The following is a 91,407-nucleotide window of genomic DNA, read 5'->3' as shown; positions in this document are numbered from 1 at the left end:
GGGCGGCTTCGTAGAAGCCGCCCCGAAAACTTATATTTATTACTAATTAAGCTTTATCTTCTTCCATCAATTCCTTCGTCTGGTATTCCTGTACCAGTTCGATAGCATTGGAAATTACATCGCTTAAAGCTGTAATGAAAGTCCCTTCTTCGGCCATTCCCATCGCATGCTTCAGGGCATCGATTTCTTTAGGAATAGTTTCATAGCTGACGTTTCTTCCTGAAGACTGCATCCCTTCAATAATCAGTCCGTTGATTTCGTCTTCCGTTCTTCCGCGAAGGTGCTTCTCATTTCTGATGATGATATGGTCAAACATTCTCCCGGCAATTTTCCCGCATTCTTTGATATCACCGTCACGACGGTCTCCAACTCCGGAAATAATCCCTATTTTCTTGGTGGACTCAACATTTTTAAGATAATCTTCAATGGCTTTGTAACCTGATGGGTTATGGGCAAAATCAATCAGGACTTTAAAATTCTTGAATTTAAAAACATTCAGTCTTCCCGGGGTCAGCTGTGCACTTGGAATAAATGTACGCAGGGAATTTGAAATATCTTCGATCCCGAAGCCGTACAGATAACATGATAAACTAGCAGCCAGTACATTTTCTATCATAAACTTGGCCTTCCCTTCCATCGTGATCGGGAAATCTTTGGCTTTTCCGATTCTGATCTTCCAGTCGCCTTTTTTAATCGTTACAAAACCTTCCTCATATACACAGGTAATCTTCCCTTCTTTTGCAAACTTCTGGATGTAAGGGTTATTTTCATTCATACTGAAAATAGCCACCTGGCTGTCCAGGTCATTTACAATTTTCATTGAATATTCGTTGTCTGCATTCAGGATGCTCCATCCGTTTTTCTTAACACTGTCAAGAACTACTCTTTTTACCTTTGTCAGGTCTTTCAGGTTATGGATGTCATTCAGGCCGAGGTGGTCTTCTTCAATGTTTGTCAGAACACCGATATCGCATTGCGAAAAACCAAGCCCGGAACGCAAAATTCCTCCTCTGGCTGTTTCCAGAACGGCAAATTCTACCGTAGGATCTTTCAGGATAAATTCAGCAGACATCGGGCCTGTGGTGTCACCTCTCGTCAGCATGGTATTCTGGATATAAATTCCGTCTGAAGTGGTAAAGCCCACCCGGTAACCATTGCTTTTAACGATATGTGAAATCAATCTTGTGGTGGTTGTTTTTCCATTGGTACCCGTTACTGCGATAATGGGGATGGTAAAAGGTTTCCCCTGCGGATATAGCATATCTACTACCGGTGCGGCTACGTTTCTCGGCAATCCTTCACTCGGTGCAAGATGCATTCTGAATCCTGGTGCTGCATTAACTTCAATAATGGCTCCCCCGCTTTCTTTTAAAGGCTGCGTAAGGTTCTGGGCCATAATATCGATTCCGCAGACATCAAGGCCGATAATTTTTGAAATCCTTTCCGCCATGGTAATATTCTCAGGGTGCACCATATCCGTTACGTCAATGGAAGTTCCGCCTGTAGAAAGATTGGCTGTGGATTTCAGGTAAACCACTTCCCCTTTATGCGGGATGGTCTCTAAGGTGTAATGAAGCTTTTCAAGCAGCTCCGTTGTATCTTTATCGATCTGAATCTCGGTTAAAACATTTTCATGTCCGTAACCTCTTCGGGTGTCTTTATTTTCTTTTTCAATCAGCTGCTGAATGTTCAGTTCGCCGTCTCCTACTACATGGGCAGGCACCCTTCTCGCTGCAGCCACCATTTTGTTATTGATAACCAGGATCCGGAAATCATAGCCTGTAATGTATTTTTCAACAATTACTTTTTTGGAAAACTGCTGGGCATGCTCAAGGCCGAGTTTTGCAGATTCCCAGTCATTGACATTGATGGAAGAACCTTTTCCGTGGTTCCCGTCCAACGGCTTTATCACTACCGGATAGCCTATCGCGCGTACGACGCTGTCCAGGCCTTCTTCGTCCATAATCAGGTCACCTGTAGGTACCGGGATGGCAGCATCGTGGAGCATTCTTTTGGTTAATTCTTTATTGCATGCAATGTCTACGGCAATTGAGCTTGTTTTCCCGGTAATGGTAGCCTGGAATCGCTGCTGGTTTACACCGTATCCCAGCTGAACCAGAGAATTTTTACCTAAGCGGATCCATGGGATTTTACGGGAAACCGCTTCCTGGACGATACTTCCTGTAGAAGGACCCAGACGGACTTTTTCGCGGATTTCCTTTAAGGTCTGGATACAGGCATTTAAATCATATTCTTCACCGTTAATTAATGCTTCAGCAATTTTTACGGCTTCTTCTGCGGCATAGATTCCTGCATTTTCTTCAATATAATTAAATACGACATTGTATACCCCCGGCGTCCTGGTTTCGCGTGTTCTTCCGAAACCTACTTCCATACCGGCCAGCGTCTGCATTTCCAGTGCAATATGCTCAATCACATGTCCCATCCAGGTGCCTGTTTCCACGCGGTGAAAAAAACCGCCTTCGCAACCTTCGGAACATCGGTGACTGTATAATGACGGCATCAGTTTTTCGATCCTCTCCCTGAAACCATCGATCTTATTGGTGGGGAAATTTTCCATCTCTTCAAGATCCAGCCTCATCTGTATCAGCTTTTTTCTTCTGATACTCCATATATTAGGGCCGCGCAATGCCTGTATTTTCTCAATTTTCATAGTCTGTTTGCATTTTTAATAGTTAACGATAAGTCCATCAGAAATCAAAGATAATGCAAAACCCTAAATGAAACTATACCACGGTTAAACATTTATAAAAAATAAATTAAAAATTTAAGCAATTCTAAAATCCTAAAAACCAAATTAAACCTGCTGTGGATTTTTTCACCTCTTAATTATTTTCTAACTTTGCAATCTATGATGAAACCTGTAGGAAAATTAATTGTTATCGGTGGCGCTGTCAACAAAGGCAGTTTTGCTGAAACCGATTTTGATCAGAATATAGAAAAAAACCTGAATTTCTTTGAAAGAGGCATACTCCGTAAGATCATTAACGAATCTAAGCTTAAGGAAAATTCTGTTATTGAGATTATTACAACGGCCTCGCAAATCCCTCAGATTGTAGGTTCGGAATATAAGAAAGCATTTGAATTTTTAGGTGCCAAGAATGTTAATGTCCTTGATATACATAACCGTGAAGAAGCCAATTCTGACGCTATTGTGGCCAGAGCTAATGCTGCAGATGTGGTGATGTTCACCGGAGGCGACCAGCTGAGGCTGACGTCTATCTTAGGCGGGACCAGATTTCACGATACGATTTTATTAAAATACCAGGAACAGGATTTTATCTATTCCGGGACTTCTGCGGGTGCCGCAGCGGCTTCTGAAAATATGATTTATCAGGGAAGCAGCTCGGAATCTCTTTTAAAAGGAGAAATCAAAACTACGCAGGGTCTGGGACTGATCGACAATGTTATAATAGACACCCACTTTGTGCAGCGGGGAAGAATCGGGAGGCTTTTTCAGGCGGTGGTAAACAACCCGAGGACACTGGGGATTGGCCTGGGAGAAGATACGGGACTTTTTATCCATAATGATGTGATGACGGCAGTCGGGTCCGGACTGGTAATCCTGGTAGACGGACGTTTCATTAAAGATACCAATCTTACGAATATCAATTTGGGGGAACCTATTTCCATTGATAACCTGACGGTTCATGTGATGTCTATGAATGACCATTATGACTTAACCACGAAGGCGTTAACAATTGAAAATTCCCAGTATAACCCGATCCCGCAGGATATTTAACTGAAATTACGGCATTAAGTCAGACATGATTTTAAAAGTCATTCTTAATTGTAAATCATCTGAACTAATCTCAATTATTATCAATCACCAATCTATTATATACGTATGAAAATAATTATCCACGGCGGATTTTTCTCAGAAAGTGACCAAAGCAACGAAGTGAAAACTGCCAAACAAAATTCTTTGAAAGAGATAGCCAGAAGTGCATTTGAATACCTGCAAAGCAATTCTGCACTGGATACAGCTGCTTATGCCGTTTCATTACTGGAAAACAATGAACTGTATAATGCGGGCACAGGTTCCCAGATCCAGGGTGACGGCATTATCCGGATGAGTGCCGCGGTAATGAACGGTGAGACCCAGAAGATGAGCGGTGTCATTAATATCCAGGATGTAAAAAACCCGGTTTTTGTAGCCCGCGAACTGATGAAGGAAGATGACCGGATCCTGGGAGGCAGCGGAGCAAAAAAATATGCTACGGAGCACGGCTTTGAAAATTTTTCCACTGAAATCCCTAAAAGACGGGAAGAATATGAAGAAAAACTGAAAAACGGAGGCAAAGGAACCGTGGGCTGTGTAGCCATTGACAAGGATGGTAAACTAGCGGCTGCTACTTCTACCGGCGGAAAAGGGTTTGAGCTTCCGGGAAGGATTTCAGATTCTGCCACGGTGGCGGGGAACTATGCCAATTCAGTCTGTGCGGTAAGCTGTACCGGAGTCGGGGAAGACATTGTAAGCAATGCAACGGCTGCAAAAATTGTAACACGGGTAACTGACGGACAGTCTCTGGAAGATGCATTTGCAAAAACTTTTGATGAATTAAAAGAAATTGACGGTTTTGCAGGAGCGATTGCTATTGACAGCAAGGGAAATATTTATCATCAGGATTCCCATCCTACCATGGTTTTTGCAAGTTTTGACGGAGAAAATTTTGAAATCTTCAACTAACTTTAACATTATTTTATAAGTCGTTTCTTTTTTTTGGCACACATTTTACATGATTGATCATAACAAATTTAATATTAACATTTAAAAGATAGAAATCATGGGAAATAAGACAAAAGGTTTATTAGCATTAGTGGGTATCGGTGCATTGGCATACTGGAAATACAAAAATTCTTCTGACGAAGATAAGCAGATGGTAAAAGACAAAATCAATACCGCTAAAGACAATCTTAACAAATGGAGCAGCGATTTAAAAGATAAAGCTAATAACGTAGCTTCTCAGGTTCAGGACAAAGCAAACAGTGTAGCTTCACAGGCTCAGGATAAAGCTGATGATGTGGCAAACAAAGCACAGGAAGCCGTTAGCTAATTAAAATACTAGTTTATTTTAACATTCATATATAAGGGAATCCATCACAATAAAATATTGTGATGGATTTTTTTTCTGAGCCGATGGAATAATTCTTTAACAAAACAGAAATCAGATTTCAGGCGGGTATCTGCCTTGGCGTTCCAGGAATTTTTATTAATGTCTAAATAATTTCCCATGATTTTATTTATATAACTACAGGAACTGATCTCTACCAGCCCTGGATGACGTACTATCTGGTAACTAATTTTCTTTCAGGCTAATTAAGATCATCCGGCTGAAACCACACTTTCTTCTTGCTCCCATAATAATTGCCCCACTCTCCTTCTTCAACGGTAAATTCCCGGCTTAATCCGAATTCTTTCAATTCGTCCGTTGCATAGAAAACTTCCATTTGGGATTTTTTCCTGATTTCTTTTTCAAAGAGGATCCTATTCGTTTTAAGGTCGAAAAGCTTTAAATAAACTTTTCCTTTCTCAATCTTATTCAGAAATACCTGATATTTATATTGTCCAGGCAGATCATAATCATATGTTTACTTTTTATTAATTTGTTTACCGGAGATCTTGTCTTCTTTTGTAAATATTTATAACCTGTCCAGCAGTTTCTTTTTCTGTTCCTGAAATTCAGAATCGGTCAGAATTCCTTTTTCTCTGAGACTGCCTAAATTTTCCAATACTTTATAAATTGTATCTGCATCCTGCTTATGGCTTTGCTGAAGAGGTAAAGAAGATTTACGGGAAAGATAATCATTCAGTATATTACAGAAGCTTAAGGCGTTCTTATTATTATTGACGTTTTTTATGAGTATGGTTTTCCCTGTAATAATTGTAATATCCCCGTAAAGTATTCCCTGTTTAACGGTTAAGGATTCAATTTCCTCATACCTGACGGTTTCCTGAAATGAGCCGAAAAAAGTATAGGACAAAAATAAAAGCCGCCTGTCTGTGGCTGTTAAAAGGCCATGCTTACGGCCATCCCAATTCCCGGTTACCGCATGTATGATTTTTTCATCCCGTTCAAGAAAATTGGGTAACTATTCAATTTCTTTCTGCATCATGATTGCAGCAATAGGCATGGCAATATTTCCCAGTTCTGTCTTAATCTCCAAAAGCCGTTGGTGATATACTTCTTTTTCTGTCATATCTGTTTAAAATATTCAGCATTTATAGCTTCTCTAAAAGCTTTTTCTTCTGCAGGGCAAATTCTTCATCCGTCAGGATCCCATTTTCTCTGAGGCGGGCCAGTTTTTCAAGCTGTTCAAAAACAGTCTCTGTAGAAGCAGCTTTTACAGAATCCTGCTGTTTCTGAAGCTTTTCTCTATTGTAGATTTTCTCAATGAAACGGTAGAAGATCTCAGCATCCTGCTTGTCATAAAAACATTCAAATTCAACTGTTTTTTCATACGTATGAAGTTTGATTACCGGAGACATAAAATGATTTACAAAACTTACTTCACGGATTGTTTCATTGGGAAATTCATGTACTTTTGCCAGCCTGAACATGGCTTTTGATAAAGAAACCATTCTTTTAGGCGTTACCAGTAAAACTCCTGCATCCACTGTTTTTAAAAACTGGGCATCTGTAATGGCTAAAACAGGTTCGTCAGCAGCAAGAATATTCGGCAGTTCTTTAATTTCTCCGCGGGTAAACATAGAAAGGTTGGCGTTTACCTGCTTCAGCTGGTGTTCTATTTCTTTTAATCTCCTTTTATAAAAACCCTTATCACTGGACATCAGATCTGATGGTACGTGAGAAGCAACAGGTATGTTTTCAGCCGGAATAAGTCCGTTTGACTGGGATATAGCATCTGTTGTTGTTTTACCATTTTGTATCATATTTTTAATATCATCCATACTGAAACGGTGAAGGTTATACAGCAGCTCCTGATTGAACGCACTGGCTTTCTCAAGGCATGTGTTGCAAAGAACATTTCCGTCCGAAAGCTTATTTTCACCCAGCATACGGTCTATCGACGTCAGTGTATTTCCGCACAATCCACAATGATCATTCATAATTTTGATATTTAATGTAAAATATGATTTTGAATTCGATTTTTAAAGCCTTTCCAGTAATTTCTTTTTCTGTTCTGCAAATTCCGCTTCTGTTAAAACACCTGCTTCCCGTAATTTACCTAGCTTTTCCAGCTGTTCAAAAATAACTTCGGCAGATCCTTTTCTGACATCTGATGAACTTTGCTGAACAGGTTTCGCTGTGCTCTGCGGGAATACAGATTCTGAGGCAGGCAGGTTATAGAGATTGAAAGATGAAGCCTGGATCTGTTGTTGTTGTTGTTGTTGTTGAGGCGGCTGTTTCCCTGAGAATGATCCGTTGATGTAAGCATTTACGGCATTACAGAAATTTCTTGCATCACTTTTATTATGAAGTTTAAATTCTGCAACAGACCCACCTTTGGTTAATATTTTAAGCGTTGAATACAGGAGGCTTTCCAGGTGATCCACGGAAGATATATGCTGATAAAGATATTCGTCCTTCTGCACATTGCCGAAGAATTTTTTATCAATAAAAACAACTCTTTTATGGGTAGAAAAAATAAGGCCTTCCACTTTGTCAGGCATGGTAAGCCCTTCAGCAATGGCCGTTAATTTCTCATCTCCATCGAGGATATTTACCAGTTCTTTTACCTCTGCATTGGCAAAAATACTGAGCCTTGCATTGAGTGCTACAATCTGGTCCTGAATGCTGTCCAACCTCGTTATTGCTCCTCCGAACCCGAAACTCTGGGTCGTGTTATTCTGGAAATCAGGAACCTGTGAAGCGATTGGCTTTTCAAACTCCCCTATTTTGCCCTGAAGAATAATTCCCCTGATCTCGGGAAGAAACAGCTGGCTAAGATTACCGGCAACGTCTTTATTGATGTCGGTAGCCTGGTTCAGGCATTTATTACATAAAACATGCCCGTCCGCCAGTTTATTTCCACCCAAAAGCGAGTCCATAGAAGTTAAAGGGGTTCCGCACAATCCGCAAATATTGTTCATCCGGTTTTATATTATTAGTTTAAGTATACTTTATTCGTTAGTTACTGCATAAACCAAATTACGGTTTTTTATATAACTTTCAGCCGTATCATGCAGAAAATGATCTGGGCTACGACGTTAAATGATCATCGCAGTATCATTTTCTTTATTTTCCTAACCTGGGATAACTATCGAACTGTACCTGCTGTATAATTTCCAGCCTAATGATTCATATAAAAGTTTCCCCTGTTCGGTAGCCACCAAAAAATTATTGAAAATTCCTTTTGATACCGCAATTTCTTCAAGCCTGGCCATCACTATACGCGCAAGTCCTTTTCTCCTGTGCTTTTCTTCTGTCACTATCCTGTCATATATTGCTACATCATTAACGATAAGGAGTCTTCCTACAGCTGCCCACTCCGTTTTATTACAGAGAATTTTTACTGTAAAATATTCCGGAGTCATACATTGGATTTCTGCCGAATAATGATCAGGCAATGCAGTATCCGGGATACTCATGGGAGATGAGCAATACATCATGTATCCTTCCGGCTTAAAGATCCAGCGTTCAGGAACAAGGCTTTTCAGTTCTTCGTGGGAAGTACAGACTTTTAAATAAACCCAGGGCTCAGTAACAGTCTCTGCAAGCTGAATAAAATCATCATTCAGTTCAGGAAACACATACCGGGTTTTCTGCTTTTCTTCCCCAACGTCTACTCTGAATCCTGATTTATACCGATCCGGCAACGGCAAATCCCTTGATAACGACCAGCCTTTGAGCCATTTCCCTACAAGCTCTTCAGAAACCTTATTGCTCATCAGATTTATCCTAAAAACTCTTCCAGGGAAACGGTTTTCTGTTCTCCGGCTTCAAGGTTTTTATAAGTTACGTTTCCGTTTTTAATTTCTTCTTCGCCTAAAAATACGAGATTTTTAATGCCTTTCTTTTCTGCATAGATGAACTGTTTTCCAATTTTTGCATTCTCAGGATACAGCTCTGCAGAAATTCCTTTTTCCCTTAGCTGCCTGATTAATTTTAAGGCTTCCAGAGATTCATCACCTCCGAAATTTGCGAATAGGTATTCTACATTGGAAGCCGCTTCTTCAGGGAATAGCCCCAATTCTTCCATTACCAGGTAAGTCCTGTCCAATCCGAAAGAAATACCGATTCCCGGAATATTTTTTACGCCGAAAACTTCCGTAAGGTTATCATACCTTCCGCCACCGCCGATGGATCCCATCTGGACAGTATTGGCTTTTACCTCAAAAATAGCTCCGGTATAATAGTCCAGCCCTCTGGCCAGTGTAATATCAAAAACCAACTGCTGAATATCTACGCCAAGCTGTAAAGATTGTGTAATTACCGTTTCTAATTCTTCTACTCCTTTTGAGCCTGTTTCATTTCCAGTAAATTTTTCTTTCAGCTGTTGAAGGTTTTCCAGCGCATTATCAGACTGTGTGAACAGGAAATCAAGCTTATCAATAGATTCCTGGGTAATTTCCCTTTCCAGTAATTCTTTTACAACACCTTCTTTCCCTATTTTGTCAAGCTTATCCAGGGCCACTGTGAAATCAATTAATTTATCCGTGATTCCTGCATATTCTGCCAGTCCGGAAAGAATTTTCCGGTTATTGATATGAATGGTAACCGGTACTTTTAAATCTGAAAACGATTTTAAATACAGCTGAACAAGATCTACTTCCTGTAAAAGGCTTTCGCTCCCTACTACATCTGCATCACACTGGTAAAACTCTCTGAATCTTCCTTTCTGCGGTCGGTCAGCTCTCCAGACCGGCTGGATCTGGTAGCGCTTGAAAGGGAATGTCAACTGGTTATGATTCATGGCCACGAATCTTGCAAAAGGTACGGTAAGATCGTAACGGAGGGCTTTATCTGAAATCTGCGACGTAAGCTTCTGATGGCTTTTATTTTCCCAGTCTTCCGGATTTACCTTTGCTGTATAATCTCCTGAATTTAAAATTTTAAAGATCAGACGGTCTCCTTCTTCTCCGTATTTTCCGGTTAAGGTAGAAAGATTTTCAAAGCTTGGCGTTTCCAGAGGCTGAAATCCGAACAGTTCAAAATTTTTCTGTAATGTATTGATGATAAACCTCCTTCTTGAAACTTCCAATGCGGTGAAATCTCTTGTCCCTTTTGCTAAACCTGGTTTCATTGTATAATTGATAAATGATGATTAGTATTCATAAACAGTGCAAAAATAAGGAATTGAAAAGACTTTTACTATAGATATAAAACATTAGAAAGCTGAAAGAAATTATCTTCCAGCTTTCATCACCCTCATCACATCCTCTCGCATCACTTGTGTTTCTACCTTCAGATACTTTCTAATATTTCCAGGATCTCTTCACCGTAATTTTCTATTTTATGTTTTCCGAAACCTTTGATGTCAAGCAGTTCTTCTTTTTTAGCGGGTTTATATTTGGCAACCGAAGTCAGTTCTTTATTCGTAGCAATGAAATAAGTCGGCAGATTATGTTCCTTTGCTTTTTCAGACCGCCACAGCTTCAGGGCATCCAGAATCTTTTCTTCGTCATCATTCAGTTCCTCATTGTCTGCGGAATATTTAATGCTTTTTGCATCTTTCACCACATCCTGCGTGGCTTTCAGCTCTTCAAAATACAGGACAACAGACCAATAACTTTCATCGTTCACAAAAGCAGTTTCTACTTTTATGATTTCTTTCGATACCAGAAAAGCATCCAGGGCTTTCTGATCTTTATGAAGGAATTCTTCGGGTAATCTAATTTTAAATATTTTCACTTTCATGATTTTAGTATTTTACGTTATTTACCTCCCAAAAGCAGGATTTCATCTACTTTTATCTCTGTGATATACCTTTTTATACCGTCTTTATCATCATAAGACCTGTAGCTAAGCTTACCTTCCACCGCAATTTCCTTCCCTTTGGTAACATATTTCTGAAAGATCTCTGCGGCCTTCCCGAAAGCAACGAGACTGTGCCATTGGGTTTCTTCCACCTTATCACCTTTTGCATTGGTGTAATAATCGCTTGTAGCCAGAGACACGGCTGCTTTTACATTTCCATTTTCAAAGCTGATCATTTCAACTTCTTTTCCTGTGTAACCTACTAATGTTACTTTGTTTCTTAGTGACATAACTTTAATTTTTAATGTTAATATTCAGATGAGAGACGTTCACTGTTTTCTCAAATCTCTGGGACAAAGGTTGGGGAAAACACAGGGCTGAGTCGGTAGAAAATTATTTAAATCCGTTTGTAGTCGTTTGAAAACGAATAATTCTTCACTAATGAAAACTCATCCGTTTGTAAACGGATAATTATGTATCTTTGATGGTATGAGGAAGACGATAAAAAGAACATTCAGGGTTTCAAAATATGTGATTTACCGGGAAACGCTGGTAGATTATAAAGAACATTTCTGGTCCTTTCTGGGAGCGTTCTTCGGAATCGGGATCATTGCTTTTATTCAGTCCCATACGTTGTCTGCAACGGAAAATATTTTCCTGATCGGTTCTTTCGGAGCATCCAGTGTATTGATTTACGGAGCCATCCAGAGCCCGCTGGCACAGCCCAGAAACTTAGTGGGCGGACATGTAATTTCTGCACTGGTTGGTGTAACGGTTTATAAGTTCATTCCGGACATCATCTGGCTTTCTGCACCGCTGGCCGTTGCTTTTTCCATTGTCCTCATGCAGTACACCAAAACACTGCATCCGCCAGGCGGTGCAACGGCTTTAATTGCAGTAAGCTCTACAGGCAAAATTCCTGAACTGGGATATTGGTATGTGCTGTCCCCTGTGCTTACAGGCTGTATCATTCTTTTAATTGTTGCGCTGTTTTTCAATAATATTACATCCAACAGAAGATATCCTGTCCATTCCGTATTCAGGAAATCACTTAAAATAAAACACGCACATACACACAAAATGAAAAAATAAAAAGATGAACTGTCTCGAATGCGGCGAAAAAATTATCGGAAGGTCAGACAAAAAATTCTGCAACGATGCCTGCCGGAATGCCTACAACAATAAGCAGAATAAAGACTCCAGCAACCTGATGCGGAATGTCAATAACAAGCTGCGCAGGAATTACAGGATCCTTACCGAAGTGAATACTGACGGGAAAACGAAGGTGACGAAAGCAAAGCTTGATGGCTTGGGTTTTGATTTTGAGTACTTCACTAATCTTAAGGTTTATAAAAACGGCTCTGAATATAAATTTATCTATGACTACGGCTATAAACTTCTGGATGAAGATTTTATACTGATTGTAAAAAAACAGTCATAAAAACCTATCTTAAACCAACTGATTTAATTTATATGAAGGAAATTGTCCTGATTACCGGAGCCGGCGGGCTGATTGCACGCGAACTTTCTAAGCAGATTGAAAACAAGTATACCGTACGGTTCCTGACCCGGAAAAAGAAGCATGACCATGAGTTTGAATGGGATCTGACCAAAGGAACCATTGATGAAAAAGCTCTGGAAGGGGTTTCGCATGTTATTCATCTGGCAGGAGCCAATATTTCTGAAAAAAGATGGACTGATGAACGAAAAAAAGAACTGATCTCCAGCCGTATCGATTCTGCCGGCCTGATCCTGCAGTCTTTGAAACAAAAAAACATTAAGCTTAAATCATTTATTTCAGCATCCGGAATTAACTATTACGGAACAGAAACAACAGAGAAAATATTTACGGAAGAAGACGGTCCGGGAAATGATTTTTTAAGCGAAGTTGTGGTGCAGTGGGAGAAAGCAGCTGATCAATTTAAAGAACAGCAGCTTGCAGAACGGGTGGTTAAATTAAGAACTGCTGTTGTTCTGTCTGAAAAAGACGGGGCTTTAAAGAAAATGCTTCCGACGATTAAAATGGGAATCGGCTCACCGTTGGGAAACGGAAAACAGTACATGCCGTGGATCCATATTAAAGATATCTGCGCCATGTATGAATTTGCCTTAAAGAATCCCGAAATGAACGGGGCCTTTAATGCCGTAGAACCCGAACACGCTACCAATAAAGACCTTACGGAAAAAATTGCACAGGTACTGAAAAAACCTTTATTCATGCCGAATGTTCCGACCTTTGTGTTAAGACTGGTATTCGGTGAACTGTCTGATGCAGTGCTGAAAGGTTCCAGAGCATCTTCCGGAAAAATCCTGAAAGCAGGTTTCCAATTTGAATTTCCTGATTTAAAAAGGGCTCTGGAAGATTTATTAAAAAACAATTAAACATCAATTAACCCAACACAGATTGTAAATCTATGCAAGATACCAACGTACATATTGAAAAAACCGAGATCTTATCAGACAACTGGTACACGCTGAAAAAAGTAACCTTTAATATCCGGAAAAAAGACGGAACGGAAGAACAGCAAAGCCGTGAAGCCTATGACCGTGGAAACGGAGCGGTTATTTTATTATACAGCAAGGCTGCCGGCACAGTAATCTTAACACGCCAGTTCAGATTACCGACCTATATCAATGGAAATCCGACCGGAATGATGATTGAAGCCTGCGCAGGATTATTGGATAACGACAACCCCGAAGACTGCATCAGAAGGGAAACGGAAGAAGAAACAGGATATAAGATTTCACACATTGAAAAAATATTCGAAGCCTATATGTCGCCGGGTTCCGTAACGGAAATCCTCCATTTTTTTATTGCGGAATATTCAACGGAAATGAAAATTACAGACGGCGGCGGGCTTGATGATGAAGGGGAAAATATTGAAGTGCTGGAACTTCTGTTTGAGGAAACCCTGAAAATGATTGATTCCGGGGAAATAAAAGATGCAAAAACGATTATGCTGCTGCAATATCTGAGGCTTAAAAACGTTTTGTAAAATCAGGAATAAATAAATTTGAATCGAAAACTATGAAATTTTTATATACTATAAGCCTTTCACTGCTCCTGTCAATTCCTGTTTTTGCACAGAAAACGGAAAAAGCAGGGCCGAAAGACAAAGCTGTTACCGAACATTTTAAAAATGATTATAAAAAGAAAAATTATAAAAAATTTGCAGGAAAGATCACGGCTAGCAACAGCCAGGTTCTTTTCGACAACAAAATTATTTTTTATAACGGATCAGACAAAATCATCAAATTACTGTTGCAGGAGGGATTGGTTTATCCTCAGCTGCTGACCGATTACCAGATTGATAAATTTGAAAATGAAGACAGCGACCGGACACAGAAAAGGTTCGCCAAACTGCAGAAAAACTGGAAAGATGCTTTTGAAGTGAACAATATCAGATTAAGCAATGCTTCTGAACTGGTATTTTTAAGCTCCGACCCTTCGGTGAAGCGATTCAAAGTGCTATGTAACGACCCGAAATTTCCGAATATGATGGCCTATTATTTTGAACTCACTTCTAAAAACAGCAATAAAAATACGTCTGTTGAAGATTTTATTAAAAATTCCAAGCTTACCCATATTTACCAAAGGTCTGAATAAAGTAAGCTTATCAAAGTTTTGTTTTTGGGAAAACAGATAATAAAAACTCTTATTAAAATCAATCATGGCTATGATTGCCCTGATTCTGTATTCATTAGTAAGCTTAATATTCAATTTTAAGCTAAATAATTTCTTATTGAGTAGAACGTACATTTGCAAACTATAAAATGAAAAATATCTATATCGGTCTGATGTTAATTTCGTTATTTTCCTGTAACCGCAAAGAAAGTAATAAAATAGTTAATCTTGGCTCAAATCCTAATCAAATACAGCTTAATAGAGCTGTTCATGACACTTTAAGAAATGCCCACCCAAATAAAATTTTCAAAAATAAAATGACTGATCAAGAACTTATTGAAAATATAAAATTGGCCATAAATCCTAAATTTAAAGATTGGGTGCTTTTTAGAAACGGTACCTATATCATTTTTGATGACATTACGAAAGTAAAAAATATTGAAGATGAAGCAATTGCTATGATGAAAGAATTTGGACCAGTCTTCGCGGGTGGCCCTGCAGGAGATTTTAACACCATTCATTTAACAAAGACTGAAGGTTGGATTGTTGCAGGTCATGGATATGGAATGTACACATATGTTTCACCTTCCGAAATGCAAAATACATCAGCTAATGATCTTGAAGTTGGCTTATTTGGCAGATCAAAAAGAGATCTCGACGGTAAAAATCCTGAAATTATTTATATTAACAAGAGTAAATAGTTTTATAATATTTCAACTCCTATTTCATTTTTATCACTACTTTTCCTTTAGCCCTGCCGCTTTCAACATAAGTCAATGCATCATTGGTTTGATTGAAAGAGAAAACTCTATCGATAACCGGTTTTATTTTTCCGGCTTCAATCAGTCCGGTGATTTCTGTGAGTTGTGCTCCGTTAGCTTTCATAAACAGAAAAGAATAACTGATATTTTGTTTTTTAGCAATTCTTCTGATTTTACTGCTTAAAAAGATGGTCGCCAGTTTTACATACCAGGGTAATTTTTGCTCTTCCGCGAATGTAGGTGTGGGCGGACCGGAAATTGAAATAACTTTTCCTCCGGGCTTTACCACATCAAAAGATTTTTCGAGTGTTTTATTGTCCTGGCTGTTTAGCACTACATCATAATCAATTAAAACATCTTCGAAATCCTGTTTTTTATAATCGATCAAAATATCTGCACCGAGGCTTTTTAAAAAATCAAAACTTTTTTCACTGGCTGTAGTTGCCACGGTTGCTCCCAAATGTTTCGCCAGCTGAATGGCAAAGGTCCCTACCCCGCCGGATCCTGCCTGAATAAATACTTTCTGCCCTTTCTGTACCTTTGATTTCTCAACCAATACCTGCCATGCCGTTAAGCCGACCAACGGAATTGAAGCCGCTTCTTCCATCGAAAGGTTTTTAGGTTTCAAAGCAACATCTTTTTCATGTATCGCAATAAACTCGGCAAAAGTACCGATCTGAAAATCTGCCGGCCTTGAATAAATTTCATCACCCACTTTAAAGTTTTTCACCTTCGCTCCGGCTTTTACAACAATACCGGCAACATCGTGGCCTAAGACCAGCGGCAGTTTGTACGGTACAATCAGTTTAAATTCACCGCTCTTTATTTTTGAATCCAAAAGATTGACGCTTGCGGCATGAATTTCAATTAAAACGTCATGGTCTTTTATAACCGGTTCGGGAAGGTTTGCCTGTTCGAGCGGACTGTCTTTTTTGTAACGGCTGATGCTGAATGCTTTCATATTCTGGTTTTATATTAAAAATTGATCTGCCTTTTTCGGGTTTATAATCTTAAAGGCAAGTTTTGGGAAAAATCTTCGGATTGGATCAAATATTTTTGCGTCTCCCACACGGATGGTATACTTATCTTTCTGTAATCCGCGGATAAGACCTTTTGCCATCTCTTCGGAAGTTATTTTCTTATCATTCCGTTCTGTCGTCATTTCTGTAGCGACCAATGGCGGGATTAATTCGAATATTTTTAAACTGCTTCCTATAATCCTTAAATGTTCACGGAGTGATATAGTATAAAAGGCAAGTGCAACTTTTGAAGATGAATAAGTCGCTTCAATCAAAGAAGGAACCATACTTAAGATGGATGTTGTATTGATTATGGCGGCTTCCTTTTTTGATTTCAGCATATCCATAAAAATATTGTTAATTCTTATAACACCGAGATAATTAACGTCCATTTCGTAGGCTGCACCTTCCTCATGCTTGTTGTCTGCCATACCTAAATTGGACGGCGGAACCAATACGCCCGCGTTGTTGTAGAGAATATCTATCCCTCCCAACTCTTTTATTATGTCGTAAAGAATGTCAGCATCGCCAGGACTGGCTAAATCACTTTTTATTGCTGTTAATTCAGGATACAGCTTTTTCGCTTTATCCAGCTTATCCTGATTCCGCCCTGTTATAATAACTTTGGCTCCGATTTCCAGAAACTGTTTTGCGGCTTCGAGACCGATACCGGAAGCTCCGCCGGTGATGAGAATTGTTTTCCCTTTTAATTCCATGATTGATTAATTAAGTGTAGAAACACTTCATCAGAAAGATAATATAAATAAACAGCTTCTGACAAAGAATGATATTAAATGCCAGGTTAGGCCGGTTCTTTTGTAAAAAACTGTTTTGAATCCCCTACCGGAACATCAAACTGATTTTTCTCTAATGCAATTAACAGTTCGTCGGCAACTTCAGAAGGCGGGATTCCGTTGGCACCACCAATTTCTGCAGAAAATTCTGTATTTACCAATGGCGGATATACTTCGTAAACCTGTACATTTTCCTGTTCCTCATATGTCTGCCTCAAAGCAACCGTGTAACTGTGCAGGGCGGCTTTAGTGGCTCCGTAGGTCGGCAACATTTTATGGCTTCCGAAAACGGATATGGAAGAAATATTAATTACGGCGGCTTCTGCTTTTTGCAGCAGGTACGGCAGTAAAAGCTCTGTAAAATGAATGATGCTGAAGTAATTGGTATTCATTTCAACAGCGGCTTTTTCATGGGCATTCTGCGTTTCGTTTAACAGATAGGCGAATGCTGCTCCTGCATTATTGATGATTATATTCAGTTCGGGATGGTTGATTTTCAGTTCTTCTGCAATCCGGAACCGGTCTGCTTCTACGGAAAGATCGCCCTGAATCCCTACGGCGCCGTCAAGTTCTTTTAAAGCATGGTGAAGGCGTTCTTCGTTTCTTCCGTTGATAATGATGTTATTGCCTGCTGCATGAAGCTTCTTTGCGATGGCTAAGCCAATTCCCGCACTTCCGCCGCTGATGAATACTGTATTTCCTGTTGTTTTCATTTTTTTTTGTTTAAATGTTAAATGTTGATATAATTGTGGTCTTGCGACAGGGATTGCAGCGGCATCCTTTTGTGAAACAAAAGATACAGCGGAAAGCCCGGCCGTTCGCCCAAATAATTTTAATTGTTCAGCGCCGGATAATCGGTATATCCTTTTTCACCCGGGGTATAAAATGTTGCCTCATCCGGCTGGTTAAGCGGTGCGTCTGTTCTGAAACGTTCTACGAGATCCGGATTGGCGATGAACGGAACTCCGAAAGAAACCAGATCGGCATCGCCGTCCTGCAACACTTTCGCAGCTGTTTCTTTGGTGAAACCCCGATTAATGATTATGGTTCCTTTATAAATTTTACGGAAATGTTTTGCCACCTCCTGTACGGCATGAGCGTTGTCTGAAACATCGGTAAAAGGCTCAATCAGGTGAATGTATGCCAAATCATAATCGTTGAGGCGGCTGACGATATAATTATACAGTTCAATGGTTTCATCATCCACCAGGATTCCCATGATGCCGTTGAGTGAAGGGTTAAAACGGATCCCAACTTTTCTGATGTCGGCCACTTCTTTTATCGCATCCAGAATTTCGAAAAGAATTCTCGCCCTGTTTTCTACGGAACCGCCGTATTCATCGGTTCGCAGATTGCTGTTTTTACTGAAAAACTGCTGCAGCAGATATCCGTTGGCACCGTGAAGCTCTACCCCGTCAAAACCGGCTTCAAAAGCATTGAGTGCAGCCTGTTTGAAATCGTTTACCGTTCTTTTGATATCTTCCGCAGTCATCGGCTGAGGTTCCTGTGATGGCTGAAATCCTTTTGCCGTAAAAACCTGCTGTTGAGGATTGACATCAGACGGAGCCAACGGTTTTTTTCCGTCGTGTAAATCCGGATGCGAATAGGCTCCTGTGTGCCAAAGCTGTACGAATATTTTCCCGCCCTCTTTGTGAACAGCTTCTGTGGTCAGTTTCCAGCCATCAATCTGTGCCGGGGAATAGATTCCGGGAACATTGACAACACCTACTGCTTCCGGGCTGATGACCGTGCCTTCTGTGATCATCAATCCTGCTGTTGCTCTCTGCTGATAATATCTGGCCGTGATTTCGGTGGCTTTATGCTCGGGATTGTCTGAACGGCTTCGGGTAAGCGGCGCCATGACGATACGGTTATTGAGATCCAGGTTATTGTTTTTGTAATGATCAAAAAGTAAGTTTTCCATTGTACTTAACATTTAATTGATTAAATTTGCTTGCGTTTTGCAAGTACAAATCTATACAATTACTTTCAAAATGCAAGTATTTATTTTTAATTATTTAAATTTATTTTTATGTCAACTTCAAAAAAGAGATCAGACTGCCCGATCAGCAGTTCACTAGACGTATGGGGAGACAAATGGTCTCTGCTGATTGTAAGAGACCTGATGTTTTCTAAACAGTGTACCTACGGGGATTTCCTGAAATCCGACGAAAAAATAGCGACCAATATCCTGGCATCCCGCCTTCTGATGCTGGAACAGAACGGCATCATCACCAAACAGGAGCATCCCGAAAGCAAAGTTAAAGTCCTGTACAAACTCACCGAAAAAGGGATAGACCTGATGCCTCTGCTGATTGAAATTAATCTCTGGGCAGAAAAATATTCGGTTATTCCTGAAAGCCAGTCGATGATTTTGGAGGAGGTGAAGAAGGATAAGGAAGGGTTTATTGGAAAGCAGATTGAGGTGTTGAAGAGGGAGGTTTTGTAGTTGTTATATTAATTATATACTTTCCTGAAGCATTCAAACAAATTAATAATCAAAAACTTACACTTTTCCAATTTAAAAGCTTAATTTTGCACCCCGAAATAAGGATTATATAGTATGAAAAGAATTGGCGAACACCGAAAACTTCTGGGCGTAGATAATACCGCTACCCTGAAAGATTTGAAAACCATCTACAGAAATGCGATGAAAGATACGCATCCTGATAAATTTGTGAATGACGAAGCCGGACAGCTGGAAGCGGAAGAGAAAAGCAAATCGATCATCGAAGCCTATCATTTTCTGGTAAGCATCAACCCGGAAACACAGGAAAAATATAAGGAAGAATATACGGAAACGATTACCACATCCATCATTACCGATTTCTATCTGGAGAAACAGATTCTGAAAGTTCATCATCTGAACGGAAAGATGTTTGAATACATCGGGGTTCCAAGGAATGTGTACATCAAAATGGTAAACTCCGATTCGGCGAGCCGTTTTGCAAGAAGGCATATTTACGGAAAGTTCATCTACAGGAAATCCGGTGAGGTAATGGCAGATTAATTTCTTTTCTATATCATAAATAACAAGGCTTTCGGTTGGTTCCGGAAGTCTTTTTTATTTTACGGTATAAATAGTCCTCAGTATTGATTTCATTTTTTCTTAATATGCCTATCTTCGTATTCATTCAAATCTCATGATCCATTATTTCAATTCCATCTGCGAATTCAGGCAGGTCAATCCGGCCATCAAAGGGCATTCGCTGAGGGTTTCTGATCCGGCTTTAGGAAATATCCGCGATACCCTTTTAGATTTTAAAACCGAGCTTGAAAACCGGTATCCGACTTTCAGAGAGGTTGAGCTTTCCGTAAAAATATCCAAAGGCTTCAGCAATTTCCCCAATGTAATTTATGCCTGTATTTTACCGCCCAGACAGGCTATTCCCAACGGAATTTATACCGCAATATGCTTTGACATTCTGGGAAGAGGTGCATTGGTAGGATGTGTAGAATCTAAAATTACTTCCAAAGGTTTGCCCACTGTCAACAGAGCAAAACCCTTACATATTGACGTAGACGGAGCCAGCGAGCGAACGAAATACAATAATGTTTTCGTGAACCCGAAAGAGTTCTATTATCCTCTGGAAAATGACCTGGAACTGGACCGGCATATCACAGCGTCTTTAAACCTGTGTTTTGATTACCTGAAGTTATCCTGATAGGCTTCCGTCGGTTCGAGTGTTTTTCGTAGTGAAACGTAGAAAAATGTATCGAGAACCGATAAACTTTAAACCTGTATTTAACAACTTCTCGATACGCTTTTTTCAAAAGCTACTCGAAGTGACGCTGCACTTAAATTAATCTTAAACTGATTCAATATTAAAGAAAAAATCCAGATAAAAAAAGAAGCGCATCATTGCTGATACGCTTCTTCCGGTTAATTAAGGTTGGTATATTAATCTATGTGTTTCGGGGTGTAACCGTCTTCACTTAATTCTTTATGTTCATAGTCTGCTTTCATTTCAGCTTCATAATCAACTGTTTCATGTTTACCCATTCTTCTCAACATTGAATCGAATAGTGAATAAACCGTAGGCACAATAATTAAGGTAAGGAATAATGATGAGGTCAGACCACCGATGATTACCCAAGCCAATCCGTTGTTCATCTCCGCTCCTGCTCCTTTTGCAATCGCAATAGGAATCATACCGAAGATCATCGCAATCGTTGTCATCAAGATCGGACGGAGACGTGCATGGTTAGCCTGAATCAAAGCGTCATGCGTACTTGCGCCAGCTGCTTTTCTCATGTTGGCAAAATCGACAATCATAATCGCATTTTTCGCTACCAAACCGATCAACATGATCATCCCCAGCATTGTAAAGATATTAATCGTATTTCCCGTAATGGCAAGAATCACCATAACTCCGATCAATGCCAAAGGAATTGAGAACAATACCACAAACGGATACACAAACGAATCATAAAGCGAAACCATCACCAGATAAACCAGTACAATAGCCGCCAGTAAAGCGATTCCTAAAGTACCCATACCTTCTGTCTGGTTCTCCATATCTCCACTCCAGAGGTAATTTACTCCGGCTGGTTTTGTTTTTTCATTGGTCATAAACTGGTCTGCCCATTCGTTGGCAACATCAGCCATTGCACGGCCTACCACTTTAGATTTCACTTTTACGGAAGCTGTTTTATCTCTACGCTCCAGCAAACTTGGTCCTGATCCCATTTTCACATCAGCAAACTGACTCAATCTGATTTGCTCGCCTGACGGATTGGTAAACATTAAGTTTCTTACGTCATCAATCGACTGTCTGTTGGCATCTCCAAAACGGATGTTGATATCATATTCGTATTCTCCGGCTCTGAATTTTCCGTCTGTGTTTCCTGAGAATGCAGTCTGCATTGTCTGACCGACACTTGAAAGATTTAAACCTAAAGAAGACATCTTATCTCTGTCGATATTCACCTGCACTTCAGGATTTCCTGAGTCGGAAGATAATTCTGCATCTACAGCTCCCGGAACTTTTTTAAGCAAAGCCAGAATTCTGTTGGCTTCTTTGTTTGCCGTTGCGTTATCAGGAGCGGTAACTACCATTTCGATTGGTGCAGCATCTGCTCCCATCAACCCGATTGGTGCTGTTTTAAACTCAACTCCGGTGAATTTTTCTTCTAAAGCTCTCTTGATCTTCGCAGATTTAATATCTGTACTTTCGTTACGTTCAGATTTATCAACTAAAATTACCTGAATTTCTGATTGGTATAAGGTTGCCTGCGCGCCACCAAAACCTGATGACTGCTGACCAACTGTAGTAATCATATCGACTACATCTTTATCATTTCTCAGATATTTTTCAACCTGCAAAGTCAATTGGTTTGTTTTTTCAACGGAAGCATCTTTAGGTAATTCCATCTGAACAAGGAACTGACCTCTGTCCATTTTCGGGAAGAATTCTCCACCGATAAATCCGCCACCCATTAATCCCATTGTCACAACAATAAGAAGTACAAATGTAAGAACAACAGTCATTACTCTTCTTAAACCGGTTTTTAAAACCCATTCCAGAATTCCTGTAATCCAGTGCGTGAATTTATCCAATTGTTTTTCAAACCAAAGGATGAATTTCTCGAAAGGATTTTTACCTGTCAAATGAACCAACTTTCCAAATCTTGAAGACAACCATGGAATGATGGTAAATGATGCCAGTAATGAGAACAGTGTTGCAATAACTACCGTGACACAGAACTGCGCTAAGATGTCTGAAACCAAACCTGAACTCATCGCAATCGGTAAGAATACCACCACGATTACCATTGTAATCGCTGTTACGGTAAATCCAATTTCTGAAGCTCCATCGTAGGCTGCACGGATTCTGCTTTTCCCCATTTCCATGTGACGGTAAACGTTCTCCAATACTACAATCGCGTCATCCACAAGAATACCTACAACCAGTGAAAGTCCCAATAAACTCATTAAGTTTAAAGTATATCCCATCAAATACATTCCAATAACCGTTGCAATCAACGATACCGGAATGGAAACCATTACGATAAATGCGTTTCTGATGTTGTGAAGGAACAATAACATTACAACGGCCACCAAAATAATCGCCAGGAATAAATCGAAGATTACGTGATCTGCCGCTTCAAGCGTAAAGTCTGTATTGTCATCTACAATCGCAACTTTTAATCCCTGAACTGTATAATTGGTCTGAACCTGCTCAATCGTCTTCTTTACTGCTTCAGAAACTGATACGGCATTGGCATCAGACTGTTTTTTTACCTGAAGTAAAATGGTAGGATTTTGGTTAAATCTCGCCACTTTTTCAATATCTTTCTGGGTATCGAAAACGGTTGCAATATCAGATAAACGAACCTGAGCTCCATTTTTGTTTGATACTACAAGACTGTTCATCTCGGCAATATCTCTGTATTTCCCGGAAAGTCTGATGGTAGATCTTGAAGTTCTCGTCTTTAAAGCTCCTGTCGGGAAATCTAAGTTAGAAGAAAGAATTGCCTGCTGTACATCTGATATGGCAACGCCATAACCCTGCATTTTCTTTTCATCTAAATTTACCTGAATTTCTCTCTCCTGTCCACCCACAAGGTCAACCTGAGCAACACCGTTTACACGGGAGAAAACCGGTTCCACTTTTTTATCCAGAAGATCGTAAAGTTCTTTGCTGTTCAGTTTATCACTTGAAATACTCAAAGTCATGATCGGGAGATCATCCAGTGAGAACTTCTGTAATGATGGCGGATCTGCATCTTCCGGAAGATCTGCCAGAATAGCATTTACCTTTCTCTGTGCATCATTCAAAGCGTAGTTTACATCGGCACCGGTGTTCAGCTGAACCATGATTACTGATAAACTCTCGTATGAAGAAGATTCTACTTTTTTTACGTTTTCCAAAGAACCAACGGCGTCTTCAATCTTTCGCGTCACCGAAGTTTCAACCTCTGCAGGTGAAGCTCCCGGATAAACAGTAGAAATCGTTACCATATTGGTTTCAAATTTCGGAATCAACTCGTACCCCATCATGGAGTAACTTAACAAACCTCCCAACGTCAGAATCGTAAATAATACGATAACGAGGGACGGTCTTTTAATGGATATTTCTGCTAACTTCATCTTCTGATTACTTTACGATATTGATTTTTGAACCGTTATCAAGGTTGATCTGTCCGCTGGTAATCACCTGCTCGCCACCGTTAAGTCCGCTGATGATCTGTACTTTGTCACCATATACTTTTCCGGTTTTTACGGTAATCATTTTAGCAGTTCCGTTCTGAACGATAAAAATCTGTCCTGAGCTTACACCATTTGCAAAAGCTTCTGCAGGAACCGTCAGCATATTCTGAGTTTCAGCACCGTTGTTTGTTTTAAATAAAGCTGTTGCGTACATCCCTGCTTTCAGGTTTCCTCTGTTCTGAACCTCAATTTCTACAGGGAAATTTAAAGAAGCATCACTTTTTGGAGCGATGAATGTAATTCTTCCGCTGAAAGATTCTTCAGGCAAAACATTCACATTAATCGGAACTTCCTGGCCTAACTGAATTCTTCCGATCTGGCTTTCGTCAACCAAAACCGAAAGTTTTAAGCTGTTGATATTTACAATTTCAAATAAAGCCGTTCCCGGAGCGACAACCATTCCCGGTTCCACCATTTTTTTGTTAACGGTACCGCTGATCCCTGCACGGATGCTGGCATCATTTACCCTTACACCCTGAGCTCTTAATGCGGCCTGGGCATTTTTCAGCTGTAATCTTGAATTGTCAACCTGCTGTTTGGTAACACCGCCGGTTTTAAATGCATTCTCATAACGCTGGTTATCTGCAATGGCATTCTGCAAATTGTTCTGGGCCTGGGTAACATCCACTTCAATCGCATCTCTTTTAATGGTAGCCAGCACCTGTCCTGCTCCTACCCTAGAACCTTCTTTTACCAGAACGCTTACGATACGCCCTGAAATTTCAGCAGACTGCTGCATTTCCTGCTTTGGAATAAAAGTTCCGTTTGCAGAATAATCGGTATCAATATTTTCTCTTGAAACGGTTATCACGTTAACATTGATTTTGTCAACCTGCTTGGCCACTTCTCTTACTTCTGTCTCCTGTTTTTTCTTATTATCAGCAATTTTATAGGCTGCCAGACCGATAAGTACAGCCGCTACGATGATATATATTAAAGTTTTTTTCATAACTGTTACGGGTTTTGTAGTGTGTTTAATTCTCCTTTTGCTTTGATTAATTTGATTTCCGCCTGTTTGTAATCCAACAATGCATTGGCATAATTCTGTTTAGCCTGCGTGAGTGCATTTTCAGCATCCAGCACTTCGGTAAGCGTTGCCAGGCCATACTGGTAGTTGGACTGTGTATTTTGCTGAACCCTTTCGGCCAGGCCTACGTTGCCTTTCATGCTTTCGATATTGATGAGTGTATTCTCAATATTGGTCACGGCATTTTTATAATCCAGGCTTAAGCTCAACTGGGTATTCTCGATATCAAGATCAAGATCCTGGATATCAATTTCCGCCTGATTGATTTTTGCCTTTGTAGAACCTCCGGTAAAAATCGGGATGTTGACATTCAGTCCGATAGCAGAATAATCACTCCACAATACGCCGTTGTTGATGCCGTTGGTCAGCGGGAATCTTCTTCCCTGTCCGCCCCAGCCGTAATTGGCTACCAAACCGACTGTCGGGTAAAGGTAGGCTTCTGTTGCTTTTTTATTGTATACCAGAAGCTCCCTGTTTTTCTGTAACACCTTCACTTCCGTACGGTTATCAAGGTTTACGGTAGATGCTGCCAGCTCAGGCCTTGGTTCGATTGATTTTTCTTCAAGCTCAATATCGGTACTGATCGGAACACCCATATAAAACTTCAGAGCATTTTTTGAAAGCTCCACAGAATTAACCAGCGTCTGTCTGTTGGAACCGATATTCGTCAGCTGAACATTTGTTCTGTCTAAGTCGATGGATTTTGCCAGTCCGTTATCCACAAGGCTTTTGATCACATTTCTTACCCGTTCCGTATTGGAGTAGCTTGCTTCCACCGTTTTCAGGTTTTCTTCCTGCACAAATACCTGGTAATAAGCGGTGGCTACGTTTTCGATGATCTGCTCATTCGTTAACTGGGCATTCAAAACGTAAAATTCTCTGGTAGATTTTGCCGCTTTAAGCCCTGTGAATACCCTCTGGTCAAAAATCGCCTGCTGAACCTGTACAGATGCAGTTGAGCTCCATGGCTGTCCCAGCTGGGCCCTGATCCTTTCTCCCCCGAATTCAAGCAAAGATTCCTGAATCACCGGATTATAGGTTAAGCCTGCCGTGGCACTGATCTGTGGTAAAGCGCCGGCCCGCGCTTCATCAATTTTATATTCGGCTTTTTTGATCTGTAAAGCAGCTTTTTTGGCTTCTGCTTTGTTTTGTAGTGCCTGTTTGATGGCTTCCTGTAAAGAAACCTGCTGTTGTGCAGACACCGATGAAAAACCGAAAATCATAAATGCAGCAGCTATCCCAATTTTTAGCTTATCTGCAGTTATACGTTTTCTTTTCATAATTTTAACTTCGTTTATTTTTTAAATGCAATTATTTACTTCTTCAATGCTTTCTAAATGACGGATCACTTTTTAAAATACTTTAACAATTTTTATTTTTTAAATAACATGTTGAGAATGATCTCTTTCCGTTCTGAAATAATCTTGTCGAACTCTTGATCTGTAATCATCAGGTTTTCTAAAAACAGCGGCCGGACAGCACTTGGAAATACCAGAAGTGAAATCATGTTCAGCAGAAACTGAACCGGTGCCATTTTCTCAATATTTCCGAGTTCCATTTCCTTTTCGATATCTTTATAAAGCTTCTTCAGCTCATCTTCTTCTACATCTCTTTTATGGCAGCTTCCTTTATTGATCTGTGAAACGATATAGGTTTCCAGATAAGGATATTTAAGGCTTGTTGATAAGCTTCCTTCAATAAATTCGGCTATTTTAGCTTTGAAAGGAAGATCGGAAGTCATAATAATCTCGGATTTTTCTTTTTCCACCCTATGGGCTTCATCAAAAATGATCTGTATTAAGTTATCCCTTGATCTGAAATAATAGTTAATCAGTGTTCTGTTTACGCCGGCTTCATCTGCAATCTCCTGTGTTGTGGCGTTAAATTTCCCTTTCACAAAGAATAAATTCTTTGCGGTTTCCTTTATCAGTTCTTGTGTCTGGTCCTTTTTTTCTTGTTTTGACATTTTTGTTAAACAATTTTGTGCAAATATAAATCAATCAATTGTTTTGACAAAATTGTTAAACAAAATAATTAAACAAAATTGTATGAGATGTATCAGTTTTTAGAATTTACGCCTGAGATTAACGGTTCTTAATCTGTAATAGACAGGGCATTTTTATATATTTGCCGAAAATTAATAACCGATGCAAAAAATCTTGCTTCTTTTTACAGTGTTCTGCTGTACTTTCATATTAGGCCAAACCTTTTCTTGGGTAAAACAATTCAAAAGCTATACAGATTATGAAGATGCAATCTCTGAGATGGAAAAAGATGATAATGGAAATATTTATCTTTTAGGGAAAACACTTGGCTTTAGTGGAATTGATGTAGATCCCGGTCCGGCAACGAACTTATTGATACCAACAAATTATTATTCTTCAGGAACTTACGGAACAACATTTATTATCAAAGTCGATCCTAACGGAAATTTTCTATGGAGCTATAAGATCAGTAATATGCATGCAGATTATGAATATGATCTTAAGGTAAAAAATGGTAAAGTTTATGCACTTACCGGGAAAGCAGTTCAGCAGGGAAATTATATAAATCAGTATGCCACACTTACGATCCTAGACAGCAATGGAAATCTGGTTAATGAAACACAATTAACAGATTCGACACCTAATTCTCTTGATGTTGATAATTCCGGAAATATATATGTGAGTACTTTTACATTCTCTGATCTTATCTTTTCACAACCTATTAATTCTGTATTTAATAATGCCAATAACACGGCGTCATCGTATATTATAAAATTTAATTCATCTCTACAAGTTCAATGGCTTAAAAAAATCATCAATGGGATTGAAAACAAATTGGTATTGAATTCCGACAATGATGTTTATTTTGCGATGAATACCACCTATGGCTCTTCAAAATATACTTTACAGAGATATAATTCAAACGGAATCCTTCTATGGGATGGTATTCAGGAAGATCAGCGCTTTTCAGATATTGTCATTGATAAAAATGATAAATTAATTGTCTCCGGCGAATGGATGGCGCAATTTTTACCGATTGATGTAGATCCGTCATCCAACCAATATTTATTACCATCAAACACATATGTAAGTCTGTATTTATTATGGTTTGATAAAAACAACACTTTACTGGATGTTAAAAAATATCTAAATAACGGACAACACTTCCCTTTGTATATTGATGGCTTAAGCTGTGATGATAATAATGATCTGCATGTTAATGGATATTTCAGTAAGACTTTTGATGCTAACCCTGATCTGGGAGTCAACAGTATTATTTTTGGCAGCGGTTATACTGAAGGCTGCTCCATTGTATTCAATCCTAACAGAGAATACAAAAACTCGTTCAGAATAGGCTCAACAAACCCTTATAAACCTAATTCAGGGGCACGCATTTTACAAACAGTAAAGTTTAATAACAGTTATTATTATATAGGAACATTTTTCTGGCATTGTGATTTTGACCCATCACCGAATGAATACTTTTTAAATACTGTTAATCAGAATCAACTTAATATGGATGGTTATTTATTACGACTTGAAAGATGTAACTTACCATCGAACTCAAGTATAAACATTTGTTTGGGATCGGCAATTCAATTAAATGCTTCTGGGGGAACAACCTATAGCTGGACTGGTCCAAACGGATTTAATTCTACTCAACAAAATCCTGTTATTCCCAATTCATCAACAGCAAACTCAGGAATTTATACCTGTCAGGTTTCAGGGACAACAAATGGTTGTGACGGAAGTTTTTCTGTACAGGTAATTGTAGGGGATATTATTCCACCAATTCCAAATGCAGCAATTCTTCCCAACATTACAGGTGATTGCCATACAACCGTTTCTGTTATTCCGACAGCAACGGATAATTGCGCCGGGGTAATTACAGCCACAACTACAGATCCGCTTTCCTATTCTCTTCCGGGAACGTATGTTATCCATTGGACTTATAATGACGGAAACGGCAATATTTCATCACAAAACCAAAATGTGATTGTTACATCACCTGCCCTGCCAACTACGACAAATACGCAGCAAACGTTCTGTAAAACCAATAATCCGAAGATCTCGGACATCCAGATTACCGGGCAGAACATCAAATGGTATAATGCAGCAGGAACACTTTTAGCTCCATCTACTCCATTGGTAAACGGGCAGACTTATTATGCTTCCCAGACGGTTACCGGTTGTGAAAGCAGTACAATATCTATTCAGGTTACGGTAAACGAAACACCGAAGCCGACAGGAAACACAGCTCAGGATTTCTGTGCTTCCGCAAATCCGACTATAGCCAATCTGGCCGTTACAGGAACTGCTTTAAAATTCTATGATGCAGCAGGAAACCTCCTGCCGTTAACCACTCCGCTGATCTACGGCGCCACTTATTTTGTTACCCAGACCCTGAATTCATGTGAATCTGAGCAGCTTGCTGTTTCCGTGACCCTTTCCACGAACAATGTTCCGGCTGATGATTATTCTGAAATCATTTGCAACAGTACAACAGGAGCATCAATGACGGTTAACCTGACTTCTTATCAGGATGATATTATTGTCAATCCCGGTATTTATACATTTGCCTATACGGATGATGCAGGAAATGCCATTGCGAATCCTTCCGGTTACAGCTTAAGCATCGGAACCACCATCATCCACGTGAAAGTTTCCACACAGGACGGATGTTTTAAAGTGATAAGGCTAAACTTAACCCTGAACCCTAAACCGAAGGTGAACCTTCCTGAAAAAGTTGATTTCTGTAACGGTAAAAGTGTCACCCTGGATGCCGGGAACGGATATTCATCCTATCTGTGGAGTACAGGCGAAACTACGCAATCTGTCACCATTTCTGCACCGGGAAATTATTCGGTGACGGTAACCAACAGTTTCGGCTGTCAGAATACGGGCTCTGTCCAGGTAAGCTATACCGCTTTGCCGGAAATTACGGCTGTTAATATCAGCAACAGTACAGCAACGGTTATTCTTTCCGCGGCAGGAAGTTTTGAATATTCTTTAGACAATTTCTCCTGGCAGGATTCAAATGTATTCATGAATTTACCTATAGGAGAATATATTGTGTATGTAAGAACCAAAGGCGGATGTATCATCGGCCAGAAACGTTTTTCGATCTTCAGTATTCCGAATGCTTTTACCCCGAACGGCGACGGCTATAACGACCACTGGAAAATTGCCGGACTTGAAAATTATCCGGGAACCGAAGTGAATGTCTACGACAGAAAAGGACTTCCGGTGTTTAAGGAAACAACAACCAAAAAGCCGATGTCATGGGACGGAAAATTAAACGGAACACCGGTTCCGACAGGCAATTACTGGTATACGATTAAAGTATCAGACGGAAGGCTGTACACCGGCTGGCTGCTGATTAAGAACAGAGAATAATCAGGATAACAAACAAAACGGGCAGAATTTTCTGCCCGTTTTTATTTTTATCTATTTTGTTATAATAACTTAATCTTATCTTCTGAAAGATCAATTACCTTATCTTTATAAAGTCCGCCGATTGCTTTCTTAAAGTTCTTCTTGCTCATCTGAAGCTCATCTTTGATCTCTTCGGGCGTTGATTTATCTGAAAGGTAAAGCAAACCGTAGTTTTCCTCCAACTTCGTCAGGATTTTCTGTTTGAATTCATCGATATTTTCAAAACCTTCAGGCTGTAAGGAAACATCTATTTTCCCGTCTTCACGGATGGCTTTGATATAGCCTGTTTCTTCGGATAAAGGGTATAGTTTTTTAAACACATCAGAAGTATAAATCAATCCGATGTATTTTTTATTGATCACTACGTTCCAGCCCAGTTCGCTTTCGTTCATCAGAAGCAGGTCCACTTTATCACCCTTTGCGAAAGGCAGATCCTCGTACTGCGGGTTTCTTTTGAATTTCGTAGTTCCGGTAATCAGTTCGAGTTCATCATCAATATAGAGGTAGACCAGATATCTTTTTCCTTCAATGATTTTTGTTTTCTGCTGCTTGTAAGGGATAAATAAATCTTTAATAATTCCCCAATCCATAAACGCTCCGCTCGGAAGGCTCTGCACACAGCTCATTACGGCAAATTCCCCTACTTCTGCCAGAGGAATTTCTGTAGTGGCTTTTAATTTACTGTCATCCTGATACACAAAAACTTCAATTTCATCATCAATTTCCTTGTCGTCCTGCGTGAAAATTTTAGGCAGAAAAGCCTTTTCGCCCGATTCATCGGCCAAAATCCATCCTGAACTGTTTTTTTCTGAAATTTTTAAAGTCTGTGTCTTTCCTATTTGCATTGAATGATAAATTAGCTGACAAAGGTACGGAAATTGGAAATTTCAACCTATTTATATCGTCTTAAATCTTCTTCAAGTATTTTTGCCTCATACAGGTAATTGGTTTCAGGGTCCTGTTCAGCAGGAACTTTAAGCTTTTTCACAAGCTTGCCACGGATATAGTAATATCGCGCTTCCGATACCTTTTGAGGTTTCTTCATAGATCCGTTTTCATCCAGGGTCCTGTACTTTTTTGAGTAAACAAAAATCAGTTCTCCTTTTTCTGAGAGGAAATATTGTGTTACGATATTCCATGCCGACAGGCCAACGAAATGCTCCATTTTCCTGAGCTGCCCGCTGCTGTAAAACCCTTTCAGCTCAATGCCGTTATCAGTAGTTTTTCCCTGATCCATAAAATAGGAATTCGGAACGGTTTTAACTGTATAATTTTTAATCTGACTGATCTCTGACACCGCTTTTGTAATGGGTTTTATATCCTGGCCCAAAACAAAACCGGAATATAAAATGAGTAAAAGGAACAACTTGCTTTTCATAGAAAAATTTTAACTGAATATAATGGAAAAAAAAGACAAAAGCTTCTGATAATTTTATAAAACCAGTCGGTAAGGCACGGAAATACAGTACCAACTTATAATTTAGAAATAAAATCCATCAACTCTCTTTTACTGCTTTCAAAATCAAATGCATCATAAACGAGGAAATATTTTTGCTTGTCCGGACATTTAGCATACATCGATTTTGCCAGTGAAAGCCTGTTTTTATCAAAACTCATCTCCTTCACCAGAATACTGATCTGCTGAGCAATAAACATTGTTGTCTGCATCTGCTGTCTGATCATAGAAAATCTGCTGTCATCAAATTTTGCATTTTTTCTGAGCATATCGAGAAACTCGCTGAAAGAACTGCTGTCCATTACGTTTGCATTATTTCCTGAATTATTCCAACTGCCTCCCTGGCTTCCATAAGGATTATTCCAGACATCATTCCAGCTGCTGAAACCATAAGACTGATTCTGAACAGGATATGAATCCAACAGATAAAGACCTTTATCTGTAAAAAAATCAAGAACCAGCCTGCTGTTGTTCCGGACATTTAAAGTAGTTCTGTACAATAGATAGCCGCTTTCGTAAACAGAAACGGGAATTCTTCCCGCCGGCAAGTCAAAAAACCGGAATTTCCCGGAATTGTTTAAGATCAACTGATCTCCTATTTCCACACTGAAAAATCCCTGCTCGGGAATTCTGAGAAAAACCTCAGAATAGCCATACTCCTGATTCCATTGGTATTGTGGATTTTTTATTCTGAAACCGCTGTTACCCTGATGCCTTAAACCTGAATTATTATTGTCTTTTGTATCTGACCTTTTCTTGTTTAGTGATCCGATTTCAGCTTTAGAAGCTTCATTTTTCAGAAATTCACCCGCTTTCCCTGCTTCCTGAGCAAATGAATCTGTCACAAAGAGAAGCAATACGCTTATAAAGATACTTTTCATAATTTTTTATTTGTAGCTCATATTTTCATATAAAAAGAGAGGCTAATGCCTCTCTAATTTACAATTATTTTTAAAAGATTAAATTTTAATCAGATAAATATTACATATGAATCGGTCTCTTAGCCGTAGCATCCAATGCGGCTTCTTTAATCGCTTCCGCATAGGTCGGGTGTGCATGTGAGCTTCTTGCGATGTCTTCTGCACTGGCACGGAATTCCATAGCAATAACGCCTTCTGCGATAAGATCCGCTGCTCTGGCTCCTATAATGTGCATTCCCAGTATCTCATCCGTTTTTTCATCGGCAATAATTTTTACCAGGCCGTCAACATCCCCGCTCGCACGGCTTCTTCCCAATGCTCTCATCGGGAAAGACCCTACTTTGTAGGCTGCGCCTTCTTCTTTCAGCTGCTCTTCGGTTTTGCCTACGCCCGCAACTTCAGGCCATGTGTAAACAACGCCCGGAATTAAATTATAATTGATGTGAGGTTTTTGTCCGGCTAATGTTTCAGCCACAAAAACACCCTCTTCTTCTGCTTTGTGTGCCAGCATGGCTCCTTTGATCACGTCTCCGATTGCATAAATATTGGAAACATTGGTCTGCAGATGGTCGTTTATTTTCACGCGGCCTCTTTCGTCAAGCTCAACACCTGCTTTTTCAAGACCAAGCCCGTCTGTGAAAGGTCTTCTTCCTACAGAAACCAGACAGTAATCCCCTTCAACGGTTACTTCTTCTCCTTTCTTGTCTTTGGCTGTGATTTTTACGGTATCGCCATTTCTTTCAACAGCAGAAACAGCGGTAGAAAGCATGAATTTCATTCCCTGCTTTTTAAGGACTTTCGTAAGTTCCTTGCTCAGTGCACCGTCCATTCCCGGGATAATCTTATCCATAAACTCAACAACCGTTACCTGGGCACCCAGTCTCAGGTAAACAGAACCTAATTCAAGACCGATAACCCCACCTCCGATCACTACTAAATGCTTAGGAATTTCCTTAAGGTTCAAAGCTTCGGTAGAAGTAATCACCCTTTCTTTGTCTAATGTAATGAAAGGTAAAGAAGTCGGTTTGGAACCGGTAGCGATAATGGTATATTTAGACTCGATGGTTTCTGTAGAACCGTCGTTTTTCGTTACTTTGATCTGAGTGGCAGATTCGAAGCTTCCCACGCCTTCAAAAACAGTGATTTTGTTTTTGTTCATCAGGTAGCTGATTCCGTCTGTATTTTGTTTGATGACTTCATTTTTACGCTCGATCATTCTTGCAATATCAGCCTGAGGCTCATTGATAATAATCCCGTGACCTGCAAAATTATGCTTGGCATTTTCAAAATGCTCAGAGCTGTCCAACAGTGCTTTAGACGGAATACATCCTACATTAAGGCAGGTTCCGCCCAGGGTTGGATATTTTTCAATAATTGCTGTTGTGAAACCTAACTGTGCGGCACGGATTGCAGCAACATAACCACCAGGACCGGAACCGATTACGGTAACATCGAATTGACTCATGTTATTTTTATGAATTTGTTATTATTAACTTTCTTAATGCTTACAAATTTACTGATTAATTACCAAGTGCCCAACTGAGATTTGTCAAATTTTCTTAAACACTGCTATACATCAGGGATCTTAAATCCGGATTAATGCAAAATTGTTCTGACAAATATGTTCACTGCATCCTGCAAAATTATAAATCTACATTCATTTTACCCTGCCCGAATGTGCCCGTGCTTTCAAAATAAGAACCTCCATATACGTACCACTCCAGACTTTCGAGAAATTCAACAGCATTTTCAGGGGTGATGTGCGGACGGTCTTTTTTGGAAACGATCCCTTTGTACCATCTTCCCGATTTGGGAAAGCTTTCAAATTCTACAAAATAGCGGATCCATATTCTCTGGCAGAGTTTGCACTGCTGAATGGATACTTCTGCATCTCTTCCGTTGGTAGGGTCTATGCCTAATTCAGAGCTTCTGTATTCGGTATAATTTGAGTCAGGTTTTTCACAGGCGCATCCTATTTTCGGGATTTTCATTTGATACTTTTAAAAGGTAAAATTAGTAAAAAGCAATGAATAAAGTTTCAAGATTAAATATAGCGGTCATTTTATGCTTTTCAACCTTATGTAGATCTTAAGATTAAAAAAAATCATTACCAATGTCATAAATAACGAAGGAAGAATCTGGCTGTACGGTTTATAATCCGGCATAAGTGTTCCTATAAATGCTGAAAAAAGAGCTCCCATCGCACTTATCATCTTACTTGAATGTTCATAACGCCACAAATTACCATACCGTGACGCCGAAATACAGTACCGGAAAATATCATAAGCGATAACCATTAACAGATATCCGACTCCTGAAAAAATGACTACGGGATTCCAGTAAAAACCGATAGCCTCAAGATAATATATAAAAATGATTGCTATTATCAGCGCTGCCAGCATTGCCGCGAGATCTTTTAAATAAAAACGATTGGTTTTTTCCTTTAAGATCCTGAAACCCGAATAGGTATTATAGCCTGCCAGAACAGTAATGAGTAAAAGAAAGAGGTTTCTTTTAAATACAATGACGCCAAACGCTCCCGTGGTGACAACAATTACCATACAGAGTATGAAAAGATATCCGAGTTTCCGATGCAAGGGCGTTCCTTTTGTTTTGAATAAGATTAAAAATCCCACTGCAAGTGCTGTGCTTCCGGTGATAACATGAACAGTAATGTTCGTTAAATGAAGAGGTGTATCCATACTTTTTGATGGCAAAAATCCGTTGAAATCCTCTTTGAATCGTCCTAAGTTACCGGTTAGGACCCTTTGCGGCAGATCCGGACTTCTTAAATGCAGACGGAGTCATCCCGGTTTCCTCTTTAAAGATCTTATTGAATGTTGATTTGGAGTTAAAACCGGATTCAAAAGCTATTCCCAAAATAGAGTATTTATCAAATTCGGAATTTTTGAGTTTTCTCTTTACTTCTTCCACCCGGTAGGCATTGATCAATCTGTAGAAATTGGTATTAAGATCCTGATTGATTACTTCAGAAAGACGATGGGTAGAAATATTTACCAAAAGAGATAATTTCTGCAGGCTGAGCTCTTCATCCAGATAAGGGCGCTCAGTTTCCATAAACATCAGTAATTTCTGAGAAATTTCAGCTGACCGGTTCTTATCCCGTAAATCTGTTTTTACATTTTCTTTATCTGCAGCGGATTCATCCATAACCACCTGCTGATTAAAAATAAGGTTTTGCCTAAGGCTGAAAAATATAATACACCATACGTACACACTCTGGATAACAGCAACGATCTTAAAGATTTTATCCAGAGGAACTGTATTTAACCTCGAACCCAAAGCGATAATTAAAGAAACGATTATAAAAAGGGTAATTAAAGAAATCAGTATATATTTCAGCCAGTTAAGGCTGATTTTTTCCAGTGCGGAATAATATTCGGGAAGTTTGTTCTGATATTTTTTCAGCGCCAAAAAACACAGAACAATGTAAACTACCGGAACAGCGGCCATGGGAACAGTCAGAAGATCCAGCATTCCCCGTGACTGTCCATTCGTAAAATAAGGGATGCTGTCCTTAAATTCTATCTTTTCACAAAAGGCAGAAAATATTATAAGACCTGAACTGTAAAGAATGAAGACAAGCGAGTGTTTTATAAAATAAGTGAGCCGGAACTTTATATTAAAGGTCAGGGAAATAACATAAAGATAAAGCATCCCCATACTGAGAACCGGAAGAGCAAAACCGAAAGGCTGAAGTCTTTCAGGAAGCAGAGACGGGAACAGGTAGCAGGTTAAATTAGCGGCAGCCAACCACAGCCAGACCATAAGATAGCGGTCAGATGAAAGATTTTTCTTTTTAGAGAACAGCAGTGCACTGCAAAAAAATGCGGCAACAATCCCTGAAAAAGAAATACTTTCTATGATCATAATCTGATGAATGCTGTTAAATAATGACTTGATATTTCGTGAAGTTCAATCTGATCGGTAACTACAGCATCTGAATATGTTTTTTGAGTATTTATTCCGCTTTAATTGATCGAACCCATTCACCTTATTTATTTCATCAGATCCAGTAAAACCTTTTCATATTCATTCAAAATGATATTTTTTGAAAATCTCGACTGTATGGAATTTCTTATGGAGTCTCTTTCATAGCTCTGATGAAGGACCTCGATGATTTTCTGTGCAAAACCTTCGTGGTTTTCAATATCGGCAATTTCTCCGTTGATTCCGTCCTGAATGATTTCGTTAATTCCTCCGGGACAGTTATTGGCCAGGGAATAGGTTCCGCAGGCTCCGGCTTCCAGCAGGACATTCGGGAAGCCCTCATATCTCGAAGACAAGATAAACAGATCGGCATGTTTCAGAAACTGATACGGGTTTTCCTGTTTTCCGTGGAAAATAACCTGGTCGAGTCCCAGAAAATCTTTCATCTGGTGCAGCATCTCCCGGTCTTTTCCATCGCCCAGAATATGCAGCAGGATATTTTCATTTTTAAGCCTTGAAAATACCTTCAGCAGATTATCAAAACCTTTTCTGGCAGACAGGTTTCCGATGGCTACAATATTTTTGTAATTATGCCTGAAACTTTCCGGTCTTACGGAAGTTTTAAGTTTAGCATCAATAAAATCAAAATCAACAGGATTATTAATCTTGACAATCTTATGCTTTTTGATGTTGAAATGTGTGATCAGATCCTTTTTCATATCATCACTCTGGGCGATGATTCTCTGGTAGTTATTGTAAAAATTATAGAAAAATTTTATTTCTTTCCGGGTTACGTGTTCACTAACCACATTGGTTTCCCGGGCAATAAATTTCGTTTTTGGAAAAATCTTAATAAATAAAGACAGATAGGCATTTACTTCGCCAAAACCAGAGAATACGATATCCGGTTTTCTGCGGTAAATTTCCCGTAAAATAGGTTTTAAGGAATGCCTGATTCTTTCTGTTTTCACATCAATAATCTCAACATCCTCTTTCAGCAGGCTGAGATAGCCTCCCTGCTTGCGGAGAAGCAGGATTTTAGGTTCAAACCGGTCCCGCGAAAGATGGTTGGCAATGGTGGTAACAATTCTTTCCGCGCCTCCGGTTTCCAGATCCGGCAGAATAAATATAACAGAAATCTTTTTCATCAGTGTAAAATTAGTAAAAAGTTTTATTCTCAGATTAACAATAAATTTTATCGCCGAAAAAAAATTACTTTAATCCTGTTAATTGCAGATACTCATGTGTTTTTATGAAAAAACAATATATAAAGAAAAAGAAACTCTTCTAAGAAGAATTCCTTTTATTTAGAATTTATACTAATTTTTAATTGGCGACATCACTGATGAACTTTATTCTCAGCATCCTCACCTCTTCATCAGAGAGTTCATCCCCGAATTCATCCAGTAACACCTTCATGCTGTCGCTTTCAGATTCATTCATGAATTCCATGAAGCCGTCTACAATATCTTCGTCAAAGTTATCTTCAATATAATAATCAATATTAAGCTTGGTCCCCTGATAAACAATACGCTCCATTTCTTTCAGCAGTTCATCCATTGAAAGGTTTTTGGCTCTTGCGATATCTTCAAGATCAATTTTTTTGTCTGTACTCTGGATGATAAAAACCTTATGGCTGGATTTATTGGCTACCTGTTTCATCACCATATCCTGGGTACGCTCAATGGCATTGTCTTCTACATATTTACTGATGAAATCTGCGAATTCCTTACCGTATTTTTTGGCTTTCCCTTCCCCGACTCCGTAAATTTTAGCAATTTCTTCTACCGTAATCGGGTACTGGACCGTCATATCCTCAAGGCTCGGGTCCATAAACACCGTATAAGGCGGGATGCCATACTTTTTGGCAACTTTTTTTCGCAGTTCTTTTAATAAAGTAAAGAGGTTCTGGTCTAATCCGCCTCCGGACTGCATCTGGATCTGGTCGCTCTCCGCTTTGCTCTGGGTAAGGTCGAATTCCCGGTCTTCGGCAATTAAAAATGAAGGCTTCAGTTCTCCGTTCAGAACCTGTCTCCCTTTTTCAGTGATCTTCAACACCCCATAGGTCTCAATATCTTTCAGTAAAAAGCTCTGAACTGTAGCCTGTCTTAAAACCGTTTTCCAGTGGTTATCTTTTTCCTCTTTCCCGAAACCGAAATAAGAAGTCTGCTCAAGCTTATAAGACTTCGTCACCGCATTTTCTTTTCCTGTAACCACGGAAATCAGGTCTTTGGACTTGAATTTTTCCCCGGTATCACGGATCAGCTGCAGTACTTTTATGAGATCTTTGGTTGCATCCTTAAGTTTCGGCGGGTTGGTAGAATTATCGCACATATTGGCACCGTCTCCGTTCACCGGATCAAAATTTTCCCCGAAATAACAAAGGATATACTGCCTCCTGCTCATGGAAGTTTCGGCGTAGCCTACCACTTCGTTCAGCAGCTGCAACCCGATTTCACGTTCTGAAACCGGCTTCTGGGCAAGGAATTTCTCTAATTTTTCAATATCTTTAGGATCATAGAATGCCAGACAGTGGCCTTCCCCTCCGTCACGGCCTGCACGTCCGGTTTCCTGATAATAGCTTTCAAGGGATTTCGGAAAATCATAATGGATCACAAAACGTACATCGGGTTTATCGATTCCCATCCCGAATGCAATTGTGGCCACAATGATATCCACTTCCTCCATCAGGAACTTGTCCTGGTTTGCAACCCTGATCTTCTGATCGAGGCCTGCGTGATAAGGCAGCGCATTCACGCCATTCACCTGTAAAAGCTGGGCAAACTCCTCCACTTTTCTCCGGCTCAGGCAGTAAACGATTCCTGATTTTCCTTTATTCTGATTGATGAATTTAACGATTGCGCGGTCTACATTTACCTTCGGCTGTACCTCGTAGTAAAGATTGGGCCTGTTGAAGCTTTCTTTAAATACCAGTGCATTCGTCATGCCCAGTGTTTTCTGGATATCATCCTGAACTTTAGGCGTTGCGGTAGCCGTTAATGCGATAACCGGCACATCTGCAATTTTATCGATAATTGATTTAAGGTTCCTGTATTCCGGCCTGAAATCATGTCCCCATTCTGAAATACAGTGGGCTTCATCAATGGCAACGAAAGAAATTGTTACATCTTTTAAAAATTCCAGGTAATCTTCCTTGATCAGGGATTCGGGTGCTACATACAGAAGTTTTGTCCTCCCGCTTTTTATATCGTCGAATACCTGTTTGGTCTGTGTTTTGTTTAATGATGAATTTAAAACATGGGCCACACCGTCATCAGATGAAAGTCCGTTTACGGCATCCACCTGGTTCTTCATTAATGCGATCAAAGGCGAAACTACAATTGCCGTACCTTCTGAAATAAGAGCCGGAAGCTGATAGCATAAGGATTTTCCGCCTCCTGTGGGCATCAGTACAAATATATCCTTACCTTCCAAAAGGTCCTGGATAATCTGCTCCTGCTGGCCCTTGAAAGTAGAAAACCCGAAATATTTCTTCAATTCGCCTGATAAATTGGCTTTTTTTGCGCTCATCTAATTTTCTATTGCTAAATTTGCATCTATCCCAAAGTTATACATTTTTTGCTTAACACAAAAGCAAACAAAGGGATTAAAAATAAAATTTATATTCAGAACTCTTGTAAAATTACACTATTTTCTAAGCGTTTCTACAGATCTATCAAAAAGTAAAATGGAGAGAGCCAACATCATTTCAATTGCGAAAACAACCCTGGAAATTGAAATTTCTGAACTTGAAAAACTGAAAAGCAGACTTGACGACCAATTTGCAGAAGCCGTAGAGATCATACATGCTGCAAAAGGCAAGTTGATTGTAGTAGGCATCGGGAAGTCTGCCCATGTGGGAAATAAAATCGTCGCCACGCTGAATTCCACCGGCACCCCTTCGCAGTTTCTTCACGCTTCGGAAGCCATCCACGGAGACCTGGGCGTCATCCAGAAGCAGGATGTTGTGTTATGCATTTCCAATTCAGGAAACTCCCCGGAAATTGTCAATCTCGTATCGTATCTGAAAGAATATTCTTCCGCTCTGATTGCAATGACGGGAAACAGGAACAGCAAGCTCGCGGAATTTTCAGACGTTGTCCTGGATACGCATGTTGATATGGAAGCCTGCCCGAACAAGCTCGCTCCTACCAGTTCGACCACCCTTCAGATGGCTCTGGGGGATGCCCTTGCGGTTTCTTTAATGGAAATGAATGATTTTAAAGCCAATGATTTTGCCAGGTTCCATCCCGGAGGCAGTTTAGGTAAAAATTTAATTTCAAAAGTGGATGATTTCCTGTCTTCGCAAAAACCTCAGGTAACGGAACACGCTACCGTAAAGGATGTTATTATTTCGATCAGCGCATCCAGGCATGGAATCACCGTGGTGACTGATGAAGACCGGATTATCGGTGTGATTACCGACGGCGATTTAAGGAGAATGCTGATGAAAGGCGATGATATTTCAAAAGTGATGGCCAAAGATATTATGTCTGCCCATCCGAAGACCATTGAAAGAAATGCTTTGGCAAAAGAAGCTATGAAAATTTTAAAAGACAATAATATCGGGCAGCTTATCGTAACGGAAAACGGAAAATATTTCGGGATTATTGACCTCCATAAACTGTTGGATGAGGGAATCAACTAAAAATTGTTATGTATTTTTTATTCGTTCTCGCAGGTCTTTCAATATATTTATTAAGATGCTATATCAATAATCAGCCAGACACTCATCATATCACGATAAAGAGAAATAAAAAACAAAATGCAAATCATTTTTCTGATGAAACTTTTGATGAAAATTCCACTGAATATTTTAATATCTTAATAAAAGTCTTAATTCTAAGCACTTATAATTCTGAAAAATTTAACAGCGTTACATCTGAAGATTTTCCATTCAGAAGATTGGAAGAAGATATAGGATTTGTCTTTACAGAAGATGTCTTTAAAAGTATGCTGAGAAATGATCTGATCAAAGAAACGGAATTACCAAAACTTTTAGCGTTCAAAGAAGCAACTTTAAAAATCAGTGAGGATGAATGGTTTTTAGAAAAAGTTGATCCTGATTCTGATAAACGCTGGATAAAAATAAATGAAGTTGCCGATGAATTATTAACTGAAATGAATATTGATACAAAAAATTATAATTTTGAATCCGGGAATTCCGAGTGATTTAATTAAATCGAACACTTTATCGGTAAAACTTTAAACTGTAAAACGTCCTGCTTTACTAAAACTTTTTTCATACATTTGAATCCGTAAAAATATTATTCTGTGAGTGATGTTAAAGACATGTCCTTCTTTGGGCACATTGGTGAATTAAGAGGTCATCTCATCCGTTCGATTATTGCAATTATCGTTGCCGCTTTTATTATCGGCTATAATATCAACTGGATTATGGATCATGTGTTTTTTGGTCCTACCAGAAATGATTTCCTGACTTTTGAAATGGTGAATCATTTTTCCAGAATGGTCCTGGGTGAAGAAAGTATCCGCCTTCCCAAAGATTTCCCCGTGCGTGCGAGCAAGCTTTATCAGCAGTTCAATGTGATGATGGCTGTTTCCATCTTCGGAGGAATTGTGGTGGCATTCCCGTACATTATCTGGGAACTATGGAGGTTCATCAGCCCCGCCCTGCACCCAAAAGAAAGGAAAAACTCTATTTTTATCATCAATTCCGTTTGGATCCTGTTCATGATGGGCGTTTTATGCGGCTATTATTTAATCCTTCCTTTCGCCGTTAATTTCGGGGTAATCTTTAAAATCTCGGATATTATTATCCCGCTTTATGATTTAAGCGATTATACGACGTTGTTTTTACAGGTGGTATTGGGAATGGGTGTTATTTTCCTTTTTCCGGTGCTTATCTATTTCCTGACGACCATCGGCATCCTGACACCGATGTTTATGAGGACTTACCGCCGGCATGCCATTGTCCTGATCATGGTAGTAGCTGCTATTATCACCCCTGCGGATGTTCTGAGTATGCTGATGGCTGCATTGCCGCTTCTTTTACTGTATGAATTCAGCATCCTGATGTGTTCATATACCTACAAGAAAGTTCAGAAGGCAGCCGGAATTTTACCGGTTAAAAAATAAAATACTTAAACTTTTAAAATATATTCCCGCAGATTGATTCTGCGGGATTTTTGCTGATTGTTATCTGATCAGTATTTAAAAATTTACCGGCCACGGCTTAAAAAGTAACATCCTGTCTGAAATTTACTTAAAACTTATACCCTTCTCAGGTAAACAGGAATTTCAGTATCATAATCAATCTGGATATGTAATTTTAACCTGTAACAAAACGCTGTATTTCCCGTCTTATCAGAATAGATTTTTGATGTTAAATTATTTTGACATCGAATAATTCTTTATTTTAGTAATTAATTTAATTCAGATGAAAAAACTTTCATATACGCTCTTATTTGCTTCGGCATTGGTTTTCGGTCAAACCTATGAAAGAGACACTTATACGGTTCTGGATACCTTGAAAGGTTCCGATACCAAATTCCGTAATTTCTGGGATGTGAAGAAATATGACCTGTCCGTAGAGCCGGATTTTGCACAGAAAAGCATTAAAGGAAACAATATGATCAGTTTTGAGATTATTAAAGATGTAGTGAACCCTACCTTCCAGATTGACCTGCAGCAGCCGATGAAAGCGGATAAGGTGGAAGCCGGTTTTCCGGTAGCGGATTACAGGCAGGACGGCGATTTTATCTGGATCAAAAGTAATAAGACCTTTAAAAAAGGAGAAAAATATACGATTGATATTACCTATTCCGGAAACCCGGTGATTGCTAAAAGAGCCCCGTGGGACGGCGGCTGGGTATTCACAAAGGATGAAAAAGGAAACCCGTGGATGAGTGTGGCGGATGAAGGGATCGGCGCATCAATATGGCTGCCGTTAAAAGACATCTGGAGCGATGAGCCGGACAATGGAGTGATCATGAAGATCATTACGCCAAAGGATCTGGTAGGTATAGGAAACGGAAGGCTGACCGACAAAAAAACCAACGGTGACAAAACCACTTACACCTGGGAAGTCAAAAACCCGATCAATCCCTACTCCATTATCCCGAATATCGGGAAATACGTGAATTTTAAAGATACCTTTAACGGGGAAAAAGGAAAGCTTGCCCTTGATTACTGGGTAATGGATTATAACCTGGATAAAGCAAAAAAGCAGTTCCAGCAGGTAAAACCGATGCTTTCCGCATTTGAATACTGGTTCGGCCCCTATCCTTTTTATGAAGATTCCTACAAACTGGTAGAGTCACCATACTTAGGCATGGAGCACCAGAGCAGTGTGGCTTACGGAAACGGGTACCAGAACGGATATCTGGGAAGGGATCTTTCAGACACGGGTGTCGGGCTCAGCTGGGATTTTATTATTATTCATGAAAGCGGCCACGAATGGTTTGCCAATAACATCACGGCAAAGGACCAGGCGGATATGTGGATCCATGAAAGTTTTACCAATTATTCTGAGGTGCTGTTTACCGAGCGGTATATGGATAAAAAGTCGGCGGAACTGTATGCTATGGGAATCAGGAAGATCATTGCCAATGACGTTCCGATTATAGGAAAATATGGGGTAAGGAATGAAGGCAGCAGAGATATGTACCCGAAAGGCGCAAGCATGCTTCACACAATCCGCCAGGTCATCAATAACGATGAGAAATTCAGGCAGATTTTAAGAGGTCTCAACAAAGATTTTTACCACCAGACGGTTACCACACAACAGGTTGAGGACTATATTTCCAGAAAAGCAGGCATTGATTTTTCGGGAGTGTTCAACCAGTACCTGAGGACTACGAAAGTTCCGGTTTTAGAATATTCGCAGAAAGGGGAAGAACTGAAGTTCCGCTATACCGAGATCGTTAAAGGACTGAAGCTCCCTGTAAGAATCGATGGTGAGCAGACCATTAATCCGACAGAAGAATGGCAGACCGTAAAGCTGAAAAAAGGGTCTCCGATAATATTCAACCAAAATTATTATATCAATTATAAAAAAGTACAATAACAGAATAAGGTAAGATGGCAGATGCTGTTTTACCTTTAATTTTCAATCATGACGGAGCCGTCGGTTTTAAGAAAAATTTAGCACCGCCTGCTGTAACAAAATGCTCCGGAACGCAACTAACTACTGTATAAATTAAACCCAATGAAAAAAACAGCCCTCAGTTTAGGCTTTTTAACTGCTTTTCTGGCAAATGCCCAGTCGATTAAAACCACCATTGACCTGGTGAACGTAAAAAACGACCAGGTTGCCGTTACCATGAACTTCCCCAAAATGAAATCAGGGGATGTGAAATTCCATTTTCCGAAAACCGTTCCGGGAACTTATTCCGTGGATGATTACGGAAGATTTGTGGAAGGCATTAAGTTTTTCGACAATAAAGGAAAAGAACTCGCCTTCACCAAGGTAGGTGACAATACATATTCTCTTAAAAATGCCCAGAATTTAACCAAGGTTACGTATCTGGTGAATGACAGTTTTGATGATGAAGTGGATGCCTCAAAACATAAAGCGGTATTTTCACCGTCAGGAACGGATATTGAAACAGGGAAAGTATATCTGGTTAATACCCACGGTTTTGTAGGATATATTGATAATATGCAGGATGTACCTTATCAATTGGTCATCCAGAAACCTGCGGATTTTTACGGGACGACGGCTCTGGTTGATCAGGACAGGTCTGAATCTACCGATACGTTCACCCTGGCCAATTATGCCAAGCTTACCGACTCGCCGCTGATGTATACGAAACCGGATTACATCACCTTCAATGCCGGCGGAATGGATCTGGTATTGGGTGTTTATTCCCCATCCGGGAAATATAAGGCTGCTGATTTTAAAGACAATCTTGAAAAAATGGTTATGGCTCAGAAAAAATTCCTGGGTGATATGAATACCAATAAGAAATATGCGATTATGCTGTATCTGGCAGGAACCGAAGGACCTCAGATCAAAGGTTTCGGCGCGTTGGAGCACCATGAATCTACGAGTGTTGTCCTGCCTGAGATGATGCCGAAGGAAGCCATCGACAAAACGCTGACGGATGTGGTTTCCCACGAGTTCTTCCATACGGTAAACCCTCTGAAAACCCATTCTGAAGAGATTCACTATTTTGATTATGCAGACCCGAAAATGTCCCAGCACCTCTGGATGTATGAAGGCGGAACAGAATATTTTGCCAATCTTTTCCAGATCCAGGAAGGGCTGATTACGAAAAACGAGTTTCTGCAGAGGATCAATGAGAAAATCACCAATTCCAAGAATTACAACGATACCATGCCTTTTACGGTAATGAGCAAAAATATTCTTAAGGATGAATATAAAGACCAGTACAGAAACGTTTATGAAAAAGGAACGCTGCTGGCGATGTGCCTTGATATCGAATTGAGAAAACTGTCTAACGGTGAAATGGGCTACCGTGATATGATCCGGAAACTGTCCCAGAGATTCGGGGAAAACAAACCGTTCAAAGATGATAAGCTGATTGATGAGCTGGTAGCGGTTACCGGTTATCCGCAGGTAAAAGATTTCTATAATAAATACATTGCGGGAGAACAGCCGACTCCTTACGCGCAATACCTGAATATGGTAGGCGTAGAGATGAAAAAACAGGAAACGCCGCCTTTGTTCTGGTTTATTAAAGATCCGAACCAGACCGGTTATAACGATAAAAACAACACGTTTATATTTGATGAGAGCTCTGCATTGTCGCCGTTCTCAAAAAGTATCGGATTTAAAATTACCGACGAAATTGTTGCACTGGACGGAAAAACCATTAATGTCCAGAACATCCAAGACTTTATTAATTATTCCAAAACAATTAAGGAAGGCCAGAACGTAACGGTAACCGTATTAAGAAAAAACGGTGAAAAATCTGATAAAATAGAACTTAAAGGAAAAGCCATTCTGGATAAAATGACCATAGAAACGCTTAATTATAAAGCGAATCCTACTGCTGCGGAACAGAAACTGCAGGACCAGTGGCTGACGGGGAAAAAGTAATCCTTATTCAACATGCTAACAGCAATATATATATAGCGGAGAATCTTTCTCCGCTTTTTTATTTTGAAAATCGTCTGAACTTTTATTGAACTGCAGATTGAAGATCCGGCCTGATCAAGTAAAACAATCATTTAAACTTTAAGCTTTTTTGATTGTAATTCTAAAGGTGGTGCCCTTCCCTACTTCGGTCTGTGCAATTTTAATATCGCCGTTATGGTATTCTTTAATTACCCTTTTGGCCAGCGACAAGCCCAGTCCCCAGCCGCGTTTTTTAGTGGAATATCCAGGCTTGAAGGCATTTCCTGCCTGCTGCTTTGTCATTCCGCTTCCGTTGTCCTGCACTTCAATGATGATGTGTTTGTTCCGTTCGGTCACCGTCATGGAAATTGACCCTACCCCTTTCATGGCATCAACGGCATTTTTAACCAGGTTTTCAATTACCCAGCTGATCAGAATCTTATTATGGGGAACCGAAATATTGTAACTGGGAAGATGCAGCCCGAAGTTGATCTTTCTTGAAATCCTTGTTTTCAGATAATCATAGTTTTCCTGGATGGTTGCATTAAAATCCCGGTCGTTAAGCTCAGGCACAGAACCGATCTTGGAAAATCGCTCGGAAATCGTCCTTAGCCGTTCAATATCTTTTTCAATCTCATGGACGCCTTCGGAATCCGGAGTATCGAGCTTCATAATTTCCATCCAGCCGATCATGGATGACAGCGGGGTCCCGATCTGGTGTGCTGTTTCTTTGGCGAGCCCGGCCCAGAGGTAGCCTTCATCGGTCTTTTTAATCGTCCTCAGAAACCAGAATGAAAACAGGAAATAACACAGAATAAAAAATCCCAGAATATAGGGCGAGTAGCGTAAATTATTTAATAACGGTGAATTGTCATAATAAACAAACTGGTTGTTTTTATTGGGGAACTTAAGCTCTATCGGAGGATAGGTCTTTGCCATTTTTTTAGCAAACGCTACAATTTCCGAAGGGCTGTTTTCTATTTCCTGGGGAATATTCTTATGTTCGATGATCTGGTTATCCTTGTCCAGAATGATTACCGGAATGGTGGTATTCGAGCTGTAGATCTGAAGAATCAGGCCCTGGACTTCAAGGTTCGGGGTGGTGGCTTCCTGCTGGAATTTCACCGCGCTTACCAATATATCCACCCTTTTGATTTCCTCTTTACGAAGGAAATTAATCAGAACGGTTGAAGCAATAACCACCGTTAAAACCACAATGGTCATCAGCACGAAAATAATCCAGTTATTAAGCCTTGACAGTATTGATTTCCTCAAAACAATTTATTTTAAAACATTCAGGATTTTCTGGAGTTCCGTACTCCCGCTTCCCTGGTAATTGTTAATAATGACTGAAAACACATATTTTTTTCCGTCTTTTGAGGTATGGTAGCCTGCAAAAGATTTGGTATCCCTCATGGTTCCGCTTTTCATTTTAAGCCCGTTGTCCTGGGTCGGGAATCCTTCGTAATATGCATCAAACCACGGTTGCTTTTTAGCATATAATAAAGCCTGTACTTCCGCTTTTGCCGAAACGTAGTTCTGTGGCGACAGGCCGCTTCCGTCTGCAAAATTGATCATATTCGGGTTAATTCCTTTTGATTTCCAGAATTCTTTCAGAAAAGCAACGCCGCTTTTAAAGCCGGGATCTCCTTTTTTCTCTTTTCCCAATGTTTTGATTAAAGTTTCGCCGTACATATTGATGCTTTTCCTTAAAAACCAATAGACGATCTTATCCATCGTAGGCGATTCATATGTAAGAATGGTATTGCTTTTTGGAAATTCCATCGGTGTCTTCCCTTCAATTTCCAGCCGGGAACTGGTAATTACCTTTCCTGAAAGTGCGATTCCGGATTCCCTCAGCCATTGCTGAACTTCGACGCCCAGCTGTAAAGGCGGATCCGGCGTGGCGCCTGAAACCGTAACTGTTTTTGACGGTACAGTACCGTTTATCAATGCCACATCAGAATGCGGTGCTGTAAAAATCAGGCTCTGGTCTGAGCTGCCGGCCACTTTAAGGTCATTCAGCCACTTTACCCCTTCCAATGGATAGGAGAAGCTTTTAAATTCCGTTCCGTTGATGTTGATATCAAACTGGTTCTCGCGCCAGTTGACGCCCCACACACCGGCTCCGTAATAATTTCCCAAATCGTCCCACGGCCAGCCTCCGGGAATAGTCTGGTGGTCAAAATAAGAATCATCAATTACCAGGTCTCCCGATATTTTGGTGATCCCGGATTTCTTAAGGGCAGCGGTTAATTTCTGTTTAAAGTTTTCAGGTTTGTAGCCGTCATACCGCCAGCTTCCCAGGGTAGGATCTCCAGTGGAAGCAATGAACAGGTTACCGTTCAGGGTTCCTCCTGAAACCGTCCCGGAATAACCGGAAGTGGTTTTATAGGTGTAATTTTTACCTAAAACTTCCAGAGCGGCCGCTGCTGTAAAAATCTTTTGGGTAGAAGCCGTAGACAGTCCTTTATTTCCCTGATATTCATACACGGAATTTCCGTTCTCATCAGAAACATACAATGACAGACTGGATGAAACGGCCGCAGAAGATTCCATAAGGCTCTTCGTGGCGGCATCCAGTTTCTGTGCTGTAGTCTGGGCAAAAACAATTTGGGTTGATATAATAAGAACGGTAAATGTTTTTCTCATTGCAGATTTATTTTCTAAATACAGGTGTTTTGGCAGGTCAACGTAGTCTCCTGACCATGCCAGGTATTACATTCTGGATTCAAATATAATTAAAGTAAATTTATAAGGCTGAGCCTGCTTCTATTTCATAAGGCTCTTTTCCTTTTTCAAAAATGCGGGTCAGTTCGCTTCCTTCCACTGTAATTGTATTGCCGGTTCTCCTGATCCAGTTTCCTTCACGGAGACCGACAACTTTTGTGTCATTTTGCGTTAAAAACTCTTTGATCCTGGTTTCCCTGGTTTCACCGTTGTGTTTCAGGTCCGGGTTCGGATCCAGATAATGCGGATTGATATTGAACGGAACCAGGCCCATACAATCAAAGCTTGGCGGATAAACAATCGGCATATCATTCGTTGTTTTCATATTCTGTCCGCCGATATTGCTTCCGGCACTGCAGCCCAGGTAAGGCTTACCACTTTCCACATTTTGTTTCAGAACAGGCATCAGACCTTCTTCATGAAGTGTTTTAACCAGCAGAAAAGTATTGCCGCCGCCTGTAAAAAAAGCTTTTGCGTTGTGTACTGCTTCAATGGCATTATCAAATTCGTGCAGTCCCTTCACTTTAATATTAATCGTTTCAAAGAAAGAGCGGGCTTTTGCCGTATAGTCGTCATGAGAAATTCCGCCGGGCCTTGCAAACGGAATAAAAACCAGTTCATCAATTCCTTCATATAACCTGATGATTTCTTCTTTTAAATACGCTAAATATTCCCCTCCGAAAAGGGTGGATGTTGAAGCCAGTATGATATTCATAGACATTCCCTTGATTAAATTGTTGAGTAACAAAGATAGTTTAAACCCTATTGAATCAAAAATTAATATAAAATAAACATAGAGGTTGTTAATATTTTCAAAAAAAACTTAACGGTTCTAAAATCTGGGCATTTGCGGAATTATTATTGGACTTTAAAAATGTAAAATTTTAAATACGGGAATTATGAAAACGACTAAAATGAATATCAAAAATCTTTTTCTGGGCTTACTGTTAACCGGAGCTGCCGGCTTTTTGAGTGCGCAGACCACTCAGACAGACAGTGCTGTTACGACAACTGCGACAGCGAATCAATCTTCAAATCCGGCTATTGAAGGCCTTAAAAAACAAATAGAAACTAATCCTAAAGATACGGAAGCATTAGCCAAGCTCGCGACGGCATATCAGGAAGCATCCGACTGGAACAATGCGGTCAATACCTGGAAAAGAATATCCGCCCTGTTACCGGACTGGGCACCTTCTTATTACAGCCAGGCTTATGCATACCAATCAGCTAAAGATGATGCCAATGCAAAAGCTGCTTATGAAAAATACATTGCTACGGTAAAACCGGAAGAGGTGGAACAGAGCAAGAAAAACCTGGCGTATGCCTATTTCTATGTTGCTTTCGCGGAACAGCAGAGCAATCCGGATAAAGCAAAAGAGCATATTGCAAAATCTTTACAATATGATCCTACCAATCAGGATGCTGTAAAGCTCAGCCAAGCCCTGAATTCATAATAAAAAGATCCTGAAATTTTCAGGATCTTTTTTTGTGTTCCATGTCCAGAAGGCTGATAACATTTTCACAGCCTGTTTAAATTTAATAGTAAAACTCAATAAATAGCTACAGCTTATTGGTAACTCTGTCCTGCTGGTTTCAGATTTAAAAGACTATATAAACCTTAATTAAATAAATTTTACACTCAGAAAGGAATGTTTATCTTTGCATTAAATAAATCTGTAAACAAATGAAATTTTTTATTGACACGGCGAATTTAGAGCAAATTAGAGAAGCAAAAGACCTTGGGATTCTTGATGGGGTAACTACCAATCCTTCATTGATGGCCAAAGAAGGCATTCGGGGATCTGAAGCGATTAAAAACCATTATAAAGCCATTTGCGACATCGTAGACGGCGACATTTCTGCAGAGGTACTTTCTACCACATATGAAGAAATGATTAAGGAAGGCGACGAACTGGCAGCCATCCACCCGAATATCGTGGTAAAAATCCCGATGATCAAAGACGGAATCAAAGCATTAAAATATTTTTCAGATAAAGGGATCAAAACCAACTGTACGCTGATTTTCTCTCCGGGACAGGCCCTTCTGGCAGCGAAAGCAGGGGCAACTTATGTTTCTCCGTTCCTGGGAAGACTGGATGATATTTCAACCGACGGACTAAACCTGATCCAGGAAATCAGACTGATTTTTGATAACTACATGTATGAAACTGAGATTTTAGCTGCTTCTATCCGTCACTCCATGCATATTATTGACTGTGCGAAGATCGGTGCCGATGTAATCACTTCACCGCTTCCTCCGATCTTGAGTTTACTGAAACACCCGTTAACAGACAGCGGACTGGCTCAGTTTATTTCAGATTCACAGAAATTAGCGTAAGCATTAACAGCATTTTTAAAATAGAATCGGGCGCGGAAACAAAGTTTCCGCGCCCGATTCATTTATTCATTTCCTAATTTTCAATCGTCTTTATAACCTTGCAGGGATTCCCCACAGCCACAACATTGTCAGGAATATCCTTCGTCACGACACTGCCGGCACCGATTACGGAATTATTCCCTATGGTAACTCCCGGCAAAACCACAACGTTTCCTCCGAACCATACATTATTACCTACCTTAATCGGGTGAGCCGATTCCAGGCCCTGGTTTCTCTGTTTTACATCAAGCGGATGGCTTGCGGTATAGAAACTGCAGTTCGGACCGATGAACACATAGTCCCCGAAGGTCACTTTAGCACAGTCCAGGATGACCAGGTTATGATTGGAGTAGAAATTATCGCCAACCTCAATATTGTAGCCGTAATCGCACCAGAAACTGGGCTCGATACAGATATTGTCTTGTGTTTTCCCTAAAATCTTTCTGATCAGTGTTCCTCTTCCTTCGGTATCGGAATTTTTCAGCAGGTTGTATTCCAGGCAGAGGTCTTTAACGGCCATCCGTTCATTAATCAGCTCCTGATCATAATTGGCATCGTATAAAAGCCCGTTTTCACATTTTTCCTTTTCTGTCATGAATTCTTATTTTATGTTTGACGTTTAAGATGTACTGATTAAATATAGCAAAAAGAAAGCAGGATGAAAAATGACTTTCACCCTGCTTTCAATAAAATTAATTATTCTACCTGTATAAATCCGGCTCTATGGGATTGTTGTTCTTGGCTAAAGATTCTTTTGTACTTTTCTCTATTTCCCTGAATACCTGGTTGGGATCTGTGATTTCTTTTCCGTCATTTGTCTGTACCTTAAGGGTAACCCTGGTGTTATCGCTGCCTCCGTTCCGCATCATCATTTCCCTCATGTTTTTGGCAGGATCATTAACGTAGGCTTTCCATACTTTTTTATACTGGTCTCTGGTCACTTCAATTTCCTTGCCCCCGATTCCTATGATCTTTACATTTCCCGGCAGTTCCGTTTCACTAGGGTCTGTAAAAGCTTCAATTTTTTTGTTGCCCTGTAAAGTCATCCTGTGTGAGCCTGTGATATCCTCAATCTGTACAATCAGGCCCGGGAGACCGTAGAATTTATAAGGTCCGTCCTGGAACGGGATTTCTGTAGTAAACCATGCAATCCATTCCCTTCCGCCATAGCTGGCTGTTGCTTTCTGGGCATTGTAGGAACCGATTTTCTGTTTTTCAGGAAGGATTTTCCATTCGGGTTTCCGGTCTTCTCTAACTTTATACTGATCCATGGAAACTTTGGTAAGCAGAAAGGTCTTGTAATCAGGATATGACTTCGTTACTTTATAGCTTACCTGTCCGGCATTGTTTCCCCGGTTGACATTAAGGTTTCCGGATCCGCCCTTCAGCTGTTTCTGCAGGTTTGCCATTGACGTGGAATCGGCAATGAATTTATCACGGCTGTAGTAACGGGAACCGTTTTTATCGATATCCAGGAGCATCATTTCCGTTTTAACATCTTCCCTGTTGTTTGAATCCGGAATGTATTTATACTCATAGAAAAACCGGTTCTGTGCAAAAATGCTGAGTCCTGCAGCTAAAAATAATGCTGTAAAAAAAAATTTCATTATTCTAAATATTCTTAAGTTCGATTTTATTATTGTCCTTTTTCATTCTTTCTTTAATGCGCCCTTCCTGTTCTTTCATATTGGAATTCTGCCCATCTTTCATAATCATGATCGCACCGCCCATCTGCACTTGCTTAAGCCCTTTTGTAGGGTCATTTTCATAATCTTTCAAAAGTTTGCTGTACTGTTTGGCATTCACCGGAATATCATTGGCACCGAAGATCTCTTCCGGAATGGAACTGATGTTTTTCACTGCCTGTAAAGTGAAGCGGTGAGAAAGCGTCTGATCTTCAAGCTTTACGATAAGCCCGGGAAGTCCGTGAAATTTATACGGTCCGTCCTGAATCGGGATATCCGTGGTAAACCAAGCATACCAATGCCTTCCGGCGAAATCAGTTTCTGCCTTCTGTGCTGACCATTCCCCGATTTTCATTTTTTCTGAGGTTATCTTCCATACAACCGGTCTTTCTTCAGAAACATTATACTGATCCCTTAAAATCCTGTTGTGCAAAGAGATTTCATATTTAGGGTATTTCTTTGAAACGGTGTACCGTACCAGGCCTTTCCGGTTATCCGATTTAATATTAAGCGATCCCGTGGCGGCCAGCTGCCTGTCAAGATCAATTTTCATCAGAGAATCGGATTGGTAAACCGTATAACTGTAAAATTTAGACCCGGATTTTGAGACATCCAGATTCATCAGTTCATTTTTAACATCTGAAACATTGGTGGAATCGGGAATGAATTGATAATTATAGGTAAAACGCTGGCTTTGTGCACTGGTGATTATGCTTAAAAATAGAAAAAGTAAAATACTGTTTTTCATAGGTTCTGTTGGTTTTAAATAATAGAAAGCCCTGTCAGTGTATCACATCAAGTCTGAAATTCATTACTGACAGGGCTTCATCTGAGTTTTTACGGTTATTTTTTAGTTTCGATCCAGATTTCTCCGGAAGTTCCGCCTCCGTCAGTCTTGTTCTTGTTAATGTACATGCTTTTGATCTTATCAGGGTCCAGGGTTTCCATTTCTTTTCTGGTAACTTCTTTGCCGTCAAAATATATTCTCATCTTATCGGCTCCGTCGATATTTTTAATCCCTGAAGCATTCACTGTCCGGTTACCATGGCTGATTCTGATATTATCAGCATTGATTCTTAAATTTTATCCTCCGGAAAGTTTTTAAATGTTTTATTAAATACGATAGTCTTTCTGTTTCCATCCAGAGCCATTCTTTCAGCTTCTATTTTTGCACGTTCTGCATAAGCCTTTGTCATTTTAGAATCAATCTTCGCCCTCTTTCTGTCCAGCTCAGCTCTTTTCTTAGCATCTGCCGCAGATTCTTTGCCTCCTGTTGCCGATAATTTCAATGTTTTTTTCATTTCAGGAGACCATTTCATGTTTTTCGCATCCCTTAAAGTATAAATCTGTACTTTGGGTGTATTGGGTATATTCACTGCTGACGGCGGAAGTTCAATGCTGATTTCAGGAATTTCAGGCAGCTCCGGCATTTCTTCATACCTGATATTTTCAATGTCCCTGATCTTATCCTTCCATTCCGCAGACTTAAAATACTCATTTGCTCTTAACACCGTTACAGATTTAAGGAAGTTCTCCGAACCTGCAATTTTTCCGATCTCCCCGGACAGTTTTCCTATTTCTTCAAGGTATACGTTATATTCCTTGCTTTCAGGGGTAAGCTTTTTCAAAGCGGCAGTACGCTCCTGAATCTTTTTGCTTAAATCTGCAATTTTCTTTTCACCGGCTGATTTTTTATAGACATCGGGAACTACTGCAGTATTACTTTTGGAAGCATCGGGTGTTACGGTATCTGTTTTAATACGCCCAACTTCAGTTTTTTTAATCCGGGAAACGGTTTTTTCGATTTCTATATTTGTCGCTTTGATCTCCTGGTTTTTAGCATTTACCATATAGGCAAAGGCCACTGAAAATATGACCGGTAATGCAAAAATTCTACGCGCATACCCGAATCTGGTTTTTGGTTTCTGTAACATTTTAAGTCGTTTTTTAAGGTTTGAACTGAGAAACGGACTGGTCGCCGGCAACGGTTTTCCGGAAAAGTGGCTGGCTAGGAGCATCTGCGCAAATGCGTGGGTGTCCGATTGTCTGACGGCTTTTTTATCCGCCAGGTATTCATGAATTAAACTGATTTCTTTTTTGATGAGGTAAAAAAAAGGATTGAACCAGAATACTGACGTAACGATCTCGATAAAGATTTTATCGAAAGAATGTTTCTGTTCAATGTGTACCATTTCATGCTTCAGAATCTGCTTCCCGATATCTGAGTCCAGCATAATGGAGTTTTTCCAGAACAGGTTTCTGAAATAGGAAAACGGGGCTTCCGCCAGATTGGTCCGGTAAAAGTTGATCCCGCCGAAATGCTCTTTCGGAAACCGGCTTTTAAGCTGCCCGATTCTGATAATCCCGTAGATGAATCTTCCTACAAAGAAGAAAGAAACAAATCCCAGAGCTGAAAAAATAATCCTAAAATAAATGTTATCATATGTTGCGTTTTTGTAGGTATTAAAATTCTGTACCTTATCAATCAGGCGGTAGACATCACTGCTTACTTCAACCGTAAAGTCCTCTATTCTTATCAAAGGCAGCAGCATCGAAATCAGCATTGCAGACAGAAGATAGAATCTGTTGTAGTGATGAAACGTCCTGTCCTTTAAAGACAACCGGTAGTATAAAAATGTTACACCGGAACATACAATAACTTTCCCAAAATACAGAAGCAGAGTTTCCATAGGCTGTTAATCTTTCTTTTTGAGTTCGCTTAATAACATCTCAAGGTCTTCTACCGTCATTTCATTTTTTTCCACCAGGAATGAAACTGCACTTTTATAGGAGCCTTTAAAATAATTTTTCACAAGGCTCTTCATCGTTTTCCCGGAATACTGTTCTTTGGAAACCAGCGGAAAATACTCATGCTGCCTTCCGTATACGCGGTAGTCTACAAATTCCTTCTCCTTCAGTACTTTCAAAATGGTAGAAACGGTATTGGTATGCGGTTTCGGTTCCGGGAAAAGATCCAGGACATCTTTCAGAAATCCCTTTTCAAGTTTCCATAAATACTGCATTACCTGCTCTTCTGCTTTTGTTAACGTCTGAATTTTCATATCCTTTTCATTTTATCATATATGCCTGTACAGATTCAAACAATCCATATCACTAATTCCTTAGTGATACAAATGTAGAAATAAAATCAATTCAAACAACTATTTTTTTAGTGATAAAAGATAAATGAATTTAAATGTTTGAAAATCAGCACAATAAATTTCAATATAATTTGATATATCTTTAAAAAAGTAGAATTATTTCCTGATCATCTTACAGCAAAGCGGATGATTATAACTGAAATTCTTAAAAGTTGTTAATTTTTATTACATAAAATTAAAATGTAGCCCGTTTAACTCAGAAAATATATTTATTTTAGTGCTTTAAAAATTTCTCATGAAAAGATATCATTTATTAATTGTACTATTGCTATTCATTTTTAACTTTACTACAGCCCAGAAGAAAGGTTCTCCGGCAGCGGATTTCAGTGCGGTGGGCGAAGCGAAAAACAAAATTGAAAATACCGTTCCTTTAGTGATCAAGCATTTAAAGGAAATAAGCGAAAAAGAAAGCGATCCTAATATCCTTACCAACGGAAAAACAGCTTTAGCCAAAGAATACGGAAAAGTGGAACTGGAATGGCGCCTGTACCGCGGGAACATGAACAACTGTATCCTTAACAATTCTTCCAAAAAAGCTAAAAAGTGTATGGAATATCATACTTCCATGTTCAGAGGCACTTTGATCAACTACAACAATTACATTACCAACCTGACGAGAAAGAACGGTTACCTGGGTGTGGAAGGCGATACGAAATTTGAGTTCAATCCTGCTGAGATCACCACAAAACTGAACGATTCTTATTTTAACGGAGGCGATGCGGCCAACAGAATGAAAAGAGGACAGAAAAAAGAATTCATAGGTCAGACGATGGCTGATGATAATGCGCTTAAGCCTTTCAACCAGCTGGCGGCTGAATAATTTAAACAGAAGTAATACTACTTAAATAATAATCCTGCTTTATTTGAAGCAGGATTTTTTGTATCCGCTGACTGAAATGAACAGCAGATCAATAATTATGGCATGATAAGTGAATCATCTGACTTTAATTTTAAGACAGAATGAAATGAGCAGTTTAAAAAAAGGAGACATGGTAAGGTGGAATTCCAGTTTCGGGGAAACCCACGGAAAGATTACCCACATCCATACAAAGGATTTCACTTTTATGAACCGGCAGCGCCGCGCGTCTGAAGATGAGCCGCAGTATGAAGTGATGAGTGAAAAAACCGGGAAATCAGCGGTACATAAAGCTTCTGCCCTTAAGAAAATGTAAAATGCCACAAGTTAATTTGTGGCATTTTTAATTATAAGGGATGCTGTTATTTTATTTTGTCATAAATCAGTTTGGTAATAACCGCCCCGAAAAGATAATAGGCAACCGTCATTATTTTTTTCTGGTTATTCTCGGCGACAGGGGCATCATCCAGTCCCATTTTTTCAGGAAGGGCTACCGCACCCAGTCCCATTAGAACACCGGAAGCAATATTAAAGCCTGTAGTGGCCGTAGCTGCGTAATACATTCCGTTCCCGATAACATCGCCGGCCAATGTAGCTGCATACAGCTGTTCATGGTTGGTCACTTTCATATCCACTGTATCCAGAGCTTTATTTAAAGCTTCTTCTCCCACTTTATTGATCTCCGGGACATTGTCAAAATTTTTTCTGATGGCTTCGTGCAGCAGGCTGAGTGCAACGGCACCTCCTAAACCTGCAAGGATTTTCTTGTACATACGTTTGTCTTATTAATGGTGTGTTTACTTAACTGCATAAATTAAGCCATTAAAAGCATGATATAAAAGTCACTGTATGGAGAAATAAAAAGAGTATTACAAATCTGTAATACTCTTTCTGCAGTAGCGGGAACCGGACTCGAACCGATGACCTTCGGGTTATGAGCCCGACGAGCTACCTACTGCTCCATCCCGCGGTGTATCTTTAGAGTGCCTACCGAAGACACTTAACTTAGTAGCGGGAACCGGACTCGAACCGATGACCTTCGGGTTATGAGCCCGACGAGCTACCTACTGCTCCATCCCGCGGTGTATCTTTAGAGTGCTTACCGAAAGCACTAACTTAGTAGCGGGAACCGGACTCGAACCGATGACCTTCGGGTTATGAGCCCGACGAGCTACCTACTGCTCCATCCCGCGTTATTGGACTGCAAATATACGACAATATTTTTAAAATCCTAATTTTTCTTTACTATTAAAGACTTTTATGAAAATTATTTTAATATTCGTATCTTTGAGGTATGGCAAAAATATTAAAAATATATCCTGAGAATCCACGGGAAAACCTTATTGATGAGGTAGTTAAAACATTAAATAACGGCGGGCTGATTATTTATCCTTCCGATACGGTGTATGCATTGGGCTGTAATATTTTTGATATAAAAGCAATGGAAAAGCTGGCCCAGATCAAAAAACTTAAGCTGGAGAAGGCACAGTTCTCTATTATCTGTAATGATCTCAGCCACCTTTCGGATTTTACGCGGCCTATCAATACTTCGGTTTTCAGGTTTTTAAAAAGCCACCTGCCGGGGCCTTTTACCTTTATCCTGGAAGCCAACAAAAGTTTACCGTTAGCCTATAAAAACCATAAAACAATCGGGATCCGGGTTCCGGACCATCCGGTTCCCCAGCTTATTGTTGAGAAACTGGGACATCCGATTGCTTCAACTTCCATTAAGGATGACGACGAAATCATTGAATATTCCACAGATCCTGAACTGATTGCAGAAAAATACGGACATCTGGTAGATATTGTAATCGATTCCGGATACGGTGATAACATTGCTTCTACCATTGTGAACCTTACTTCAGGAGAGCCTGAAATCATAAGACAGGGAAAGGGTGATATTTAAAATTAAGTTCACGATCTGGAATCAGCTGCGGTTTTTTATTAATTTATGAATCTTAACGGAAAATATGCCTCGGGCATTCTGCTTACTTTTGTATTGCTGGCTGCGGCTATGCTTTACATCTTCCCTATTGTCAATATGATGACGGGGACGGCAGAGATTACTTCAGAAAAGTTTTTTTATTCACGGATGGTCCTGTGGCTGGTGGCAATCATTGTCTTTCTGTACAGTCTTGTTATAGAAAGACAGCGTTTCCTGCTCTGGAAGGAAAAACCCTATTCCGTCCTTTTTTATATCGGGGCAGTGGTCAGCCTGTACTTTATCTGTTTATTCGGAGGTGCTTTTCTGAATGCCCTGGTCAAAATTTCAACCCACGAAAAAACCAGTATCCAGCTGATGCGCCTGGCTCTGATTTTTAAGAATAATTATCCGTTAATCATCATCACCTGCCTTACAGCCGGTGTTGTGGAAGAGCTCCTGATGCGTGGCTATATGCAGCCGCGGATTGAAAAAATATACAGCAATCAATATTTCGGGATCCTGATCCCGGCCGTTTTATTCGGGATTCTTCACAGTACCTATGGAACCGTGGGCCAGGTATTGGTCCCGTTTTTTATCGGGGCTGTTTTTGCCGTTTTTTACAAACGGTATTCAAATATAAAAATTCTCATCATCTGTCACTTCATGTATGATTTCGTATCACTGATGGTCATGAATTTTATTAATGTCAAACATTTATCTGTATTGTAACTTATGAAAATAATAACATCGCCTGCCAAATTAATGAACACCGAAAATTCAACGGACCTGTTGAGAACCACGACGCCTAAATTCATTGATGACGCAGCTTACATACATTCCCATTTAAAGCACAAATCCCCGAAATACCTTTCTGAACTGATGGAAATTTCGTCTAAACTGGCGGATGAAAACTGGGAAAGAAACCAGAAATGGAATGCAAAACCTACGGCAAAGCAATCGGCTCCTGCCCTGTACGCTTTTACAGGCGAGGTATACAGAGGCATAGATGCCAAAACGCTGGGTAAAAGCGCGGTAGATTACTTACAGAAAAACCACAGGATCCTTTCCGGGTTATACGGACTTTTAAAGCCTTCTGATAAAGTCATGCTGTACCGCCTGGAAATGGGGCGTCCTTTTAAGTTTGAGGAATATAACAATCTGTATGAGTTCTGGAGGGATAAAATAACGGAACAGCTCAATTCTGAACTGAAAAAGAATGAAATCATCCTTAACCTGGCGAGCCAGGAATATTTCAAAGCCATCGACCGTAAAAAAATCCAGCATCAGATTATTGATTTTGACTTTTATGAATTAAAGGAAGGAAAACTTAAAACCATTGTGGTGTATACAAAACATGCCCGCGGCATGGTGGTGAGATTCTGTGCGGAAACCAATGCGAAAACCCTGAATGACGTTAGAGCTTTCAATTACGAGGGCTACAGGATTGATGAAGAAAAATCAACGGACACCAAACTGGTTTTTACAAGATAGATGACAATAGGAGACTTTAAAAAATATTTCAGAGAACAGCTTTCGGACGTTTATACAGATTCGGAAAGTGCTTTCTTATGCTCTGTTTTTATCGGAAAAATCGTAGGGCTCAATCCTTTTTATCAAAGGAAATTTTCCGGTCAGGCATTACTGGAAGATGATGAAGAAAAGCTTTTGACAGTAATCTCAGAACTGAAGAGCAACAAACCGTACCAGCACATTCTGGGTGAAACCGAGTTTTACGGCATGACATTCTTTGTAAATGAACATGTGCTGATCCCGAGGCCTGAAACTGAGGAACTGCTGGAACTGGCGGTCAAGAAAATCAACAGTTCAAAATCATGGAGGGAAAATATAAAAATCCTTGATATCGGAACGGGCAGCGGGGTGATTCCTCTGGTGTTAAAAAAACACTTTCCAAAAGCTGAAGTAACCTCTGTTGATTTTTCTGAAAAAGCCCTGGAAACAGCCAGGAAAAATGCAGATTTCCATAAGCTGGATGTCAGTTTTATTCATGCTGATTACCTTAATTATAACCTGAATGAAAACTATGATGTCATTATTTCAAATCCTCCGTATATCGGAATTGAAGAAGAAGTGGAAATTGAAGATTCCGTAAAAGAATTTGAACCGAAAATGGCCCTTTTCTCCCCTACTTCCGATACTCTTATTTTTTACAGGAAGATTGCGGAAGATGCTGCAAAGCACCTTAACGAAAACGGGATGCTATTTTTAGAAATCAATCAGAAACTTGGTCAGGAAACTTTAGAATTATATAGAGATATATTCTCAAATGCTGAATTGATCAAAGATTTATCCGGTTATGACCGGTTTATTTTTGGAGAGAAGTAGTTATTTATAAATCAATTATTAATTTCAGCAACGTTTTGAGACAAAAAAAAGCAGTGAAGATGAATTCACTGCTTTTTATTTAATTGAATAGTGATTAAATATTATCCTATTTTTTTCTTTACGAAGATCTGATAAGCTAAATAAGCTAAAGGAAGCGACATAACTCCTAGGAAATACACGTTACTCAAGGCAAGTTGTGGATGCATTACTACTGAGTATACCAAACCGAAAAAAGCACCTCCTAAATGTGCAGAATGTCCGAGATTATCCCATTGTTTAGGATTCAGCATCATGTATACTGAATATCCGAAATATAATGTTCCGAAAATCCAGCCCGGTAAAAAATTTACACTGATTTCATTTGGTGCCATTGCTATAGAAGCAAAAATGATTCCTGATACAGCCCCGGAAGCACCAATTGCAGAGTACCAAGGTTGATTTTTATAAATCATCAGACTAAACAAGTTTCCTAAAATTAACGAACCGAAATAAATAATGATAAACCCAACAGTGCCGAAGTACATTGTCACGGCACCCTGAAAAAAATACAGGGATAGCATATTGAAAAGTAAATGCATAAAATCGGCATGAAGAAAAGCGGAGGAAATTAACCTTATATATTCTTTTCTATTATTGATTGCACTTACATTAAATTTATATTTTTCGAAGATATTAATGTTATTCAATCCCACATAACTAACGACGCAGGTAATAGCTATTATAAATAAAACTATCGGATTCATGATTTTTTATTATTTATTTGTGTCTTATTATTTTTCTGAAGTTCCCTCATCACTTTCAAACAGATCACCAATCGTGCCACCGTCATCGTCCGCTTCCGGGCGTTCCGGTTCTTCATACAGTTCCGGCTCCTCTTCTTCTTCCGGTTCAGGGATGGTGAAGTTGATGGATTTTACCTTGAACTTCGTAAACTGGTTTCCGATGGCCCTGATCCCTTTTACGGCAATAAACTCATCAATATTTATGGTTTCAGGCTCACGTTCCTTGCCTTTGTCTTTGGCAAAAATAATTTCGGCGGTTGACCCGTTTGAAACGATAATGGTTTCTATAAATGATTTCGGGTGTTCAGACGGCATAAAGGTCTGGATGTTCGGCGTGTTTTCCAGCAGGAACCTCTTGATGAAATAAATATCCTTTTCACCATCAAAATAAATACAGGTAACGGGCTGGTTCGGACGCCATTTTTCAAGAACCAGGTATTGGTCATCAAAACGGTTTCCGAGATCAAAAGAAATCAGTCTGGCTTCGCCGTTCGTATTAATGGTCAGGATTTTATCATCCCCTTTAAAGCTTCCCAGCAAAGATCCTCTCCCGTCTGCATTCAACCTCCGTACTGTATCATCAAACCAGATTTTTCTAGGTGCCAGTGTAGAAACGCCTTCTTCTTTCAAATCCACTTTTTTAATGGAGAACTTGGTAACGAGATTCCCTTTGGTATCACGGCCTTTAATGGCCAGTTCGGAAAAGTCAATATCCATCTTGCTCTTTCTGATTCTTGGGTTGGGTTTCAGAAGCACACTTACGGTCTCGGCTTCACCATTGGGATTGGCTGAAAAATAAAGCATCTCCGAGCCTCTCTTATCAGAGGCCAAAGGATAATCCGTATTCCGGGTAACGCCGGTCACAAAAAAGCGTTTCATGTAGTAAGGCCCGTCACGACCTTCACGGTAAATCATATTATAAACCGTACGTTTGTCATTTTTCTTCCAGATCGCTACATGAAGGATATCTTTTCCGATGAAGGTTTTGGCCTCCACTTTCACCACTTTCATGCTTCCGTCTTTCCTGAATGTAATGATATCATCAATATCCGAACAGTCAAATAAATACTGGTCTTTTTTCAGGGATGTCCCGATGAAGCCTTCCTCGAAATTGGCATAGAATTTCTCATTGGCCACGGCTACTTTTGTCGCATCAATGGTATCAAAAATCCTGAGCTCCGTTTTCCGCTGCCGGTCTTTTCCGTATTTTTTCTGGATATTCAGGTAATAATCTATCGCATACTGAATCAGATGTCCTAGGTGGTGTTTTACCTGTTCTATTTTGCCTTCCAGGGCAGCAATATTTTCCTTGAACTTATCCAGATCAAACCTCGAAATCCTTTTGATCCTGATTTCGGTCAGTTTCAGGATATCCTCTTCTGTTACCGCTCTCAGCAGGTGCTTGGTATGAGGCTTAAGGCCTTTATCAATTGTTTTCAGGACATCTTCCCAGGTTTTTACCTCTTCAATATCATGGTAGATCCTGTTTTCAATGAAAATTCTTTCCAGTGAAGAAAAATGCCAGCTTTCCTGTAATTCGTGCAGCTCAATCTCCAGTTCTTTTTTAAGAAGGGATACGGTATGCTCCGTGTTTCTCCTTAAGATTTCAGACACGTTCAGGAACATCGGCTTGTCACCTACAATGACACAGGCGTTCGGGGAAATCGTTACCTGGCAGTCGGTAAAAGCATATAAGGCATCAATGGTCTTATCCGGTGAAACATCATTGTGGAGATGGATCAGGATTTCTACTTTATCTGAGGTATTGTCTTCAATTTTCTTGATTTTGATCTTGCCTTTTTCATTGGCTTTCAGAACAGAATCAATCAGGTCGCTCGTCGTTTTGGAATATGGGAGCTCCGTGATAATAAGGGTATGCTTATCCAACGGTGAAATTTTTGCCCTTGCCCTTACTTTTCCGCCTCTGTGGCCGTCATTGTACTCGGAAACATCCAGGTAACCTGCCGTTAAAAAATCAGGAAACAGCTCAAACTTCTTTCCTTTTAAATGGGCTACGGAAGCATTGATCAGCTCATTGAAATTATGCGGGAGGATTTTCGTTGAAAGCCCTACCCCGATTCCTTCGACACCCTGGGCAAGCAGCAACGGGAATTTTACCGGAAGATCAATCGGTTCATTGTTTCTTCCGTCATAAGATTTGGCCCAGTCCGTTGTTTTGGGATTAAATACCACCTCCAGTGCGAAAGGGGTCAGCCTTGCTTCAATATATCTTGCAGCGGCGGCAGAATCCCCGGTATAGATGTTTCCCCAGTTTCCCTGGGTATCAATCAGCAGTTCCCGCTGCCCGATTCCCACCATTGCATCGGTAATGGACGCATCACCGTGCGGGTGATACTTCATGGTATTCCCTACAATGTTGGCCACTTTATTATAACGTCCGTCTTCCAGCTCGCGCATGGAATGCATGATTCTTCGCTGAACAGGCTTGAAACCGTCATATACCGACGGGATGGCCCGGTCTAAAATTACGTAAGAAGCATAATCCAGAAACCAGTCTCTGTACAGCCCGGAAACTTTCTTTAAGCTCTCACCTTCATGCGGATTTTCTTCTGTCATCATTTATTATTAACTCTTTTCTCGTTATTGGCTTTTACCACTTTATTTAATGAGAATTTTAAATCACTGGTTTCTTTTCTGGTAAGATATGAAATTTCATACTTTAAAATTGTTGAACCGCTGTTTTTACTGGAAATGGTGATGTATAATCTTTTCATGAAAAACAGATCGATTACCTCGTATTTCAGCAGTTTATATTTCGGGAATTCGTCGCTCAACGGTTGCTGTAAAAAAGGGACAATGTTCCTGTTCCTGAAATGAAGCGCCTCCCCGTCACTGTCATACTCAAAAATCTGTCTCCCGTTCAGGTAAAAAAGGATGATCAGCAAGAGCGGCACAAGGATCAGGAGAAAACTCTCATTCCCTAAAATATCAAATTTGTATTCCTCTAAAAAATAAGCTCCCGTTCCCCCGATCAAAAACATGATCAGCAGGGTGTTGACGAAGCCGTAAACCGAAGTCTTGTTACGGTTACTAAGTCTCATATTATCAGTTTGTTTTGTTTTCTTATTATTTTGAATTTATGTCTGAATTATCCTGTTAATTAAACTTCATCAACAACTTCAGCTTCACTTAAGATTTCTTTTTTATTGATATCCGGGTCTTCCACCACCAGGTTTTCAAGGATAAACATCTGGCGGTCCGGGGTATTTTTCCCCATATAGAATTCCAGCAGCTGTTCTATGGTCTGGTCCTTTCCTGCCACCACCGGTTCCAGGCGGATGTCTTTCCCGATGAAATGCTTGAATTCATCAGGTGAGATTTCTCCCAGACCCTTAAAACGCGTAATTTCCGGATTTTTGCCTAATTCATTCAGCGCTTTGATCCTTTCCTGTTCAGAATAGCAATACCTGGTTTCCTTTTTGTTTCTTACCCTGAACAAAGGGGTCTGAAGAATATACAGGTGGCCGTTCTTGATCAGATCCGGGAAAAACTGCAGGAAGAATGTGATCATCAGCAGACGGATGTGCATCCCGTCCACATCGGCATCCGTTGCAATGATAACCTGGTTGTATCTCAGGTCCTCAAGACTTTCTTCAATATTCAGAGCCGCCTGAAGAAGGTTGAATTCTTCATTTTCATACACCACTTTCTTTGTTAAACCGTAACAGTTCAGCGGCTTCCCTTTCAGTGAAAATACAGCCTGTGTTTCCACATCCCTGGATTTCGTGATGGATCCTGAAGCGGAATCCCCCTCGGTGATGAAGATCTGCGTTTCGCCTTTTCTTTCGTTTTTCTGGTCGTTGTAATGCTGCCTGCAGTCGCGGAGCTTTTTATTGTGGAGCGAGACTTTTTTAGCCCTTTCCCTGGCCAGCTTCTGGATTCCGGAAAGTTCTTTCCTTTCCCGTTCGGAGATCAGGATCTTTCTCTGGATGGCTTCTGCCACTTCCGGGTTTCTGTGCAGGAAGTTATCCAGTTTGCTTTTCAGGAAATCAATGATGAATATCCTCACCGTCGGCCCGTTGGGGCCCATGTCATTGGATCCTAATTTTGTCTTGGTCTGGGATTCAAACACGGGTTCTTCCACATTGATGGAGATGGCTGCCACAATGGACTTTCTTACGTCTGAGGCATCAAAGTTTTTATTGAAGAACTCACGGATGGTTTTTACGTACGCTTCACGGAACGCATTCAGGTGCGTCCCTCCCTGCGTGGTATTCTGTCCGTTGACGAATGAGAAATAGGTTTCCGTCTGGGATTTATCGGTATGTGTGATGGCAACTTCTATATCGTTGTCCCTTAAATGAACAATGGGATACAGGGTTTCACTTTCCAGCTCTTCATCCAGTAAATCTTTAAGTCCGTTTTCAGAAAAGAAGGTTTCACCGTTGAAAAAAATCTTCAGTCCGGGATTCAGGTACGCATAATTGCGCAGCATCCGCTCGATATATTCTTTCCTGTATTTGAAGTTGAGGAAAATATCCCCGTCCGGAACAAAGGAAATTTCCGTACCGTTTCGGTCTGATGTATCTTTCTCCTCGTGGTTTTCTGTAATCAGTCCACGGGAAAATTCGGCAATTTTCATTCTGCCGTCCCGGAAAGACCGTACGCGGAAGTATTCGGAAAGCGCATTGACCGCCTTGGTCCCGACTCCGTTCAGCCCCACCGATTTTTTGAAGGCCTTACTGTCATATTTACCTCCGGTATTCATTTTTGAGACGGCATCCACTACTTTTCCCAGCGGAATTCCCCGGCCGAAGTCCCGGATCGTAACTTTACCGTCGTCTACTTTTATTTCGATTCTTTTACCGGATTTCATCCTGAATTCATCAATGGAATTATCCAGGATTTCCTTCAGCAGGATGTAGATCCCGTCATCGGCGGAAGAGCCGTCCCCCAGTTTCCCGATGTACATTCCGGGGCGGAGGCGGATGTGTTCCTGCCAGTCCAGGGTTCTGATATTATCTTCGGAATAGATTGGATTTGTTTCTTGTGACATATGTTATTTCAGCAAACATACAAAAGTACGAAATTGTGAAAAATTATCCGAAATTTTTAATTCATTTTTTGCCAATATTTATCATAAAGTATTGTATAATTATCAATGAAAAGCTATATTTACATTATTCAATACCAGGTGAAAAAGACAATGAGAAGGTAAATCTGCAGTAATAAAAAAACTCGCCTCACATTTTTAACCGCTGTACGCAACAGAATAATACAAATGATCATGACCTAGGACCGATAAACTTTATATAAAAACAACAAACCAAACCACACCATGAAAAACACGCTCCATGCCTGCATTATTGATGAGCAAAACAACGGCGAACAGATTGCACTGCTGCTGAAAGACGAATTCCCGGAATTTGAAATTGATTTCCGTACAGACAGCCTCCAGCACGCTTACGATTACCTCAGTAAAAATTCTCCGGATCTCTTATTCGTCGATATCCGGCAGGCTGATAAAACAGCTGTTGAAATGCTGTCTAAATTCAGGGAAAGCCTTTCCTCCATCATCTTTATTACCGATTCTGAAACAGCAGCAATCCAGGCTATCAAAAGAGGCGTTACCGACTGCCTGATAAAGCCGGTGAAAAATCTTGATTTTGTTATTACCGTCAATAAAGCGGTTGAAAACCTGAAAAGACAGCGGGCAGCGCTTCTGCTGGGCAATGTCATTCACAATAAGATCAACCTCCCTACCCTTCAGGGCTTCAAAAGGGTGAATATTGATGAAATCATCCGCTGCGAGGCAGATTCCAATTATACTTTTATTTACTTATCCGATAAATCAAAGGTCATGGTTTCAAAAACACTGTATGACTTTGAAAAGCATCTTTCCGAATACAATTTCTTCCGGATCCATCACAAGCACCTCATCAACCTTGAGCACCTGAAGGAATACATTAAAGGAAAAGGCGGCCAGGTGGTAATGACCGATAATTCGGTCCTGGATGTGTCCATACGCAAGAAACATGAATTTTTACACGCCATCGCATAAATATATCCCGCTTATTTGAAAAAAATCTACACTTGCTCAATTCTTAAAGGCACTTAATCACTTGAAATAGGCTGATCCATCATACTTTGATACTTTTGAGGCAATCAAATATCAAATATTAGCATTATGAAAAAAAGTCTATGTAATGTGAAAAGCATGATCGCAGCAGCGATGATTTTCTCAACAGCAGCCGTAAATGCCCAGCTTTGGGATGTTAACGGAAACGGCGGAATCAATAATTCCAACTATGTAGGAACCATTGATTCCACACCGCTTTACCTGAGGGTAGACGGAAACAGTTCAAACCCGGGGCAGGCACTGTTAAACGAATCCGGATCTTTCTTTGTAGAAAGTTCCAACAACACCAATATTGCCAAAGCGAAAGGCAGTATCATTGCCGGATTGGGAAATGTTTTAGGCTCGAATGCCAACAGTTCCATGGTGAGCGGATGGCAGAATGACCTGTCGGATGCAGGAGGAGCCAATATCGTGGCAGGCCAGGGAAACCGCATCATCAACCAGGCCGGAAAATCCGTGGCACTGGGATGGGTGAATACCATTATGGATGCCAACCAGTTTGCCATCGGAGTCGGTGTAGAGCTTAAGTCTCCCTATTCGGCCGGACTCGGGATTGACCTGATTGCCACCGGAAACAGATCTTTCGTATTCGGTTCGGGAACGGGCGGCGGATCAAAACTGACGAATAATATTTCCAATTCCATCATGTTCGGGGTTTCCACCACGCCTACCATGCTCATCAAAGACCAGCAGGTAGGCATAAGAACCATTACGCCAACGGCCAATTTCCATACGGTAGGAACGGTACGGTTACAGAACCTGCCTAACGGAAGCGGAAGGGCTTTGGTAGTGGATGCCAATGGAAACGTAATGGTAGCCAGCAGCACCATCACAAAAATGGCCGGCGGGGAAGAAGCAGGGCTTCAGGATCAGATCGACGTGCTTAAAAATGAAATCAGGGAGCTGAAAGAATTATTAAAACAAAACAAAGTAAGCGTTGACCTGAGCTCAGGCTCCAGTGAAGCAAAACTATACCAGAATGCGCCCAATCCTGCCAGAGGGGAAACCAGCATCAGGTATTATCTTCCTAAAGAATCAGGCGATGCCTCGGTTTCCGTTTACAACATTTCCGGCCAGCTGGTAAAAACCATTGCCCTGAAAGAAAAAGGAAACGGAAGCATCAGCATTACCGGCTTGCAGGGCGGAGCATATGTGTACCAGATGACTGTCGGTGGTAAGAATATTGACAGCAAAAAAATGCTGGTTCAGGATTAAATCATTAAACGATAAAGTGTTAAACCATCCTTCCCCGGATGGTTTTTTTATGTCTGCAACCGCACATACCAGATAATCAACGGCGCATAATAAGGCAGAAGCCACATATACTCATTTGTGGTACCACATCATGTATTTACAAATTATCTTTACAAAAAGCAATAGTCAAGGGTGTTGTGTGAATACCCTGCTGTTGCCAGGTAACTCATATTAATAAAATACTTAATTATGAAAACTCATTTATCCCAGAAAAGCATTCATACCTTAGTAGTAATGCTTCAGAAAACACTGACTGCTGTAAAGCCTCAAAAATTCATCCTGGTTTTACTGATCGGATTGCTGGCCCACACGGAAATTTCAGCCCACGCTTCCACTGTTACCCGGAAATGGTGTGGCGGCTTTTTCCACAGGAAATTTGTTGCCAGGGCACAGACTTCTGTCTTAAGCTATACAAAATACCAGACAGGATATAACTGTATAGGACAGTTTGTAGGATATGCCAATATGGGAAGCTGGTCTACCAACTGCAGCGACGAAAGCAAAGGCTGCTCCCGTCCTCAAACCGCTACCTGCAGCAAAAGCGGAACTGTATATGACAGGATTTTCAGCGGATGCTATCTGCTGTTTACCAATCCGCAGTCGTATTATGCCTATGCACAGGCCCGGCATCTTACCAGTGGGATCTATCTTTCCCAGTCTTCTTCCGGAAGAGGCTCGGCAGGGCTGACGGGAAATTTCTTACTGGATCCTGATAAGCTTGCCCAACTGGCTGACGACGGAACATCTTCAGGAGAAATAACCGGGGATATTGACATCAACGATAACAATAACCTGGTAATCAGTAAGCTTCAGGGGAAACTAAGCGTTACGGCAGGAGCAGATTATTTTTCAAAAATTAAAATTGTTATCATCAAAGAAAAACAGAATATTACCGATGACGAAGCATTGCAGCATGAAGAAGCAGTACAGAACGGCACTTATCCGGATGTGGTATATACCGCTCAGATGAGCGTTTCAAAAAGCGGGATTACCCATGACGGAATTTTTTCCAAAGGCTTTGCTTCCGGGCAGATCAAGGAATTTTCTGCCAATCAGCAGTCCGGTGTCAATGTAAATGATTTTTCTGCAACACTCCCTTTAAATCCCAATCTTGACGATGATGAAAAACTTACGCTGGTAACCGTGGTTGATGGTGGCTTTGATGTCAGTTCAGCAGTGGTTAATAAAAGTAATGATACCCTTACAGCAAACAATACTTCAGATATCAGAATGCCCCAGCTTTATCCAAACCCGGCAAAAGATCATGTAGATATCAACATAGACCTTGATAAAAGAGAAGCAGTGCATGTACGCATCGTAAGCCCTTCAGGAAAAACAACCTTAGAAAAATCTGAATTGCCGGGAAGCGGCCGCCGGACCATACGTATGAATACAGAAAAATTACTCCCCGGCGTCTATATTGTAGAAATACAGACGGGAAGCAGGATAAGTTCTCATAAACTAATCATTTCGCAATAACGGTATTACATTAACATCAATACTATGTAGATCATTTTGAAGTTAACATGTGCTCAGAAAACAGAAATGCGTAGCGGTTATCTCTAAAAGTAAAGGCTGCCTCATGCATAAGGCAGCCTTTTTATTTTTAAACGGTAATCTGTTAATACTTATTTAAGCTTTGTAACACCTTGCTTATTCTGTTAATGAGCCGCCGCCTCTTTGCCGAATTTTTTCAGCGTTAAAAAATGCGAGCGCAGGGCAGATAAAAAGCTCTTGTTTTCAATGTAAGGCAGGTTAAACTCCATGGCTGTCTCTTTTACAATAACGGAGATCTCACCGTAATGAATATGGCAGACTTTAGGAAACAGGTGATGCTCGATCTGCCTGTTCAGCCCGCCAAGGAAAAATGCCGCAAGCTTATTGTGCGTTGCAAAATTGGCGGTTGTACGCATCTGGTGTTCCGCCCAGGCTTCTTCCATCTGTCCGGTTTCGTTAGGCAGCGGGAAGTGGGTTCCTTCAACAACATGGGCCAGCTGAAAGACCAGCCCCATCGTTAAGCCTTCGGCGATATGCAAAAGCAGAAAGCCAATCAGAAACTGCCACCAGGTTATATCAAGCACCAATAATGGCAATACAATAAACAGGAAATAATAAAGCGCTTTATAGAAAAATAAATTGAAATACTCCCGCTTCGGGTGCTTATTCTTATGCGCCCCGATTTTTTTCTGGAAAAACTTCACATAATCCTTACGGAACACCCACGACAGGGAAGCCAGGCTGTACAGGGGAAAGGCATACCAGTGCTGGTACCGCTGAATGGAATTCACTTCATCTTCTTCAGCAATCCGGATCAATCCCGGTGCTACCTCAATGTCCTCATCGTGCCCGGGGATATTGGTATAGGTATGGTGAACCACATTGTGCGTAATGCTCCAGACGTATGGATTGGCACCGATCAGGTTAAAAATAAACCCGAACATTTTATTTACGCTTTTATTGCCGGAGAACGCGCCATGTATTGCATCGTGACAGACATTGAATCCTACAAAAGCACTGAACATACCAAGTATTGCTGCTAGCGGCAGAAGCATCCAGGCAGGCAGAAACCCTGTAATCATGATCAGGTAGATTCCGGTGAATCCTGTAAGGAAAAATACAGTCTTGCCCCACATTTTAGCATTGGCATGCTGGCTTATCTGATGCTGAACGAAAAACTGGTCTACCCTGCTCCTGACGGTTGCATAAAAACCGGAACCGCAGGCTGATGAAAATTTTAATTTTTGTGACATAGATGATGTTTGATCTACCTAACGCGAACAAACAGATCTGTTAATCGGGTGTTGGAATAAGGAGAGTATTGAATGTCCGGCACGTTACCGGATTGTATACAAATATAACGTATTAATTTTTAATTTATTATAGTTTACTGTAACACTGCATCTGGCAAGCTGGATTTTTATCTTTGATTTCCCCTGAAACCTTTTAACTGAATAGTTTAAACCGTTTCTTATACTTTAATCCTTTGATTGTAATTATTTAAGCTTTGTGATTTTGTTTATCAATTTAAAATGTGTCGGAATACTGTAGAATAATTAAGCAGGTTGTAAAATTTAACCACCCGTATTTTACCGTTTATTTCAAAAATTAAATTAAATTCGGGATAAATTCATTTCAATGATACAACTTCCCCTATCCAAGCTTTCCGATGTAGGAACTACCATTTTCAGCCAGATGACACAGCTGGCCCAGGAACATGAAGCCATTAACCTCTCTCAGGGGTTTCCGGATTTTATGTCGGATCCCGAACTGCTGGGCCATGCAGAACATTTCATCAAAAAAGGCTTTAATCAGTATGCTCCGATGGGCGGCATGATGAACCTGAAGGAAGAAATTGCGGGAAAGATTGAGACCAGCCACCAGGCCGTTTACCACCCTGAATCTGAAATCACCATAACGGCAGGCGGGACACAAGCTATTTTTACCACTATTGCCGCTTTTGTAAAAAAAGATGATGAGGTCATTATTTTTGAGCCTGCTTATGACTGTTACGAGCCCACGGTGGAACTTTTCGGGGGCATTGTAAAACGTTTCGAGATGAAAGCGCCGGAATATGAAATCGACTGGAATACCGTAAAAGGACTGATAAGCGAAAAGACGAGAATGATTATTCTCAATAATCCGAACAACCCTTCAGGAAAGATTTTAAAAGAACATGACCTTCAGGAATTAACCGGTATTGTAAAGGGGACTTCGATACTGATTCTGAGTGATGAGGTATATGAAAATATTGTGTTCGACGGGAAACAGCATTTAAGCATCTGCCGGTATCCCGAGTTAAAAGAGCGGAGCCTTATGGTGGCTTCTTTCGGAAAACTGTTTCATGTGACCGGCTGGAAAATAGGATATTGCGCTGCCCCGAAAAACCTGACGGATGAATTCAGGAAAGTCCACCAGTTTAACGTATTTTCCGTAAATGCACCGCTTCAGCTGGCTTTGGCAGAATATATGAAAAACCCGGATCATTACCTTTATTTGAACGGATTCTTTCAGGAAAAAAGGGATTTTTTAAGAAAGGGACTGGCCAATACGCCTTTTGAGCTGCTGGACTGCGAGGGAACGTATTTCCAGGCTTTGAAATATGATAAGATTTCTGATAAAAATGATTTTGATTTTGCCCGCGAGCTGACCGTTACCCATAAAGTAGCAAGTGTACCCTTTTCTTCGTTTTATAAAAATAAAAAGAATGAGCACGTAATCCGGCTGTGTTTTGCAAAGAAAGAGGAAACACTGGAACAGGCACTTGAACATCTGTCGAAGCTATAAATAAAAAACGGTGGCCTGGAAAAACCAGCCACCGTTTTTTTATAGGAACATCCCGCCGGAAGCCTCAATCCGCTGACCATTTACCCAGCGCGCTTCTTCCGTACAGAGGAAAGCCACTACGCCCCCGATATCGTCCGGAACTCCGGCCCTTCCCAATGCGGTTGCGCCTGCAATCATGGCATTCACCTGTTCATCATCCCGGGTTCTTCCGCCTCCGAAATCAGTCTCGATGGCACCCGGAGCCACTACATTTGCCTTGATTTTTTTCGGTCCCAGTTCTTTGGCCATGTATCTTGTCAGCATCTCAACGCCGGCTTTTACCGAACCGTATACGGAAGATCCCGGCAATGCAAACCTTGCAAGCCCGGAAGAAACATTGATAATTCCGCCGTGCTCATTGATGAAGGGTAAAAATTTCTGGGTCAGGAAGAACACCCCTTTAAAATGAATATCCACCACATCATCCAGCTGCTCTTCGGTAACTTCGGCAATTGGGGAATACAGAGCCGTTCCTGCATTGTTGACCAGGAAATCAATATTTCTGCTGCCGGTATTTTCTTCCAGATGGTCGCCGACTGTTTTTACAAAAGCCTCAAAACTCCTGATATCCTTTGTATCAAGCGGATACGCAATGGCTTTTCTCCCCATCGCCTGGATTTCGCTTACTGTTTTTTCGGCTTCCTCCCGGTTGCTTTTATACGTAATAATCACGTCAAGGCCTTTCTCAGCAATTTTTAGAGCTGAATTTCTCCCTAAGCCACGGCTTCCGCCGGTAATCAATGCGATTTTTGTTCTTGTTTCCATATTTTTTAATTGGTTTTAATACAGCAAAGTTCTGTATTTCCCAGGTGGGAATACTTGCTTTAATCAAACTGGAATTTGCAAAATTCAAATCATGAACGGAATTCCAATGGAGTCATTGAAGTTTTCTTCTTAAAGAAATTCGAAAAGTGGGCAATTTCTTCAAACCCTAAAGTATAGCCTATTTCGGAAACCGTCCAACGGGTCTGCCTTAACAGGATTTTAGCTTCCTGCACAATTCTTTCCGCAATGATGTCTGTAGTGGTTTTTCCGGTGCTTTCTTTCAGTTTTTTATTCAGATGGTTCACATGGACGGCCAGGCGGTCTGCATAATCCTTTGCTGTTTTCAGTTGAAGCTGCTGATCAGGGGCTTCTATGGGAAACTGGCGTTCCAGCAATTCAATAAACAGGGAAACTACCCTGAGGGAAGCATCACCTGAAGCAGAAAGCTTAGCGGCAGGCTGCAGTTTCTGTCCGTAATGCACCAGTTCCAGCACATAGTTTCTGATGAGGTCATATTTGAAAATATAATCGGAAACGATTTCTTTTTTGATTTTTGCAAACAGGATTTCTATTTCATCCGCCAGCTCATCACCAATCTCAAAAAGCGGAATGGCTCCGGGCCGGAAAATCGGAAGGTCCTCTAATGTACTGTACGGTTTATCCTTCATAAAAAAATCTTCGGTGAACACACAGAAGCTCCCCGACTGGTCTGTATCTTCGGGAATCCAGTGATAAGGCACTTTCGGAGTAGCAAACAACAGGGCATTGGTTTTAATCTTAATGATTTTATCGGCATATTCTGCCCTGTTCTTTCCGCGGATCAGGCTGATCTTGTAATACTTTCTCCTGTTGTACGGCATCTGAAACGTAAGCTTTACCTGCTGTATCGTCTGGGCAATGTCGAAAACATTAAAGTGGCCGATTTCTTTCTGCAGCCCTTTGGGCAGAATACTGTCGATGTCTATGCCTAGCTTCTCTGTCATTTCCTGATAAAAATCTTCCAGAGAACTATGGAACGTATGCGCGGTTTTTTCCATGATCATGGTTTATAAAATTCAAATGTACGAATTATTGCCATGCAGTTAAATGATAATCCCTCCGATAACATTCAAAACCCATTTGCCGTTTTCGTATTCAGCAGAATAATCGTTGACAAAACTGCTTCCTGACTTTGAGATATAAAATCTATCCGGATGGGTTTTATCTTTCTTGATTTTAGAAATGCTGCCTCTGGTAACATCGGTCATGTTTACGTAAAAGGTTTTCTTTCTGTCACTTTCCGGACTAAATAAAACCCTTTCATCCGGGCTCACCTGATGGAAATAATCACAATCGCTTTCAAAAACAGTAAACGTATAATGCAGTTCTTTCAGATCAACAGTGGTCTGCGCATAAGTTGGAAGCAATAATTCGTATAGTTCCGTAAACTTATTTTTCACGGAGGTAAACATAGGGTTCAGATCATCAAAATCGCTCATGCCGTCTCCGTCGGTATCTTTGCTGTTCGGATTCAGCCCGAAACTTTGTTCGAAGATATCATTATAGCCATCATGATCAGAATCTCTTGTCAGCTCTTTTAAACTTATTTTAAATAATTTCCCGTCACTTATTGCCGAATAATCGTCATATCCGGGTAACCCGTCAACTTTTACAATTTTTACGAGGCTTCCCTGCAACTGAAGGAAACCGTCTTTTATAATAGGTTGCTCCTGAAGAGTATTCATATAGTAATGGCTGAAGCTCAATCCCACGAAATACGCATGGGGTTTATTATTTTCAATTTTCAGCAGCCAGAACCCCAGCTCATTTCTTCCAAGAGCATACGCAGTATTGCCGGTCTCCTGTTTATGGGAGAATAAGAACTGATCCGAAAATTTTGCTTTAAAAACTTTATAGTCCTCCTCATGGGTTTTCCATCTTTTCTCTGACAGTTCTTCTGATTCGTCATAATGTCTTGACTGAATACTGTCTTCTTTAAAGTTCCGATATTGTTTGAGATCCGTTATTTCGAGATAACCGGGCTTATGCTCCAGGATCTCTTTTACCGTAAGCGGCTCTTTCTCTGTATAGGATTTGAAAGTTTGATCGTGATGATTGGCAAAACACCGGTCTTCAACACTTCGGGAACAGGAAAACAATAAAATAAAAGCAATAAAATATAAGATTCTCATCATTAAAAGTTTAACTCCTGAATGAAAAAATGCCCTTCAGATGTTCCGGACAGACTATTTTTTCATAATCAGGACTTTACATTCAAATGTAAGCAATAAATTATTTTAGGCGGTAACATACTCAGTTTTTACCTTATAAAAATATTTTTCCAGAACAGGTGAGATATATCCATTTATTTTCTAAATTAGCATCAGTTTAATACTTAAAAATTATCTATTATGAAAAATCAGAATTTAACACAGGGAAAAAAATTAAACAAGAAGCAGTTGCGTTCAATCACGGGAGGGCTTATTAATTGTATGACAGGTTGTCCGACCATTGACGGATGTCCTCCGCTTAATGAATACGGGTGCATTACAATTTCTAACACCTGCGCACAGTCCGTATGCAGACCAATGTAAATACATGAATTTATTTTATAGAAATACCGCTTCCCTAAGCGGTATTTTTATAAAATCAATAATTTTCCACTAAACGTGATTTAAGTTAATAATTTTCATAACTTAGCTGTATCAACTCACTAAAAATCAGTTATTATGAAAAATCAGAATTTAACCAACGGTAAAAAGCTAAACAAAAAAGAATTAAGAACAATTAAAGGAGGGAAAGAACAGTGTGTCGATCCTTTTACAGGAGAGTGCAGAAAACGCGGGATCGGCTGTGCTGAACTGCAATGCCAACTCATTCCGGATGTTGAATTTTAAAAAGGAATTTTTTAAACAATTTAAAAGGCGCTCCAAAGTAATACTTTGAAGCGCCTTTCTTATATAACTAACTTTAATATTCTTATACATTGAACCTGAAGTGCATGATGTCGCCATCCTTCACAATATATTCTTTTCCTTCTACGGAAAGCTTTCCGGCTTCTTTTATTTTGGCTTCTGATCCGTAGGTCATGTAGTCATCAAATTTGATAACTTCTGCACGGATGAATCCTTTTTCAAAATCGGTGTGGATGACGCCTGCAGCCTGCGGAGCCGTCCAGCCCTGCCCGATTGTCCAGGCTCTTACTTCTTTCACTCCTGCCGTAAAATAGGTCTGAAGTTTCAGTAAGTCATAGGCTTTTCTGATCAGACGGTTAACACCCGGTTCTGTAAGCCCCAGTTCTTCAAGGAAGATCTCTCTTTCCTCAAAAGTTTCAAGTTCGTTGATATCTGCTTCAATCTGTGCTGCCAGTACTACAACTTCAGCGCCTTCATTTTTAGCCATTTCCTCAATTTTAGGAATCCAATCGTTTCCGTTTTTAATTGAGTTTTCATCTACGTTGCATACGTAAAGCACCGGCTTGTTGGTGAGCAGCTGAACTTCGCTGATGATGGTTCTTGTGGTATCATCCATTGCGAATTCCCTTGCATTCTTACCGTCCTCTAAGAATTTCTGAAGACTTTGAAGAGTTTCATATGCTAAAACATCTTCTTTCTTACCGGACTTGATAAATTTCTTCGCTTTATCAACGGCTTTTCCAACCGTTTCCAGGTCCTTTAACTGAAGCTCTATGTCAATGATTTCCTTATCCCTCATCGGGTCTACGGAACCTTCTACGTGGATGATGTTTCCGTTATCAAAACATCTCAGCACATGGATAATCGCCTCGCACTCCCGGATATTGGCCAGAAACTGGTTCCCCAGTCCTTCCCCTTTACTGGCTCCTTTTACAAGGCCGGCAATATCAACAATCTCTACCACAGCAGGTAATACCCTTTCAGGCTTTACGATTTTTTCCAGCTCGAATAACCTGTGATCCGGTACGGAAACGGTCCCGAGGTTAGGCTCAATGGTACAGAAAGGATAGTTTGCAGACTGGGCTTTGGCGTTGCTCAGGCAGTTAAAAAGGGTTGATTTACCTACATTCGGTAAGCCTACGATTCCACATTTCATATTTTCTTAGCTTTTAGCAATCAGCTTCCGGCTTCTTGCGTGTTAAAAATAAAGGTGTGCAAAGATAGTAATTTTAAAGGGAGTTTCATAATAAAAAAATCTGCCGGCATGCCGGCAGATTCTGTGTAACTATATATGGATAAATTTATTTATGGATTGGCTCCTGTAGCATTCTGTGCCAGTTCGGCATCATCCGGAAGCGTCTCCAGTGTTTTATCAAGGCTGAATAAAGATTCGTCGCTTGCTCTGTCCCCTCCTGCGATTTTTAATTTATCAATCAGGTTCATCGCAAATGTTTCTTCCTCTATCTGTTCTTTTACGAACCATTGAAGGAAATTCCAGGAAGCCCAGTCTTTTTCTTCAAAAGCGATATTCACCAGATTATATATTGCCGTTGTATTATCTACCTCATGTTTGAAAACAAGATCGAAACAGTGCGTAAGGCTTGTCGGCTCTTCGCCCGGTGCAGGAAGTTCTTTAATTTTTGGTTTTCCGCCTCTGTTAAGCACATATTGCATGAACTTTACAGCATGGTCCCTTTCTTCCTGGGCATGACGGAAAAGAAAGTTTGAAATTCCACCGTACCCTTTGTCAGCGGCCCAGATTCCATAATAAAAATACACACGGGACTGTAAATCTTCCGTATTCATCTGGTCACTGAGTGCCTGTTCGAGCCTGGGTGAAAGTCTGTTGGTATTCATAATTTCATATTTATTTTAAGGATTGTACTCGTCATAGTACAAAAATGGTTCCGGGACCCATACATTTTTAGATACAGTCTACTTTCTTATTTTTAACGTATTGAATTAATGAATATTACGGTGATAATTTATAGTTATTCTAAAGTAAAACCCGGCCATTTCATATGGGCCGGTTTGTTTTGTTGTTTCAATATGAGGATTGATAAATAGTTTATCTGATTGACAATGTCTGACAGTATTTGACCACCCCGTCAAAAATCCTCTGAATTTTTGCCACCCCTCCAAGGGAGGGGAATTTTCACCGTTAATCTTTATTGACAACCCATATTAAGCTACTTCACTTTTTTCGCCGTGTAGTCGCTTTCATTGCCCAGGCGGTCAATGGCTTTCACAGCTACAGCGTCCAGGGTTTTGCCGTCTTTGGATTTGGGAATTTCTTTAGAGAGCTGATCCAGGGTCAGGATTTCGGTTTCCCAAACTCCGTTATATTGGGTAAACAGTACCCACTGGAACACCTGACCGATATTTTTGGTACTCCAGCTTACCTGTGCTGAACTTCCATTATCATTGATGAATAAGGTAGGTGCCTGCAGCGGAACAGCTTTCAGCCACGTCGTCCTGGGAACCAGGGCTTTTTCTTTATAAGGCCCGTTTTTCAGAGTAGGAAGCATGTTTGCATTTTTTGTCAGTCCTGCAATGCTCCAGTGGATTTCTCCGGCATCATTCCCCAATACCTGCCTGGAGATTTCAATCTGGTTCCTAATCTCGGTGGGACGGTCTGAAGCCCTTACTTCAACCGTGTTCAGTCCCGGCCAGAGGTGACGGTTCATGGTGTTTTCAGATTTCCACCAGCTCAGCAAAGGTTCAAAAGGCTGACCTTTGGATTCCACCGGCCAGTACAGCTGCGGCGAAAAATAGTCTACCCAGCCTTTGTTCAGCCATAATTTGGCATCGGCATACAGTTCATCATACTGCGAAGACCCTACTATACCCTGAGGATATCCGGGTTTCCAGATCCCGAACGGACTGATTCCGAATCTTACATAATTTTTTTCTGCGTGAATTTCCTTATAGATCCTTTCTACAAATTTATTTACATTATCCCTTCTCCAGTCGGCTCTTGTTAAAGTACCGCCGTTCCGCACATACTCATTCCAGCTGGCAGAATCCGGGAAGTCGGCTCCGTTGTTATAGGTAGCGTACGGATAAAAATAATCATCAAAATGAACCGCATCAATATCATACCTTTTTACAATATCCTTTACTACGTTTGAGACGTGGCCCTGGGTTTTCGGGTTGGCAGGATCAAACCAGTACATCCCGTTTTTCAGCCTGATCACCATATCAGAAAGCTTGTTCACCATAGACAGGCTGTTGACCGAACCGCCGTTGCTGTGATGGGCACGGTAAGGATTCAGCCAGACATGAAGCTCCATGCCTCTTTTGTGCGCCTCTTCAATCCAGAACTGCAGAGGATCATAGTTCGGATACGGTGCCCTGCCTGCCTGTCCGGTCAGAAAATATGACCAGGGTTCTATATTGCTGGTGTACAGGGCATCTGCAGAAGGCCGGGCCTGAAAGATAACGGCGTTAAAATTATTTTCTTCCAGCAGATCCAGCATTCTGATGGCTTCTGCTTTTTGCTGGTCGACGGTCAGGTTGTTTCTGGACGGCCAGTTGATATTCGCCACACTGGCAATCCATGCCCCGCGGAATTCCCTTTTAATCTCGGGAAGAACGGTCCTGAAAACCTCTTCTGCAGGTATTGTCACTGCAGGAGTTGCTGCGACAGGCTTTACCGGAGCGGCCGGTTTAGATTCCTTAACCGGTTTCCTGACGGTTGTATTGGCTTTTTGTGAAGCGCAGGAAGCCATGGCCACTGCAGAAAGAAAGAAGAAAGTTTGCTTGATATTCCGGATGTTCATAGCACAAAAATAATATTATTCTTTTTATTTAAACAGGAAAGAATTTTATTTTAAAACAAAAAGGAAACAGATGAAGGAGATGAGTATATGAAAACAATGAATTTACAGAGCCCTGTATTACTGCTGTACCCTGTCGGCGGAAACAAATCCTTCCGTCCCGTCCGGCATCCTGATATGGTACCACGATCCGCTTCCGGCGATGATTTTAACCGATGTTCTGGACGCTGCTTTTATTACCGGTTCATACTGGGAACCCGGACCTGTACGGAGCGTTGTCCCGGTTTTAACAGACTGTCCTGAAATAATTTTTGAACTGTTTTTAAATACAGGCACCGTGCGTTTCCGGATGTACGGATAAGGGTCTACGGCTCCGCCTGCTGTATAAATCCCGAAATGCAGATGGGGCGGGCCGCCTGCTGCATTTCCTGTATTCCCTACCCTGCCGAGGGTATCACCGGTCTTCACCTGTTTGCCGTCCGTTGTCATCACACTGTCGAGGTGGGCATAATAATAGGAATTCCCCAATACGCCATCCCGCAGCCAGACCTGTTTGCCTCCGAGGCCCTGATTTCCGGTCCGGGTCACAAACCCGTCGGTTACGGCGACGATGGGTGTTCCGCGGGAGGCAAAAATATCAACCCCTTCATGGCTCCTGCCCCCGCCGTCACGGCTCGCACCCCAGAAACTCTGCACATCCCGGTTGGCTTTGCCGGCTACAGGGAAAGCAAGGGAAGGCTGGGTGTAGATCTTAAGCTCCAGGGGTCCGCGGTACCCTATTTCAGGCTGGATAATGATTTTATGCCAGCCGCTGTTTTCAGTAAACCTGGTAAACCTATTGTTTTTAAGCAACCCGCTTTCCGGCTTATCTGTACTGGTATTTTCTTCCAGGATATCGGTAAAGATCTTTGCATCCGGGGCTGCGGTTACCGCTTCAATCACCAGAAGTTCGCCTTTTTTCAGCTCCAGCGAATAGCCTGCCGCATGTATTGCATCATTGCCGTTTGCTGCTATGGTAAGCGGGGTGCCGTCCGTTATTTTGAGTTTACTGGCTGTAGCTGCTGTAAAACCGGCTTTCCATTGGGCCATCAGGCTGTCGGCTCCGGAAAAGCTCCGTTCATATTTGGCACGCTCAGAGGTTTCGAAAATATTTTTCGTCATTTTCAGTCCGTCACAGGAAACAATAATTCCTGCAATTGCTGTAAGAAAAAATAAGTGTTTTAACCGGTTCATGCTTGATTTTATACAAAAATTCAGCCGCAGTTGCTGTGAATGTTTCTCTTTTGCTTTTATATGAAACATTTAAAATCAGGAAAATCCTGATGTATCCCGATGGTGGATAAATAAATAATTTGTAGGATATTCAGTTCAGAATATGGTTGAGCCTCCTGATAATCCTGCCTGCATCTACTGATCGGAAGCTGATATCAATCCACTGTACGGATTTTGGGAGCTTCACCTCAGGCTTATGGATACTCACAATTTACCTTTTTAAACAAGTCGCCGGTTTTCACTGATCCATACCTGTTCTCTGATACAACAATTTATTGTCCTGCCTGTTAAACAGATACATTTTCAGGATAATAATATAACCCGGTCTATAATTTAAACAATACTTTTGCACCGAGAAAAAATTTAATCAAATCAGTTAATATGACTTTAAAATTTAAATCTTTATGCACGATATTATTAATGATATCAGGTTTTTCACTCCATGCACAAACCCTGGATTCTGACGGAGACGGCATCCCCAATTCGATAGACCTTGATGACGATAATGACGGCATTCCGGACTGTGTTGAACGGGGCCTGAATGCTGAAATTTCTGATATTTTCAAACTTGACGGAAGCGCAGTCCAGATCAATAACGAGGAAATCCGTATCACTGCTGCCACCAATTACCAGTCCGGCCAGGCATGGACCTACGGAAAAGTAAATTTTGCCAGGAGTTTTGTCCTGACGTATGATGCTTATCTGGGAACGGATGACAACGGGGCCGACGGACTGGCTACGGTATTTCAGAATTCCCCTGACGGTGTTGATGCAGCGGGAGGTGCAGGCCAGGGAATCGGTGCCCAGGGCATCGCCAACGGAATTGTACTTGAAATCGACACGTATGACAACGGGCCGGTCCTGGGTGATATCTCCAATGATCACGGGCAGATCTGGACTTCAGCCGACCAGGTCAACGGAATGCTGACAACCGCTGTAGACCTGGGTAACCTTGAGGATGGCGCATGGCATACGGTTGTCGTAACCTGGGATTTTCCTTCAAAAACACTTTCCTATACGGTCAGCGGAGTTCTCGCGGGGTCTTATACCTTCCCTGACGCTACCCCGATAACGAGCTATTTCGGAGGGGCAAGCAAAGTTTATTTCGGCTATACGGCTTCAACGGGAGGCGCTGTTAACGAGCAGAGCATCCGGTTTACCAATGTATGCTCCCAGCTTCCGGTAGACCTGGATACTGATGATGACGGAGTGGTAGACCGTTTGGATACCGATTCTGATAAGGATGGCTGCCCGGATGCGCTGGAAGGCAGTGCCGGTGTCCGTTACAACCATGTGCATCCGCTTACCCTCGCTGCTACGGATCCCAACTATGCTTACCGGGGACAGATTAAGGTAACTTTTGACGGTTCCTCTCCGGGAACGCCTTCACAGGTGATCAGTACTTCGGCAAATGCCAACGGTATCCCACAATTGGTCAACGGTGCCGGAAACAATTACAATGCAGTCTCAAACCCCAATAATGCAGCGGGTGTGATGAGTTCTCCGGCCATGACGGTCGGTCAGGACATCGGAACCAGCAAGCTGATCGCCCAGGGAGATCCTGAATGTAACCGTTGCTTCCGTCCTGCCAATACCATCGGAACGGCAGCACCGACTACTTTCGGGATTACGTCATTGGGTAGAGCGGGAATCAACAGCGGCAACTGGCCGATGAAAATGAACGGGGCTTATGCTGCTCTGGATGCCAAGACCAAAGGCCTGGTCATCAACAGGCTGACCACCGCACAGATTTCTGCCATTGCAGTACCGGTAGCCGGAATGATGGTGTTTGATACCACCCTGAACTGCCTGAAACTTTACGACGGTTCTTCATGGAACTGCTATACGAACCAGACCTGTGACGACTTTAACCAATAAACCATTATGAAAAAAATTATAACTGCAACAGCAGCATGTGCGGCAGCACTGCTTTCCGGACAGATTACGGTGGGTAAAACCAATCCGTCCGCCTCTCCTGCCAATGAATTTGTATCCATAGAGTTCGGAAATGCCACAGGCGGAACCAAAGGAATGATCTTGCCGTGGGTAACCAATACGGCAGCACTTGCAGCGCCTGTACCCGGAACACTGATCTTCGACAGTTCAGACCAGAAACTGAAATACGGCATCGGAACAGCGGCAGATGCAACAGCTGTATCGGGGTGGATTGACCTTTCCAACGGCGCCGGAACGCCTGCTGTGCCTAATATCGCTGATCCTGATCCGGAAATCAGTACGGCCGGGACGCGGATCGGCGGAACCCCTGCTGATACCACCAACGGCATCCTGGTGCTGGCTGACACGAATAAAGCGATGGTATTGCCCAGGGTCAACTCCTACCGCGACATTGTCAACCCTAGTGCCGGAATGGTGGTGTATGTTACCTCCAATAACCAGCTTGCCGTATACAACGGCAGGGAATGGACTTTCTGGAGCAAATAGATATAAATAATCAGAAATAAATATATTGAAAAGCAGGAACTGTTTTGGTTCCTGCTTTTTTTTGTAATCATGTCCGGACTTTAAGCTGTTATGAATCTGAATACCTCAGTTATTAAAAACTGTATTCAAGAAATACAAAGCAAAGTACAGCCTTCTGATAACCTGCATAAAAAAACCTTCCGGCACAGAGCCGGAAGGTTGATATGGTCAACAATCCCCGTCAGCATACCTGCTGCAGAGAACCGTATATTTTAATTACGGGATGGTTGATTATGCTTTTGCAGATCTTTCCGTTCTTTTTCTTTCTTCTTCAGAAAGTACTTTCTTTCTCATACGGATGAAGTTCGGGGTTACCTCGATGGCTTCATCACCCTGGATGTATTCCATACATTCTTCCAGAGAGAATAGGATTTTAGGCGCTACACCGGTATCTTTATCTTTTCCGGAAGCCCTCATGTTGTTCAGCTGTTTTGCTTCCACGATGTTTACCACCAGGTCACCAGGCTTGTTCTGTTCCCCGATGATCATCCCGGCGTAGATTTCCTCACCCGGATCCACAAAGAACTTCCCTCTGTCCTGAAGCTTAGCGATAGAATATTCTGTAGCAGGCCCCTGGGTCTTGCTGATCAATACCCCGTTGTTTCTTCCCGGAATTGCTCCTTTGAAAGGCTTGTATTCTGTGAAACGGTGCGCCATGATGGCTTCACCTGCAGTCGCTGTAAGCATCTGAGAACGTAATCCGATCAGACCTCTTGAAGGAATTTCAAATTCCATGTGCTGCATTTCCCCTTTGGTTTCCATGATGTGAAGGTCCCCTTTTCTCTGCGTAGCCAAATCGATTACCCTTGAAGCAAATTCTTCAGGAACGTCCACTACCAAAGATTCGTAAGGCTCACATTTCTCACCGTCGATCTCTCTAAGGATTACCTGCGGCTGACCGATCGTCATTTCATACCCTTCTCTTCTCATCGTTTCAATTAAAACGGATAAGTGAAGAATACCTCTACCGAAAACAAGGAATGTGTTGGCATCATCGGTCTGCTCAACTCTTAATGCTAAGTTTTTCTCCAATTCTTTCGTCAGTCTTTCTTTCAGGTGATTAGACGTTACATATTTACCGTCTTTTCCGAAGAATGGTGAATTGTTGATGGAGAATGTCATGTTCAGCGTAGGCTCGTCAATCGCTGTTCTCGGCAACGGCTCAGGGTTTTCAAGGTCTACGAATGAATCTCCGATCTGGAAGGCATCAAAACCAACTACGGCACAGATATCCCCGGCTTTAACTTCGGTTACTTTTTTCTTTCCTAATCCTTCGAAAACGTATAATTCCTTTACTTTTCCTTTTACGATTTTTCCGTCTGCCTGTGCAAGTCCGATCCACTGGGATTCTTTGATCTCCCCTCTGATTACTTTCCCGATTGCAATTCTTCCTAGGAAAGAAGAGAAATCCAGAGAAACAATCTGCATCTGAAGCGGCCCTTCAGCTACTTTAGGAGCAGGAACATACTGTAAGATACCGTCAAGTAACGGGAAAATATCTTCAGTCTGCTCAAGGGAAGTGTTGAACCAGCCCTGTTTTGAAGAACCGTAGAACGTAGGGAAATCCAGTTGCTCTTCGGTAGCCTCAAGGTTGAAGAACAGGTCAAATACCTGATCGTGAACTTCGTCCGGACGGCAGTTCGGCTTGTCTACTTTATTGATTACCACTAATGGTCTTAATCCTAATTCCAGTGCTTTCTGAAGCACGAATCTTGTCTGCGGCATTGGTCCTTCAAAGGCATCCACCAACAAAATAACCCCGTCTGCCATTTTCAATACTCTTTCTACCTCACCACCGAAATCGGCGTGACCGGGTGTATCGATTACGTTAATTTTCGTGCCTTTATAAGTAACAGAAATATTCTTGGATAAGATCGTGATCCCTCTTTCTCTTTCAAGATCATTGTTATCCATAATTAATTCCCCACTCTCCTGATTTTCTCTGAAAATATTGGTAGCGTGGATGATTTTGTCAACCAAAGTCGTCTTCCCGTGGTCAACGTGTGCGATAATCGCAATATTTCTAATGTTTTGCATAAAAGATTTTTACGGGTGCAAAAATAGTGATTTTTAATTAAAAACTCACCATGAAGTTTTATTTATTAACAAATTCATAATGAGCATTTTAAAACACCACACTTTTCAGCCATCCGTATACCGAGCAATAAGCCTGTGTTTTACAGGAAAAAATCAGGATAGAAAAGCTAATATTTAAATGAAAACGCCGCAGGCATCAGCGGTTAAGCGTTATTCAATTATAACCGTCCCGGAAAGTCCCGGCTCAAAAAGTAAAGCATAACGACCTGAATCAGGACAACTCAACCTGTTTTCAGTAAAAATGATTTCTTTGAAATTTTATGCCTGAAAGCGAGCATCCCAAAAATGGCCCCGGCGGTTCCGCCCATAAAAGTAAATGTCAGCAGATAAGCTTCAGGAATTCTCCTCTTGTGTTTTACGGTTCTTCATTTGTCGATGCCGAAGATGAAAAAGGTGATGAGGGTTGTAATGCTGAACCGGATGATCATATGGTGGCGCAAATCAGGAAAAATAATGGAAGGCCGGAACCAGACCGCTGCACAGCCCGCAAAGTTGTACCTTTCGTTCAATTGATCATCTTCGGGAATGCATTGGATAATATTCAGGAAGCTGATCATTGTTTTTGGGAGAAACTTATTTAATCACTTGCAAAATAGTCTTTCAATTCAAATGTATGATCAGGTAACCAACCCTATATAATTCAATATAAAAGAAATCATTTCCTGCCTACCGCCGGATGTATTATTTTTGTACGGTATTACAAAATAAAACCCATGACTGTAGAAGAATTGGTGGGCAGCTATACTGTCCAGGGCAGCAACCAGGAAGAGACTGGGGAGGTGACTTATCACGGACTGCTGACCCTTTCCCTTGATGAAAACCACCGTATTGTGGCCCAATGGCTGATCGGTGATCATGAGCAGAACGGCACCGGATTTTACAGAGACGGAATCTTAGTCATTAATTTCAGCTACGAAGGCGAGGATGATCACGTCTACAAAGGGACGGCTGTGTACCGCTGCATCGGCCCTGATGTGCTGGATGGGTTCTGGTCTGAGAAACACGGCGATCCACGGTATCTGGGACGTGAGTATGGTGTCCGGATCAGGAGTTCCGGATTTCTGAATTGATGGTCTCCTGCTGAAATGTATGTTTTATGTACTTAACTGGTTTATTGCGTCAGCCTGGATAAGTTGATAACGGCTAACGTCAGTTCGAGTAGAATTCTGAAAGAATTCTGTATCGAGAACCGGTGAACGACAAACCGCAAGCATGTTAATCAGATACTTCCAGATAAGCTAATCCCGTTGATTGATGGGCTACCACCGCCTCTTCAGTGATTTTTCTAAGAAAAATGTATCGAGAAGTTGGTGTTATTAATTCACATATTCTTTTGTCTTGAAACAAAAGAACCAAAAGTTCAAGACCCAAAACTTTCTTAACGCTGCAAATTGAGCCTGCGCTGAAAAGTTTAAACTTGCGCGGATTTAATATAGATATGTTGATCACTATTACCGCCGCGCTTCGGACATAAAACTTTTTTTGGCGGCCCGATCTTTCAATTTGCTTAACGCTGAAAGTTTAATGGTCATTTAAGTCCAAACAACAATACGGTCGATTGATGAACCGCAGACGTCCGTTCGAGTAGAATTCTGAAAAGAATTCTGTATCGAGAACCGGTGAACGACAAACCGCAAGCATGTTAATCAGATACTTCCAGATAAGCTAATCCCGTTGATTGATGAGCTACCACCGTCTCTTCAGTGATTTTTCGAAGAAAAATTGTATTGAGAAGTTGGTGTTAATTTATATATTCTTTTGTCTTGAAACAAAAGAATCAAAAGTTCAAGACCCAAAACTTTCTTAACGCTACAAATTGAGCCTACGCTAAAAAGTTTAAACTTGCGCGGATTTAATATAGGTCTGTTGATCACTATTATAGCCGCGCTTCGGACATAAAACTTTTTTTGATGGCCATCCTCATTCAATTTGCTTAACGCTGAAAGTTTAATGGTCAGTTTCATTTAAGACCAAACAACAATCCTGTCGATCGATGAACCGTAGCCGTCAGTTCGAGTAGAATTCTGAAAGAATTCTGTATCGAGAACCGGTGAATGGCAAACCAAAATTATGTTTAATCAATAACTTCTCGATACACTTCGCTTTGCTTCGTTACTCCTTTAGATTTGTAAAAAGAAAATGATATTTTTATTATGAAGAGAAAAGTGTTTAAGTAAACTAATAATTACTCCGAGTACAACTCATACTTCGATTACTCCTTTAGATTTGTAAAAAGAAAATGATATTTTTATTATGAAGAGAAAAGTGTTTAAGTAAACTAATAATTACTCCGAGTACAACTCATACTTCGATTAAGACTTAAACACTTTCTTATCAAAAACTCAGATAGAAATTCGGGATTGGAGCCCATTATTAAGGAGTTGAGATGATGATAAGTTTCTCTTTCAATTAATCAAAACAAATTTATGGAAAAAGTTTTTATTGGAATTGACATCAGCAAACTAACTCTGGATATTTTCGTTAAAGGATATTGTAAGACACAGCACTATCAAATTGAGAATACTTCGAAAGCTATCAAAAAGTTTTTCAAAAGCTTCCCCAATAATGCAAATACCGTTGTAGGGATGGAGAATACAGGTCGGTATAATTTTGAACTTTACGAAGTTTTAAGTAATATGGATCTGTTGGTTTTTGTTATCAATCCGCTTCATTTAAAGAAAAGCATTGGTCTTTTAAGGGGTAAAAATGATAAACTTGACAGTCAGAGAATCTGTGTTTTTTTGGAGAAAAACCACATGGATCTAGAGCCCTGGATTTCTAAATCTTCAGATATTCAAAAGATAAGCTTACTTAATACTGAGCGCAGGCACAGAGTGAAAATAAGAGCAGGTTTATCAAGGCAGATGAAAGATTTAAGCTTTCTTAAAAACCATACAGATAAAGAAACTGTAAAACTTAACAAGCAGTTAATTTTACTTTTAGATAAACAGATTAAAACAATTGAGAAAAAAATTGTAGAAATTATTGAATCGAACATAGAACTAAGGGACCAATATGAAAGAATACAGACTGTTCCGGGTGTTGGAAAAGTATTAGCCACGATGTTCATTGTTAAGACGAATGGATTTACAGAGATTCAATCGGCAAGAAAGATGGCCTGCTACTCAGGAGTGGTTCCGTTTGATCATCGATCGGGTTCATCAATCTATTACAAACCCCGAGTCTCTACGATGGCTGATAAGGAATTAAAAAAGATTTTACATTTAGCTGCTTTGAGTTCTATAAGATTGAAAAATGATCTTGCTTTATATTTTCAAAGAAAAGTTTTGGAGGGAAAGAATAAGATGTCTGTATTGAATGCAATTAGAAATAAAATCATCCATAGAGTTTATGCCCTAATAAAAAACAATTCTGTCTATGAAAATAAGTTGCATATGTCATAGAAATCGAAGTGACGACTGTGTCCAGTTCTGGACTGCATCAGCGGT

At 40.7% G+C, this 91,407-nt stretch carries 85 protein-coding genes, 3 tRNA genes and 1 pseudogene; 35 read left to right on the top strand and 54 right to left on the bottom strand.

Annotation, left to right across the window (positions count from 1 at the left end; translation table 11 throughout):
* Nucleotides 1–46: 46 nt before the first annotated feature.
* Complete coding sequence (gene cphA / locus ASE55_RS19315) at nucleotides 47–2,674, bottom strand: cyanophycin synthetase (RefSeq protein ID WP_056223505.1); 2,628 nt, start codon at nucleotides 2,672–2,674, stop codon at nucleotides 47–49.
* 201 nt (nucleotides 2,675–2,875) lie between these two features.
* Between cphA and ASE55_RS19310 the strand changes: the two genes are divergently transcribed.
* From ASE55_RS19310 to ASE55_RS19300, 3 genes are all read left to right on the top strand, one after another.
* Nucleotides 2,876–3,763, top strand: coding sequence for a cyanophycinase (locus tag ASE55_RS19310; protein ID WP_056223519.1), 888 nt, complete (start codon nucleotides 2,876–2,878; stop codon nucleotides 3,761–3,763).
* Between the two features lie 105 nt (nucleotides 3,764–3,868).
* Nucleotides 3,869–4,711, top strand: a complete 843-nt coding sequence (locus ASE55_RS19305; protein ID WP_056223503.1) for an isoaspartyl peptidase/L-asparaginase — start codon at nucleotides 3,869–3,871, stop codon at nucleotides 4,709–4,711.
* A gap of 97 nt (nucleotides 4,712–4,808) precedes the next feature.
* Nucleotides 4,809–5,078 carry a YtxH domain-containing protein gene (locus tag ASE55_RS19300; protein ID WP_056223501.1) on the top strand — a complete coding sequence of 90 codons (270 nt, stop codon included), beginning with the start codon at nucleotides 4,809–4,811 and terminating at the stop codon, nucleotides 5,076–5,078.
* Nucleotides 5,079–5,337: 259 nt separating this feature from the next.
* Here the strand turns inward: ASE55_RS19300 and ASE55_RS20810 are convergent, their stop codons facing one another.
* The 9 genes and pseudogenes from ASE55_RS20810 to ASE55_RS19265 form a co-directional block, all read right to left on the bottom strand.
* Nucleotides 5,338–5,472 carry a hypothetical protein gene (locus ASE55_RS20810; RefSeq protein ID WP_262483830.1) on the bottom strand — a complete coding sequence of 45 codons (135 nt, stop codon included), beginning with the start codon at nucleotides 5,470–5,472 and terminating at the stop codon, nucleotides 5,338–5,340.
* 192 nt (nucleotides 5,473–5,664) lie between these two features.
* Nucleotides 5,665–5,754: an SHOCT domain-containing protein gene (locus ASE55_RS20805; protein WP_262483831.1), complete on the bottom strand. Its 90-nt coding sequence runs from the start codon at nucleotides 5,752–5,754 to the stop codon at nucleotides 5,665–5,667.
* An 87-nt stretch (nucleotides 5,755–5,841) separates the two neighbouring features.
* Nucleotides 5,842–6,090, bottom strand: a pseudogene (locus ASE55_RS20800) (PH domain-containing protein); the annotation flags it as partial.
* 154 nt (nucleotides 6,091–6,244) lie between these two features.
* Nucleotides 6,245–7,093 carry a PH domain-containing protein gene (locus ASE55_RS19290; protein ID WP_082474723.1) on the bottom strand — a complete coding sequence of 283 codons (849 nt, stop codon included), beginning with the start codon at nucleotides 7,091–7,093 and terminating at the stop codon, nucleotides 6,245–6,247.
* Between the two features lie 42 nt (nucleotides 7,094–7,135).
* A complete protein-coding gene (locus ASE55_RS19285; protein ID WP_082474721.1) occupies nucleotides 7,136–8,077 on the bottom strand; it encodes a PH domain-containing protein in 942 nt (313 codons plus the stop codon).
* Nucleotides 8,078–8,230: 153 nt separating this feature from the next.
* Nucleotides 8,231–8,875, bottom strand: coding sequence for a GNAT family N-acetyltransferase (locus tag ASE55_RS19280; RefSeq protein ID WP_056223494.1), 645 nt, complete (start codon nucleotides 8,873–8,875; stop codon nucleotides 8,231–8,233).
* Between the two features lie 5 nt (nucleotides 8,876–8,880).
* On the bottom strand, nucleotides 8,881–10,230 hold the full coding sequence (gene hisS / locus ASE55_RS19275) for a histidine--tRNA ligase (protein ID WP_056223492.1): 1,350 nt from the start codon (nucleotides 10,228–10,230) through the stop codon (nucleotides 8,881–8,883).
* A gap of 161 nt (nucleotides 10,231–10,391) precedes the next feature.
* Complete coding sequence (locus ASE55_RS19270; protein WP_056223490.1) at nucleotides 10,392–10,844, bottom strand: HRDC domain-containing protein; 453 nt, start codon at nucleotides 10,842–10,844, stop codon at nucleotides 10,392–10,394.
* 17 nt (nucleotides 10,845–10,861) lie between these two features.
* Nucleotides 10,862–11,194 carry a single-stranded DNA-binding protein gene (locus tag ASE55_RS19265; protein WP_056223488.1) on the bottom strand — a complete coding sequence of 111 codons (333 nt, stop codon included), beginning with the start codon at nucleotides 11,192–11,194 and terminating at the stop codon, nucleotides 10,862–10,864.
* Between the two features lie 199 nt (nucleotides 11,195–11,393).
* On the opposite strand from ASE55_RS19265, the gene ASE55_RS19260 reads away from it, so the two are divergent.
* The 6 genes from ASE55_RS19260 (at nucleotide 11,394) to ASE55_RS19235 (ending at nucleotide 15,230) form a co-directional block, all read left to right on the top strand.
* Complete coding sequence (locus ASE55_RS19260; protein ID WP_056223486.1) at nucleotides 11,394–11,996, top strand: HPP family protein; 603 nt, start codon at nucleotides 11,394–11,396, stop codon at nucleotides 11,994–11,996.
* A gap of 4 nt (nucleotides 11,997–12,000) precedes the next feature.
* Nucleotides 12,001–12,345, top strand: a complete 345-nt coding sequence (locus ASE55_RS19255) for a hypothetical protein (RefSeq protein WP_056223485.1) — start codon at nucleotides 12,001–12,003, stop codon at nucleotides 12,343–12,345.
* 32 nt (nucleotides 12,346–12,377) lie between these two features.
* On the top strand, nucleotides 12,378–13,286 hold the full coding sequence (locus ASE55_RS19250; protein WP_056223483.1) for a TIGR01777 family oxidoreductase: 909 nt from the start codon (nucleotides 12,378–12,380) through the stop codon (nucleotides 13,284–13,286).
* 32 nt (nucleotides 13,287–13,318) lie between these two features.
* Nucleotides 13,319–13,900, top strand: coding sequence for a GDP-mannose pyrophosphatase NudK (gene nudK / locus ASE55_RS19245; RefSeq protein WP_056223481.1), 582 nt, complete (start codon nucleotides 13,319–13,321; stop codon nucleotides 13,898–13,900).
* A 32-nt stretch (nucleotides 13,901–13,932) separates the two neighbouring features.
* Nucleotides 13,933–14,511: a hypothetical protein gene (locus tag ASE55_RS19240; RefSeq protein WP_056223479.1), complete on the top strand. Its 579-nt coding sequence runs from the start codon at nucleotides 13,933–13,935 to the stop codon at nucleotides 14,509–14,511.
* A gap of 167 nt (nucleotides 14,512–14,678) precedes the next feature.
* Nucleotides 14,679–15,230: a hypothetical protein gene (locus ASE55_RS19235; protein ID WP_238585087.1), complete on the top strand. Its 552-nt coding sequence runs from the start codon at nucleotides 14,679–14,681 to the stop codon at nucleotides 15,228–15,230.
* Between the two features lie 19 nt (nucleotides 15,231–15,249).
* Here ASE55_RS19235 and ASE55_RS19230 read toward each other — a convergent pair whose 3' ends face one another.
* The 4 genes from ASE55_RS19230 to ASE55_RS19215 form a co-directional block, all read right to left on the bottom strand.
* Nucleotides 15,250–16,251 (bottom strand): NADP-dependent oxidoreductase, encoded by a 1,002-nt coding sequence (locus ASE55_RS19230; RefSeq protein WP_056223477.1) that lies wholly within the window; start codon nucleotides 16,249–16,251, stop codon nucleotides 15,250–15,252.
* A 9-nt stretch (nucleotides 16,252–16,260) separates the two neighbouring features.
* Nucleotides 16,261–17,025 (bottom strand): SDR family oxidoreductase, encoded by a 765-nt coding sequence (locus ASE55_RS19225; RefSeq protein WP_056223475.1) that lies wholly within the window; start codon nucleotides 17,023–17,025, stop codon nucleotides 16,261–16,263.
* 86 nt (nucleotides 17,026–17,111) lie between these two features.
* Nucleotides 17,112–17,816, bottom strand: a complete 705-nt coding sequence (locus ASE55_RS19220) for an SDR family oxidoreductase (protein ID WP_056223473.1) — start codon at nucleotides 17,814–17,816, stop codon at nucleotides 17,112–17,114.
* Between the two features lie 119 nt (nucleotides 17,817–17,935).
* Nucleotides 17,936–19,027 carry an alkene reductase gene (locus ASE55_RS19215; protein WP_056223513.1) on the bottom strand — a complete coding sequence of 364 codons (1,092 nt, stop codon included), beginning with the start codon at nucleotides 19,025–19,027 and terminating at the stop codon, nucleotides 17,936–17,938.
* 108 nt (nucleotides 19,028–19,135) lie between these two features.
* On the opposite strand from ASE55_RS19215, the gene ASE55_RS19210 reads away from it, so the two are divergent.
* The 3 genes from ASE55_RS19210 (at nucleotide 19,136) to ASE55_RS19200 (ending at nucleotide 20,768) form a co-directional block, all read left to right on the top strand.
* Complete coding sequence (locus ASE55_RS19210; protein WP_056223471.1) at nucleotides 19,136–19,552, top strand: winged helix-turn-helix transcriptional regulator; 417 nt, start codon at nucleotides 19,136–19,138, stop codon at nucleotides 19,550–19,552.
* 114 nt (nucleotides 19,553–19,666) lie between these two features.
* On the top strand, nucleotides 19,667–20,113 hold the full coding sequence (locus tag ASE55_RS19205) for a KTSC domain-containing protein (protein ID WP_056223469.1): 447 nt from the start codon (nucleotides 19,667–19,669) through the stop codon (nucleotides 20,111–20,113).
* A gap of 133 nt (nucleotides 20,114–20,246) precedes the next feature.
* Nucleotides 20,247–20,768, top strand: a complete 522-nt coding sequence (locus ASE55_RS19200) for a hypothetical protein (protein ID WP_056223467.1) — start codon at nucleotides 20,247–20,249, stop codon at nucleotides 20,766–20,768.
* A 236-nt stretch (nucleotides 20,769–21,004) separates the two neighbouring features.
* Here ASE55_RS19200 and ASE55_RS19195 read toward each other — a convergent pair whose 3' ends face one another.
* The 4 genes from ASE55_RS19195 to ASE55_RS19180 form a co-directional block, all read right to left on the bottom strand.
* Nucleotides 21,005–24,196 carry an efflux RND transporter permease subunit gene (locus ASE55_RS19195; RefSeq protein WP_056223465.1) on the bottom strand — a complete coding sequence of 1,064 codons (3,192 nt, stop codon included), beginning with the start codon at nucleotides 24,194–24,196 and terminating at the stop codon, nucleotides 21,005–21,007.
* A 7-nt stretch (nucleotides 24,197–24,203) separates the two neighbouring features.
* Nucleotides 24,204–25,265, bottom strand: a complete 1,062-nt coding sequence (locus ASE55_RS19190) for an efflux RND transporter periplasmic adaptor subunit (protein ID WP_056223462.1) — start codon at nucleotides 25,263–25,265, stop codon at nucleotides 24,204–24,206.
* 5 nt (nucleotides 25,266–25,270) lie between these two features.
* Nucleotides 25,271–26,623 carry a TolC family protein gene (locus ASE55_RS19185; protein ID WP_056223460.1) on the bottom strand — a complete coding sequence of 451 codons (1,353 nt, stop codon included), beginning with the start codon at nucleotides 26,621–26,623 and terminating at the stop codon, nucleotides 25,271–25,273.
* A 92-nt stretch (nucleotides 26,624–26,715) separates the two neighbouring features.
* Nucleotides 26,716–27,309, bottom strand: a complete 594-nt coding sequence (locus ASE55_RS19180) for a TetR/AcrR family transcriptional regulator (protein ID WP_056223459.1) — start codon at nucleotides 27,307–27,309, stop codon at nucleotides 26,716–26,718.
* Between the two features lie 298 nt (nucleotides 27,310–27,607).
* Here ASE55_RS19180 and ASE55_RS19175 point away from each other — a divergent pair, with 298 nt between their 5' ends.
* Nucleotides 27,608–30,724, top strand: a complete 3,117-nt coding sequence (locus tag ASE55_RS19175; RefSeq protein ID WP_157844676.1) for a T9SS type B sorting domain-containing protein — start codon at nucleotides 27,608–27,610, stop codon at nucleotides 30,722–30,724.
* A gap of 59 nt (nucleotides 30,725–30,783) precedes the next feature.
* Here the strand turns inward: ASE55_RS19175 and ASE55_RS19170 are convergent, their stop codons facing one another.
* The 9 genes from ASE55_RS19170 to recQ form a co-directional block, all read right to left on the bottom strand.
* Nucleotides 30,784–31,608, bottom strand: a complete 825-nt coding sequence (locus ASE55_RS19170) for a S1 RNA-binding domain-containing protein (protein WP_056223455.1) — start codon at nucleotides 31,606–31,608, stop codon at nucleotides 30,784–30,786.
* 47 nt (nucleotides 31,609–31,655) lie between these two features.
* Nucleotides 31,656–32,141 carry a hypothetical protein gene (locus tag ASE55_RS19165; RefSeq protein WP_056223452.1) on the bottom strand — a complete coding sequence of 162 codons (486 nt, stop codon included), beginning with the start codon at nucleotides 32,139–32,141 and terminating at the stop codon, nucleotides 31,656–31,658.
* Nucleotides 32,142–32,236: 95 nt separating this feature from the next.
* On the bottom strand, nucleotides 32,237–33,100 hold the full coding sequence (locus tag ASE55_RS19160) for a DUF4476 domain-containing protein (protein WP_056223450.1): 864 nt from the start codon (nucleotides 33,098–33,100) through the stop codon (nucleotides 32,237–32,239).
* A gap of 100 nt (nucleotides 33,101–33,200) precedes the next feature.
* Nucleotides 33,201–34,604, bottom strand: coding sequence for a dihydrolipoyl dehydrogenase (lpdA, locus tag ASE55_RS19155; protein ID WP_056223448.1), 1,404 nt, complete (start codon nucleotides 34,602–34,604; stop codon nucleotides 33,201–33,203).
* Between the two features lie 178 nt (nucleotides 34,605–34,782).
* Nucleotides 34,783–35,130, bottom strand: a complete 348-nt coding sequence (locus ASE55_RS19150; RefSeq protein ID WP_056223446.1) for a hypothetical protein — start codon at nucleotides 35,128–35,130, stop codon at nucleotides 34,783–34,785.
* Nucleotides 35,131–35,196: 66 nt separating this feature from the next.
* Nucleotides 35,197–35,841: a hypothetical protein gene (locus ASE55_RS19145; protein ID WP_056223444.1), complete on the bottom strand. Its 645-nt coding sequence runs from the start codon at nucleotides 35,839–35,841 to the stop codon at nucleotides 35,197–35,199.
* Nucleotides 35,842–35,890: 49 nt separating this feature from the next.
* Nucleotides 35,891–37,030 carry a helix-turn-helix domain-containing protein gene (locus ASE55_RS19140; protein WP_056223442.1) on the bottom strand — a complete coding sequence of 380 codons (1,140 nt, stop codon included), beginning with the start codon at nucleotides 37,028–37,030 and terminating at the stop codon, nucleotides 35,891–35,893.
* A 128-nt stretch (nucleotides 37,031–37,158) separates the two neighbouring features.
* Complete coding sequence (locus tag ASE55_RS19135) at nucleotides 37,159–38,238, bottom strand: glycosyltransferase (protein ID WP_056223441.1); 1,080 nt, start codon at nucleotides 38,236–38,238, stop codon at nucleotides 37,159–37,161.
* 178 nt (nucleotides 38,239–38,416) lie between these two features.
* Nucleotides 38,417–40,621 carry a DNA helicase RecQ gene (gene recQ / locus ASE55_RS19130; protein ID WP_056223439.1) on the bottom strand — a complete coding sequence of 735 codons (2,205 nt, stop codon included), beginning with the start codon at nucleotides 40,619–40,621 and terminating at the stop codon, nucleotides 38,417–38,419.
* Nucleotides 40,622–40,778: 157 nt separating this feature from the next.
* Here recQ and ASE55_RS19125 point away from each other — a divergent pair, with 157 nt between their 5' ends.
* From ASE55_RS19125 to ASE55_RS19105, 5 genes are all read left to right on the top strand, one after another.
* A complete protein-coding gene (locus tag ASE55_RS19125) occupies nucleotides 40,779–41,738 on the top strand; it encodes an SIS domain-containing protein (protein ID WP_056223437.1) in 960 nt (319 codons plus the stop codon).
* Between the two features lie 8 nt (nucleotides 41,739–41,746).
* Nucleotides 41,747–42,262, top strand: coding sequence for a hypothetical protein (locus tag ASE55_RS19120; protein ID WP_056223435.1), 516 nt, complete (start codon nucleotides 41,747–41,749; stop codon nucleotides 42,260–42,262).
* Between the two features lie 102 nt (nucleotides 42,263–42,364).
* Entirely contained in the window at nucleotides 42,365–43,189 is an 825-nt protein-coding gene (gene tatC / locus ASE55_RS19115) for a twin-arginine translocase subunit TatC (protein ID WP_185116307.1), read from the top strand.
* 301 nt (nucleotides 43,190–43,490) lie between these two features.
* A complete protein-coding gene (locus ASE55_RS19110) occupies nucleotides 43,491–45,119 on the top strand; it encodes a M1 family metallopeptidase (protein ID WP_056223431.1) in 1,629 nt (542 codons plus the stop codon).
* A gap of 141 nt (nucleotides 45,120–45,260) precedes the next feature.
* Nucleotides 45,261–47,117 carry a PDZ domain-containing protein gene (locus ASE55_RS19105; protein WP_056223429.1) on the top strand — a complete coding sequence of 619 codons (1,857 nt, stop codon included), beginning with the start codon at nucleotides 45,261–45,263 and terminating at the stop codon, nucleotides 47,115–47,117.
* A 138-nt stretch (nucleotides 47,118–47,255) separates the two neighbouring features.
* Here ASE55_RS19105 and ASE55_RS19100 read toward each other — a convergent pair whose 3' ends face one another.
* From ASE55_RS19100 to pepE, 3 genes are all read right to left on the bottom strand, one after another.
* Nucleotides 47,256–48,410: a sensor histidine kinase gene (locus ASE55_RS19100; RefSeq protein ID WP_056223427.1), complete on the bottom strand. Its 1,155-nt coding sequence runs from the start codon at nucleotides 48,408–48,410 to the stop codon at nucleotides 47,256–47,258.
* A 6-nt stretch (nucleotides 48,411–48,416) separates the two neighbouring features.
* On the bottom strand, nucleotides 48,417–49,787 hold the full coding sequence (dacB, locus tag ASE55_RS19095; RefSeq protein ID WP_056223425.1) for a D-alanyl-D-alanine carboxypeptidase/D-alanyl-D-alanine-endopeptidase: 1,371 nt from the start codon (nucleotides 49,785–49,787) through the stop codon (nucleotides 48,417–48,419).
* A 100-nt stretch (nucleotides 49,788–49,887) separates the two neighbouring features.
* Nucleotides 49,888–50,580 (bottom strand): dipeptidase PepE, encoded by a 693-nt coding sequence (gene pepE, locus ASE55_RS19090; RefSeq protein ID WP_056223423.1) that lies wholly within the window; start codon nucleotides 50,578–50,580, stop codon nucleotides 49,888–49,890.
* Between the two features lie 184 nt (nucleotides 50,581–50,764).
* Between pepE and ASE55_RS19085 the strand changes: the two genes are divergently transcribed.
* Together ASE55_RS19085 and fsa are read left to right on the top strand one after the other, a co-directional pair.
* A complete protein-coding gene (locus ASE55_RS19085; protein WP_056223421.1) occupies nucleotides 50,765–51,319 on the top strand; it encodes a tetratricopeptide repeat protein in 555 nt (184 codons plus the stop codon).
* 230 nt (nucleotides 51,320–51,549) lie between these two features.
* Nucleotides 51,550–52,203 (top strand): fructose-6-phosphate aldolase, encoded by a 654-nt coding sequence (gene fsa / locus ASE55_RS19080; RefSeq protein WP_056223419.1) that lies wholly within the window; start codon nucleotides 51,550–51,552, stop codon nucleotides 52,201–52,203.
* A gap of 73 nt (nucleotides 52,204–52,276) precedes the next feature.
* On the opposite strand, the gene ASE55_RS19075 is transcribed toward fsa, so the two are convergent.
* From ASE55_RS19075 to ASE55_RS19050, 6 genes are all read right to left on the bottom strand, one after another.
* Nucleotides 52,277–52,837 (bottom strand): sugar O-acetyltransferase, encoded by a 561-nt coding sequence (locus ASE55_RS19075; protein ID WP_056223417.1) that lies wholly within the window; start codon nucleotides 52,835–52,837, stop codon nucleotides 52,277–52,279.
* 106 nt (nucleotides 52,838–52,943) lie between these two features.
* Entirely contained in the window at nucleotides 52,944–53,849 is a 906-nt protein-coding gene (locus ASE55_RS19070; RefSeq protein WP_056223415.1) for a GLPGLI family protein, read from the bottom strand.
* Nucleotides 53,850–53,853: 4 nt separating this feature from the next.
* Nucleotides 53,854–54,675: a GLPGLI family protein gene (locus tag ASE55_RS19065; RefSeq protein WP_056223412.1), complete on the bottom strand. Its 822-nt coding sequence runs from the start codon at nucleotides 54,673–54,675 to the stop codon at nucleotides 53,854–53,856.
* A 95-nt stretch (nucleotides 54,676–54,770) separates the two neighbouring features.
* Nucleotides 54,771–54,959 (bottom strand): hypothetical protein, encoded by a 189-nt coding sequence (locus ASE55_RS20195; protein WP_056223411.1) that lies wholly within the window; start codon nucleotides 54,957–54,959, stop codon nucleotides 54,771–54,773.
* A 44-nt stretch (nucleotides 54,960–55,003) separates the two neighbouring features.
* Nucleotides 55,004–56,617: a M56 family metallopeptidase gene (locus tag ASE55_RS19055; protein ID WP_056223408.1), complete on the bottom strand. Its 1,614-nt coding sequence runs from the start codon at nucleotides 56,615–56,617 to the stop codon at nucleotides 55,004–55,006.
* Nucleotides 56,618–56,623: 6 nt separating this feature from the next.
* On the bottom strand, nucleotides 56,624–56,989 hold the full coding sequence (locus ASE55_RS19050; RefSeq protein ID WP_056223406.1) for a BlaI/MecI/CopY family transcriptional regulator: 366 nt from the start codon (nucleotides 56,987–56,989) through the stop codon (nucleotides 56,624–56,626).
* A gap of 334 nt (nucleotides 56,990–57,323) precedes the next feature.
* Here ASE55_RS19050 and ASE55_RS19045 point away from each other — a divergent pair, with 334 nt between their 5' ends.
* Together ASE55_RS19045 and ASE55_RS19040 are read left to right on the top strand one after the other, a co-directional pair.
* On the top strand, nucleotides 57,324–57,908 hold the full coding sequence (locus ASE55_RS19045) for a hypothetical protein (RefSeq protein ID WP_056223404.1): 585 nt from the start codon (nucleotides 57,324–57,326) through the stop codon (nucleotides 57,906–57,908).
* A 145-nt stretch (nucleotides 57,909–58,053) separates the two neighbouring features.
* Nucleotides 58,054–58,260: a DUF2945 domain-containing protein gene (locus ASE55_RS19040; RefSeq protein ID WP_056223402.1), complete on the top strand. Its 207-nt coding sequence runs from the start codon at nucleotides 58,054–58,056 to the stop codon at nucleotides 58,258–58,260.
* Between the two features lie 46 nt (nucleotides 58,261–58,306).
* Here the strand turns inward: ASE55_RS19040 and ASE55_RS19035 are convergent, their stop codons facing one another.
* The 4 genes from ASE55_RS19035 to ASE55_RS19020 all read right to left on the bottom strand — a co-directional run bounded on the left by ASE55_RS19035 (nucleotide 58,307) and on the right by ASE55_RS19020 (nucleotide 59,137).
* Nucleotides 58,307–58,717 (bottom strand): hypothetical protein, encoded by a 411-nt coding sequence (locus tag ASE55_RS19035; RefSeq protein ID WP_056223400.1) that lies wholly within the window; start codon nucleotides 58,715–58,717, stop codon nucleotides 58,307–58,309.
* A gap of 124 nt (nucleotides 58,718–58,841) precedes the next feature.
* Nucleotides 58,842–58,914 (bottom strand) — tRNA-Met (locus tag ASE55_RS19030).
* Nucleotides 58,915–58,953: 39 nt separating this feature from the next.
* Nucleotides 58,954–59,026, bottom strand: a tRNA-Met gene (locus ASE55_RS19025).
* Nucleotides 59,027–59,064: 38 nt separating this feature from the next.
* Nucleotides 59,065–59,137, bottom strand: a tRNA-Met gene (locus ASE55_RS19020).
* A 101-nt stretch (nucleotides 59,138–59,238) separates the two neighbouring features.
* Between ASE55_RS19020 and ASE55_RS19015 the strand changes: the two genes are divergently transcribed.
* Genes ASE55_RS19015 through prmC form a run of 4 tightly spaced genes read left to right on the top strand, consistent with a single transcriptional unit; the run spans nucleotide 59,239 to nucleotide 62,211 of the window.
* The gene (locus tag ASE55_RS19015; RefSeq protein ID WP_056223398.1) at nucleotides 59,239–59,850 is read left to right on the top strand and encodes an L-threonylcarbamoyladenylate synthase; all 612 of its coding nucleotides are present in this window, start codon (nucleotides 59,239–59,241) and stop codon (nucleotides 59,848–59,850) included.
* 45 nt (nucleotides 59,851–59,895) lie between these two features.
* Nucleotides 59,896–60,597 (top strand): CPBP family intramembrane glutamic endopeptidase, encoded by a 702-nt coding sequence (locus tag ASE55_RS19010; RefSeq protein ID WP_056223396.1) that lies wholly within the window; start codon nucleotides 59,896–59,898, stop codon nucleotides 60,595–60,597.
* Between the two features lie 3 nt (nucleotides 60,598–60,600).
* A complete protein-coding gene (yaaA, locus tag ASE55_RS19005; RefSeq protein WP_056223394.1) occupies nucleotides 60,601–61,359 on the top strand; it encodes a peroxide stress protein YaaA in 759 nt (252 codons plus the stop codon).
* Nucleotides 61,360–62,211: a peptide chain release factor N(5)-glutamine methyltransferase gene (prmC, locus tag ASE55_RS19000; RefSeq protein ID WP_056223392.1), complete on the top strand. Its 852-nt coding sequence runs from the start codon at nucleotides 61,360–61,362 to the stop codon at nucleotides 62,209–62,211. It abuts the gene before it with no gap.
* A 101-nt stretch (nucleotides 62,212–62,312) separates the two neighbouring features.
* Here prmC and ASE55_RS18995 read toward each other — a convergent pair whose 3' ends face one another.
* Genes ASE55_RS18995 through ASE55_RS18980 form a run of 4 tightly spaced genes read right to left on the bottom strand, consistent with a single transcriptional unit; the run spans nucleotide 62,313 to nucleotide 68,010 of the window.
* Nucleotides 62,313–62,954, bottom strand: a complete 642-nt coding sequence (locus ASE55_RS18995; RefSeq protein WP_056223390.1) for a rhomboid family intramembrane serine protease — start codon at nucleotides 62,952–62,954, stop codon at nucleotides 62,313–62,315.
* 27 nt (nucleotides 62,955–62,981) lie between these two features.
* Nucleotides 62,982–65,573: a DNA gyrase/topoisomerase IV subunit A gene (locus ASE55_RS18990; RefSeq protein WP_128414626.1), complete on the bottom strand. Its 2,592-nt coding sequence runs from the start codon at nucleotides 65,571–65,573 to the stop codon at nucleotides 62,982–62,984.
* Nucleotides 65,570–66,055 carry a hypothetical protein gene (locus ASE55_RS18985; protein WP_056223388.1) on the bottom strand — a complete coding sequence of 162 codons (486 nt, stop codon included), beginning with the start codon at nucleotides 66,053–66,055 and terminating at the stop codon, nucleotides 65,570–65,572. Before ASE55_RS18985 ends, ASE55_RS18990 begins: the two co-directional genes overlap by 4 nt.
* 59 nt (nucleotides 66,056–66,114) lie before the next feature.
* Nucleotides 66,115–68,010 carry a DNA topoisomerase IV subunit B gene (locus ASE55_RS18980; RefSeq protein WP_056223387.1) on the bottom strand — a complete coding sequence of 632 codons (1,896 nt, stop codon included), beginning with the start codon at nucleotides 68,008–68,010 and terminating at the stop codon, nucleotides 66,115–66,117.
* A gap of 282 nt (nucleotides 68,011–68,292) precedes the next feature.
* Here ASE55_RS18980 and ASE55_RS18975 point away from each other — a divergent pair, with 282 nt between their 5' ends.
* The 3 genes from ASE55_RS18975 to ASE55_RS18965 all read left to right on the top strand — a co-directional run bounded on the left by ASE55_RS18975 (nucleotide 68,293) and on the right by ASE55_RS18965 (nucleotide 71,826).
* Complete coding sequence (locus ASE55_RS18975) at nucleotides 68,293–69,015, top strand: LytR/AlgR family response regulator transcription factor (RefSeq protein WP_056223385.1); 723 nt, start codon at nucleotides 68,293–68,295, stop codon at nucleotides 69,013–69,015.
* 126 nt (nucleotides 69,016–69,141) lie between these two features.
* Nucleotides 69,142–70,308 carry a T9SS type A sorting domain-containing protein gene (locus tag ASE55_RS18970; protein WP_082474718.1) on the top strand — a complete coding sequence of 389 codons (1,167 nt, stop codon included), beginning with the start codon at nucleotides 69,142–69,144 and terminating at the stop codon, nucleotides 70,306–70,308.
* Nucleotides 70,309–70,536: 228 nt separating this feature from the next.
* Complete coding sequence (locus tag ASE55_RS18965; protein WP_056223380.1) at nucleotides 70,537–71,826, top strand: T9SS type A sorting domain-containing protein; 1,290 nt, start codon at nucleotides 70,537–70,539, stop codon at nucleotides 71,824–71,826.
* Between the two features lie 182 nt (nucleotides 71,827–72,008).
* Here the strand turns inward: ASE55_RS18965 and ASE55_RS18960 are convergent, their stop codons facing one another.
* On the bottom strand, nucleotides 72,009–73,097 hold the full coding sequence (locus ASE55_RS18960) for a fatty acid desaturase family protein (protein WP_056223378.1): 1,089 nt from the start codon (nucleotides 73,095–73,097) through the stop codon (nucleotides 72,009–72,011).
* A 385-nt stretch (nucleotides 73,098–73,482) separates the two neighbouring features.
* Between ASE55_RS18960 and ASE55_RS18955 the strand changes: the two genes are divergently transcribed.
* Nucleotides 73,483–74,631, top strand: coding sequence for a methionine aminotransferase (locus ASE55_RS18955; protein ID WP_056223376.1), 1,149 nt, complete (start codon nucleotides 73,483–73,485; stop codon nucleotides 74,629–74,631).
* Nucleotides 74,632–74,670: 39 nt separating this feature from the next.
* On the opposite strand, the gene ASE55_RS18950 is transcribed toward ASE55_RS18955, so the two are convergent.
* The 3 genes from ASE55_RS18950 to ASE55_RS18940 all read right to left on the bottom strand — a co-directional run bounded on the left by ASE55_RS18950 (nucleotide 74,671) and on the right by ASE55_RS18940 (nucleotide 77,609).
* A complete protein-coding gene (locus tag ASE55_RS18950; RefSeq protein WP_056223374.1) occupies nucleotides 74,671–75,435 on the bottom strand; it encodes an SDR family NAD(P)-dependent oxidoreductase in 765 nt (254 codons plus the stop codon).
* An 89-nt stretch (nucleotides 75,436–75,524) separates the two neighbouring features.
* Nucleotides 75,525–76,472 (bottom strand): helix-turn-helix domain-containing protein, encoded by a 948-nt coding sequence (locus ASE55_RS18945; protein WP_056223509.1) that lies wholly within the window; start codon nucleotides 76,470–76,472, stop codon nucleotides 75,525–75,527.
* A 45-nt stretch (nucleotides 76,473–76,517) separates the two neighbouring features.
* Nucleotides 76,518–77,609, bottom strand: a complete 1,092-nt coding sequence (locus ASE55_RS18940; RefSeq protein ID WP_238585086.1) for a hypothetical protein — start codon at nucleotides 77,607–77,609, stop codon at nucleotides 76,518–76,520.
* Between the two features lie 534 nt (nucleotides 77,610–78,143).
* On the opposite strand from ASE55_RS18940, the gene ASE55_RS20190 reads away from it, so the two are divergent.
* Nucleotides 78,144–78,311 carry a bacteriocin gene (locus tag ASE55_RS20190; protein WP_128414625.1) on the top strand — a complete coding sequence of 56 codons (168 nt, stop codon included), beginning with the start codon at nucleotides 78,144–78,146 and terminating at the stop codon, nucleotides 78,309–78,311.
* Between the two features lie 82 nt (nucleotides 78,312–78,393).
* On the opposite strand, the gene ychF is transcribed toward ASE55_RS20190, so the two are convergent.
* The 4 genes from ychF to ASE55_RS18920 all read right to left on the bottom strand — a co-directional run bounded on the left by ychF (nucleotide 78,394) and on the right by ASE55_RS18920 (nucleotide 83,341).
* Nucleotides 78,394–79,485 carry a redox-regulated ATPase YchF gene (gene ychF, locus ASE55_RS18935; RefSeq protein ID WP_056223372.1) on the bottom strand — a complete coding sequence of 364 codons (1,092 nt, stop codon included), beginning with the start codon at nucleotides 79,483–79,485 and terminating at the stop codon, nucleotides 78,394–78,396.
* Between the two features lie 149 nt (nucleotides 79,486–79,634).
* Entirely contained in the window at nucleotides 79,635–80,186 is a 552-nt protein-coding gene (locus ASE55_RS18930; RefSeq protein WP_056223370.1) for a ferritin, read from the bottom strand.
* Between the two features lie 332 nt (nucleotides 80,187–80,518).
* Nucleotides 80,519–82,111 (bottom strand): glycoside hydrolase family 10 protein, encoded by a 1,593-nt coding sequence (locus ASE55_RS18925; RefSeq protein WP_056223369.1) that lies wholly within the window; start codon nucleotides 82,109–82,111, stop codon nucleotides 80,519–80,521.
* A 117-nt stretch (nucleotides 82,112–82,228) separates the two neighbouring features.
* Nucleotides 82,229–83,341 carry a M23 family metallopeptidase gene (locus ASE55_RS18920; RefSeq protein ID WP_056223367.1) on the bottom strand — a complete coding sequence of 371 codons (1,113 nt, stop codon included), beginning with the start codon at nucleotides 83,339–83,341 and terminating at the stop codon, nucleotides 82,229–82,231.
* 459 nt (nucleotides 83,342–83,800) lie between these two features.
* Here ASE55_RS18920 and ASE55_RS18915 point away from each other — a divergent pair, with 459 nt between their 5' ends.
* Nucleotides 83,801–85,258 carry an L-type lectin-domain containing protein gene (locus ASE55_RS18915; protein ID WP_157844675.1) on the top strand — a complete coding sequence of 486 codons (1,458 nt, stop codon included), beginning with the start codon at nucleotides 83,801–83,803 and terminating at the stop codon, nucleotides 85,256–85,258.
* 6 nt (nucleotides 85,259–85,264) lie between these two features.
* Nucleotides 85,265–85,822 carry a hypothetical protein gene (locus ASE55_RS18910; protein WP_056223361.1) on the top strand — a complete coding sequence of 186 codons (558 nt, stop codon included), beginning with the start codon at nucleotides 85,265–85,267 and terminating at the stop codon, nucleotides 85,820–85,822.
* A gap of 270 nt (nucleotides 85,823–86,092) precedes the next feature.
* Here ASE55_RS18910 and typA read toward each other — a convergent pair whose 3' ends face one another.
* Together typA and ASE55_RS20985 are read right to left on the bottom strand one after the other, a co-directional pair.
* On the bottom strand, nucleotides 86,093–87,898 hold the full coding sequence (gene typA / locus ASE55_RS18905; RefSeq protein ID WP_056223359.1) for a translational GTPase TypA: 1,806 nt from the start codon (nucleotides 87,896–87,898) through the stop codon (nucleotides 86,093–86,095).
* A gap of 281 nt (nucleotides 87,899–88,179) precedes the next feature.
* A complete protein-coding gene (locus ASE55_RS20985) occupies nucleotides 88,180–88,266 on the bottom strand; it encodes a DUF1294 domain-containing protein (RefSeq protein WP_410493070.1) in 87 nt (28 codons plus the stop codon).
* 405 nt (nucleotides 88,267–88,671) lie between these two features.
* Between ASE55_RS20985 and ASE55_RS18895 the strand changes: the two genes are divergently transcribed.
* Entirely contained in the window at nucleotides 88,672–89,028 is a 357-nt protein-coding gene (locus ASE55_RS18895; RefSeq protein WP_056223355.1) for a hypothetical protein, read from the top strand.
* A gap of 1,356 nt (nucleotides 89,029–90,384) precedes the next feature.
* Complete coding sequence (locus ASE55_RS18885; RefSeq protein ID WP_056223351.1) at nucleotides 90,385–91,362, top strand: IS110 family transposase; 978 nt, start codon at nucleotides 90,385–90,387, stop codon at nucleotides 91,360–91,362.
* The last annotated feature ends 45 nt before the right edge of the window (nucleotides 91,363–91,407 follow it).

The sequence above is a fragment of the Chryseobacterium sp. Leaf201 genome (assembly GCF_001421435.1).
Taxonomy (GTDB): Bacteria; Bacteroidota; Bacteroidia; order Flavobacteriales; family Weeksellaceae; genus Chryseobacterium.
The sequence above is the reverse complement of the archived record's forward strand: the minus strand, read 5'-3'. Positions and strand labels throughout refer to the sequence as shown.

Coding starts and splice junctions, on each gene's coding strand:
- ASE55_RS19185 (WP_056223460.1), bottom strand. CDS start 26,623: ATGAAAAGAAAACGTATAACTGCAGATAAGCTAAAAATTGGGATAGCT.
- ASE55_RS18995 (WP_056223390.1), bottom strand. CDS start 62,954: ATGAATCCGATAGTTTTATTTATAATAGCTATTACCTGCGTCGTTAGT.
- ASE55_RS19120 (WP_056223435.1), top strand. CDS start 41,747: ATGTATTTTTTATTCGTTCTCGCAGGTCTTTCAATATATTTATTAAGA.
- ASE55_RS19255 (WP_056223485.1), top strand. CDS start 12,001: ATGAACTGTCTCGAATGCGGCGAAAAAATTATCGGAAGGTCAGACAAA.
- ASE55_RS19145 (WP_056223444.1), bottom strand. CDS start 35,841: ATGGATACACCTCTTCATTTAACGAACATTACTGTTCATGTTATCACC.
- ASE55_RS19230 (WP_056223477.1), bottom strand. CDS start 16,251: ATGAAAGCATTCAGCATCAGCCGTTACAAAAAAGACAGTCCGCTCGAA.
- ASE55_RS19075 (WP_056223417.1), bottom strand. CDS start 52,837: ATGACAGAAAAGGAAAAATGTGAAAACGGGCTTTTATACGATGCCAAT.
- ASE55_RS18990 (WP_128414626.1), bottom strand. CDS start 65,573: ATGATGACAGAAGAAAATCCGCATGAAGGTGAGAGCTTAAAGAAAGTT.
- ASE55_RS19010 (WP_056223396.1), top strand. CDS start 59,896: ATGAATCTTAACGGAAAATATGCCTCGGGCATTCTGCTTACTTTTGTA.
- ASE55_RS19085 (WP_056223421.1), top strand. CDS start 50,765: ATGAAAACGACTAAAATGAATATCAAAAATCTTTTTCTGGGCTTACTG.
- ASE55_RS19235 (WP_238585087.1), top strand. CDS start 14,679: ATGAAAAATATCTATATCGGTCTGATGTTAATTTCGTTATTTTCCTGT.
- ASE55_RS19125 (WP_056223437.1), top strand. CDS start 40,779: ATGGAGAGAGCCAACATCATTTCAATTGCGAAAACAACCCTGGAAATT.
- ASE55_RS18965 (WP_056223380.1), top strand. CDS start 70,537: ATGAAAACTCATTTATCCCAGAAAAGCATTCATACCTTAGTAGTAATG.
- ASE55_RS19175 (WP_157844676.1), top strand. CDS start 27,608: ATGGAAAAAGATGATAATGGAAATATTTATCTTTTAGGGAAAACACTT.
- ASE55_RS19240 (WP_056223479.1), top strand. CDS start 13,933: ATGAAATTTTTATATACTATAAGCCTTTCACTGCTCCTGTCAATTCCT.
- ASE55_RS18955 (WP_056223376.1), top strand. CDS start 73,483: ATGATACAACTTCCCCTATCCAAGCTTTCCGATGTAGGAACTACCATT.
- ASE55_RS20190 (WP_128414625.1), top strand. CDS start 78,144: ATGAAAAATCAGAATTTAACCAACGGTAAAAAGCTAAACAAAAAAGAA.
- ASE55_RS19260 (WP_056223486.1), top strand. CDS start 11,394: ATGAGGAAGACGATAAAAAGAACATTCAGGGTTTCAAAATATGTGATT.
- ASE55_RS18950 (WP_056223374.1), bottom strand. CDS start 75,435: ATGGAAACAAGAACAAAAATCGCATTGATTACCGGCGGAAGCCGTGGC.
- ASE55_RS19220 (WP_056223473.1), bottom strand. CDS start 17,816: ATGAAAACAACAGGAAATACAGTATTCATCAGCGGCGGAAGTGCGGGA.
- ASE55_RS19040 (WP_056223402.1), top strand. CDS start 58,054: ATGAGCAGTTTAAAAAAAGGAGACATGGTAAGGTGGAATTCCAGTTTC.
- ASE55_RS19265 (WP_056223488.1), bottom strand. CDS start 11,194: ATGTCACTAAGAAACAAAGTAACATTAGTAGGTTACACAGGAAAAGAA.
- ASE55_RS18925 (WP_056223369.1), bottom strand. CDS start 82,111: ATGAACATCCGGAATATCAAGCAAACTTTCTTCTTTCTTTCTGCAGTG.
- hisS (WP_056223492.1), bottom strand. CDS start 10,230: ATGAAACCAGGTTTAGCAAAAGGGACAAGAGATTTCACCGCATTGGAA.
- lpdA (WP_056223448.1), bottom strand. CDS start 34,604: ATGAGTCAATTCGATGTTACCGTAATCGGTTCCGGTCCTGGTGGTTAT.
- ASE55_RS19195 (WP_056223465.1), bottom strand. CDS start 24,196: ATGAAGTTAGCAGAAATATCCATTAAAAGACCGTCCCTCGTTATCGTA.
- ASE55_RS19180 (WP_056223459.1), bottom strand. CDS start 27,309: ATGTCAAAACAAGAAAAAAAGGACCAGACACAAGAACTGATAAAGGAA.
- pepE (WP_056223423.1), bottom strand. CDS start 50,580: ATGAATATCATACTGGCTTCAACATCCACCCTTTTCGGAGGGGAATAT.
- ASE55_RS20985 (WP_410493070.1), bottom strand. CDS start 88,266: ATGGGCGGAACCGCCGGGGCCATTTTTGGGATGCTCGCTTTCAGGCAT.
- ASE55_RS19050 (WP_056223406.1), bottom strand. CDS start 56,989: ATGAAAATTCAGACGTTAACAAAAGCAGAAGAGCAGGTAATGCAGTAT.
- ASE55_RS18920 (WP_056223367.1), bottom strand. CDS start 83,341: ATGAACCGGTTAAAACACTTATTTTTTCTTACAGCAATTGCAGGAATT.
- ASE55_RS19225 (WP_056223475.1), bottom strand. CDS start 17,025: ATGGAATTAAAAGGGAAAACAATTCTCATCACCGGCGGAGCTTCCGGT.
- ASE55_RS19310 (WP_056223519.1), top strand. CDS start 2,876: ATGAAACCTGTAGGAAAATTAATTGTTATCGGTGGCGCTGTCAACAAA.
- ASE55_RS20810 (WP_262483830.1), bottom strand. CDS start 5,472: ATGGAAGTTTTCTATGCAACGGACGAATTGAAAGAATTCGGATTAAGC.
- ASE55_RS19280 (WP_056223494.1), bottom strand. CDS start 8,875: ATGAGCAATAAGGTTTCTGAAGAGCTTGTAGGGAAATGGCTCAAAGGC.
- ASE55_RS19165 (WP_056223452.1), bottom strand. CDS start 32,141: ATGAAAAGCAAGTTGTTCCTTTTACTCATTTTATATTCCGGTTTTGTT.
- typA (WP_056223359.1), bottom strand. CDS start 87,898: ATGCAAAACATTAGAAATATTGCGATTATCGCACACGTTGACCACGGG.
- ASE55_RS19200 (WP_056223467.1), top strand. CDS start 20,247: ATGATCCATTATTTCAATTCCATCTGCGAATTCAGGCAGGTCAATCCG.
- ASE55_RS19205 (WP_056223469.1), top strand. CDS start 19,667: ATGAAAAGAATTGGCGAACACCGAAAACTTCTGGGCGTAGATAATACC.
- ASE55_RS19290 (WP_082474723.1), bottom strand. CDS start 7,093: ATGAATGATCATTGTGGATTGTGCGGAAATACACTGACGTCGATAGAC.
- ASE55_RS19105 (WP_056223429.1), top strand. CDS start 45,261: ATGAAAAAAACAGCCCTCAGTTTAGGCTTTTTAACTGCTTTTCTGGCA.
- ASE55_RS19285 (WP_082474721.1), bottom strand. CDS start 8,077: ATGAACAATATTTGCGGATTGTGCGGAACCCCTTTAACTTCTATGGAC.
- ASE55_RS18960 (WP_056223378.1), bottom strand. CDS start 73,097: ATGTCACAAAAATTAAAATTTTCATCAGCCTGCGGTTCCGGTTTTTAT.
- ASE55_RS19015 (WP_056223398.1), top strand. CDS start 59,239: ATGGCAAAAATATTAAAAATATATCCTGAGAATCCACGGGAAAACCTT.
- ASE55_RS19045 (WP_056223404.1), top strand. CDS start 57,324: ATGAAAAGATATCATTTATTAATTGTACTATTGCTATTCATTTTTAAC.
- prmC (WP_056223392.1), top strand. CDS start 61,360: ATGACAATAGGAGACTTTAAAAAATATTTCAGAGAACAGCTTTCGGAC.
- ASE55_RS19135 (WP_056223441.1), bottom strand. CDS start 38,238: ATGAAAAAGATTTCTGTTATATTTATTCTGCCGGATCTGGAAACCGGA.
- ychF (WP_056223372.1), bottom strand. CDS start 79,485: ATGAAATGTGGAATCGTAGGCTTACCGAATGTAGGTAAATCAACCCTT.
- ASE55_RS19250 (WP_056223483.1), top strand. CDS start 12,378: ATGAAGGAAATTGTCCTGATTACCGGAGCCGGCGGGCTGATTGCACGC.
- ASE55_RS19170 (WP_056223455.1), bottom strand. CDS start 31,608: ATGCAAATAGGAAAGACACAGACTTTAAAAATTTCAGAAAAAAACAGT.
- fsa (WP_056223419.1), top strand. CDS start 51,550: ATGAAATTTTTTATTGACACGGCGAATTTAGAGCAAATTAGAGAAGCA.
- ASE55_RS18910 (WP_056223361.1), top strand. CDS start 85,265: ATGAAAAAAATTATAACTGCAACAGCAGCATGTGCGGCAGCACTGCTT.
- ASE55_RS19055 (WP_056223408.1), bottom strand. CDS start 56,617: ATGGAAACTCTGCTTCTGTATTTTGGGAAAGTTATTGTATGTTCCGGT.
- ASE55_RS19035 (WP_056223400.1), bottom strand. CDS start 58,717: ATGTACAAGAAAATCCTTGCAGGTTTAGGAGGTGCCGTTGCACTCAGC.
- ASE55_RS19110 (WP_056223431.1), top strand. CDS start 43,491: ATGAAAAAACTTTCATATACGCTCTTATTTGCTTCGGCATTGGTTTTC.
- ASE55_RS18915 (WP_157844675.1), top strand. CDS start 83,801: ATGATATCAGGTTTTTCACTCCATGCACAAACCCTGGATTCTGACGGA.
- ASE55_RS19160 (WP_056223450.1), bottom strand. CDS start 33,100: ATGAAAAGTATCTTTATAAGCGTATTGCTTCTCTTTGTGACAGATTCA.
- ASE55_RS18975 (WP_056223385.1), top strand. CDS start 68,293: ATGAAAAACACGCTCCATGCCTGCATTATTGATGAGCAAAACAACGGC.
- ASE55_RS19300 (WP_056223501.1), top strand. CDS start 4,809: ATGGGAAATAAGACAAAAGGTTTATTAGCATTAGTGGGTATCGGTGCA.
- ASE55_RS18985 (WP_056223388.1), bottom strand. CDS start 66,055: ATGAGACTTAGTAACCGTAACAAGACTTCGGTTTACGGCTTCGTCAAC.
- ASE55_RS19210 (WP_056223471.1), top strand. CDS start 19,136: ATGTCAACTTCAAAAAAGAGATCAGACTGCCCGATCAGCAGTTCACTA.
- ASE55_RS19190 (WP_056223462.1), bottom strand. CDS start 25,265: ATGAAAAAAACTTTAATATATATCATCGTAGCGGCTGTACTTATCGGT.
- ASE55_RS18980 (WP_056223387.1), bottom strand. CDS start 68,010: ATGTCACAAGAAACAAATCCAATCTATTCCGAAGATAATATCAGAACC.
- ASE55_RS18885 (WP_056223351.1), top strand. CDS start 90,385: ATGGAAAAAGTTTTTATTGGAATTGACATCAGCAAACTAACTCTGGAT.
- ASE55_RS19150 (WP_056223446.1), bottom strand. CDS start 35,130: ATGAAAATCCCGAAAATAGGATGCGCCTGTGAAAAACCTGACTCAAAT.
- ASE55_RS19070 (WP_056223415.1), bottom strand. CDS start 53,849: ATGAAATTTTTTTTTACAGCATTATTTTTAGCTGCAGGACTCAGCATT.
- ASE55_RS19305 (WP_056223503.1), top strand. CDS start 3,869: ATGAAAATAATTATCCACGGCGGATTTTTCTCAGAAAGTGACCAAAGC.
- dacB (WP_056223425.1), bottom strand. CDS start 49,787: ATGAGAAAAACATTTACCGTTCTTATTATATCAACCCAAATTGTTTTT.
- recQ (WP_056223439.1), bottom strand. CDS start 40,621: ATGAGCGCAAAAAAAGCCAATTTATCAGGCGAATTGAAGAAATATTTC.
- ASE55_RS19215 (WP_056223513.1), bottom strand. CDS start 19,027: ATGGAAAACTTACTTTTTGATCATTACAAAAACAATAACCTGGATCTC.
- ASE55_RS19065 (WP_056223412.1), bottom strand. CDS start 54,675: ATGAAAAACAGTATTTTACTTTTTCTATTTTTAAGCATAATCACCAGT.
- ASE55_RS19270 (WP_056223490.1), bottom strand. CDS start 10,844: ATGAAAGTGAAAATATTTAAAATTAGATTACCCGAAGAATTCCTTCAT.
- cphA (WP_056223505.1), bottom strand. CDS start 2,674: ATGAAAATTGAGAAAATACAGGCATTGCGCGGCCCTAATATATGGAGT.
- ASE55_RS18940 (WP_238585086.1), bottom strand. CDS start 77,609: ATGATGAGAATCTTATATTTTATTGCTTTTATTTTATTGTTTTCCTGT.
- nudK (WP_056223481.1), top strand. CDS start 13,319: ATGCAAGATACCAACGTACATATTGAAAAAACCGAGATCTTATCAGAC.
- ASE55_RS18895 (WP_056223355.1), top strand. CDS start 88,672: ATGACTGTAGAAGAATTGGTGGGCAGCTATACTGTCCAGGGCAGCAAC.
- yaaA (WP_056223394.1), top strand. CDS start 60,601: ATGAAAATAATAACATCGCCTGCCAAATTAATGAACACCGAAAATTCA.
- ASE55_RS18970 (WP_082474718.1), top strand. CDS start 69,142: ATGAAAAAAAGTCTATGTAATGTGAAAAGCATGATCGCAGCAGCGATG.
- ASE55_RS18930 (WP_056223370.1), bottom strand. CDS start 80,186: ATGAATACCAACAGACTTTCACCCAGGCTCGAACAGGCACTCAGTGAC.
- ASE55_RS18945 (WP_056223509.1), bottom strand. CDS start 76,472: ATGGAAAAAACCGCGCATACGTTCCATAGTTCTCTGGAAGATTTTTAT.
- ASE55_RS19140 (WP_056223442.1), bottom strand. CDS start 37,030: ATGATCATAGAAAGTATTTCTTTTTCAGGGATTGTTGCCGCATTTTTT.